Origin of the sequence: Enterococcus sp. AZ179 (genome assembly GCF_050498885.1) — a bacterium.
In the GTDB taxonomy this organism is placed as follows: Bacteria; Bacillota; Bacilli; order Lactobacillales; family Enterococcaceae; genus Enterococcus_D; species Enterococcus_D entomosocium.
Map to the genome: position 1 here is coordinate 2,639,043 of NZ_JBMHEO010000001.1, position 115,343 is coordinate 2,754,385.

Sequence of the window (115,343 nt, forward strand, 5' to 3'; positions counted from 1 at the left end):
GTCACCATAATGATAGCCACGGTTAAACCAGTCCACGCGCTGCTGCGATGTGCCGTGCGTAAAACTATCTGGAACAACATAGCCTTGGTATTCTTTTTGCAGCGTATCATCCCCGATGGCATTGGCAGCCGTGATCGCTTCTTGAATATCGCCAGCTTCTAAAATCGGCTGTCCTTGATAGGTTTCGCCTTGCAAATATTTCGCAAAGGTACCAGCTAAGTAGTCAGCTTGCAACTCCAAGCGAACGCTGTACTGGTTGTACTCCTTCTCTGAAACTTGCTGGCGGATTTTGTCCAATTGTTGGGTGATCCCCAGCTCATTTTGCACATGATGACCGACTTCATGGGCGATGACATAGGCCATTGCAAAGTCGCCGCTTGTGCCATATTTATCAGAAAGCTCATTGGCAAAACTCAGATCAAGGTACACATTCTCATCTGCTGGGCAATAAAACGGACCAACCTGTGACGTGGCATAGCCGCATGCCGACTGGACACTTCCCGTAAATAATACGAGTGTTGGGTCTTGATAGGTTTCTTGCCGCTCTTGAAAAACGTCTTGCCAGTAATCTTCTAAATAGCCGAACACGACTGCGGAAAACTCTTTTTCTTCCGTGTACTCACTGGTGCCCACATTTTCTGTCTGGTAATTGGCTGCTTGTCCGCTGCCACCCAAGACATCCGGCAGCGAATTTAAATCACCACCGCTAAACAGGAAAAATAAAACAGCGATGATCACCGTACCGATCCCGCCACCAGCAGCCAACATCCCACCTGAGCCAGATGATCGCCCCGTTCGATCATCGACATTGCTGCTTTGTCTACCCCCACGCCATTTCATGTTATCTCCTCCTATATAAATCCTAGCTTAATTATAAGAGAAAGGCGGCAGATTGTGAAAAAAAGCGCCTTGAAATTGTTATAAAATGCCTTCAGGAGCCTTAAAAATCAAAGTGTACACTCCTTTTAATCATTCTTTAATCTAACAATTAGCCTTCTAATTTGGTACAGTAGCAATAAAATAGATGTAGAGGGTGAGCGTATGAAAATGAATTATTCGGGGACATCGGAACGAAGGATTTTGATTTTTAAACGGTTGATTGCTGGCGAGCACCTCAGCTATCAGCAGTTAGCAGAGGATTATTTCGTTTCCCGCAGCAGTATTGCCAAAGATATTTCTTATTTAAAAGAGCTGTTTCAAAAAGAAAGCTTACGTCTGAGATTTGATAATTCAGGTACATTTTTTGAAGGAAGTGAATCCCAGATCCATCGAGTGCTCAAACGCTTTTGCTTAATGATGCTGGATCAACCAGCGGCGTTTTCCTTGTTGGTGGAACCTGCGAAATACCAGGAAGTAAATCAGGCCTTTCGTCGAGCATTAGTGGAAAAACAAGTAGAAATGCTCGACAGCTATATCCAAAGTATCGTCCTTTCCATCGTGCTGCTGATCGAGCGGGCGAGTCATGCGGAAAGCTTAGTGATTGAAGAAAACCGCCAAGTGGGGAAGTTGTTTTTGGAGTTCGACAAATATCCGTTAGTCTATGAGCTACTGAAAGAAATCGAAGAACAACACATTTATCAATTTTCACCAAAAGAAGTGCAATATCTAACCTACCTGATTGTCGGTAGCGGCTTGAAATTTTTTATGAAAAGTGAAAAAGTTCCTTTTGTCTTTCGGGGAAAAGTGCGTAACTTGATTCAAAAGATCAGCGAAGGCTTAGGCACCGACTTGACCCAAGACAATCGTTTGGAAGAAGATGTGACGATCCATCTGTATCAACTACTGCTGCGGATCGAAGCGCAAACCACAGTCATCAACCCTTTGTTAGAAGAAATTAAACAAAACTATCCTGCCTTGTATGGCGTGGTCTGGTTCTCGCTTCATGATTTCTTGAAAGCGTATCAAGTGGGGATCTCTGATGATGAGATCGGATTTGTCACGATCCATTTTCAAGCAGCAATCGAGCGAATGCGTCGCATGAACAAAATCATTTTTGTCTGTCCCAATGGCGTCGGCACTAGCTCGTTTGTCTCTGCGAAAATTCGTCGCATTCTGCCAGAGATTGACAGTATCGAAACCGTTTCAGTAGAAAAATTAAAGCAGATGGACATCTCGGCGATCGATTTTATTATTTCAACCATCGATCTTGTCGGGATTCAAAAACCTGTGGTGCGGATCTCGCCTATGGTGACCAATCGCGACATGAAGCGGATCATGAATCACTACATCGATTTAGTCATCGATAATGAGGCGGTGGTCGATCAAAATGGTTTACTTCTTCAAGCCCAATCGATGATCCAGCCAACCGTCTTTTTCGAGCGATTTGCCAGCAAAACAGAAGCCATCAATTTTCTGATCGAACAAACCCCTTTTAGTGATGAAAAACGAAAAGCGCAGTTTCGGCAATCCGTCATTGAAAGAGAGCAGCTACAATCAACCTATTTAGATAATGGCTTTGCCATCCCTCATGGCAATCCGAATTATGTCGAAAAAACAGCGATCTCGATCCTGCTTTTGGATCAGCCAGTAGAATGGGGCAACCAAAAAGCTGACATCATTATTTTATTGATGATCCGAGAGGATGAGACGCAAAAGGTGGAACCAATGATGAAATTGATCATGCAAGGAATCGAAAACAAAGAATGGTTCCTATCAAAAATGTTGGAGGTTAAATCAGAATGAAAGTGAAGGATTCTTTGCCTGAGAAGCATATACAGACGGATGAGACAGTGGCAGATTGGCGCTCAGCCGTAAAATTAGCCAGTCAGCCCTTGCTCGATGAAGCGCTGATCACGTCAGCTTACATCGAAGCGATGATTCAAAGCGTGGAAGAAAATGGTCCTTACATGGTGTTGGCGGATTACTTTGCGCTGATGCATGCCCGTCCTGGAGAAGGGGTTTTGGAGCAAAGTATGAGCCTTTTAGTAACGAAACAGCCCATCGATCTTGAGGGCAAACCGGTGCGGATATTTCTTGTCTTAGCCGCCGCAGATAGTGAAAGCCATCTAGAAAGCTTGAAAGAGATCATGGCGATCTTTATGGATGAAGAAAAATACAACGTGATATTAAACGGCGATCGGGAACAAATTTGTCAATTATTCCAATAGGAGGAAAAGGATATGAAAATTTTAGCAGTATGTGGATTTGGTGTAGGAAGCTCAATGGTATTGAAGATGACGATCGATAAGGTGATCAAAGAGTTAGGGTTGACGGCAACTGCCGAGAATACTGATTTATCAACGGCAAAAGCGACACCAGCAGATGTTTATTTTACGAGTAATGAATTATTGAATGAGTTAAAAGGATCCGTGAAAGCACCCGTTTATCCAATCAAAAAGTATATGGATAAAGAAGAAGTCAAACAGCAAATGGAAAAATTTTTAGCTGAAAGAGAGGGATAATCATGAATTTTGTCACGGATTATATTTTAAAAAATCCGCCAGTCCTATTGGGGATCATTGCCATGATTGGGTTATTGGTACAAAGAAAGCCCTTCGCAGAAGTCGTCAAAGGAACCTTAACAGCTTCCTTCGGGATGGTGGCATTGACGGCTGGGGTAAACATGTTGGTGGGAACGATCGCACCGATCAATGCTGCGGTTCAAACCCAATTAGGCGTTGCTGTGTCAGATGGACTCTCTGACATCACCTTTACGGCAGAATACGGCGGAACAGTTGGTTTAGCGATGTTTTTCGGCCTGATCATTCATCTATTGATTGCTCGCTTTACACCTGTGAAGACGATTTTCCTCACCGGTCACATGTTGTGGTGGTTCCCATTCGTCATCGTCGCTGGGGGCGTTGAAGGCGGACTTACCGGAATCCCACTGTTGATCTTAGGGGCGGTTCTATCTGCTTGTTACTGGTCATTCATGCCATGGATCATGCGTAAATATGTGTGGGATGCCACAGGCGATGATTCATTCTTGATCGGTCATCCAACGGGGATCTTGTCATTGGTTTCAGGCTTTGTTGCAAAACGGGTCGGAAACAAAGAAAAATCGACGGAAGATTTGAAAGTGCCAGAAAATCTATCGTTTTTCCGTGAAATATCGATTACTGGCGCGTTAGTGATGTTTTTGATGAATATCGTTATCGGTCTGATTGCGCCCGTATTAGTTCCTGAAGGGGGCAACTTGGTGATGTTTGCGGTTGATGCTGGCTTGAACTTCGGTGCAGGACTATTGATCATGTTGTATGGGGTACGTCTATTGATCAACCAAATCATTCCCGCCTTTCAAGGGATCGCAGAAAAAGTCGTTCCTGGAGCAAAACCAGCTTTTGATGTGCCCATCTTGTTCAACTATCGTCCAAATGCTGTAATCATCGGCTTTATCGTGGCGATGATCACCTCAACGATTTTAGTGGTGATTGCCAATACCACCAACGTCTTTGGCATTTTGATCGTTCCTTTAGTCATCACCAGCTTCTTTGAATGTGGCGGTGCTGCGGTGATCGGTGAAGGACAAGGGGGCTTGCGAGGGGCCATTATTGGTACGATCACAGCTTCTGTCGTTATGGTAGCACTCGTTGGGATCTCTGCAGCGTTATTCTCAACGACGATTCAAAACTGGATCTTGATTTTCGGTGGGAACGATTTATCTCTATGGGGCATCCTTGGTGAATTGATCGGCAAGCTGTTTGGAGGGTTTTAAATGTTTCAATACTTTGAAAAAGCAAAAGAACTATTGTCTATTGTAGAAGAAAAAGAAGCACCAGCGATTGAGCAAGCCATTGAATTGCTGACGCAAGCCAACTTGACCAAAAAAGCCATCTACATTTTTGGCGCTAGTCACGCTGGGATCTTAGCCGAAGAGATGTATTATCGAGCAGGCGGCATGATGACGATCAACGCGATCTTTGGAAGAGAACTGATGCTTGATCGCAGCCCAATCACCTTCACTAGTAAAATGGAGCGCTTAGAAGGCTACGGTAGTGCCTTGGCGGCGACACAGCCCTTTACAGCAGGCGATGTGCTGATCTTGCATTCGGTGTCTGGGCGAAACCCAGTTATCATCGATATGGCGCTTCATGCCAAAGAAAAAGGGGTCAAGATCATCGCATTAACGAACCTTACCTATTCGAAAACAGTCAGCAGCCGTCATACATCAGGCTTGCGTTTGTTTGAAACGGCGGATATCGTCATCGACAATCATGGGGAGATTGGCGATGCTGCGTGTACGATTCCAGACGTAGAACAAAAAGTCGGACCTACATCCACCGTAGTCGGCGCAACGATCTTAAATGCGATCATCGTTGAAGTTTGCCAAAAACTAAAAGAAGCCGGTGTCGACTATCCGCCGATTTTTTACTCAGCGAATCTAGACGGCGGGGATGAATTGAACCAGTCCCTGTTTGAAAAGTACCAAGAAGCGATCCATTATCAGCTGTAAGTCAAGAGTTAGTCGTTCCTTAGCGAAATAAGACGGTCAAAGAAACCATTCAAGACATTTTCTCCTTGCGAGAGAATGTCTTTTTTTGCTTACTTGTTATAAAAGGGCCGGAGCATAGGGATGAAAAAGCGATTCAAGCAAAGAAGGCTTAAACTGGAATTATGTATTTTTACTTAATAATGGTCTTTAAAAATAAAATTATATAAAGTGCTAGCTAAAATATGAATAAAATACTACAAAAACGATTGTTGTTTAACTTCCCGCTCGGTATAATTAGCTTGGGAGCTACAGCAAGACAACAAATAATGAATAAAAAATCTACAAACCGTTGATTAGAAAGGAGCAGCTTATGGAGTAGGTAGTGGGTATCGATTTTTCGATAAGAAGGAGAGGAAGAATATGAAAAAAGAAAAGAGAATGTTAGGTGATAAAAGTTATTGTGAAGAAACAGACAAGCGAAGGAGTCGGAAACTACATAAGTATCTGCTTGTCGGACTGATCGTTGTCCTTGTACTTAATCTATTTCCATTTGGTCGTTATGCTGACAATGTGGTAGAAGCCGTTACTTCTACAGAACAAAAGCAAAATAGTGAAGATGGTATCGAATATACAGAGATTCATTCAGCAGAAGAATTAGATACCTTAATACGTAAGGAACTAAACGGTAATTTTAAGCTAGTTAAGGACATTGATCTATCCGACTATCGTTCTAATACAAATACTGCGAATCAAGGATGGCTACCGATCCCAAACTTTACGGGTGTGTTCAATGGTAATGGCCATACGATCAGTGGGTTGCGGATAAATCGAACAGGTAGTAGTTTTTTAGGTTTATTTGGTTCAGTCAATGGAGCGACAATCAAAAATGTGACCGTTGCACTTGGTGGGGATATCCTAGGATCTTCCGCTGTTGGTGTCATTGCAGGGCGAACGACGCATGTAACAAACAATGGTGCCGTTTTAGAAAACAATCAGGTGATTGGCAACGGGTATACAGTTAGAGCCACGGCTTTGCTTGGGTATGCCGGCGGGCTGATTGGTTATTCTGGAGATAATACACGACTGGAAAACAATCAGGTAGAACATATCAATGTCCTGACAAATGGCGTTAGCAACTACGCCGGAGGACTTGTCGGTGCTGCTCGTAACTCTTCATTATTCGATAATGCAATCAATCGTGCCAAGGTAGAGGCGTATTCCTATGCTGGAGGGATAGCTGGGGTTACTTATGGATACTCTGCTCAGGCGCACAGCAATGGCACATTAGTAACGAAAAACATTGTCGATACTGAAAGCAGCGTACAGGGAAGAGGCTCCTATGCCGGAGGGGCATTTGGGGCAATTTATGAAGGCAGTGAAGTGCGGCAAACACTGACACATGCGAAAGTAGTCGGCAAAGGGGCCTACAATGGCGGCTTTGCTGGAGTTATTTACGATCGTTCAACGGTTGACCAGTCTGCGGCGTATGGTTCTGTCGAGGCTGTGCGCTATACAGGTGGCTTTGTCGGAGCATTGTATAACTCGGCCTCTGTAAGTAATTCTTACGCACGAGGAGCAGTGACTGGAACGACCGAACTAGGTGGTTTTGTTGGTACATTCTATGATTCAGCGATCATTGAAAACAGCTATGCAGCGAATACGATCCATACGGATGAAAGAAATCAAGAGCGTGCCGGTGCTTTTGCCGGTCAACATCTTGGCACACGGCAACAATATGCAGGGACGAATTATTTTGATCAGCAAATAGCTGGTATCGCACAAAATTTAAGTAATGCAGGCGGCGAGCAAACGAGTGGTGCTAGACCTCAAGGAAAAGATACGCAAGAATTTTCACAGTCAGGGACATTCGATGGGTGGGACTTTGAAGATACTTGGGTCATTGATAAGGGCTATCCAGTATTTCAATTTTCCTATAAAGAACCTGACATTCCAAAGGAGATCGAAGAACCCATGATCATTGTTCATACAGCGTTTCCAGAAGGAGAAGTCACTGTCCCATTCATTGACATTGAGTATACAGCAACCCCAACAATAGGCAATGAGATTATAGAAGTCTATGTGAAGATCAACGGTAATTTTGATAGTTATTTGTATCTGAAAGGCGGGAATGGTATTACGCCTAAGGGTGAGTTAGGTACAGGGAGAGTCTTTTTCCGACCGATACAAGGAGAAAATCATATTGAGGTCGTGGCTTTTGATAGTAGTGGTGTGACAGGAAGTTATAAAGTTGATCAGCCTGTGAAAGTGGTGGAACATCCTGTTCCAGATTCACCAAAACCAGAAGAAATTAGTACGGAGTTCTTTTGGGAAGATGAACGCACCTTTGTGAATAATCGCTTCCAGTTATGGCTTACAGGAGCTACCGTTGAGGAAAGAAAAAATGTGACGCCAGAGCTGATTGAAGAAGCACTTGCTTCCATTGATGCCACTTTATTTATCGAACCTGATTGGCTCGGTCAGCTTACTGTTCAAGTGAAAGAAAGTACGGCAGAAGAGCTGATTGAAATGATTGAAGATGTGATAGAAAATTTCCCAGAAGTCTTTGAAGATGGCAATCTTGATACATTAGATGATGCATCAATCAACGAAGTCACCCCTGTGGAAACACTGAGCAATAAGGAATATTTTCCTGACGATCCTTGGTGGAATAACGGTGAATGGGGGCTACGTGCGATTAAATTACCAGAAGCATGGGCGTTATTTGGCACGTTTGAGCGAGAAATTATAAAAATCGGGATTATTGACGATGGAGTAAAGGGGAATCACGAAGATTTGCAGTTAAGGAATAGAAATATTAAGAATGATAAAGCTGCTAAATTGGGGGTAGTTGATTCTGAATCTAATCACGGTACTCATGTAATGGGGACAATTGGAGCTATTCATGACAACCAAAAGGGAATAAGCGGGGTAGTTAACACTGATAGGAAAAATCTTCTAAGTTATAATTCATTTGATGGTGTAACCAAAGAAGGAAATCTAACATCAAGTATGGCAGCTCATAACAGAGGATTGGAATGGAATGTTACAAATGGAGCACGCATTATTAATGCAAGTCTTGGTTCTAAAAATAAGCAGAGGCCTTTTTTTCAGATTGGTATTTTTAATAGCGTTTTAAGAATGACTCAACGATTAGTTGATGAGAATTATGATTTTGTTGTTGTACATGCTGCTGGAAATAGCGCAATGGATTCAAAATATGTCGGTTCGTTTTCTCATATTGGGGAAAATCACGAATTACGCAAGAGAATTATTACGGTTGGTGCAACGACAAAAGAGAGAGGAAAAATAGAAATGGCTGATTACTCAAATTTCGGTACTATTGTTGATGTCGTTGCGCCAGGTTCTGACATAAAGAGTACATGGGGTTCTTCCACTAACTCCTATAGTATGGGTAGTGGGACTTCAATGGCATCTCCGCACGTTGCTGGTGTAGCGGCTTTGGTGTGGGAGGAGAATCCAGGGTTAACAAGTAAACAAGTTAAAGAAGTTATTACTCAGTCTGCAAGATGGTATGGTAAGACGATAGAGGAGCATAGGGATAAAGCTCCGAAGCTGACCTATTATCAATTAGATGCAAACGCTGCTTTGAAACGAGCTCGTGGCGTAGACACAGAGGAAGAAACTGTTCTTATGTATGGCAAAGTCAAGTTGAATCGAGATGAATCCATGGCATATAACGCCCGTGTCCGTCTATATCATGACGATCAGTTGATAGCACAAACATGGACGAATCGATTGGGAGAATTTCGATTCTATAATCAAGGAATTGGTGATAATTATCGAGTGACAGTTCATTATCCATGGCATACGGCAGCCAGAATTAATAACATTTCCAATGTAGTGGGTAGTGATAGAACAGAAGTTGGAACAGTTACATTACATGAGTCTTCTTATACGGGGATTGATACTGTATTTTTACTGGACGATTCAGGAAGCATCAATGCAATAGATTTTTCTCGCATGATTGGCGAAACGAGAGATCTCTTTTTGAATGAAGAGGCTTTTACAAATGATGATCGTGTAAGCTTGTTTACCTTTAATTCAAGCGTTCGACGACATTTCTCATTTCTAAATCCGTTACTTGCAGCTGAGCGGCTTCCTAGGCAAGTTGGCGGTAGTACTGCTTTAAACCAAGCAATCGCACAAGGTAACCAAGAATTTGAACAGTATGGACGAAAAAACGCCAAAAAAATAATGGTTGTTCTTACAGATGGACACAATAATGTTTCAGGACCACCAGAGGTAGAATTGATTCAACATGCTAAAGAAAACAATGTGACAATCTATTCTATAGGAGTAGGAAATAATTTAAATCAACGCTTTCTCGAGAGTATAGCCACAGAAACAGATGGGGAATTCTTCCACATCTCTAACTTCCAGCAATTAGCAGAAATCTTTGAAAAAATTCGTTACGAGCTATTTGACGAAGATATCCAAAAGCTGCAAATCGAACTTTCAGATACTATTGCTCAAAATCTTCAGACGACCAATGTGGAGTCTGAACGTTTAGCAGCATAGAGTTCTTTTTAAGGAATATGAATTTGTTGTTCATCAAATGGTTATCAATTAGTTTTTTTACTAGTGAAAAGTAATCATTTGATGGACATTTTTAATATATTTCCAAATCCTTAAATGAAAGGAGCGAATTGAATGCAAACAGATAAACGAATAACCTCGAAAAGTAAGAATGACGTAGTTAGAGAAAATCACTTATGTCTAGTTTTTTGTGTTTTACTTTTTTGTTTCACTATCAGTCACTTTTTTATTTTATCTGTAGAATCAGCCGAAGTTTCAGACACTGATTCAAATCAGATGGAAGGCATCTTAGCCGCGATCCTCAACAGCGAAAGAATTAATCCAGAACCCACAAAGCCACTTACTGAACCATTGCTAGAAATCGTCACAGAGCTACCCGATTCAGAACTAATGGTTCCCTTTTTGGAATTGATCTATGCAGTGACACCAAGTGAGGGGGAAACGCTGGAAGAAGTCTATGTTAAGGTAAATGGCGTATTCGATCGACATTTGTATCAAAAAAAAGCGGGAGAACCTGAAGTCACAGAGCGAACATTCGGTGAAGCTCGTCTCTTTCTTTCTACCGATGAACAGAAAAGTAAATTTGAACTGGTCGCCGTCGACAGTAGCAATCTAAGTGCCATCTACCCCATTGAGCAATCATTTTTTATGGCAGAAAATCCTGTGCCGCCGTTACCGTCTAAGGCTGATGTATCAACAATAGATTTTCACGGAGAAGAAGTGACTTTCATTAATAACAGACTTCAACTTCAATTAAGTAGTAGTCATTACAATCAAGAGGACAGGAAGAAGAATGAATCAGCGGTTCTTCAATTGCTAGATGAACTCTCTTACTATGATATTGAAATGATTGCTGGACCAGATAAAAACGGCTCTGTGACAGTTGGCTTGAAGCAAAACTCTTACTCATCTCTTTATCATCTTATTAACGATTTACCCTCTTTTTCTGATTTTTTAATAACTGATGCAAAAATTGAAGAAATCGATTTGGCAACAGCTGAACTGATTCCAAGTGAAGATTCTTCAATCAATCGCTCTGGTGAATTAGAGCCGAAAATGGTAAAAATTGGCTGGGTACCGGGTTTGTTTTTCCGAAGGTATCAGCACGATATGATAGGGTTTAAATTACAGGAGGAAACCTCGTTTTTAAACCAAGAATCGTTTCCTGAAACTTATCTTAGTAGGGCAATGATCAATAAAAAAATCGATGAAGTCGTTTCAGAGATTGACGGCATTCGTATAGATGGAAACCAAGCAAATGATCTTAGTGGAACCAAGCTATTTTCGAGTATGAATATTCGGAATGTTCATTTAGAAGGAAATTATCCTTTTGTTCGTGTGAGCCTACCTAGTCATTCACCCAGAGGATTAATAAAAAACGCCAAAACACTACTAAAGGATCATTCGGAAGTTTTTGAGAAATCCTATCTAATGATTGTTACAGATATAGAATCATCATCTAGTGTGGGGATACCAGAAGTTAACACTCAGGGAAGACAATTGCCTGAGTTTGAGCATGAAGTCTATCGTTATTGGGCGACTATCAATAAATATGGTACTGTATCCTCTTTGATTGAAATAGGCTTAATAGGGTTATCCATAACTATGAAAGTGATGTTAGGTATTATGATGCTTTGTGTCACTTTGACGTCTGGAATAATTGTTTACCGAAGGAAAAAAAGAGTATTGTGAAAGTTTAGAAACATATACATCAACTTTATTAACGATAACAGTTCGATTTTGTACGTAAGGAATGAATGGAATGAACAAAAACAAGCAATCATTAAAATCAAAAAAACTCTTTCGCAGGTACAAAATTTTCTTCCTGCTTTTCCTTGCTCTTGCCAGCAATCTTATTACGAGCATACAAGTACCAGCAGCCGAAGTACCAACCGACCAGTCCCAAGGCGTCTTAGCCGACATCCTCAACAGCGAAAGGAATACCCCAGAGCCCACAGAGCCACTCACTGAACCATTGCTGGAAATCGTCACAGAGTTACCCGATTCAGAACTAATGATTCCCTTTTTTGAATTGATTTATGCAGTGACACCAAGTGAGGGGGAAATGCTGAAAGAAGTCTATGTCAATGTGAACGGTGAATATGATCGGCATTTGTATCAGAGAGCGATAGGGGAGACGAAGGTCATGGAGCGAACATTCGGTGAAGCTCGTCTCTTTCTTTCTGCCGATGAACAGGAGAGCCGATTTGAATTAGTCGCTGTCGATAGCAGTAACAAAAGGACTTATTATCCCATAGAGCAGTCATTTTGGTTATCCGAAAATCCCGAACCGCCGTTGCCGACTATTGCCGACATATCAATACTTGATCGTTATGAAGGAAAGATAGCTTTTGTACATAATCGTCTCCATCTCCAATATAATGACGAGATACTTACAGGAATAAACGAGCAAAACGGCGAAACGAGTTTAGATCAGCTGTTGGATGAACTTTCTTACTATGACATGGAGTTGATTGCTGGACCAGACAAGAATGAGAGAGTAACGATTCAGTTAAAGCAAACTCCTTATAGAGAGCTTAATAGATTTATTTATGATTTAGAAACATTTACTTCTGGTATTGTTACCGATGGAGAAATTGAAGAGATGACTTTAGCTGAGGTGGACCAGTTACCCAAAACAGCAGCACCCGTCGATCGCTCGGTTGAGTTTAAACGGCATATGTTAAAAATCGGCTGGGTACCGGGCTTGTTTTTCCGAAGGTATCAGGACAACGTGGTAGGTTTCAAGCTGCATGAAGAAACCATTTTTTTAAATCCCGAGTCGTTTCCTGAAACTTATCTCAGTAAGAAACTGATAAATGAAAAAATCGACGAAGCTGTTGCAGCGATTGATGGCATTCGTTTAGAAGAAAATCGACTTTCTTATCCTTATGTGCAAATAGCTGTAGGAGGAAATACACCAAGGAATTTAGTGAAGAAAGGGCAGCAACTACTGACGAATTATCCCGAAGTCTTTTCAAAAGGGTATGTAATAATCAGAGGAAGGCAAAATATTTATGGTTATGGTACCACAGACGAATACAAACGACGATGGCGTGTTATGATCACCTTTGAAGAACGGAACTATCCTATCTGGGCAATCATCAACCCGAATGGCACAGTTTCGTCGTTAACGAGTATGGGTTGGCACGGCGTGACTGTCAGCATGGCGTTGGTGATAGGATTTGGTTCTATCGGCTTTATTGTGTTTATATTTGAACTTTTTGCTTGTCAAAGGGCAGAAAGATGGAAAAGGAATAGACAATCAGGTAAAAACTGATTCTCGTTGGCCATTCTTAAATTCTAATAGAATTCTGTTACCTCCAAAGAAGAAAGGAGCAAAGTGAATGCAAGTCGCTGCGCAAATAAATTCAACCGAAGAGAAATTTTTTGAAAATATCTTTCCCATCTATAAAATCTTTAGTCTGTGTTTCTTTGCTCTTGCCATCTATCATATGACCAGTTGGCAAGTATCAGCAGCCGAAGGACCAACCGGCCAGTCTCAAGGCGTCTTAGCCGACATCTTCAACAGCGAAAGGAATACCCCAGAACCCACAGAGCCACTCACTGAACCATTGCTGGAAATCGTCACGGAACTTCCCGATTCAGAATTAATGATTCCCTTTTTAGAACTGATTTATGCAGTGACACCAAGCGAGGGGCAAATGCTGGAAGAAGTCTATGTTAGTGTGAACGGCGAATATGATCGGCATTTGTATCAAAGAGCGATAGGAGAGCCAAAGTTCACGGAGCGAACATTTGGTGAGGCGAGGCTTTTTCTTTCTGCTGATCAACAGGAAAGTAAATTTGAATTGGTCGCCGTCGATAGCAGTAACAAAAGGACTTATTATCCCATAGAGCAGTCATTTTGGTTATCGGAAAATCCCGAGCCGCCGTTGCCGACTATCGCTGATGTAACGACGAAAGATTATTATGGGGAAGAAGTGACCTTCATTAACAATCGGCTCCATTTTCAACTGGATAGGGAGCGCTTTAATCGAGAATTCGGGTCAAACCATGAAACGGTTTTAGACAAATTACTTTATGAACTTTCATATTTTGGTGGTGAACTTCTATCCGGTCCAGATAAAAATGATTTTGCAACAATTCGTTTGAAGGGAACTTCTTATGAAGAGCTTGAAAGGATTATACAGAAGTCAATCTCAGAATCCTATGGATTTATCGCTGATGGAAAGATCCAAGAGATAGATTTAGCCACATCAGACTTATTGCCTAGTGAGGAATAACCTGTCAACCGCTCCTTTGAGTTAAAACCTGAAATGGTGCGAGTTGGTTTTGTTCCTGGATTGTTTTTGAGAAGGTACCAAAACAATGTGTTGAGCTTTCAATTGCATGAAGAAACATCTTTTTTGAATGCTGAAACGTTTCCAGAGACTTACCTTAGTAAAAAACTGATTGAAAATAAGATTGATGAAACAATTACAGCAATAGATGGGATTCGATTGGAAAGAAATCCTTCTAGTTATTCTCTTTTCCGCGTAAAGGTTGCTGATGGGACACCTAGAGAATTGATAAAAAAAGCCCAAAAACTATTGGCAGAGCACCCCAACATTTTTGCAGAAGCACGTTTAGCTATATTGGCAGACATAAAAACACCACGTTATGACACAATTCCTGAATACGAAAGAAAACCTCTTGATAGGCGATTAAATCACTTAGAACAACAAATATACCAATTTTGGGGAAGCATTAATGAAAATGGCACAGTTTCTTCAATGGCAGATATGGGCTTGAGAGGGCTGCCGACTATCGTGAAACTACTAGGAGGCGCCGGTCTATTTTGTGGCATTCTGAGTTTCGCCATCTTCATTTACCGAAAAAGACCTCCTCGCAAGAAACACGAGTTTTGGGGATAACGTTTACTGATGGGCATGTGGAAAGTCCTTTCAATCTGAAGGAGAACGGGGGAAACGTTGTTGTCTTTAAGTGTCGAAACAGTGAAAGACAACCATTTTTCGAGAAACCGCTATTCGATCAAAAGCTGTGATGAACGCCTAGCTGACGCTGGTCGTCTTTAAGAAAATCACACTGCTAGCAAGGGGATTTCTGCCAAAAAGAATATTTTTATCGTACGACTTTGATCCACGCAAAGCTAATCACTGGAGCCTTGATTACATAAAAAGCCTCTCAAAAGCAGCTGGTTGCTGATTTTTGAGAGGTTTTGTCTACCAAGAGATAGCTATGGTGTTTTTTTCAGTTGTAATTGTTTATTCAAATTCTTCATACTCATTTGGGTCTTGACCATCGATGCGGCCGTCTGCTTTGTTTAACTGATTGATTTGATTGATTTCATCTTCAGTCAGTTCAAAGTCGAAGATCGCAAGATTTTCTCGTTGATGGGCGAGGTTTCTTGATTTTGGCAGGGGCAAAATGCCACGTTCCACATGCCAGCGTAAGATGATTTGACCAGCTGATTTTTGGTATTTCTCAGCTAATTCAGTGATCAGTGGTTCTTTCAGGGCATCGCTGCCACGACCTAATGGGCTCCAAGCTTCCGTTACGATGCCGCGTTTTTTGTTTTCTGCGACCATTCGTTCTTGGACCCAGTAAGGATGGATCTCAATTTGATTTAGCGCAGGGGTCACACCAGTTGCTTCAATGATGGCATCAAAATGTTCTGGCTCAAAATTGGAAACGCCGATGGAACGGATCAAACCTAATTTCTGGGCGGTCACTAAGGCTTGCCAAGCTTCGACATATTTGCCGCGTTTTGGTAATGGCCAGTGGATCAAAAAGGCATCGAAGTAGTCGAGTCCCATGCGAGCAAGGGATTCTTGAATGCTGGTTAAGGCATCATCATAGTCATGGTATTTTCCCGGTAATTTTGAGGTGATATAAAATTCTGAACGTGGGATACCAGAGCGACGGATCGCTTTGCCGACAATGCCTTCATTGTCATAATTGGTTGAAGAATCGATCAATCGATACCCGTCAGCGATCGCTGCTTGCAGCTGGCTCAACCCTTCGCCACCGCGGATCTGATAGGTACCGATGCCCACGGCGGGGCGTAAATTGCCGTCGTTTAATGTCAGTAAAGGTGCTTTCATAAAATGATTCCTCCTTTTCTTTACATTCTACTCTAACGCTTTTTTGCCAGGAACGTAACCAACTTGCTCAAACAAAGAAAAAAGAGCAACGGTTTCTGTTTCAGAAACAATTGCTCTTTTTGATTAAATTATTTTTCAGGAGGTGTGCCATACATTTTTGGTGTGACTTGATCGAGTTTTGGCGCTTTTCCTTCGATCTTTGGTTCGTCTAGCCATTGGTATTCGCCTTCACCATCAAGGGCTTTGCCTTTCGCCCAAGAGCCTTCTTTACTTTGGTCGCCTTCTGAGAAGTTATAGAAATCATAAGCGATATCTAAGCGTTCGTTTTTGCGGTCAAAGGTAGTCGGCACTAAAATCGAGCCTTCGTTTTCTTCCAATTCTTTCACGGCAGCTGCCCAAAGATTTTGGTGGTAGCTATCACGCGCTAATAAGACCGAAAGTAAGTCTTTGACCCCACGGTCATCGATCATTTCATAGATGCGTGCTACTTGCAGACGACCTTGTGATTCTGCATTTAAGTTGGCACGGAAATCAGCAAGTAAGTTGCCACTAGCAATGATATACGCACCTGACCATGGATTGCCGACGCTATCAGCAGGACGTGGTCCTAAGCCGGCAACGATGGCATGTTGCGGATTCATTCCGGAAATGATCGCACCGATCGTTGGGTCTTTTTTCATGGCAGCTTCCTGATCTTCCACAGGTGCACCTTCCAGCAGACGTGCAACCATCGTTGCTAACATTTCAACGTGTCCAAGCTCTTCAGTAGCGATATCCATCAACATATCTTTGTATTTTTCTTCCCCACGGCAGCTCCATCCTTGGAATAAGTATTGCATGGCAACACTCATCTCTCCATATTGTCCACCGATTAATTCTTGAAGGTATTTCGCAACTAACGGATTTGGTTTTTCTGGTTTAGCTTCAAACTGTAGTTCTTTTTGATGACGAAACATACTATTCCTCCTAAAATTTTTTATTGGGCCCATAAAAAGTTTCTCATGAATCGAAAGGTTCGTCTAATAAAATGCACTTAGTTCAAAATGAAAAAAGCTCCAAAAAGAAAAGCCATTTACTTTGACAAAAAGCGAGAAGCGTTAGATAGTTAAATTAAGAGAGAATTAGAAAAGGAGCGAGTCACCATGTTTCAGTATTACAAAATGGACGACCGAAAAATAAGGGAATCCTCGGAGGAAGATTACAATTGGCTGGTGGTTTCTGGGACAGATCCAGAGGAACAACGCCACTTGTTAGATAAGTATCAACTGCCCGAAGATATTTTTATTGGCGCCAATGAACCGGAAGAAGTCTCACGTTTGGAATACTTACGTAACACTAAGTTAAATCATCCGATTCTTTATACCTTGATCGATTTGTCAGAAGTGACACAAGACCGCATCGAAGATCGTTTAGAACCGGTGACGTTTATTTATACCAAAGATCTTTTAATCACTTATGTCTCTCATCAATCTACACTGATTAAACGCCTGATTGAAAAGCATGAGCAAGATATTCAACGGTATGAAGATATTGTTGCCTACTCGACGCTGATGATCTACACCCATTACATCAAAGGTCTGCAGGAAATGAAGAAACAGATCGATGCACTAGATGAAGCAGCTCGTAAAACGACGGAAAACAACGAATTGTTTAATTTAGCCGATACCGAACGAGACATGGTCTATCTGGATCACACCTTACGGGATCAGAACCATACCGTCGATCGTTTGATGGATCGCAAAGAATTTTTGGATCGTTTGGATAATGAAGCACTCGTTTATGACATTAAGCTACGACAGAAGTTTGCCATGAAAATGGTCACTATCTATCGCGACTTGTTAGAAACCATTGGTGGCTTGTTCTCCGATATGATGGACAACAATCTAAACCATCTGATGAAATACTTAGATTCTGCGGCATTGGTGGTGGCTGTGCCGTCCTTGATCGCGGGGCTATGGGGGATCAACACCGGGGGACTGCCAGGAAAAGACAATGCCATCGGTACGATCATTGTCTTTGGTTTAGCTATTTTAGTTGGGATATTAACCGCCATTTACTTGTCACGGAAAGACTTTTCAAAATAAAAAGCGCCGCTGCTCTGTGGCACCGTTCATCCATAAAAGGAGAATGGTGTGACGAAGCAGTTGGCATTTTTTTATTTTAACCCGCTGTCCAAATTGCTGTCGAGAGTCCAGCGCTGAAAGGCGAGAAAGACCAGCAGCAAAGGCAAGATGTAAATTACCAAGGCAGCAATCAAAATCGTCCAATGGATATTTTCAGTGCCCACCAAGCTGCGGTTCGCCACTTGCAAGGTGTATTTTTTCGGATCATTCAAGACGATCAAGGGCTAGATATAATCCTTCCACCGCCACTGGAAGGAGAAGATCCCCAGTGTCATAATGATTGGTAATCGGCAGCATGGTGATGGCGATGATAGAGGAAGAAAAAATGGCATCGTATTTTGTAAGCGCATAGCTGCAGTCGGCACTGACTAGAATCCTCAATAAATCCGCGTAAGGCAAATCAGGAAATTCTACAGTCACACCGTTTTTTTCTGAGTATTTTCCCGTCATTTTCAAATAAGTACCGCTTTCGCTGGGAGCTCTGGAAGCAAACATGGGAATCTGCGAAGACATTTCCAATCTGAAACGATCGAAACGTTCACTAATGAAAAATAGCTGAAGTGCTGAAAAGATAGCTGTCCTAAAACGCACTGAGGAGTAAAAAGTGCCAATTATCTGACAAAATGAGAGTGGCTCTCCCTCAGTTTAGCGTCGAAGATGAAAAATATAAAATAAAGCGATTTCAAAAAATGCACGAATATTAAAAAAAACGAATTAAAGCTCTTACAACGATAATTAAGAAGTACTGATAAACGTTAATATAACAAGGTTTGAAAATTTTTTTTGCAAATTGAGTGCAAATCTTTTGTCTAAAACGGGGATTAAGCGTAACATAATATGTGTAATAACTACTTAAAAGAAAGAAGGAGAAAAATATGCATTGGTTATGGGTATTAATCGTAGGAGCTATTATCGGTTTGATCGCCGGAGCTATCACAAATAAAGGTGGATCAATGGGTTGGATCGCCAACATCGTTGCAGGTTTAGTAGGTTCAGCTATTGGACAAGCAATCTTAGGTTCTTGGGGTCCATCACTTGCTGGAATGGCAATCGTCCCATCAATTATTGGTGCGGTTATTGTAGTTGCTGTTGTTTCATTCTTCTTAGGACGTTCAAACGGCTAGTCCATTCAGCAATTGTTTCCATTCATTTATTTCGGGTAGTAATTACCTCGAATAGACAGGCAAATCCAGATTTTTCTGGGTTTGCCTTTTTTGTTTTTAAGGAAGCATAAGCAATCCTTTTGTCATATCGGGAAATTGTCGTTACACTTGAAGTAGGTCAAAAAAAGAAAGGAAGAGGTTCAATGAAAAAGCAATATGAAACAGCGATGATCAATCGAGGCGGACGTGTCGGAGAGGTCGAAGCACCAAATGGCAGTTTTCACCTGAAAATCGACAAACCGGGTCTTCACAGTGAGGGCACAAACCCAGAACAATTATTTGCCGCTGGCTATGCTTCTTGTTTCAACGGTGCCGTACAGCATATGCTGAAAGAGCATAACATCGAATCCGAATCCGAAGTTAAAGCAAGAGTGTCTTTGTATCAGCATGAGGACGGCAGTTACCAAATCGGCGTGATTTTAGAAGTGTCGTTACCAGGCGTTGAAAAAGCCGAGGCAGAGAAAATCGCAGAAGAAGCCCATGATTTTTGTCCGTATTCTCGGGCAACTCGTGGCAACATTGATGTCGAAGTACAAGTAGTCTAAGCATTATTGCAGCTAGACAAACAATAAGCGGCTGATGAATCAGCCGACAAGAGGGAATTCATCAAGGAGGCCAATCAATGAGACAAACAGAGATCTTGCTGCTTTTGGGCGTGTTTGTGGTTGGCCTTTTTGTGGTGTACTGGCTGAAAAAGCATCGACATGCGGGCCACAATCAAGCACTGGCAGCTCAGCTGAAGCGTTATCCCAGTGTGCGGAAAGCGTGGTTGGCAGCCGGGGCAAAAAGGGAAGCAGTCCTTTTGGTTCCTGGTTTAAAAAAAGCTACTGCCGCAGTTGCAACGACGGCAACGGCGAAAGCAGAAACGAGGCTGTACAAGCATGCGGATCAGTGTCAGGCAATGACCCCACAAGGGTTGGCCGTTTCGGAGGACTATTTGTTCCTCTCTGCGTACTGTTCGCAGCAGGAACATCACTCACAGCTTTATATAATAGAAAGAACGAGCGGACGGCATCTGAAAACGGTGGTTCTGCCAAAACGCCCCCATGTCGGCGGATTAGTCTTTGATCGAGCAACGCAAGTGCTGTGGCTAACCATCACTGGGAAAGGAATGGGACGAGTGGCGTGTGTTTCACTGCAGACACTGCTGGAAGATGATTCCTTGGCAACCAGTCAGCCGATCGCTTATCAGCAAGTCATCGAATTGGCTGGCATCACTCATAGCTCCTATTTGGCAGCCGATAGCGGTGAACTTGTCTCAGGGACCTTTGCCTTGAAAAACGGTGGCGTGGTGGCGAATTATCCGCTGCCTGTTCTTTCAGACAGCGGTCGCAAAGCATCTCCTTGCATCAAGCCGCGTAAGAGAAGGGTCACCACCACGAAAGTCCAAAGTGTCGCCTTTACCACTGAATACTTGTTGCTGGCACGTTCCTTTGGACCAGGGTCGGCTGAGTTATGGGTCTTTTCAAAGGATGCAACGGTGCTGACCCGCAAACATGCGTTGCGGCGCATCAAGTTTCCCCATTACCTTGAACAGATCGTGGTAGAAAAAGGGCAGCTGTACTGCTTGTTTGAAAGTGGGGCATGGGCGTATCGGCAAAAAGGCGGCAGCATCGATGAAGTCGTGGTATTGGACCTTGCGACCTTACTTCAGAAAGATAACTGCTTAAAAAGAAAAAAGACCAGCCTCTTAAGAAGCTGGTCGTAAGTGCAGTAATTATTCCACGATTGCTCGTTGGATATCTAAGACGGTGCCGGTATGAGCATCTGCCAAAAATTCATAGGTGACAAGCTGTCCGTCTTCGGTGCGGGTGATGCCGCCAGTATATCCTTGGGAAGTGATCGCAAATTTGCGCAAAGGTTGTTTTTCGAAATTGATCCAAGAACCTTCGATCGGTCCTTCTTTGATAAACGCCGCTTTTATATTGTCTAAGACATCATCGGCATTCATGGCTTGCCTTTTCTTCAACCAGATCGTTGAAAAAATCCCTCCTGCAAAGCCAAGACCTAAACCGATGGTCAGTCCATTTTTAAAATAATGCAATGGATGCTCATTCTCCATCTAATGTCCCTCCTAAAGTAAGTTTTCCCGAATGTTTTGATCTCGGTGAAAGCACAGGTTCTCTTAACAATAGTTTACCATAGTTTAGAAATATTCTATAAGAAAAATAACCAACAATAGAAATTTGCGCTATAATAAAGAATATCAGTAGAAATAAGGAGGAAGAGAGCACATCCGTTGTTTCACCCGAAAATTGCTGGAAAACACAGCCACAGCAAGCGTTGCTTTTTCAAAAAAAGCAGCTTTGTTTCTTTGGGGCAGCAAACAACTGATACGTGTTTCTCGAATGATCATGGAAGAAAAAACATTTCAACGTATCAAAGAACTAACGGAGTTACAAGGAACCAGCGGGTTTGAACACGACGTGCGAGCGTATATGCGTGAAGCGATGACTCCATTGGTAGATGAAATCCAACAAGATGGCTTAGGCGGCATCTTCGGTTTGCGTCACCACCAAGAAGCAGATGCACCACGAGTGATGTTAGCTGCTCACATGGACGAAGTTGGTTTCTTATTGACGACGATCACCGATCGCGGCTTATTCAAAGTCACTCCTTTAGGTGGATGGAACCCTTATGTAGTTTCTGCTCAACGGTTTACATTGAAAACAGCGAAGGGCGATTACCCATGCGTTTCTTCTTCAGTACCGCCACATTTGTTGCGAGGAAGCAGCGGTCAAAAAAATGTCGAAGTGACAGATATTTTGTTTGATGCTGGGTTTGAATCAAAAGAAGAAGCAGAAAGCTTTGGCGTACGTCCTGGCGATACGATCGTTCCACAAGTGGAAACCATCAAAACAGCAAATGGGAAAAACATCATCTCGAAAGCTTGGGACAACCGTTACGGCTGTGCGGTCGTATTAGAAGCACTTGAAGCCTTGAAAGAGGAAACATTAGGCCATACGTTGATTGCTGGTGCCAACGTTCAGGAAGAAGTCGGCTTACGGGGTTCTCGTCCGTCTGTGACAAAATTCAAACCAGACTTGTTCTTTGCGGTCGATTGCTCGCCAGCGGATGACACAGTCACGAAAAATGGCACCTTTGGTCATCTAGGAGCCGGGACTTTGATGCGAATCTATGATCCAGGCATGATCATGTTGCCACGGATGAAAGAATTCTTGTTGGATACAGCAGAAAGCAACAACATTCCTTATCAATACTTTGTTTCAAAAGGTGGTACCGACGCTGGTGCGGCACACATGGCAAATGAAGGGATCCCAAGTTCAGTTATCGGTGTTCCTGGACGGTACATCCATACCCACCAAACCCTATTCAGTATCGCTGATTATGAAGCGGCACGGGAAATGGTGATTCAAGTCTTGAAAGGTTTGGATCGTTCAACCGTTGATACGATTTTGGCAGGACAATAAGCGAGAACGAACGAAAGCAAAGAGACAGCCACCCGTTGTCTCTTTTTTTTCTGCAGGGCTTTGCAAGATCAGCATGTCAGTTGGTAGTCCCTGAAAGAAAGGTGTATACTTAAAGAAAAGAAAGTGGTGAGTATTTGATTATTCCAAAAGATTTAGCAGAGTTAGCAACATATGTGGAGAAAGGCAAAAATGTCTTCTTTTTCACCGCCGATTGGTGTGGCGATTGCCGATATATCAAACCGCAATTGCCTGAGATCGAAGCGGACTTTCCAGATCTTCAATTTATCGAAGTCGACCGTGACGAATACATGGATGTAGCGGTTGAATGGAACATTTTTGGTATTCCTAGCCTCGTCGTTATCGAAGACGGCAAGGAGCTGGGACGGTTAGTCAACAAGGATCGCAAAACCAAAGAAGAGATCGAAGCCTTTTTAACCAGAGTACAATCAGCATAGGAGGGGAAAAAGATGGAAGCACAAAGATATCAAAACATTTTAGTAGGGATCGACGGTTCAGATCAAGCGATGTCAGCCTTCAAAAAAGCAGTGGAAGTCGCTCGTCGAAATCAAGGGAAGGTCTATGCCGCAACGATCATCGATCAGCAAGTGCCGACCATGATGGGCTATGCACCTTTGGATAGTTCCATCTTAGAACAAGAAAAAGACACGGCGAAAAATCTGATCGACGACTGCAAAGCCTACGCAAAATCAGTAGATTTTGATCTAGTAGAAGGCATCGTCGCTTACGGCTCCATCAAAGACGCCCTTGCCACCCAATTACCGGATCAATACGACATCGATTTGATCATGGTGGGGCAATCCGGGCTGAACGCCGTGGAACGCTTCATGATGGGGAGTGTCGCCAGCTTCGTTATTCGTGAAGCCCGGTGCGACGTGCTGATCGTATCACCTGAAGAAACCAAAGCGTAAGGTCATTTTGGAAAAAATAAGCTTGTCGTTGCCGTGTTCTTTTCCATAGTTCGCATGGTAGTAACAAGTGACAAAAGGAAGTTCCTGAGAACCAGTGGTTTTGCTCGCTAGTGAAGCATTGTCTTTAGCAAATGAGCAGTAGCTGGTTTTCAGGCTTTTTTGTCTTTGAAAATAAGTAGAATTTCAAGGAAAACAAAGAAATTCCATGACGGATGCCGAAAAATTTGTTAAGATTATGGGCGGAATGTGTAAGTACCTAAGGAGGAAAAAACGTGATTTTTGCTTATAACAAAGAATATGTCAGTGATACACTGCTTGCCATCACAGCAGATGATAAAGGATTAGAACAAACCGTCGAACGCAAAGGCAATGTTGCCCAAATCAAAAATGAAGAAGGCACGATCGTCGGCTGGAACTTTTTTGCGATCTCAGAAGTGATGACGATCGAAGGCCGTGGTCAAGTGACGTTGACGAAAGAACAAATCCAACAATTGAACACCATGATCAAAGAAGCTGGATTCAGCGAAGAACTGCCTGCAGACACAGAACCAAAAATCGTCGTTGGCTATGTGAAGTCTTGTGTGGAACATCCAGACAGCGACCATCTGTCTATCACGGAAACAGAAGTTGGGGATGGGGAAGTCTTGCAAATCGTCTGTGGTGCTGCCAATATCCGTAAAGGCTTGAAAGTCGTTGTCGCAAAACCTGGGGCAATGATGCCAGATGGCTTGATGATTTGGCCGGGGACGCTTCGTGGCGTAGAAAGCTTTGGAATGATCTGCTCTGCTAAAGAACTGCATTTAGAAGGTGCACCAATGAAAAAAGGCATCCTTGAGCTGCCTCAAGATGCCGTTGTAGGTGAAGCTTTTCCAGTCGGTAAAGCCTAAAAAAATGAACTGCCGCTTCCTGTTTTTGCGGCAGTTCATTTTTTGATTGTTTCGATTGGTTTTAGTGATTAGTTGCTGCTGTCTGTTGATTGTTCGTTGATCGACGTATCAACGGAAAGTTTTACTTCTGCTGTTTTTTCTTCATCGCCACGATAGAAGGTTACAGTGATCGTGTCACCGACTTTGTGTTTGTACAACGCAGATTGCAGATCCGTTGTTGTGCTGACTTCTGTATCATCGATCTTCGTGATAACGTCATATTGTTGCAATCCTGCTTGTTCTGCTGGTGTTGCATTGTTGACTGAGTAGATCACAACGCCTGAAGTTACGGATGAAGGAACTTTCAAGATTTGTTCTTGTTGTTGAGATGTGATGGAACCTAAATCGATCGTTTGGATCCCTAGTGCAGGACGAACCACTTTGCCGTCTGCTTCTAGTTGATTGATGATTTCAACGACATCGTTACTTGGGATCGCAAAGCCCATCCCTTCGACACTAACACCTGAAGCAGAGCCAGAGGTGCTGGCGATTTTACTTGAGTTGATCCCAATCACTTGACCATCAACGTTGATCAGTGGACCACCTGAGTTCCCTGGGTTGATCGCAGCATCCGTTTGGATCGCATTGATACTGATCGTACCACCAGATTCGTTTTGGCTTGTTACTTGACGATTCAAGGAAGAAACGATCCCTTGTGTCACAGAGTTTGCGTAGTCAGAGCCTAGAGGAGAACCGATCGCGATTGCTGGTTCGCCGACTTTCAAGGCACTTGAATCGCCAAATGTTGCGGCAGTTGTAACTTTTTCAGAAGAGATTTTTAAGACGGCTAAGTCTGTGTAAGAATCGGTACCTACCAATTCAGCTTTGACTTTTGTACCATCTGCTAAGACAACTTCCAAACCATCTTGACCTTCAACTACGTGGTTGTTGGTTACGACATAGGCATCGTCGCCATCGATTTTGTAGATGACACCACTACCTTCAGAAGAAGCTTCTAAGGCGCTGTCGTCTTCGCTTTGGCTATCGCCTTCACTTTGTCCACCTTGCTGACCAAAGAGGCTGTTCCAGTCGTTGCTTTGACTTTGTTGTAGATTAATGATGGAAACCACCGAATCTTGTACTTTTTCAACTGCCTCAGTGACATCGCTAGTCACATCAAGTTTTACATTGGATACTTGGGTTTGTCCGTTAGAATCTTGGACCCCGCTGTTGGTCGTGGTTTCTGGTGTTGAAGTCAAGGATGAACCCATTGCCAGATACAGACCGCCGAAGGTCAATAATCCGCCGACCATACCGCCTAAAATCCCAATACCTAATCGTTTTAATAAACCAGGAGAAGTTTTCTTACCTGGTGTGACATATTTTCTTGCCATTACTATTTCCCCCTTAATGAATAATTCGTTATAATCAGTATATTCCTTCTATCTGAGATTAGTCTACTAAGAGATTTTGAAAAAAATATGAAGAAGTTGCGTAAGAATCTGTTTCAAACGATGAAATTTTCTTCGCAAGACCCGTTCATTTTTGAATAAAAATAGCAGAGAAATCTGGGGAGGAGTAAAGGTTTTTTTATCCACAGTGTGTGGACAATCTTGGTGGGGTTGGTTGGGTGGATGAAGAAATCGTTGAATTGTCACAGTTTTATAGATAAGATAGAAGAATTTCAAAGAAAGTCAAAGTGTGTAAAAGGTTGTGGATAGCATTGTCCACATTTTCATAAAATAAGGGGATAACGAGGAGGAACCTATGAAAATCAAAATCGTCACAGTAGGAAAACTAAAAGAAAAGTACCTCGTTCAAGGAATCAACGAGTACGCCAAACGATTGGGGGCATACGCAAAGCTTGAGTTTGTCGAAGTACCAGATGAAAAAGCGCCAGAAACCTTGAGTGAAGCCCAAATGCTGCAAATCAAAGAAAAAGAAGGCCAGCGCATTTTAGCCAAAATCAAAGACACCGAATATGTCTTTGCCTTAGCAATCGAAGGCACCAATCCCACCAGCGAAGCCTTCGCCAAACAAATCGATCAACTCGGCATCCAAGGAAAAAGCCAACTGACCTTCGTCATCGGCGGCTCCCTAGGCTTAAGCCAAGAAGTCATGACTCGCAGTGATGCCAAAATCTCCTTTGGCAAAATGACCTACCCCCACCAACTCATGAAACTGATCTTATTGGAGCAGATTTATCGCGCGTATCGAATCAATACGGGAGCGCCGTATCATAAGTAAATATCTTAAGCAGTATAATAGAAAAAATTAACCACCGGTACTACCGGTAAAAAGGAGCAACAACCATGCGAAATATCAAACTAACGATTGAATACGACGGCAAGCGCTACTTAGGGTGGCAACGACTAGGAGATTCTGAAAAAACGATCCAAGAAAAAGTTGAAGGGGTCATCAAATTATTGACGGGAGAAGAAATTGAGATCGTGGGTTCTGGTAGAACCGATGCGGGCACGCATGCTCGAGGACAAGTGGCAAATTTCAAGACGACCCATCAAATGAGTTTGCCAGAGATGCAGCAGTTCTTTAACCGCTATTTGCCGCAAGACATCGTTGTCAACAAGATTGAAGAAGTGCCTGAACGATTCCATGCACGCTATCACGCTAAAGGCAAGCAATACAGCTATTATGTTTGGAACAACGCGATCCCATCGGTCTTTGCTCGCAATACCAGTTTTCATTGCCCGCAGCCCCTTGATTTGGAAAAAATGCAGCAAGCGGCTGAGAAGTTGATCGGCACCCATGATTTTATTGGCTTTTCTGCGTTGAAAAAATCAAAAAAATCAACGGTGCGCACAATCGATGAAATCACTATCACACCAGAAGGCGACCTATTGCGGTTTACCTTCAAAGGCAACGGCTTTTTGCATAAAATGGTCCGAATCTTGACAGGCACACTGATTGCCATTGGCGATGGCACGCTACCGCCAGAAGTGATCGATCAAGTGTTAGCCGATAAAGTACGACAAGCAGCTGGTGAAACAGTGCCTTCTCATGGCTTATTTCTAGATGAGGTGTATTATTAAAAGAAACATGGTAATGGCTATTTAAGGAAAGGAGATCATCTATTGATCACATTAAAATCCCCACGAGAGATCGAACAAATGAAAACTTCTGGTCGTATCTTGGCAAGTATTCACGAGCAGCTACGGGAAAAAATCGTTCCCGGTATCACCACGAACCAAATCAACGCCTTTGTCCATCAACAGATAGAAGCTGCAGGGGCAACAGCCGCGCAAATCGGGTTTGAAGGGTATGAATTTGCGACGTGTATCAGTGTCAATGAAGAGATTTGTCATGGTTTCCCTTCAGAATATGTTTTAAAATCAGGCGATGTCGTCAAAGTCGATTTTTGTGTCGATTACAAAGGAGCAATTTCTGACAGCTGTTGGACATATGCTGTAGGAGAGATTTCGCCAGAACATCAAGCACTGATGGAAGTAACGAAAGAAGCCTTGATGAGAGGCATCGAGCAAGCACAGGTTGGCAACCGAGTCGGCGATATTGGTTATGCGATCCAAAGCTTCGCTGAAGAAAAAGGGTATGGTGTCGTGCGGGACTTTATTGCTCACGGCATTGGCCCAACCATTCATGAAGAACCATTCTTTCCTCATTTCGGGTTACCTGGCAAAGGAATTCGTTTGAAAGAGGGCATGACGATCACCATCGAACCGATGATTACGACCGGCACTTGGCGCATGAAGATGGACCCAAACGGCTGGACAGCACGCACGATTGACGGGAGCTATTGTGCCCAATATGAACATTCGATCGCCATCACCAAAGAAGGTCCAGTCATCATGACGTTGCAAAAGGAAGAAACGTGAACATCACTTAATGTCTTTGAAAAATAACTGTGTGTAATTTCCGTAACATGAATACTTTCTACTCCCCCTGTGGAGGGTATAGTGTATATGATTTATCTATCGTTGGTTGTCGCACCAATTGTTGTTGGTATAGTCATCGAACTATTTTCTCACTGGTTGGATGAGAAAGACAAAGACGATAACTAAGCAAGTTGCTATCCAACTCACATGCTAGCAGTCGCAACTAGCATAAACAAGGCGCTCCCTTTCGTCGCGGTTAGGGAGCGCCTTTGTGCTGTAGTGCTATAAACTTTCTATCGTTTCGCAAGGTTATTATATCACAGGGAAAATAAAAAACTACCCGTGATATCCACTCGAATAGATAAAGAAAACCTAATAAATTTGAAATTTAATTACCTCTACTTCTATTTTCCGAAATATGGATGGTAACCCCCACTTGAGGTATTACCGTGAAAAAAATAGTCTATAGTGGGAGTTATTGTTTTCTCTTTTTTTTAAATAGAGAAAAATTTAAATTAGGTGTACATGCAAGTGATAAATTCGGATAAAGTAAACGACCCAGTATTTTCTGATAAAGCCATGGGTGACGGTTTTGCAGGTATTCCTATTGAAGAAATTGTTGGCTCCCTGATTAGTGGGAAAGTTAACTATTTTTTCGAACTAGCTATGCTATCGAATATAGAACACATGAAGGAATAAGTAGGGGAGGGACAGCAATCCCTGTTGTTTACTACTTACTTGCATCCAAATATTGTTAATACCTAAAGAGCGTATCAACGTGGTTATAATCAAATCGTTTATGTCAGTCATTGTCCCGCAATTTGACATTTTGGTATACTACAAATTTTTATTAGCACAGCAGTGTAAACTTGTAAGAACAATTCTTTTTAAATGAATATAGGTGAATCGACCAAAAAGGATAATTATGTATATACTCTGTCGCGATATATGTTATACTATGTATATACAGAAAGAGGTGTCGCGCATGGAAATGCTACCTATAAAAAAATGGGGCAATAGTAACGGTCTTAGATTGCCAAAGTACATTATGGAGTATCTTGGCATTCATACTGATGACAAAGTGAAGATAATACAAGAAGAAGTAAACGGACATAAACGGCTAATCATCGAAGCAGCAAATTTAGAAAACGAGTTAACGATTGAAGAGTTATTTGAAAATTACTCTGCTGAGAAAAATCATGTGGTAATTCAACATTTAGGTGAAGCAGTAGGGAATGAAAAATGGTAAGAAAACCTAGACAAGGGGATATTTTGTTATTGGATACAGCTCCTCGTTCTGGACATGAACAAACGGGAAAAAGACCCTATATTGTTTTAAGTCATGACATGATTGCAAATTATAGTAACGTTGCCACCGTTGCTCCAATTTCTAGTACAAGTAGAAATTATCCGTTATATGTAAGTATTAATCCAGATTATGGAATGAAGACAACAGGAAAAGTATTGTTGGATCAATTAACGACAATTGATTATGAAGCCAGAGCATGTGTTTTTTTGGAAAAAGCGCATGAGCACTTGGTTGATGAGTTATTGATGAAAGTTAGAACAGTATTTCAAAAAGTAAGTAGATAAAAACAGCATGCTCATCTTATCGATGTTGACCATGCTGTTTTCTTTTATTCTATAAACGCTTTGTCTCGTAACATTATACTCCATTGCAATCTTTAAGATACTAGCTCTATTCCCGTGATCCTGAACGATACTTTTATAAACAAGGCAATGGGGGCGCTTTTGTGTTTGCACTAGCAGTCTTAATACTTTATGCTTGGCGATGTTTGAATTCGGCACGCTGCTGCTAGGCATCATTGCCAAAATTTCGACGATTGAGTCTTCGATAAATTTATCAAGGAATCTAATGAATGGAGGACTAGCCCACAGCCGCTAACATCAAACATCCCCATGATTGAGTTTGTCAGCCACAAAGGTTTCTACACTATACCTGCCCCATTTTGAGAGACTCTCTATAAATAAAGGGAAGGTTACATCTGTAAAATGACTCACCAAGAGATAACAAGCTTGACCCGAAACTTTATGAAAGACCTCAATTTCTTTGTATTGATTCACGAAGGCTTCAAAAGCTGTATAGCGATTTGAATCCATAAAAAACCGGATGTATTGCGTACTTGGGTAGTTTACTACAATACTAAATCGCTGAATGATTCCCTCATCTTGCAATTTCAAGATCCGATTGCCCACGGCTTGTCCCGTCAGGTGGACCATTTCGCCGATTTCTTTGTTCGATAATTTGCTGTTGTGTTTCAGGATAGCTAGGATTTGTTCATCGATGATGTCCATAAGGGTTCCTCCTTTCATAATGAAAGTAAATTGACTTTATCTCTTTCAAGAGACGCTTTGTTGTAAGGTCATATGTATTTATACTGGATTATAACAAATAAGAAAAGAAATGGTGATTCTATGAAAAAAGCTTTAGTAATTATTGATGTCCAAAATGACTATTTTAAAGAAGGAAGAATGGCCCTTCATTCCCCTGAACAGGCGCTTGCAAACATAAATAAACTAGAAGCGTCTTTTATCGAAAAGCAACTCCCAATCATCTATATCCAACACATCAACGATCAAGAAGCAGCTGATTTTTTTGAACGAGGGACCAAAGGCGTACTGCTGCATGAACAGTTAAAAACAACGCATTCTTCTATTATTATCGAAAAGCACTTTCCTAACTCGTTCATTGAAACAAATTTAAAAGAAATGTTAGACTCTTTAGGTGTCCAACAAGTTATCATCACTGGGATGATGACGCATATGTGCATCGATTCAACCACAAGAGCTAGTAAAGAACTCGGTTATCAGCCCATACTGATTTCTGATGCCACGGCAACGAAAACATTAACATTTGAAGCACACGCAATTCCTGCAGAAGCTGTTCAACGAGCGTTTTTATCGGCCTTGGAAACCTTCTCTACGGTGATGAAAACCGATGACTATTTAAACGGATTGTAGAAAAATTGCGTATTTACCAACAAAGGCAACGTTCATTTGCATTGAGTGGTTCTTGATCACTCTTTGAAATTGGCAATCCTATCTCATTCCGCTTCAATGTTTCTAAAAAAAAAGAATGCCCAGTTGCGTACACACCAATTATACTGAGCTGATTCCTCAGAGGATGCATAAGAACTAATCCATACAAAAGCCAAAAACGTTCGAGGATTTCTCTCGAACGTTTTTTGGGCATCAAATTGGGCGAATCGGCGAAACTATGGTACAGTGCAACCAAACAAGGAGCGAGAGCCGCTCCTTCATGAGACAAAGGGGCAATGGTGATGAAGCAAACAACGATGGCGTGGCTGTCAGAAATCTATAATTTGATCTTGCATCCTGGCACGAGACAGTGGGAACGAGAACAACTGGTGCAAGCAAAAAATACACTGGAAACTCAGCTGACGACCAAACAAAAAGCAGGCAAAGACGAAAAAGAATCGTCAAATAGCCTTGAAGACCAACAGATCAAGCGGGTTTTGGAAAAACTAGAAGCGTCGTTGCGTCCGTTGGCACTGAGAAACAATCTGACCCCGAATGTCGCAGAGTTTTATCAAACAATCAGCCAGTCAGCACCGAAAAAGGCAATGAATGAAGATACAGGCAAAGTCCAACCAGCAGAAGTCTCCGTGGAGCCGAACGAAACAGGTGAAAAAGCACAAGAAGTGGCTATTTTTGCTGGCGGCTGCTTTTGGTGTATGGTAGAGCCTTTTGAAGACCAGCCGGGCATTCTTTCCGTCTTGTCGGGGTATACCGGGGGAACAGTCCCGAATCCGACGTATGATCAAGTACTAAGCGGAACAACAGGGCATGTTGAAGCGGTAGAGATCGTTTTTGATCCCAAAATCATCACCTATCAGGACTTGTTGCAGTTGTACTGGCAAGTGACAGACCCGACAGATGCTTTCGGACAATTTCAAGATCGCGGCAATTTTTATCGCCCAATCATTTTTTATACGACTGCTGAACAGGAAGTGTTTGCGCAAGGAGCCAAAAAGGAACTAGCCCAATCTGGTTATTATCAGCAACCCATCGTGACTGAGATCCGCAAGGCCACGCAGTTTTGGCCAGCGGAAAACTACCATCAAGCATTTTACAAGAAACAGCCAAAGCGCTACCAGCGGATCAAGCGAGCGCGCAAACAACTGATGCTTTTTTATCGGTTGAAACGCTGGACAAACCGAGGAAAAAAACGATCATAAACAGAAGATCACTAAAAAAAGCGGGGCTCCGAGAAAAGGGGAAAAGAATCAAATGAAGGCTCTTTTCTCCACAAGCCGCGCTTTTTTCTGCGCTTTTAGCCAATTGGATAAAAAACGTAGATTTATTTTGGAATAATGTCCAAAGAAAGCGTTAACAACAAGAATTATAATAGAGAAAGAAAAAGTGGCGAAAAAGGTCGAAAAAGCAGGTGTCTTTTGCTTGATTCCTTTCTTCGAGGAAAGAAGGTGGGAAACACCAGAGAATAATCAGCGGAAAAATCAATCAGCAACACCCCATAGCAACACAACATTTATTATATGAAGATTCATATAAGTTAGGAGAAATGTGATGAAAAAAAAGGGAACGTTCGTCTCACTGTTTATGGCTCTCATTCTTTTTATCTTTTCAGAAAGAACAGTGTTTGCGGCAGAAGCGATCAATGAGATCGTTGCACCAACTGGAGTCAAAGCATTTTTAGTACTGATTCCGTTAGTGTTAGTACTGGTTTTACTCTTTAAAAAAGTAGATATGATCATTGCTGGCTTGATTGCTGGGATATTGGCGATGATTATTGGCGGGATCAGTTTAGCTGAAGCCAATTCGCAACTGTTGGAAGCTATTCCGACGATGTTAAGTATTACGGTGCCAATCATCAATTCCGCTGTAGCGATGGCGGTCTTCAAAGCCGGTAGTTATACGGCAGCCTTAACCTTAGCCAAAAGAGGGACCAAAGGAAAAGTGGAATATGTGGCTGGTTTTATTGTCATCTTATTGGCAGCAGCGACTTATATGTCTGGGATCGGCGGCGGGAGTGCAATGGTGATCGCACCATTAGCATTTGCGGCGGTTGGGGTGGTACCCGAATTGATCGCAGCGATGTCGTTAGCGGCAGCTGTCTCCTTTACGACCTCTCCTGCCTCTTTGGAATCTAGTATCGTGTCTGAACTGGGCGGCTTTAGTGTCGCTTCTTATGTCGATCAAATGCGCCCATTTTGGTTGTTATTCGTTGGTTTGGCGATTTTATTGGCATTCTTCGGGACCAAGCGTCGTCATCTGGGCTTCAAAGAATCAGCCAACCAAGAGTACGAAAACAAAAGCAATGGCGAGTTATTCAAAACGACACTGCCTGCGATCTTCTTGCTTTTTGCGGTCATCTTTGGCCCGTTGATCAATGACCTGATCGGCTTTGTCCTCTTTACGCCGCTAGTTTATATGGTGGTCACGTTGGCGTTGATTTTTGTTTGTACCGACTTTTCGATGAATCAATCGGTGGAAGCGATGGTGGATGGGTCCACGTATATTTTGACCCGCTTGTTCCAAGTGGGGATCTTTTTAGCCTTCATCAACGTGATCGCTGAAACTGGGACGTTTGCTGTTATTGCCGGTGCGGCACAAAATGCCCCCGCAGCGATCGTCGTTCCCGTGGCGATCTTGACGGGTGTCTTGATTGGGATTCCCGCAGGTGCCTATGTCGGCTCCGTATTAACATTAGTGTTACCAGTTGCCGTTTCATTAGGCTTCCCAGTGTTAGCTCTTGGTTTTGTAACGATGGGGGTTGGACTCGGCAGTCAAATGAGTTTCGTCAACATTACGATGCAAGCTTTATCTTCTGGTTTCCAAATTCCGATTCTGGATGTAGTCAAAGGAAACGTGAAGTGGTTGAGTTTAGCAGCCGTATTATTATTAGTCATCGGCTTAGTGTTTGGCTGATGGATAGGAGGAAAACATGGATTTATTGATCAAACAAGCACGTCTTGAAGACGATGCAGAATTAGTAGACATTGCAATTTCAGGAGGAAAAATCACCGCAGTTGCACCCAACATTGAAGAATCAGCAGCAAAAACGATTGAGGCGAAAGGCAAAGTGGTGATCCCCGGATTGATCGAAAGCCATATCCACTTAGACAAAGCCTTGATTGCCGATCGTGAACCTAATAATTCAGGTACATTACAAGAAGCGATCCAAGTTACGGCAAAGCTCAAACCGACTTTTACCGAAGAAGATATTTATGATCGAGCGAAACGTGCATTAGAAATGCTGATCGTACATGGTACGACTGCTGTTCGCACCCATGCCGAATTTGATCCGGCGCAAGGCTTCACTGGGTTTGACACCATCATGCGCTTAAAAGAAGAGTACCGAGACCTGATCGACATTCAGGTCGTTGCCTTTCCGCAAGAAGGAATTTTTAAAGCACCCGGAACGGATAAAATGATGATTGAAGCGATGGAAAAAGGCGCCGATGTCGTTGGCGGCATTCCTTACAATGATGCGCCAGCCAATGAACACATCGACTTGATCTTTGAGATCGCCAAACAATTTGACAAAGACATTGACTTGCATCAGGATTTTGCTGACGAAGCAGACGATACATCGATCGTCTACCTGTGTGAAAAAACCATCGCAGAAGGCTACCAAGGTCGGGTATCTGTAGGACATTTGACTGCGCTGCACGCTATGGAACCGGATCAGCTGGCAGAAGTTATCGATTTGATGGTCAAAGCCCAAATCAATGTGATGCCGTTGCCTGCGACCGACTTACACTTAGGTGCTAGAAATGATGCCTACAACGTTCGTCGTGCCGTTACGCCGATTCGCAAATTACGTGATGCTGGTGTGAATATTTGCTTAGGCAGCAACAATATTCGTAACGCCTTTACGCCCTATGGCAACGGTGATTTGATTCAAATCGCTATGTTGGCTGTGCCAGTGGCGCATTTAGGCGGCGCCGATGACCTGCCGACAGTCTTGCCAATGATTACGACCAATACCGCCAAAGCATTAAATATCAAAGACTATGGGATCGCTGTTGGCAACCGCGCAGATTTGATTCTTTTAGATACCCAGAGAAAAGCCGATGTGCTGATCGATATTCCTGAACGTTTAGTGGTCATCAAAAATGGCCGCATCACCGTGGAAGTCAAAAAAGAAGTGACGATCCACCGTTAGCAACAGGTCATGTTTTCTTAAGTAGTACGATTTATTCGTGCTACTTTTTTTATCGTAATATAGTTGAAGTAACAAGATCATTTTCTAGTCATTTGTTCTTTTTTCATCTATGATAGAAAGAAAACCGCTATCACGGAGAGTTCGTTTAAGAAAAACCTGTCAAAACTGTTTGACAATGCCGTAATATCAATGGATTTGAGCAGCAATCACAGCAGGTCTGCGTTAAGGTAGAAGAAGGAGGCCAAGATGACGATTGGGGAAGCACTAAAGAACCATCGAGTCACACAGCAAATGAGCCAAGAAGAAGTAGCAAAAAAAATTTTAGTGACCCGCACATCGATCTCAAATTGGGAAACCGGCAAGACGGTACCAGACAGTTTGAATTTATTGAAACTGAGTACCCTTTATGGGTGCAGTGTCGATGAGCTATTAAAAAAGGAGCGAGCAGGAATGAAAAAGAACTTTCGTACGATGACCTATGGTGCTGGATTGAAAGACGGAACGATGCGTTTGAAAATCGAGACTGATGCCAGCAAGTTTTTCCCACGAGGGGTTGAAGTCAAAGCATCCGTCGATTTAGAAACAGGAGAAGTGACCTTTTTTGTCGAGCAAGAGGATTTGAAAAAGCTGAAAGCAGCCACCGACGAAAAATAATTTTTTTATACAGATTTTTGCTAAATTTTGCTTGGACAAGAGAAAAAAAGTGATGGATAAAAAAACACGAGCCTACCTGCATCGTGTTTTTTTATGTGGGATGAAAGAGGACTGAGGCAATCGATGGCAGCTGATGCTGTTTTTTCTTATCTGCTATTTTCAAAGTTTGTAACGTTTAAGGGAAAGCGAAAAGACGTAAACGGATTCATACAATATATAGTGAATAGATCGATTTTTATCTAAATAAAGCACAATATGTAGTATTTACTTTTTTAATAGATTGTGTAAAATAGCAGGTGTAGTGAAGAAGGAGCTGTTGTTTTTGAGAGTAACTGTATTTTGCGGTACCCGTTTAGAAAATGAGGAAAAGTTGGCAAAGACCGCTCGTGCCATCGGCAATGCCTTAGCAAAAAATCACATCGAGTTGATTTATTGCGCCCCTTTGGCTGGCTTGATGAGGGAGATCGTTAATGGGGTCTTTGAAAAAGAAGGCGCAGTGACGGGGATCTATCCATCAGGTTCCTTTGCAGAAGATTTGCCGCCAATTGTCACTGGATCAAGCACATACACTGAGTTCTATACGGATACGAGGGAGGAGCAAACACAACAATTGCTGGAAATGAGCGATGCCTACCTTGTATTACCTGGTGGATTTGGTACACTAGAGGAGTTGTCATCAATATGCTCTTTTATGACTCTTGGGAAATTGCCAGTCAAGCCAATCGGTGTGTTGATGAACGAAGGCTTGAAGGATGGACTGAAGCCACTGCTAAAAATGTTTGAAGCTTCCAGCTTTGCTTGGGCTGAACTGCCGGAAACGCTCTTTTTCCTATCTGACGTTGAGTCGTTGATCCAACGATTGGCGGCGAAGGGGTCAGGAAAGGAGTGCTTGGCAGGATGAAGCATGTCTATTTAGCTGGACCGTTTTTTTCAAACGAACAAGTCGCACGACTCAAACAGGTAGAATGCAGTTTAGCTGAAAACCCACAGCCTTTGGCGGTCTATTCGCCGCGCCTGTATCAAGAAGGTTCATCTGAACCCAATACACCGGAATGGACGAGAGAAATTTTTGAAAAAGACGTGCTGGAATTGACACGAGCCGACGTCGTCGTTGCCGTTTTGGATTACCATGAAGGAATCACTGATCCGGGAACAGCCTTTGAAATCGGCGCAGCACACGTACTAAATAAACCAGTGATCGCTTTTCAGGAAAAAGCCGCGGCGGTCAATCTGATGTTGACGGAGTCGGTACAAGCGTATTTGACTGATTTGACGGCACGAACAGCGTATGATTTTGAAAAGATGGCGCACCGAGCATTTGTAGGTGACTATATTTAATAAAGGATGGATGAATGTGTTATTAATCGCAGGTACGATCGGGGCAGGAAAAAGCAGTTTGACTGATTTTTTATCGAAGGAAATGGCGTCGAAGCCTTTTTATGAAAACGTGGAGGACAACGATGTTCTGCCATTGTTTTATTCCAATCCAGAACGATACGCCTTTTTATTGCAGATTTTTTTCTTAAACAAAAGTTTTTTAGGGATGCGAGAAGCTTTGTCGAATGATGACAATGTCATTGATCGCTCCATCTATGAGGACAGTTTGATGTTTCATCTAAATGCGGATCTAGGTCGAATCGCACCGATGGAGGTCGAACAATACGATAACCTGTTGAATACGATGCTGCGGGAATTGGAAGAATCGGCGCCGTTGAAACATCCAGATTTAATGGTTCATATCAAGGTTTCCTTGAATACGATGATCGAACGGATCAATAAACGTGGTCGTTCCTATGAACAAATTGCCAATGATCCGACATTGTACGATTATTACAAAGAATTGAATCAGCGATACGATGAATGGTATGAAAACTTTGACGTTTGTCCGAAAATGCAAATTGATGGGGATCAATTGGACTTTGTTGCCAATGAAGACAACCTCATGGTGATCCTCGAGATGATCCAAGAAAAACTGGCGGAAGTCCGTCAGACCCATGGCAAAGGACACTATTGTACGGACAAAGCCATCGCAAAAGGTGATTTTTCTAAGAAAAACGCAGCATCTGTGACAAGCTGACCCAGCAGTTGAGGACAGCTTACGAAAAAAAAGAAGTGTCTTATCGACAATGGGAGGGAGCAAGGCGATGAATGTTGAACGATTTATTGAAGCGAGGAAACAGGCGGGCTTCTCGCAGCAAGAACTTTCGGAAGGAATCTGTACGCAAGCCACTTTGAGTAAATTTGAAAACAACGGGCAGGCACCGTCCCTCAAAATTTTGATCAAATTGTGTAATCGGATCGGCTTGCCATTGGTCGACTTGTTTTCTTCCATGAATGTCGCAACGACCAAAATCAAAGAAGAATTGGCAAAAGCCGAATTCTACTTGATCACGAGCGAGTATGAACAGTTGGCTGCATTGTTAAGTCAAATCGAAGTGAAGCTGATCGATGAACCAGCATTAAAAGCGCAATATGATTATTTAAAAGGCTTTGAAATGATTTTTAATGAAGCTGCGATTACCGATGTCTTGTTTCAATTCGATCAGTTATTGATGAATGAAACGGCGGAGGAATTGTTTGATTTCTTAGCGTATACTGGGATCGGTTTGGTGTATGCCAGAGAAGAGGAATGGGCAAAGGCTGAGTTTTATGTGACGAAGGTCTTTGAGAAAATTTATACCTATCCGATCAAAACGATCGAAGACACGTGGCGGGTGTTGAACATCGTCTTTCATTGCGGCGTCTTTTATGCCAAAGTCGATGATTTGGAAACTAGTGATACCTTGTTGAATTATGTGTTGGCGATTTGTTCCGACAATCACTTGACCTACTACTTGGCTCGCGCGGCAGCCCAACTGACCGAAAATGCCATTCGTGAACAACAGCCGAAAGAAACAATTTTGGAAATGTTACACGATGCACGAGCATATGCCAAAATCAATAAAAACGTAAAATTACTGGCGCATTTAAAATCGATCGAGGAAACGATCAATTAAAAATATATTTTCGACAAAAAAGCTTTGTTGCTCAAATGCTTGATAGATAGCAGTCCTTTCGACGAAGGGACTGCTTTTTTGAATTCCTTTTATATAAAAAAATATATAATCGTGTTGACAAAAAAATATATCGGGAGTATTCTTTAATTGTGAAAAAACTAACATAATTTGAGGTATATCGTTTTTAGGAGAAGGGATTTTATGAAGGCAGCAGTGAGAGAAGCCGCTCGCACGATTCAGCGGATGGGCACGTCCATTGAGTTAAAAGTCGCTCATACAGAACCAGAAAGTGTACTGGACGAGCTGGAGACCCAGCTGAAAGGATACGACCATCGCTTTAGTGCCAATGATCCGCGATCGGAATTGAATCAGCTGAATCAGTTGGCAGGACAAAAGGGGCTTGTGCTTGATCCAGAATTGTACCAGCTGATCGAAATCGGCAAACATCATAGCTGTGCTCCCCACAGTCAGCTGAATATTGCCATCGGTCCACTGGTCCAAGCATGGCGCATCGGGTTTGAAGATGCCCGCATCGTATCAAAGACGCAGGTCAAAGAATTGCTTGCGCTAACAGATCCGCAACAGATCCAATTGGCAGCAGGCAAGGTTTTTTTGAAAAAAGCTGGAATGAGGATCGACCTCGGAGCATTAGCAAAAGGCTACATCGCTGATAAGTTACGCACCCTTTGCCAAGCCCGTGGAGCAGCGTATGGATTGATCAACTTAGGCGGAAATATTGTCTGTTTCGGCGCTGCACCAAATCATTCGGACGGGCATTGGCGGATCGGGATCCGAGATCCCAAAGGCGGTCGGGCAGACACCTTGGGCATTCTGCCAATCAAGGACCAAACCGTCGTCACTTCGGGGATCTATGAGCGGGTCTTGACCACCGCTGAAGGAACGTATCATCATTTGATTGATCCTCAGAGTGGCTTTCCCATCGAATGTGGGTATTTGAGCATCACGATCGTTGCAGCGACATCGTTACTGGGGGAAATCTGGACTTCGCGCTTGTTTGGCAAGCCCATTCCAGTTGTTTTGCAAGAGATTCAGCAGCAGCCAGAAATCGAAGGAATCATCGTAACCAAAGAAAATGAAGTCATTGCCTCTAAAGGCATTCAGGCAAGACTTTTAAGATAGCCCAACCAGAAAGGAAGAGACAGGATGAAATTTATCGGATTCGTAGGAACCAATGCCACTCGTTCCACCAATCGCACGTTGTTGCAGTTTATGAAAAAAATGTTTGCCAATGAGGCAGAGATCGAACTAGTCGAGATCAAAGATCTTCCAATGTTCAACAAACCAGAATCAAAGGAGTTGCCCGTACAAGTAACCCAGCTTGCCGAAAAAATCACGGCAGCAGACGGTGTGATCATCAGCACACCAGAATACGATCATGCCGTACCCGCAGCGTTGATCAATGCCCTGAACTGGTTGTCCTATGGAATTTTCCCGTTTGTTGACAAGCCAGTGATGATCACTGGTGCTTCTTATGGGACGTTAGGTTCTTCTCGTGCCCAAGCCCATCTAAGACAGATTCTGGATTCTCCAGAGTTAAAAGCACGGATCATGCCTAGCTCTGAATTTCTATTAGGTCATTCGCTGCAAGCGTTTGACGAGCAAGGCAACTTGATCGATGAAGAGCAGACCCAAAAACTGCAAGGACTGTTCAACGATTTTCTATTATTTGTAAAAATTACCAGCCAGTTGCAGCACGCCCATGCCGCCAATCAAAAAGAAGCTGCTGAATTTTCATGGGAAACCATCTAATCGCAAAAGATAGGAGCGTAAAGACAATGAAATTGATCGGAATCGTCGGATCAGCCGCTGAAGTCTCCACCAATCGTCAGCTGCTGAACTTTATCAAAAAGCAATACAAAAAGGAATTCACGTTAGAACTTGTAGAGATCAAAGACTTTCCTCTCTTTAATCAAGAGGAAGATCAAACCCAAAGCCCAGCCATCCAGCGTTTGAATCGGCAATTGCTGATGGCAGACGGTGTGATCATTGCTACACCAGAGCACAACCATACCGTGACGGCAGGACTGAAAAGCTTGCTAGAATGGCTTTCATTCAAGATCCATCCTCTGGAAAACAAACCAGTGATGATCGTGGGTGCCTCTTACTACGATCAAGGAACTTCAAGGGCCCAGCTGCATCTGCGCCAGATTTTGGACGCACCGGGAGTCAATGCTTTAGTGATGCCAGGGAATGAGTTTTTGTTGGGCAAAGCCAAAGAAGCTTTCGATGAAGCGGGTGATTTGATCGATGCCCGAACGGTTGCTTTTTTAGATGCGACGATCAACAGCTTCTTGCAATTTATCAAAGTCGTTTCTGCCTTAGCGGGTCCCAAACAATTGCCGCCCGAAGACCTCTACGCCACAGGGAAAATCGCAACCACCGTGGAAGGGGTGGATATGTATGATGATCAATGGCTGGAAAAAGCCGCTGAAGCAGTCGGTGCTGTTTCTGGCAATACCTACGTCAAACTAAATCGCGGCTTGCTGACAGTCGATCAGATCAATTACTTCTTAGATTCGATGCCGATGGAATTGACATTTGCCGATAGCAACAACCAATTCTTGTATTACAATCTGCGCGAAGAAGCCCAAAATATGCTAGCAGCACGTGTGCCAGGACAAGTCGGCAATCCATTAGCAAAATGCCATCCTGAAAAATCCTTCAAAAATGTTGAGTGGGTGATCCAACAGCTGCGCAGTGGGGCAACCGACGCGGTTCGGGTCCATGTGCCGAAACAGGTGCCAGAAAAATACATCGTCCACAATTATCAAGCGATGCACGATGAAAACGGCGAATATGCGGGGATCAACGAATACATCCTTGATTTCAAGCCAATCATCGAATGGTATTTGCAACAAACCGGTCAAAAACTTGTCGGCAATGAAGACGCCATTTCCAGTGCTTCTGTGCACCAAGAACCGACCGATGCGGTCACTAGTGCCAGTACTCATGACGCACCTGCAGCAGATGCGGTCACCAGCGCTTCAGTGAAATAAGGGTTGTATAAAGGGAGAGAAGGAATCGCTAGAAGCATTCGCTTGCAATCAGTTGCCAAGCGAATGCTTCTCTTTTTGCTGCTTTTTCATGAATAAACGGTTTTCTATGAGCGATTGAGTTGATCAAGGACATCATTGCGAGGATTTCACAAAGTTTCTGAAAAAAATTTGCATATTCATCTTTTGCTTCGTATACTAGTTTAGGACGTTGCTTATAAAACGGCTGTATCATCGTACATATTTTTTGATAGGAGGAATTGCATGAAAGACAAACGAAAAGTCTTGCGTCCGTTAGGATCAGGGTTTGCGATGGCGGTTCCTTTGTTTATAGGGATCCTCGTTCAGGACCCTTTGATAAGTTCTGTGGGGGCGATGGGGGCTTTTTCCTACTTGGCTTTTCAACATCGGTCCCTTTTTTATAATCTGCGCGCCATTTTGACCCACGGCGCTGCGCTGCTGCTGGCATTTATTTTAGGCGCTGGGACAGCACTGATTCCCTGGAGCGCACCTTTTATCATCGGTGCGTTATCGTTTTCTGCGTTTTTGTTGTCAAAAGTGATGCGGATCCCCAAGCCCGATTATTTCTTCGTGTTGATGCTTTATGCCACCGGCTTTAATTTTCACGCAGCGCACCTTGGAGAGATCTTGCACCACAGTTCCTATTTGCTTTATGGCATCGCAGGCTCACTGCTTGCTGGACTGGTGATTTCGTTGGCTGAACAGCTGCCGTTGAAAGAAGAAAAAACGGCCTTTCAACAACTGAGCTTGCACGAGAAATATTCGCTAGCATTATCTCAGCAACCAGAAATGGTCATCAAGGCGCTGCACTTTTCTTTGATATTGTTCATTGCGACCTACATTGCCTATCTGTTGCGGGACAGCAACGGGTATTGGATCTTGATTTCCGCTGCTGCCGTATTGGCAGGGGAACATATGGAAAAAATCAAAAATCGCACGATCGGCAGGGTACTGGGAGGAATCGTAGGGCTGCTGCTGGGTTTCTTATTGATGTCCTTGCATATGCCCCTTGAAGCGATCGCAGTTGTCTTGATCATTCTAAACATATTGACGGAGTTTTTTATGCCAGTCAATTATACCGTTGCTAATTTCTTTACCAACCCACAAGTCCTGCTGTTAATGACGATCGGTACTAGTTTTACGCCACTGAAATTGATCCCATTGCGTTTTTCAGGGGCATTGATTGGCAGCGTGCTGGCAATGCTGTTGATCTTTCTAATGGATTGGGCAGTAAAGCAAATGGAGCAAGCGCTGGGAAATAAGCAAGAAGACACGACGGATCAAACACAATAGAATGCACCATCATCGATAAGCAAGAGCAGCTGCTCTTGCTTTTTTTGCATCTGATTCTCTAGCTAAACGTTTTCTCCATCGGATAGGAAAAATAAGGAAAATATGAAATAATCGAGCAAAGATTCCTAATTCGAAATAGAAGCGTTTACATTTTTGCAAACTAAAGTGGCAGAAACATCTACTTTTTTTGTTGTAAGCGAAATCATATACTCAAATCAGAGAAGGAGAGAAAGTTGTGAAAAAACGAATCGTAGATGTTTTGCATCGCCTGTTGGTGACTGATTATCCACTATCCATCGAGCAACTGGCAGAAGAGACCGCAGCGAGTGGGCGGACGATCCGCAATGATTTGAATGAGATCAACACGTTTCTCGCTGACTTACACATCGGACCGGTCCAAACCCTTCGAGGAAAGGGCATCCTTTTGAAAATGCCCTCAAAGCAGCAAGCCATCGTTTGGCAGGCATTACAGGCACAACAGTCGGAATATATGACCCGTGAAGAGCGTAGTTTTGATCTGCTACTGCATCTGACATTTTCAAAAGAGATCCTGGTGTTGAATAAAAAAGAAGAAGCGTACCAGATATCGAAAAGCAGCATGGATGAAGACATGCGCCGTTTGCGGGCGGACATCAATAAATATGGCATTGAGATCATCAGCCTAGGAAAAAAAGGACTGCGGTTGAATGGATCGGAACGAGCGATTCGGACGATGATTTTTGACATCATCAATCAGCGGATCGGTAGGCTGCCACTTGATAAACAGACCCCAGATTTAGTCTTTACAAAATTGCTTTATCGCTATTTGCCGCAAAAAGAAATCAAACAGATCCAACAAGTGATGCAAGCAGTGTTGCCGCCAAATCAAAATGAGTTGTACAGCAGCCAAATCTTATTGTTTACCGCCATTTGGCTGATGCGCATCAGAATGAAGGAATTTATCACTCGCATGAACTGGTCTACTTCCAGCAATCCGCTCCAAGGGTCAGCCTATATCCAGGCGATCGCTGAAACCTTTTCGATCGAGCCACCAGAAATCGAAGTCAACTATCTTTCTTTCATCATCGAATCACTGAATTTTAAAGATTTGTCCAATTCCATCGAATGGGCGCATGCGCAACTCTTGTCGCTGCAGCTGATCCAATTTGTGGAATGCCAAACCAAGATCCCTTTTAGTAAAAAGGAAGAAGAGTTGTTAGAGGGATTGTATAAACATATGGCAGCGCTGATCGTTCGAGCCAAGAGCGGCATTCAAGTACCCAATCCGATCAAAGAGACCGTTCGCAAAAATTATGGACAAATCTACCAAGCCGTCAAGGGATTCGCCCCCACGATCGAAGAGATCGTCGGTCAACCACTATCAGAAGATGAACTGACATTTCTCGTGATTCATTTTTCTACAGCCCTAAGTTCATTGAACCACGAGATTATTACGATCTATAAGGCGGTCGTCGTCTGTAACCATGGAATGGCAACCGGCAATCTGCTGGCAGCCAGCCTCAAGGAGAAGTTTCCAGAAGTAGAAGTTGCGGCAGTCTTGAATTCACAAGAAGTCAATTTGATCACGAAATTCGATGTGGATCTGGTTTTTTCAACCTATGAGATCGATTATCGAGAAAAGCCGGTATTACTGATCCCACCGATCATCAATGAAGAAAATCACCAAGTGATCCGCCGTTTCTTAAAAAACAATGAACAATTCAAGCGGATCGCCTTTGACCAAAAAAATGCCACGCTGTTCTTCAATCAATTGCTTACAGTCATTGAAGAAAGCGGTGGAACGGTCGATGCTGCCGCCTATCGCAAATTGACACATTTGTTTGAACAAAATCAATTAGCCATTAATGCAAGGGAGATTCAGCCAATGTTAAAAGATGTTTTATCCGCTAGTCATATTCAATTAAATGTTCCTGTTCAAAATTGGGAAGAAGCCATTGAACGCTCTGCGCAGCCGCTAGTAAAAGAACAGATCATCGAAAAACGCTATATCGAGGCAATGGTTGCGGCGGTGGAGGAATACGGTCCTTATATCGTCATTGGCAAACATTTGGCGCTGGCGCATGCACGACCAGAAGATGGCGCCCAGCAGTTGGGTGTGAGTGTCCTCACCTTGGCGCCGCCAGTCGCATTTGGGAACCCAGAAATGGACCCCGTCAAAATCATTTTTTGCTTGGCTGCGGTGGACTCCTACTCTCATCTTGCCATCATGAAGGAATTGATCGAACTGATCAATGATGAAGAAAAAGTCACGCAGTTGCTGGCTTGCTCTACGATTGAAGCTTTTCAATCATTGCTATTTTCATAAAAAAAAGAAAAGGGGAAAAATCATGAACAAATTATCGATCTTATTCGTATGCGGTGCAGGTCTTGGCAGCAGCTTTGCGGCTCAGATGTCAACAGAAGATGTCTTAACGAAATTAGGAGTGGAGGCGAAATTGGATCATGTCGATATCTCATCAGCGGTATCAATGAAACCAGACATCATCATTACGGCAGAGAATTTCCGAACGCAATTTGAAAAGTTTGCCTTGGACCCGACAACCGCAATCATTTATTTGCGCAACATCGTTTCAAAACCAGAAATCGAAGAAAAAATCACCCCAGTATTAACGGAAAAAGGCGCACTGTAAGGAAGAGGCATGACGAAGGGAGTTTGAAAAAATGGGCATCATCAATTTTATCATTGATAATATTTTAACGCAGGCATCGATCACGATCGCTTTGATCGCGATGCTAGGGCTGTTGCTTCAGAAAAAGTCAGCAGGTCAAGTCATTTCAGGAAGTTTGAAGACGCTATTGGGCTTCCAGGTTTTAAGCGCTGGTTCTAGCATCATCGTCGGTAGTTTGACCTATTTCGGCGAGATTTTCACAGAAGGATTCGACATGCAAGGCATAATTCCTTCCATCGAAGCCATCAACGGGCAAGCGATGAATGAGTTGGGCTTGGGTCGGGACATAGCGCTGACATTTTTAGCCATCTTTGTTTTTAATATTTTATTGGCACGCTTTACAAAATGGAAATATATTTTCTTGACGGGTCAAGCCATTTTATGGATGGCGACCATGACGACGGTCTTTGGCTATTTCGCTGGTTTACGGGGCGTTGTCTTGATTCTTGTCGGTGGGTTGATTGGGGCGATCTTTGCCGTAGCGATGCCAGCGATGGCTCAGCCCATCATCCGCAAAGTCACTGGGTCAGACGACATTGCTCTCGGACATTTCTGTACGATCGGCTACCTCTTTGAAGCAGGCGTTGCCTATCTGTTTGGAGAAAGAGGCGAGAAGAAAAAATCGATCGAAGACATCAAACTGCCACGTTCTTTTGAATTTTTACAAGATACCTATCTTTCTGTCATGGTCGTGATGGTTCCACTGTATATCGTGACGGTCTTGTTTGCTGGAGAAACCTTTGCTTCTACGCTTTCTGGTGATCAAAATTACATCATGTATGCCTTCTTGCAAGCCATTCAATTCGTGGTTGGGGTCTATGTTTTGCTAGCTGGCGTTCGGTTGCTCTTAGGCGAGATCGTCCCTGCATTTCGTGGGATCGCCATGAAATTGGTGCCTGATGCAAAACCAGCACTCGATTGCCCAGTGTTCTTCCCATATAGCCCCAATGCAGTTATTTTAGGCTTCATTACTACAACGATTGGGACAGTCATCGCCATGTTCGTTTTACCAGTCTTTGGCTTGGCGATGATCTTGCCGGGGATGCTGACGAACTTCTTTGCCGGCGGTACCGCTGGGATCTTCGGCAATGCGGTCGGTGGACGTCGAGGGGCGATCATCGGAGGGATCTTTCACGGATTCTTCATCACATTACTGCCAGCCCTACTTGTAACGATCTTCAATCAAATGGGCTTTGTTAACGCTACTGCAACTGATGTGGATACCGTTACGGCAGCCTTGCTATATGCTTGGATCATCAGTCCCTTATTGAAAAACTTTTAATCGCTAGGAGGAAGACCTATGTTCTCTTTTTTCAAAAAAGAAAAAAAGCCCACAGAAACACCAGCGGTTCCTTTGACCGCTGAAGAAAGCCAAGAGGCAGAAGCGCTTATTAAAACTTTAGAAAGTCAGTTGCAAGCAGAAACTGACATCGACGAACAAGCAAAATTGTATGAAGCGTTAGGCTTAGCCCAGGCAAAACTTTCCCGCACAGAAGAAGCGATCGACGCATTGGAAAAAAGCTTGCAGGCGAAAAAATCGATCGGGGACGGCTACAAAAAACTGATGTCCCTTTACAATGCTCAGCGTGCCGCCGCCGCACGAAACGGCGACGATGCAAAGATCGACTATTACATGGACAAAATGGAAGAAATGCGGCAAATCGCCAAACAACTTACGATCAGCGGCAATTAAACTAGACGAGGTGGAATCAAGGATGTATACAACATTAAAAGAAGTAACGAAAACAGCAGAAGCATTGAATTTTACAGTGGGGGCTTTTAATACCCATAATTTAGAAATGCTGCCAAGTATGCTGCGGGCAGCCAAAGAGATGGGGGCACCCATCATCATTCAAACAAGTATCGATACGGCGAAATACATCGGCTATGATGTCTTGGTCAATGTCGTCAAAACGATTGCCGATCACGAGCTAGTAGATGCTGTCTTGCATTTGGATCATGCCAGAGATTTCGATGAGATCAAAGCGGCGATTGATAGCGGCTATAGCTCGGTGATGTATGATGGCTCGCATTTGCCCTTCAAAGAAAACATTTTGAAAACGCGCGCAGTCGTAGAATACGCCCATGCCCATGGGGTGTCCGTCGAAGGAGAACTAGGAACGATCGGCGGCACAGAAGAAGGCATTCATGTGGAAGAAGACGATAAAGTCTTCACACGCCCAGAAGATGCAGTAGAATTTGTCGCTGCTACTGGCGTCGATGCGCTAGCCATCGCTATCGGAACCAATCACGGCCAATTCCGCTCCAAAACCGAAGTGAATGTTGCGTTATTGAAGGAGATCCATGCAGTCGTCGACGTGCCGCTAGTCATTCATGGAGGAACTGGCGTCAAAGAAGAAGATTATCCTGAATTGATCAATAACGGCATTCGCAAGTTTAATGTAGGTACTGAATTGTTGGTCAATTGGACGAAGATTGCGAAAGAAAATTTTGGGGCAACGGAAGTCAACAAATCATTGCGCCACAACGTGATCCCATCCAATGAAGCCATCAAAGAAATCGTCAAGCACAAGATCGGCCTTTTCATGAATACGAAAGCGCCGACTGCGATCGGCAAATAGATGGTACGCAAAAAGATGCTTGTTTTATTGGCAGGCAGTCCTGGGACTGGAAAAAGTTATTTACTGAATCTGCTGAAGGCACGTTTTCCCGATCTTTTCGCTCTTACGCCAGATGAAATCAAAGAGTGCTATGCCGAATCCCTTGGCTTTGATTCATTGGCAGAAAAAGCCCAGATCGAAAAACAGTATGTTTGGCCTTTTTACTATCAGGCATTGGGCTTGTATATGTCTCTAGGAAAACGCTTGGTGGTCTCGGAATACCCCTTTAGTGAAAAGCAGAAGCCCTTGCTGACTTTTCTCGCTCAAAGTTATGGCTACGACTGCTTGACCATACGTTTGACTGCCTCGTTTGAAACCTTATGGGAAAGACGTTTCATACGTGATCGAGCGGATGACCGTCATTTGAGTTTTATCATGGAACGATACCATTACGGGGATGTGCTGGAAGATAGACATGCTGCAACCAACCATATAACCAAAGAAGCGTTTCGGCAAATCATCACCGATCGCCGTTACGATGACTTTCAGTTAGGGGAGCTTATCGAAGTCAATGTGGAAGATTACAAGCAAGTGGATTATCGTCCGTTGATCGAGAGAATCGCAATTGAGCTAAGTAAATAAGCAAAGCAGTGGGCGTTATACCTGTTCTAGGTACATGCCAACTGCTTTTTTTTATGAGCTATTTCTCATGACTCAGCTTTTGGGGAAGTTTAGCTGTCAAAGCAAGACGGATTGTTTCTTATGTCTCAGAAGACTTTCTTTTGCAAAACCGCCGATTTCCTCTAGAATAAGAAGCATAACAGAGAAATGGAAAAGGCGGGGAATGGATGAAAGATTATTTTGCGCAATACAAACGCCTGTTATCGATCGCTGAAGCAGGTTTGTACTATGGCAAAGATGTGTACGATAAGGAACGATACCAAGAAATCAAAGAGTTGGCATTGCATTTGATGAGTACCGTCGTGGATCAAGACGCAGCTGCGTTGACCCTTTTAATAGAAAAAAATGAGGGGTATCCTACACCTAAAGTCGACGTACGAGCATTGATCCAAAAAGACGAAAAAATCTTGCTAGTGGAAGACAGCCTGACGAAAGAATGGTCACTGCCGGGTGGCTATGCAGAGATTGGCTTGACGCCTCGGGAAAACATCAAAAAAGAAGTGCTGGAAGAAACCGGTTTGCTAGTAGAGGTGAAGGAGCTGCGAGCAATTTTTGATACGAATCTAAGACAAGACATTCCGCAAGTGTTTCAATACTATAAGTTGGTCTTTGAATGTGAGGTTCTGGCAGGGGACTTTATCAAAAACAGTGAAACCTCCAACAGCGATTACTTTGCGTTGAACGAGTTGCCAAAGCTTTCCATCAAGCGCACCACCAAGGAACAGCTGGAGCAATTGGTGAATGAGAAGTCGTTACACGTTGATTAGAAACAACTAAGGGTAAGATGTTGGAAAAAGCGTTTTATTGGTTTTTTTAACCGGATAATATTTACTTGCAGATAAAGTTGGTTTATGATTGATTTCGTCGTTTTCATTATAAAAAAATCAAGCAATGGCGACACCTTTGCTTGATTGCTGGAGGAGTAAAAATGAAGAATCAAATCAATTCCTTTTTTGGGCTAGATACCTTACAAACAACGGTCAAACGAGAAATCTTAGCTGGTTTCACCACCTTTATCTCAATGGCCTATATTTTATTCGTCAATCCAACGGTCCTCGGGGCATCTGGGATGGACGAAGGTGCCGTCTTTACAGCAACGGCGTTAGCCAGTGCATTGGGCTGTATCTTGATGGGGGTTTTAGCAAAATACCCGATCGCTACAGCACCCGCATTAGGGATCAACGCCTTCTTTTCTTATTCAGTTTGTATTGGAATGGGGGTTCCATGGCAAACAGCATTAGCGGGTGTGTTTGTGGCATCACTGATTTTCATCGTGATCACGATCTTCAAATTAAGGGAGCTGATCATTGATGCGATCCCTGCTGATTTAAAATACGCCATCTCTGGCGGGATCGGTCTGTTCATCGCCTTTTTGGGACTGAGCGAAGGCGGGATCATCGTTTCCGACGATTCGACCCTTGTGGCACTAGGCTCATTGAGTGTCGGTACGACGTGGCTGACGATTTTTGGTCTAGTGATCACTGCCGTCTTGATGGTTCGCAGAGTTCCTGGTGGAATTTTTATCGGGATGGCCGCAACAACTGTTTTAGGTCTTTTGACTGGCTTGATCCAAGCACCATCCAGTATCGTTTCTGCTGCACCAAGTATTTCTTCCACATTCTTAGTGGCGCTAAACCATGTAGGAGACATCAACTCCCTGCAAATGTGGGTCGTAGTACTGACTTTCTTACTCGTCACTTTCTTTGATACCGCAGGCACCTTGGTGGGGCTTGCCAACCAAGCAGGCTTCATGAAAGACAACAAAATGCCGCGGGTCGGCAAAGCACTTGCTTCTGACTCCACCGCCATGCTCGCCGGTTCTTTATTAGGGACCTCACCAGTAGGGGCGTATGTGGAATCTTCCGCTGGGATCGCCGTGGGCGGTCGTTCTGGCTTGACTGCTGTGACGACTGGAATTTTCTTCTTGTTCGGCTTGTTCTTTTCACCATTGCTATCCGTTGTCACTTCTCAAGTGACGGCACCAGCACTGATCGTCGTAGGTGTATTGATGGCGCAATCGCTGCGAGAGATCAAATGGCACGAAATGGAAATCGCAATCCCAGCCTTCTTGATTCTATTAGGCATGCCGTTGACCTACAGCATCTCCGATGGGATCGCGTTGGGCTTCATCTTTTACCCAATTACCATGTTAGCAGCCAAACGCGGCAAAGAAGTCTCACCAATCATGTACGGCTTGTTCTTTGTCTTTCTTGGGTTTATGTGGATTTTGAATGTGTGATAGAGGCGTTTTAATGTAAACTTAGGATTGGATTTCTACTAATGAAAAACCAGCTAAGCGTGGCTTAACTGGTTTTTTTATTATATGTCGCTTGCTATAAAGATGTTCAGAATCCAATAATGGTTTACTATCCGTGGTTTATCTGCTGACGAATCATGGCGGTGTATTGCTTAAAAAATATGCTCAATGATCTGATCGATCTTCGCCATAGCTTGTAAAGGGAGATTTTAGTTTCTCTACCATTCATTGATTGTAAGATTACTTTGAAGTGAAGCTTCATTCCAAAACCGCCCAACCCAACAATTTTTACGCAAAACCTGCGCTTTTCTTTCAGTTATTGTTATAATAAAAGAAAATGCAAAGGTGGGAAATCATGACAACGATCAAGGACATTGCTGAAAAGGCGGGAGTAGCGAAAAGTACGGTTTCCCGCTATCTGAACAATGGCTATATCAGTGAAGAAAAGCGCAAAAAAATTGATCAGATCATTGCTGAAACTGGTTATCGCCCCAATACATTTGCTCGATCGCTGAAAGCCCAAGACACGAAATTGCTGGGCGTGATCATTCCTCGATTGAATTCGCCCTCGACAAATGATGTGTTAAAAGGGATCGATACGACGGCTCGGGAAAACGGCTATCAAATGCTGATCACCAACTCCGATCAAAGCGATGAACGGGAACTAGAAAATATCGAAATGCTAGTCAAACAAAAAGTAGCAGGGATGATCCTTTTTGCGCGCAAAATCACGCCGCAGCTGCAAGCGGTGCTGGCAGAGGTTCCTATGCCGGTTTTATTGTTGGGCCAACAGTTAGCTGGCATTCATTCCATCGTCCATGAAGATTATCAAGCGGGCAAAACCATGGCAGAATATGCAGTCAGCGCTGGCCACCGACGTTATTTATTTGTTGGGGTCAGCGAAAATGATTATGCGGTAGGTGTCTTGCGAAAAAAAGGATTTCTTGATGTCTTGGCACAAACGCCCAACGTCAAAGTCGACTTTATCGAAACGTCTTTTTCAAGAAGAGAAACGTACCAAAAAGCCCTTGTGTTCTTGAAAGATCAACCGGCAACGTACATCGCCTGTGCTACCGATAATATTGCTGTTGCTGTATTGAAAGCCGCCCATGAACTAGGGTACCAAGTGCCGAAAGACTTTTCCTTGAACGGATTTGGCGGCTATGATTCGACGGATTATGTCTATCCGACCATCACAACGACCCAATATCCCTATGTCCAGTTAGGCATCGATGCCGTCTTAACGATCCAAAAACTGACGCAAGGGGAAAAGGTTCCTGAAGTGATCGAATTGCCGAATCGATTAGTGGTCAAACAGTCGACTGCCAAGCTTGACAAGCAGGAGCAATAAAGCAAACATTTTTAGAGAAAACAGGACGTCCAGTTGCGGCGTTCTGTTTTTTTATTTTCTTTGCTTGCAATTGCAAGCGGTTTCTGTTAATCTACAAATGTAGAACCGGTTCCACAAATGAACCGACGATCAAAGGAGTGGGAAAAATGAAGGAACAAAAAACGATCGACCAAGTGTTAGAAGCTGTTGGCGGCAAAGAAAATGTCAAAAACTTTGAACACTGTGCCACACGTTTGCGCTTGATTTTGAAAGACGATCAGTTAGTAGATAAAGACAAAGCGGAAGCAGTTGAGGGCAGCAAGGGCTATTTTTTCAACACGGGACAGCATCAGTTCATTTTTGGAACAGGAAAAGTCAATGAAGTTTATCAAGCCTTCGCAGCAGAAATGGGCAATGACGCCTCCGCTGAAAAAGCTGGCTTCAAAGATGATGTTTATTCGAATCTGTCACCCGTCCAAAAAGTTGTCCGCACGTTGTCAGATGTCTTGGTGCCATTGATTCCAGCTTTGGTAACGACAGGGCTCTTGATGGGGATTCGGGGGTTATTGACCGAGTTGGGGGTCACCTATAGTGCTGACTGGTTAGCCATGTTTGAAATGTTAACGGATACAGCCTTTGCCTTTTTACCTGTTTTGATCGCCTATAGTGCGACGAAAAAATTCGGCGGTAATCCGATCATTGGGATCGTGGTAGGGTTAATGATGGTGGCACCGCAATTGCCGAACGCTTGGGCAGTTGCCAGCGGGGATGCAGAGCCATTGCACTTATTCGGTTTATCGATCTCTGGGTATCAAGGGTCGATTTTTCCAGCAATTATTGTCGGGATCTTAGTTTCTAAGCTAGAAAAATGGTTCCGTAAATTTGTTCCGCAAATGATGGATTTGATCGTGACACCATTCTTAACGATCGTCATTACTTTAGGCTTGATTTTGTTTGCGTTAGGACCAATCTTGCAAGTAGCTGAAAGAGCAGTCATCAACAGTATCGTCTACTTGGTGCAAGCGCCATTGGGCATCGGTTATATCATTTACGGAGGGGTTCAGCAAGTGATCGTGATCACTGGATTGCACCATTCGTTAAGTATTATTGAGTTAGGGTTATTGAATACGACAGGCGAAAACGTCCTACAAGTCTTAGGTACAGCAAGTATGGCGGGACAATTCGGGGCTGCGATCGCTGCGGCATTTATTTATAAAAACAAAGTCAAACGCTCAAATGCCATCAGTGCGGCGGTTCCAACCTTATTTGGGATCACTGAACCTTTACTATTTGGGGTCAACTTACGCTCGATGCGGATTTTTGGCGCAGGCATGCTGGGGGGCGCAGTCGGCGGGTTTGCGACGTATGTCTTCCAATTAGCTGCCACTGGGATGGGCATCACTTTTATACCAGGACTGTTGTTGTATACTGGAGATTTCGGTGCCATGCTGAAATACGTTGTCGTGATTTTGATTGCCTTTGCAGTCGGTTTTGCTGGTGTCCAATTGCAGCGCAAACCGCTAGCCAAAGAGTTGAATCAATAAATAATCCCTTGCTGTTCATCGGCAAGAGAAAAGAGGTACCGCATTGTTAACGAAGGAATACTGGGCACAGCTTGCCCAAACACAAAACGAATTAGCAGAAAAAATCAGTGCTGATGCGTGGCGCTTGAACTATCATTTGATGCCAGAAACAGGATGGATGAACGACCCGAATGGTCTTTGCCAATTCAAAGGCGTGGTTCATTTTTACCATCAATATGTACCGCAAACGCCCCATGGCGGGGAACCACCTCACTGGGGACACAAAACGTCGACGGATTATGTCACGTTTCAAGAAGAAGCGCTGTTTCTTTCTCCCGAACACGACTATGACAAAGACGGGGTCTACTCGGGCTCTGCCTTTATCGAGAATGACGCGATCCATTTCTTCTATACTGGGAATGTCAAACATCCTGGTGATCATGACTATACCTTTAGTGGACGAGAACAAAACACGGTCCATGTAATCAGCAAAGACGGCTATACCGTCGAAAAGCAAGAAGTCGTGATTCCTCATGAGGACTACCCTGAAGGATTTACCGATCATATTCGTGACCCAAAGGTTTTTGCCCACGAAGACACCTACTATATGCTGCTAGGCGCGCGTACGTTGGAAAACGAAGGCAAAATTTTGATTTATGAATCGACGGATTTAAATGAATGGACCTATCGAGGAATCTTTTTCGGTGAGGACTATGCTCTAGGCTACATGTGGGAATGCCCAGACTACTTCCATTTAGATGGCAAAGATGTGTTGGTCTTCTCACCGCAAGGCTTGGCAGCCAAAGAACATGCCTACCAAAATATTCATCAATCAGGGTATCTGATTGGTGAGGTGGATTGGGAGACCCTGACGTTTAAAGAAACTTCTGCGTTTCGTGAACTTGATTATGGGTTTGACTTCTATGCCCCGCAAACCTTTGAAGATGAGCAGAAACGTCGGATCTTGTGGGGCTGGATGGGGCTAGGGGATACCAGTCCTGAATACAGCAATCCGACGATCCCTCGCGGCTGGCAGCATGCCGCAACGCTGCCAAGACAGCTTTCGGTCAAAAATGACCAGTTGTATCAAGAACCTTTGCCAGAATTCCAAAAATTGCGAGACAAGCAAGTCAGCCAAAAAATTGTGCTTTCAGAGAAACCGCAGCACTTGTCTTTCGATGAATTGGCATATGAGTTGCAAGTTACGGCGGAAGCCCCATTGCAGCAGTTCCAGCTTGGACTTTTGCAAGATACGACTTTGGCTTATGAAGCTGGTGTCTTCACGATCCATCATGGCGTTTCTGGCTACGGTCGTAAACAGCGCAGTGTCAAGGTCGATGAACTGACGCAGCTGCAGATTTTTGTCGATACGTCTTCGATTGAGATCTTCCTAAATGGCGGGCAATATTGTTTGACCTCTCGCGTGTATCCAAAACGGACCGAGGCGATCGCTCTCAGCGGAACCGGCACGGTTACTGTCAATGCTTGGGCATTGGCGAAAAAATAAAGCAACGATCCGAAAACGACAGCAAACAGTTGGTTTTTCTTGTTGCACCCCCAAGAGTCAGCTTTTTCTCTGGCTTTTAGGGGGGCATCATACCAACTATTTCGCTGTCGTTATTTGCTTGTTACTGCTTTTGTTGGTTTTGGATAAAGGTCTGCAGCGCAGGCGCATCGATCCGATAGCCGTCTTCAGTTTTTGTGACTAGTTTTTGCGTTTTGAAATCTTTTAAGGTATACGTCAAATGGCGATAGCTCACGCCTAAGTATTCTGCGGTCTCCGTCAATTTTTCTTGAAAAAGATCATCGATCGAAGCTTCCAACAGTAGATGAGCAAGGCGCCAAGCTAAGGGATAGGTTTGATTGACGGAAAAATGATCCATACGCAGCAGCAATTTTTCACCGATAGTTTTGCCTAGTGTTTGTACGAAAGCCAGGTCTTGCATGAGCCCGTGAGCTGCTGCTTGCATCGGAATGCCCAGACATGTTGTTTCACCGATCGCAACCACGGCTTTCGGTACTGTTTCGGCGCCAATCAACGTGAGATCGCCAATGCAATCACCAGGATGGAGAAACTGCAGCAAGGCACGTTTGCCGTTTTCTTGCGTTTGAATGATCTTGGCTTTGCCAGTCAATAGGACAAAAAAGACCGACATCGGCACCGTTTCTTTTTGGATCGCTTCTCGATGATCAAAGGTCCAGAGGGCACTTTGTTGTAAAATCTCCTCAGGAATCGGCAAGGGGCAGCTTTCTTTGATTGGTACCTGCTTTATTGCCAAGGCATAAGCGGTTTTTTTCACTTTTTTCCTCCAAACTAGGAGAAATCTCCTATTTGTTTTTAGTCAGTATAGCACATACTTAGAAAAGCAAAAACGAAAGTGTGGGAGAAAAAATGAATAAAAAGCAATGGATAGGATCAGGGATTTTTTATGGGCTGAGTGCATTCGGGATCAGCTTGACCATTAAAGCAAGCGTTGGGGTCAGTAGTTTTAATGCCTTGAATGTTACGCTGGCAACGATGTCAGGAATCAAAGTCGGCACCATCACAACAGCCATCAACTTGGGCTTTTTAGCTGCCTGTTGGCTATTGGATCGGCGGCAGACGTCCCTCAAACAAAAAGGCAGTGAGTACTTGATTATGTTTTTCGCTTTGCTGGCTTTCGGCTATTTGATCAATGGCTTTGTTTACTACTTCTTGGCATCGCTGCACTTGACGAATTATTGGAGCCAACTAGCTGCTTTGATCGGTGGGATCTTAATTTCTGGAACGGCGACGGGACAAGTCCTACGGTTGCAGGTCTTGAAATTTCCAATCGAGCACTGGTGTCATTTGCTGGCGCAACGCAGTCGTTGGACATTTAAGCAGTACCGTTATGGCGTTGATGCAGTCTGTATTTCGGGGGCACTCTTGCTAGCAATCAGTTTGGGCTTACCGCTAGCGGTGAGGGAAGGGACGGTCATTAGTTTCTTTTTGCTGTCAGGTGCCATCGCTTGGTCGAAGGAACGTGATTTGGCAGGGGCTTTACCCATTTGGCAAAGAAACAGTTAGCCAGCAGTATTCTTGGAATCGGGAAGGCGTCGAGTGTTTTAAAAATGCAGAAAGCGTTTTTTATGCTACTCTTATTAAAAAATCGAGATGTTTAGTAGGAGGAGACAGGATGAATCGGTTGATTGAAGGGTTTCAGGAAAATTTTGCACCAAAATTGGTTAGGATCAGTGAAAATCGGTTTTTAGTTGCCGTGCGCAACGGAGTCGCCGTTACGATGCCGCTGACGATTATCGGCAGTCTCTTTTTGATTTTGGCCAATATGCCTTTTCCTGGCTGGACCGAGTTTGTCGGGGAGTTTGGCGTCAAACTAGGCGCTGCCAGCAATTTTACATTTGGAATTTTGGGACTGGCCGCTTGTATCGGGATCGCCTACTATTTGGCGGCTTCGTATGAGATCGATCGGATCGGTTCTGTCGTGTTGGCAGTCTGCGCGTTTTTGCTGCTGCAGGCGGGGGAAGAATGGACGATCGATCCAGCTTCTTTGGGGGCGTCTGGTCTGTTTACAGGAATCGTCACAGCGATTGCGACAGTAGTGATCCATCGCTTTTTTCTCAAGCACCGCTTAGTTATTCGGATGCCAGCAGAAGTGCCGCCCGCAGTTGCCAAGAGTTTTTCGGTCTTGCTTCCCGGAGCTGCCATCATCACTGGTGCCTGGGTGATTCGGGTCTTGTTGGAATTTAATGTCAATCAATTCGTGCAAGCCATCTTTTCACCGCTGGCAGTTGGTCTAAACACATTGCCTGGGATGCTGTTGTATACCTTTTTGATTTTGTTGCTTTGGTGTTTAGGGATTCATGGCAGCAATGTGATGGGGAGTATCGGCGATCCGATTTTTCTAGCTTTATTAGCAGCCAATACCGATGCCTACACTGCAGGCGAACCGTTACCGAACATTTTTGCAGGCGGGTTTTATATCATATTTTTGTGCTATGGAGGCACTGGTTCAACACTGGGGCTGATCATCAACATGTTAGTTTCAAAGAAAAAAGCCTATCGTTCCCTAGGGAAGATGGCTTTGCCCTCTGCTATTTTTTGTATCAATGAGCCAGTCATTTTTGGGTTTCCGATCGTGATGAACCCTATTATGATGATTCCTTTCATCCTGACACCCCTTGTATTATGTGTCGGAACGTATTTCTTGTCGGTCACCAATGTCATTGGGCGAATCATGTTCAATCCACCGTGGACCACACCGCCCTTTATCAATACTTACCTTGCAACCGGCGGCAATATCCCTGCTGTTCTTTGGAGTATCGCTTCCTTACTGATTAGTGTGGCGATCTACTATCCATTCTTTAAAATCAGCGAACGAAGTTTAACGGAAGAAGAAAAAGGCGTTACCGACGCAGTTGCCGCGAAGGGGGAGAACTAAACGCTTATGATTGGCACGTGGTGCGTTGTTTTGTCTGGCAAAGAAAACAGTGGCTGCTACTCATCAAATTGCACAGTGATCCCAGATTTCGTCAATTGTTCCCATTCACGGATCGTTGGCAAGCGACCTTGGCAAAATAGCTGATCGTCGACATAAACGAGTGGCAGACAGCTGCGGCCATTGCTTGCTAATTGCTGCTTGACGGCTTGATTCGTATGAAAGGGGGCAGGATCTTCTGTAAAGAAGTATTCGTCGATCGTTAAAGGTTCGTTATGGAATGTTTGATGAGCCTGGGTCCTTTCTTCATTTATTTTTAACTGGTGAGTCAAGTGTGCTTCCCAAGTATCTTCTTTCTGGTCGGCATAAACAGCGATCGTTGGCATTAAATCAAATCCTTTCATGGCAGCTGATTTGTCAAAAGTATACCTGAATTTCTTGCCACGAGCAAAAAAGAGTGTCAAAAAGAAGTGAAAAGACAAAAAAGACGCATTTGCGTCTTTTTTGTCTTTTCTTATTCGTCAGCGGGTAAAAAATCGAAATTGGTCAACTCGTTGTAGGAATATGCTTTGTCGATTTGTCCTTTGTCTTTCGTCCAAGCAATGATCGCGTCGTATTGCTCTTGCGGTACAGCTTGGGCATAAGGATAGTCTTCCTGGCTGTCTAAGTAAGTACTCATAGCATCTGGAAATTGATAGTCTGCCAAGATGTCGGCATAGTCTTTTGCTGAATGAGCATTCATGTAATCAATGGCTTCGTTGTAAGCAGTGTAGAATGCTTTTAGGTCTTGCGGTCGATTTTGGATGACTTCGTCCATAAATTGCAGCGTCCCGCCTTTGATGCCAGCATCTTTAGAGCTGCCTAAAACAATCGCCCCTTGGGCAGCCAACATGCTGGCTTGTGGTTCCGTGTAAACAGCGCCATCGACTTGGTCATTGAGCAATGCTTCGGAACGGGCAGAAAAAGAAGCGATATCCACGATGTCATAAGTAAAATCATTTTCTTGTGCAAATTGATCCATGATGTATTCTAAAATGAAATTCGGTACAAGGGTGATTTTTTTATCCGCTAACCCTTTCATCTCAGTAATCCCTGAATTCGGTGAAGCGAGAATCTTGAAGTTTTCCAAAATATCAGAAGTGATCGTCATATCGATGCCGTTTTGCTTGAAGGTCGCTTCTGTCATGACATCGCTGATGGTACCATCCAGCTCGCCTGCCTGCACCGCCACATTGCGGTCATTCGGGGAAGTGAAGGATTTGAGTTCCACAGTCAATCCTTGCTTTTCGAAAAAGCCTTCTTCTTTTGCTAGAATGATCGGAATCGCTGATTCTGCTGGTAACACCCCGATCGTCAATGTTTGATCCGTTACCGCAGCTTCTGTACTGCTAGTGCTGGAATTGCTGGTACTTGCTGTTTCGCCAGTGTTGCCGCATGCGGCAGCGCCAACAGCGAATAGTGCTAGGATACTTGCTAAAATCGTTTTTTTCATTGGTTCATTTCCTCGTTTCTAAATCGTTGTTCAAAAGCAGCCGTTGGTAGTGAGAACGGGATGACTGCCCGATGGAGTTCCATTGGCTTGGTTTTTGTCGTATTGATGCCTGGTTTGGTTGTAAATGCCAGAACAAAGCCTTCCTTTTCTAGTGTTGCGATCGTCTGCTGATCATAAAAGCCAAAGGGATAGGCAAAAACATCCTTGATGGCCACGTGCTGATTGCAGCTTCGTAAGTCTTGCGCAAAGGCTGCCGGTGTTTCCCACATTGACCGCCCTTGCTGGTTCTTGCGTTCGTGAAAATGAGCGGTATGATTGGCATATTCGAAGACATCGCTCATTTCGGCTAATTCGGCACTGCTCAATGTCCGCGAAACTTCTGGTTCGTAAGGCTGAGGGGCATCAAAAAGCCAGCCGGTCACGACAAAGGCAGTGGCCTTGAAACCAGCTTCCTTCAACAGTGGGTAGGCATATTCTTTCATTGATTGATAACAGTCGTCAAAGGTCAGCAACACGGATTTTTCTGGTAGCGGCTGCTGCCGGAAATAAAAATCTTTGACTTCTGCAAGGGTCAACGTATGGTAATTTTCTGCTTTCAAAAAGTCGATTTGTTGTTTAAAATGAGAAGTGCTATTGAATAAGGGCAGAGGCAAGGCATCTTGATAGCCGTCTGCGACTTTGATCGGGCGCACCTGATCATAAAGTTCTGCTTCGGGACGTATTTCATGAAATACGAGGGTCTGAAACATCATAAACCATCCTTTCTTGTCAATCACGCAAAAAATAGTATAGCATAAAATGTGAAAACCAACACAAATAATTTTAAGAAAGAAGTTTATTCTCTGATGAGTATTCGATTCGATTCCGTTTCCTTTACGTATGGGGAAACCGTCATTTTTAAGGATCTTTCGTTTTGTTTTGAACAAGGAACGACCTATGTGCTGCTGGGAGAATCGGGGATTGGCAAAAGCACGCTTTTATCCTTGATCAAAGGGTTGCAGCGACCGCAATCAGGCACGATCACTTACCAAGGCTGTTCCCCTGACAACATCGAGGTCGTTTTCCAAGAACTGCATTTGTTTCCTTGGCAAACAGTTTACCAAGCACTGGAAATGCCGCTGCTTATCAATCAAACACCCAGTGAGAGCCGTAAAAAACGGGTCACAAGCTGTTTGGCGGAGTTGGGATTGACGCAGGTGCAGGACCGCTATCCACATCAGCTTAGTGGCGGTCAAAAACAACGGACCGCCATGGGGCGGGGACTGATCACACACCCCGATGTTTTATTATTGGATGAGCCGACTGCTTCGCTGGATCAAGAAACCAAAGCAAACGCCCAAGCCATGATCGCTGCCCAACAGCAGCGTAGACAAAACAGCTTGATCGTGGTGACCCACGATCCAGAAGAGGCAGTGTTTTTGGGGCAGACGATTTTGTTGCTAAAAGATCAGGGCGTTACGCCGATCAGTAATCCTTTTTATGGCCGCCAGCAGGAACGAGACTCATTGGCTTTTTATGAAGTCGTCTTGCAGTTGAAAGAACAAATGAGGGAGGCAAGGCAATGAAAACCATCAAATCTTTTGCTTGGGGCTTCTGTTCGTTTGTCGTGGTTTGGTGGGGTGTAAGCTGGGTGACCAACAATCGCTCACTGCCTAATCCTTTAGAAACAGCTGAACGTTTTTGGGCATTGCGAGAAGTCTTGCTGATCCACGCAGGTGCCAGTTTGCTGCGGGTATTTGCGGCGTTGAGTGGGGCGTTGCTAGTCGGGGTGCCGTTAGGAATCTTGATTGGGCGATCCCAAAGAGTGGATCGGCTGCTTGGTCCACTGCTTTACTTTTTATATCCGATTCCTAAAGTTGCGTTTTTACCCGTCTTTATGATTTTCTTTGGCTTAGGCAATCTCTCAAAAGTTCTCTTGATTTTTGCGGTAATCGTCATTCAAGTGATCGTCTCGATTCGTGATGCAGTCACAAAGATCCCACCAGCGTATTTTCAGGTCATGAAAAATTATACCAATCAATGGCGCCATGTCTTGCGCTTCGTTATTTTGCCCGCGCTTATGCCAGCACTTTTTGCCAGTGTGCGGGTCAGTATCGGGATCGCGTTGGCCTCCCTCTTTTTTGCCGAAAACTATAACACGACGTATGGTGTCGGCTATCTGATCTTAAGTGCGTGGTCAAAAATGGACTACCCACAAATGCTTTCGGGCATCCTCCTGATTGCTTTGATGGGCTATCTGCTTTTTGCCAGTATCGATTGGTTGGAAAAAGTGGTGTGCCGTTACCGACAATCTTAGAAAAAAATGATCGATTGATAAATGTTTGCGGCAGTTCGTGTATTTTTGAACAAAATGATTTATACTAAGGATATCTTATTGAGAATCATTCTCACTGAAAGGAAGACCTTACTATGAAAGAAATCGATCTGTCAAAAACGCTCTATGAACTTGTGGCACAATATCCTGAAATACAAGAAATCATGAGTCAACTAGGGTTTACGGCGATCAATCAACCAGGGATGCTGCAAACTGCTGGACGTTATATGACGATCCCCAAAGGTGCACAGATGAAGAAGATCCCCTTGGAAATGGTTTGTCTCGCTTTCGAAAAACAAGGGTTTCTTGTGAAAGGAGCGACGAAATGAAAACTAACAGTCAAAGACAAGAACGGATCGTCGAAATACTGAGTTTGCTTCACCAAGGCGGTTCCTTTGAAGAAGCTAAACGCTTGTTTAACGAAGAATTTGATGGTGTGGATGTGACGGAGATCACTGCTGCTGAAAAAGCTTTGATCCAAACGGGGTTGGACCCTTCTGAGATTCAGCGTTTGTGCAATATTCATGCTGCTGTTTTCAAAGGTTCGATCAACGAGATCCATCACTCCAATGAAGAATATGGGCAACCAGGCCATCCTGTGCATACCCTGAAATTGGAGAACCAAGTCCTGCAATCCCTGTTGGCCGATGAGATCGACAGCCTCTTAGCCAAAATCAAAACCGGTGATTGGACGCCTAAAAAGCGTCTACAAGCTGCCTGCAATGATTTAATGCAGATCGACAAACACTATGCGCGAAAAGAAACGTTGATTTTTTCTTACATGGAGAAGTACGGCATCACTGCGCCGCCAAAAGTGATGTGGGGTGTTGATGATGATATTCGGGTTATGATCAAAGCGCTCAATGAGCTTTTGGCATCCGAAAAAGCTGCCTATAATCCAATCGCTGTCCAATGGGAAGCAGTCAAAAACGAGATTGAAGAGATGATTTTCAAAGAAGAAGAAATCATGGTGCCTATGACGCTGGATGTCTTCAGTCTTAAAGATTGGGAACAAATTGCGGCTGACAGCTTTGACATCGGCTTTGCCTTTATCCCAGAACCGCTTCCTTGGAAACCGAGCCAAGAAGCCCTTGAAAAGGAACAGGCGGCAGAACCCGCACGGCAAGCGGCGATCAAACAAGCCCAAGAAACAACCGCTGGCATCGCAGCCGGTTTAGGATTCAATGACTTTCAAGTCACAGAATCGGAAGATTCGCCGCAAATTGCTGAACAGCCGACCGTTTCATTGCCTACTGGTAATCTGCAATTTGAGCAATTGGTGGCCATTTTTCAAACGCTGCCAGTGGACTTGACCTTTGTAGATAGTGAAGAGCGGGTGCGCTTTTATTCAGAAGGCAAGAGTCGCGTCTTTCCACGAACGAATTCGGTTTTAGGTCGTGAAGTCGTCAACTGCCATCCACCGAAAAGCATGCATCTCGTGCAACAGATTTTGGATGATTTTCGAGCGGGTACAAGGGAGACATCTGAATTTTGGATCGATATGCGGGGCCGTAAAATCTATATTCGCTACTTTGCATTAAAAAATGAAGCAGGCATCTATTTAGGTTGTCTAGAAGTCACGCAAGACATTACGGAGATCCAAAAAATCGAAGGGCAAAGCCGTTTGCTTGATCAGTGAGCAGTTTGGAGAAAGGCTGATCCGTGTCTATTTGAAACGAAGCAAAAAAAGAAAAATCAATAAAACGCTTGCAACGTTTCTAGAAAAATAGTATAGTAAAGGCAATCAAATGGGTAGTTACTGATAATGCAGGCTATACCTTTTTACGTGTGTATGGATCCTACACATGTATTAAGGTATCGCCTTTTTTCATTTTAAGGAGGTGAGAAGCGTCTTGAAGATCAAAAAAATCTTAAACAACAATGCAGTTTTGGTCGGACAAGATGGCAAAGATTTTATCTGGATCGGTACCGGCCTTGGCTTCAAAATGAAACCCGGGCAAACTGCTGATGAATCAAAAATTGAAAAAGTGTTTGTGCTTCATAAGAACAAAGTTTCCGAGCGATTTTTAAGTTTATTGTCATCCATTCCGACAAAATATGTGTCTTTAGCGGATGATATTATCTCACTTGCGAAAGCAGAAATAAAACAGGAGTTAAGCGAGACGCTGTATGTATCACTTACCGATCATTTGTATAATCTGTTCAAACTGCATGAACAAGGAATCACAGTTACGAACCGATTATCATGGGAATTAAAGAAGTTTTATCCGCAGGAATTTGAAGTTGGTAAAAAAGCATTGGAACGGATCGGACAAGAAACAGGGGTCGTCTTTGAGGAAGAAGAAGCAGGAAATATAGCAATGCATTTGATCAATGCACAAGTAACAGATGAGATTGATCAGCCAAAAGATGTCCAATCGATTGCAAAAAAGATTCGCGATATTATTTCACTTATTCGATTTTCTAACAAGATACAAATTGATGAAAACTCTTTGGCATTCGATCGATTTATCACCCATTTGCGCTTTTTTTTCCAGCGATTGAAGGCTCGACCAGATGTGGTAAAAGCAAATCCGCTATTGGGACACGTGAGCGGACAGTATGCAGACGCGTATAAGACGATGCTTTTGATTGAAAAGTATTTAGGTGTTCCCTTGAACGATGATGAAAAGCTGTACTTAACGTTACACATTCAAAAATTAATAGAGAACGAATAAAGGTTGTTACTGATAATGCAGGCAAGACTGATAATTATTCCATCAAGGAATAGTTATTTGTCTTGCTTTTTATTTTTACATTGAAAGGATGAGAACGATGGCATATCAAGAATTGGTCGATGAAATTTTAAAAGGAGTCGGCGGAAAAGAAAATATCAATGGGGTGACCCACTGCATCACAAGACTGCGTTTTGATTTAAAACATGAGGAGCAAGCAGACACAGAAACACTGAAAAAGACGAAAGGAATCGTGACAGTCGTTCAAAGCGGCGGTCAATACCAAGTCGTGATCGGCAATCATGTGCCAGAGGTGTACCAAGAATTTGTTCAACATGCAGGATTGGCAGGAAATGATGAGGCACCTTCGGGAGAAAAGAAAGGACCGCTGGATGCTTTTATCGATGTGATCTCCAGTATCTTTACACCTGTATTGGGTCTTCTAGCTGCCACAGGAATGATCAAAGGATTAAATGCGCTATTTGTTTCTTTGGGATGGATTGAGAATACGTCAGGAACCTATGCGATTTTGCAAGCAGCAGGTGATTGTTTCTTCTACTTCTTTCCAATCTTTTTAGGATATACCGCAGCGAAAAAATTTGGTTTAAAGCAATTTGTCGGTATGGCGATCGGTGCTGCCCTTGTTTATCCAGCCTTGTCTGGCTTGACGGCAAATGCCGAACCGTTGTATACCTTGTTTGCAGGAACCGTTTTTGAATCGCCTGTTTATGTCACTTTTTTAGGAATACCAGTCATTTTAATGAGTTATAGTTCCAGTGTTATTCCAATCGTCATTGCTACCTATTTTGGTGCCAGATTAGAAAAAGGCATTACAAAAATCATTCCTAGTATTGTACGGAGTTTCTTAGTTCCGTTTCTAACTGTCTTGATCATGGTTCCGCTGACTTTCATTGTCATTGGTCCGATCGCGACATGGATCGGCAATTTGTTGGGTGCGGCTGTGTTGGCGATCTATAACTTCAGCCCAATTATTGCAGGGATTGCAGTTGGTGCTGTTTGGCAAGTGTTGGTCATGTTTGGTCTTCACTGGGGGATCATTCCGATCGCAATCAACAATATTGGTGTTCTTGGTTACGACCCAGTGATGGTCTTAGGACAAGCGACTCCTTTTGCGACCGCAGGAGCTGTGCTGGCAGTTATTATTAAGTCTAGAAATAATTCTATTCGGGCAATCGGGATTCCCGCATTTATTTCCAGTCTGTTTGGGGTATCGGAGCCATCCTTGTACGGTATCACGTTGCCTAGAAAAAAACCATTTATTGCGACCTTGATTTCAGCATCGATCGGCGGATTGATCATGGGTGCAATGGGAACAAAATCCTTTATTATAGGTGGGATGGGTATCTTCAGTTTACCCAACTACATTGATCCGACAGAAGGCATTGGAAGCGGCTTTTATGGGTATGTATTAGCAATCACTGTAGCATTCGTCTTATCATTTATTTTAACGATTACTTTCTTGTATGATCCGCAAGAGGATCGGCAAGAAGCAACAGCTAGTAATAACGAAGCCTCGCCTTTGATCCCAGAAGAAAGAGCAGCGAAAGAAATCACTTTTTCGTTACCATTAACAGGCATCGTTTTGCCTTTGTCGGCAGTAGAAGATCAAGCATTTGCAAATGGACTATTAGGAAAAGGCTTAGCAGTTTCACCAGATGAAGGACTGGTTCGAGCACCTTTTGACGGAGTAGTTGAAACACTGTTTCCAACGAAGCATGCGATTGGCTTGAAGTCGGACGATGGCGTGGAAGTGTTGATTCACATCGGCATGGATACAGTGAACTTAGATGGTCGTTTTTTTGAAACAAAAGTCAAGCAAGGGGATCAGGTCAAGCAAGGAGAGGTATTGCTTACATTTGATAAAGAAGAAATTGAAGAGGCAGGATACTCGTTAGTGACGCCGATCGTCGTTACGAATACTTCCGCATACTTAGATGTGATCGCTGATGATAATCGAGGGGCGATAACGATCGTCAAGTAGTCGCAACGACCAAGAAAAGGAAAGAAAAGAAAGAAGGAAAGAATGCTATGCGAGCAATTATGCTGATGTTTGATACTCTGGCTAGAGATTTTTTATCAAACTACGGAAACGATTGGATCAACACGCCAAATTTTGAACGGTTAAGAGAAAAAACGATTACGTTTGACAACTTTTATGGTGGCAGCATGCCTTGTATGCCAGCGAGAAGAGAAATTCATACAGGTCGTTACAATTTTATGCATCGTTCGTGGGGACAATTAGAACCGTTTGATTCGTCAATTTTTGATACGCTGCAGCAAAATGGTGTCTATTGTCATTTGGTAACCGACCATTCCCATTACTTTGAAGATGGCGGTGCCACGTATCATAACCGTTATTCCACATGGGAAGGATTTAGAGGACAAGAAGGCGACCGATGGGTTCCAAGAAAACAGGCAGAGAATCATCCACCGCTGAATCCGTTAAATAAGAGTGGTATTTCTGTGGAACAGCATTTTGCGAATCGAACACGGCAAGCAGTAGAAGAAGACCTGTCCACGGTTCAAACGATCCAAGCCGGTTTGGATTTTTTGGAACAGTACAAAAATGAAGATCAATGGTTTTTGCAAGTCGAATGTTTTGACCCCCATGAACCATTTTATGTGCCAGAAACCTATCGCAAATTGTACCAGGAGACACCAAATGAATCACCTTACTTTTGGCCAAAATATGGTCGTGTAACAGAAGACGTTGGCGAGCAGGATTTGATTGAGCTGCAAAAAGAATACGCAGCGTTGATCAGTATGTGTGACCATCACTTAGGACGAGTGCTGGACTTTATAGAAAAAAATAATATGTGGGAGGATACCTTGATCATTGTGAATACCGACCATGGCTTTTTGTTAGGGGAACATGACTGGTTAGGAAAAAACGTAGCACCGATGTATGAAGAAATCATTCATCTGCCCTTTTTCATCAGTTACCCACAAGCTGAATCGGGAACCCATACTCCAGTATTGAGTCAAACCATCGATATTCCAGCAACTTTATTGGATTATTTTGAAATTGAGAACACCTTAGATATGGATGGCAAATCTTTGTTGCCTGTGTTGAAAAAACAGCATTCGCAACCGCTTCATCAAGAAATTATTTTTGGTACAAACGGCGGTCATGTCAATATCTACGATGGTCGTTATGTGTATATGCGTGCATCGGTTCACCCTTCGAATGGACCAATCACAATGCAGACGCTTAGTTATGCTTCATTGCGTGGTTTTTTGAATAAAGAGGTCTTAGACAGCATGGTCTTGAAAAAGGGCAATCGATTTACAAATCATTTTCCTTACACAGAAGTCGAAGTTTCCACCTATATCGATTCTTATTCGGTAGGCCACTTGTTGTTTGATTTAAAGAATGATCCAAAGCAGTTAACACCGTTTCATGACCCACTGATTGAACAAGAAATGATTCAGAAATTGATTAAAGTAATGAATCAGATTGAAGCTCCTGAAAGCGAGTATCAGCGCTTAGGTTTAAGCAATAGTCAGAGGCAGACAATCGCACAAAAGAAATAAAGAAGTGAGGAACAACAAATGAAACACATCTCCGTATTGATCAAGCCAGCATCCTCTCTTTGCAATCTGCGCTGCACCTATTGCTTTTATGCCAACGTCAGTTCCTTGCGCGAAGTGCGTTCCTTTGGCAAAATGAAAGAGGGTGTAATGGAAAAGATGATTGCAAACATCTATGCAGACTTAGAAGCTGGCGATCATTTGACGTTGGCATTTCAAGGCGGAGAGCCGACGATGGCAGGGCTGAGTTATTTTAGAAAACTAACGGCTTATGTTGCGGCGCAAAAAAAGCGAGTGACAGTACACTATGCGATCCAGACCAACGGCATGGTGATCAATGATAAATGGTGTCGTTTTTTGAAAGAGTATCGCTTTTTAGTCGGGCTGTCGATCGATGGGCATCCGCTTGCGCACGATCGGCATCGATTAGACGCCAAAGGGCGGGGGACCTTTGCGCGGGTTTTGCAGACCAAGCGATTATTGGACGCCTATCAGATCGAGTACAATGTCTTGTGCGTGTTGACAAATCCATTAGCAAAGGAAGCCCAGCGTGTGTTTGATTTTCTCAAGGAAGAGCAGATTGCCTTTGCGCAGTTCATTCCTTGTTTGGCTGATTTGGATGCCACGTCAACGAACGACTATGCCTTGACACCAAGAAGCTTTGCGCACTTTTATCAGCAGCTGTTGGCGTTTTGGCTGCAGGAATTGACACAAGGGCGCTACCTAAGTATTAAGCTGTTCGATGATTTACTAAATCTATTGGTGCGGCAGCAAGTAACTGCCTGTGGGATTCTAGGCAACTGCCAAGTGCAGTATGTGATCGAAGCCGACGGCAGTGTCTATCCTTGTGACTTCTATGTATTAGATGAGTTTCGCATGGGCTATATCCAAGAGCAAACGTTGCGGGAATTGTTTTCTCAAGACTGTTCGCAGCAGTTTTTGTGCCAGAAAAAAGACATGCCTTCGAAGTGTACGCAATGTCCTTTCCAAAAAATGTGCCGAGGAGGCTGTAAACGAATGAAAGATGCAATGTACGTGGATAGTGAGGGGTTTTGCGGCTATCAGGAGCTGTTAAAAGACTTCACACCCAGAATCAATGAGATATTGGGGCTGTTGCAAGGGGTGAGACAATGATCGGATTGATTTATTTTCTCGTGATCGTCTTAGCAAATGCCGTAGGTGCAGTTTCCGGCATGGGTGGTGGTGTATTGATCAAACCGATTTTCGATTTTATCGGCGCCCATTCTGTTGCTGCGATCTCTTTTTACTCGGCGACAGCTGTCTTCACGATGTCTATCGTTTCGACAGCTAGACAATTAGCCAGTGGACGGAAAATCAATTGGTCGATTGCCTTGTGGGTTTCTGGTGGTGCTGTGTTAGGCGGTGTTTTAGGCAATGTTGCCTTTGAACAGCTATTGCTGGTTTTTCGAGACGACAAGATGGTTCAGCTGATCCAAATCCTTTTGACCGTGCTGACACTATTGTTTGCTTTTTTGTATACAAAATATAACTGGCGCGGGTTTGCGTTGGAAAAAGTCGGCTGGTATGCAGCTTGCGGTTTGATTCTCGGTTTTCTAGCCAGTTTGCTGGGGATCGGCGGCGGACCCATCAATGTTTCTTTATTGATGTTGCTGTTTGCCATGCCGATCAAAGAGGCGACGATTTATTCAATTTGTACGATTTTTTTCTCGCAGCTGGCAAAAATTTTGACGATCGCTTTTTCGACAGGTTTTGGTGCGTATGATCTGCAAATTTTGTGGTTTGTTATTCCAGCCGCGATCGTGGGAGGACTATTAGGCGCCAAGGCCAGCAACGTCCTGTCACCGCAGCGAGTGACACTGGTATTCCAAACCGTGATCGTGCTGGTGTTACTGATCAATCTGTACAATGGCTATCAATTATTGTAAAAAGGAGGCAAACAGATGCCCACGATTCCAGCAGGAACTTATCGAATCGGCACGAATACGATGGACGGCTTTGCCGAGGATCTTGAGGGACCGCAAATCAGCCTCGACAGCCCAGCATTTGCCATTGATGCCACGACGGTGACGAACCAAGCTTTCCAAGTTTTTGTGGAAGCAACAGGATATGTCACAGAAGCCGAGCGCTTTGGCTGGTCGTTCGTTTTTCACTATTTTTTAAGTGAGCAAACGAAACACCGCAGTCAAAAGGTACCGAATATGGCTTGGTGGTACGCGGTTAGCGGCGCAGATTGGCGTCATCCTGAAGGACCTGATTCAACGATTGCCCAGCGGATGGATCACCCAGTGGTTCAGGTGTCTCGCAACGATGCGATCGCCTATTGCCAATGGGCAAAAAAACGCCTCCCGACAGAAGCAGAGTGGGAGATCGCTGCAAAAGGCGGGACAAGTTTTGAAAAATATCCTTGGGGAAGGGAATTTTTGGCAGAAAATACCTATCATTGCAATATTTGGCAAGGAGAGTTTCCAAAAAGCAACACGCGAGCAGATGGCTTTGCCAATACAGCGCCAGCGAAATGGTATGAGCCCAACGGCTTTGGTCTGTATCAAGTGATCGGCAACGTCTGGGAATGGTGCGTCAATCCTGCCCGCATCCCGTTGACGCAGTTTCAACAACAGACGGGACAAACCTTTTGGATAAGGAATCAAACACAAGATGATCAACTGTATGCGACTCGCGGCGGTTCATTTTTGTGCCATGAATCCTATTGCAAACGATACCGAATTGCCGCTAGAAATGGTAATTCTGGGATGTCGGCAGCCAATAATTTAGGGTTTCGGTGTGTCAAAGACTTGGATCAGTAAACCGATAAAAGCAAAAGTGGCACCTATTCACAGGGATAGGTGCCGCTTGTTTTATTGCCATTCGGATTGATAATTTCCTTTGAGATCATAGACATAATTGATCTCGGTTCGATTACGAATCCCATTTAAACCAACGGTCCAAGTCCATTCACCTTGGAAGCCGTTTAAAATGACGATGCTGACACCAGGAACATAGTGATCTAGCTGAGCTGCTCGCGCCTCAGAATCCTTGATGATCTTGGGAATGACGCCCCAGTCGATGGCATCAAAGGCAATGGTATCTTCCATCGAAAGCTCGATCGTATCGTCGTCTTTTTTCCATTTGGTCAACAGATTTTCTGGGTAATACCAATACTCGTCTTGTAGGCCTGTGTTTGGATTGATCACTCGCGCAACTGCATAAATGCCGCTTTTTAGCGGGACATTGCGGATGTGAAAACTATAGCTGACCAGTTGCAGCTCTTTGTCCTTGAATGAAGATTGATTTGGTAGCGCCGCCATAATTTCTTTGGCACTGGTTTCTTCTCGAAAGAGTTGGCGGTCTACAGGTAAAAAGGTGGAAACTACGCCAATACAAAAGAGAATCGCTGGCAGCAAGAGCAATGAGAATAACCAGTAAAATGGCGATTTTTTGTGTTTTTTGAGGCCGATGATCAGACCGATCAAAAAGACCAGCAGGATCCCTGCTACCCAAAAGTAGGGGAACAAACGAATGATCTGATGCCTGGTTTCAACGACTTGGTATTCATTCAGACCAAACCAATTTTCCGCGATGGTGAGGTTATTTAAAACAATAATTCCGCCAATAATACCTAGAATAAATAAGAAAATCAATAGCAAAAGCATCCGACCGAGTATCCGACGTATCAGCGAGGGTCTAGTAGGTGGGGTCATGAGTCACGTCCTTTTTATATTTTCGAAAATAGTAGGTTAAATACAAGAGTAGTACAACTGGTGTTTTTTTTCAATGATTGTAGACAAAAAAACTACATCCACAGATGCGACCTCAAAAAGTTAGACCAAAAATCTAACTTTTTTGGGGTCAGGACACCGCAGATGCAGGTTTTATTTTCAATTAGTCGAGGGTTTGTTGGCGGGCGATAGCTGGAAAGAATTTCAGGCTATACAATGCACTGATCCCAACTAGAATATAAATGACGCGGGCAATGATCGACGTGCTGCCGCCGGTGATCGCTGCGACAAGGTCAAACTCGAAGGCGCCGACCAGCAGCCAATTGATACCGCCGATGATCAATAGCGTCAGTGCGATCCCATCAAATGTTTTTAACATAGGAAACTCCTCTCTAGTTGTCGCCCCATCAACGTTCATCGTCGGTGATGGTGACATCTTTTTCTTTCTCGCCGTCTTGATTGCGCTCATTATAAATATAGACATGGCGAACGATTTTAATCAGCGGGCGAATGGTCAAAAAGACTCCGCCGATCAAATAGGCGATCGTTCCGTATATCGCAGGCAAACTAGTTAATGAAACGATACTCCCGAAAATATAAAACAAGCCCGTCAAAATATCATTCGTAAGTGAGATCAACATGTAGCGATTTTGAAAGTAGATGCGAAAGCGGCTTGCCTTGATGATCACATCTTCTTCTTTTCCCGGATCGAATTGATGTTCACTCCGTTTGATTTTTGGCATAGGTGCCATCACTGCTCCTTTATTTGTGCTAAGGTTTCAAGACAACTTTGATGTTCTTGTCTTCTTTTTTGTCAAAAATCTCATACGCTTTGGCAGCATCTGCTAAAGGCATCGTGTGGGTGATGATCTGTGACGGGTCAAACAAACCGTCCGCGATCATATCATAAATTTTTGGCATCAAATGGATCACAGGTGCTTGCCCGTGTTTGACATCAATGTTGCGCATAAAGAATTCTTGCAATGGATAAGAAGAAGCAGGTGTCATGTAAACGCCAGTGATTTGGACGGTACCAAATTTTTTGACTGCCTTGGCGGCCATCTGGATCGGTGAGATTGTTCCACTTTGCAAGCTGACTAGATTTTTGGCTTTTTCTTTGACGGGTTCTAAACCATCCATCCCAACACAGTCGATGATCACATCAGCGCCACCTTTGGTCAGTTCATACAATTCATCGGCACTAGTAGCCAGATCATCCAATTGGAATGTTTCGACTTGATTGTAGCTGCTGGCTTTTTCTAAGCGATGAGCAACAGGGTCCACGGCAATCACCCGCTTAGCGCCTGCCATCACAGCAAATTTTTGCGCAAACAAGCCAACTGGTCCTGAGCCTAAGACGATCACGGTATCATCTTTTTTGACGCCGGCATTTTGGACGCTCCAATATGCTGTAGGTAAGATGTCAGATAAAAACAATACTTTTTCATCAGGGATCGTTGATTCAGGTACGATAAACGAGGTGAAATCTGCGAACGGTACGCGCAAGAATTCGGCTTGACCGCCCCAGTGGTTGCCGTTCATTTTTCCAAAACCGAATAAGCCGCCATACAATGTATCTTCTGAAGAATTGTCGCATTGACTTTCCATCTCATTTTGACAAAAGTGGCAGTGACCGCAACCGATATTGAAAGGGATGACGACGCGGTCGCCTTTTTTTAGTTTCTGTATTTGACTGCCGACTTCTTCGACAATACCCATTGGTTCGTGACCAACGACATAGCCTTCTTCCAAAACCGAGCCGCCATGGTGGTAAAGGTGGAGATCAGAGCCGCAGATTGCAGTTGCGGTGATTCGGATGATCGCATCCGTCGGTTCTAAAATCGTTGGATCTTCTACACGGCGAACGTCCATTTTTTGATTTCCTTGCCAGGTTACTGCTTGCATCATTTTTCCTCCTTGTTTGTTCAGATAAGTTCGGACAATCACTAATTTTTCCAACAACATGTTTTTACTTTTCAGTAACAGATAAGTTAATTCTGCAAGGATTTTAACGATTTGACAACGAAAACGCTCAAAACGGTTGATTAGGATTTTTCTTCATCAATGGTTTAAAAAAAGAAAAACAGATGATTTGCTAAAAAAGTGAAAGCGTGACACTATTAAAGTGAAGCATGCATGTGTTACGAGTATCTACTGGAACCTGCATCAACCAGTGACAAGAAATGAGGAGGGATGATCATGGATCTAACGATTCGAGGAAAAGCTTCCTGCACCAATTGCAATGAAAACTTTGATGGGAAGCTAGTCGTTCATTTACAAGAAGACAGCGAGGGGCAATTAACCATGGTACCACCGTTGGAAACGAATGAATTGGCAGAAGATGAAATCGCTATTCATTATACTTACGGGGAAGTGAAGGAAGCCATTGAAGGAACCTTCGTATGTCCAAACTGTCAGACAGAAAATGAGGTTCGGATTGAAATTCCGACCGAGCTATTAGATGGCTCAATGAATTGAATGAATAATTAAATTGAAAAAGCTCCCTGTTCCTTGAACAGGGAGCTTTCGTTATTTATTGGTCATTGGTTTATTTTGTTCCATCAATGATTTGGACATTGAAGTCTCGTAAGATGTCGAGTCCTTGCGACTCGTGATTTTTACCGGCGACTAATGTTTTATTGATGGTGAAATCAGCGTCAGGAAAGGCGCTTTGGATCTCGATCGTATTGGAAAGGACACAGATGTTGGTTTCAACACCGGTGATTTCGATTTTCTTTTTTTCCTCGGGTTCAAATAGATTTTTCTTGATGTCGATCAAGACTTCAGGTGGAATACTGTAATAGTATTTCTTGACGACTTTTTCATTTTCGAGAGGCTTAAGTTCTGGGATAAGCTGCAGGGCAGCGGCTTCTTCATCAGGCGTTCCTTTGACTTCGATTGGGATGTCGCGGGTGTGTAAGATGTACTCCCCATTCGCCCGCGCTTGTTCTAGGCGCTTCGCGATTCGTTTGACGAGAGCGGCGCTATCTGGCACATACGCTTCGTTCGCTTCATCGAGAATTTGGTTTTGCATATCGACAATGACTAGCATGTGGTCACTCCCTTTCTATAAACATCGTTTTTCAAATGATCTAACGAGAGGTTGAAAAATAGGTGCTATTTCTATGATGCCCCACTTTTTTTAAATTTTCAAAGAAAACGCTCTTCTTATCGTGAAACGGTAAAAATGTTATTTTTTTATTCGAATAACGATGCTTTTTGTTTGCTGAAAAGAAGAAGTAGTGATAGCTTTTAAATAGTACATTAAAAATAAATGAAAGTAGGTTAGGTTAAATGAGAAAGTTATTTTATATGGGGACTTTGCTTTTTTCAGTTGGTGTACTGGCGGCAGGATGTGGCAATAGTGAAACCGCTGATTCCTCGGGGAATGAGTCAGCAGATGGCAAAACGACGTTGGATTTTTGGTCCTTCTGGGGGTCTGGTGCAAGACAAGAAGTAATTGAAGAAATTATTGATGATTTTAATGCGTCACAAGATAAAATCGAGGTCAAATACAGCTACCAGCCTTGGGGCGATATTTGGACAAAATCACTGTCGTCGATCACTGCTGGTAATCCGCCTGATGTTATTGTACAAGATATTAATTCTGTTGCTCAGCGGGCAGAAGCGCAGCAAGCAACAAATTTAAGCGAGTATATCGAAGAAGGCTTTTCTGATGAATTTTATCCGCAATTATGGGATACGGTGGAGTATGAAGGGGATGCGTATGCTGTTCCTTTCAATACAGATACGCAAGTGATTTTCTACAACAAGACACTCTTTAAAGAGGCAGGTATCAGTGAAGAGCAACTGCCCCAAACGTGGGAGGAGTTAGAAACAGTTGCTCGTAAATTAGATGTCAAAAACGGTGATGACTTTGAGCGGATCGGTTTTTACCCATTGTGGAATTTAGGCGCCGATGTGTGGGCCTTGAATGCCGACGATGGCGTCAGCTGGTTTGACAAGGATGAGAACGTCAAAATCGATACAGACAACAAAGTGGAAGCGTTGGAATGGATCTTAGACTGGCAAGAGTATTATGGTCAAGATACCATCAATCGGTTAGAAGCTGAATTTGGTTCAGGTGTTGCCGATCCATTCATTTCTGGATTAGTGGCGATGCGTGCGCAAAACATCAACTACTACTCAAGTTTAGCGGAAAATGCACCGGATGACTTTGAATTTGGGGTCATTCAAATTCCTGAAAAAGAAAGTGGTTCTGGTCACTGGTCATGGGGTGGCGGGTTCGTCTTAGAAGTGCCATACGGAGCCAAAGATCCTGAAGCGTCCTATGAGTTTATCAAATACTTGTCGACACCAGAAGTTCAAGAGAAATTTGGTGAGAAAAGCTTTGATATCATGGCGAATCGAACAGCCAACGAAAACTTGGTCAACAACGACAATCTAGATGAAAACGGCCAAATGATCTACCAAATGGCAGATGAAAACTTTGCCAATACGGTGATCACACCTGTACCATTGACAGCGCCTGATTTCAGCAGTCTTGTCAATGAACAGATCGACCAAATCATGCTGGGCAGCAAAACACCGGCTGAAGGGTTGGCAGATGCGCAAAAAGCGGTGGAAGATCTCGTTGAGCAAAACAAATAAATTTCAAAACGAGCGTTTTTAAAAAAGAAGGAAAGTCCAGTCGGTTAGCGGACTGGGCTTTGCTTTCCGCTTTGCGAAGCGGACGTGTTTTCTTGAATAAACAATGAGTAAAAATAGAATGGAGTGGAAGGAATGCCAAAGAAGCGTTCAAAAAGTAAACGGCAAGAAGCTCTTTGGGGCTACTTCTTCGTAGCACCATTTTTGCTTGGGTTCGTGATCTTTATGTTAGGGCCCATGCTGTTTTCCTTCGTAGGAAGCTTTACCGATTACAATCTGACTTCAAAAATGAATTTTATCGGCTTTAAGAACTTTACCCGCATGTTTACGCAAGATACCCTGTTTTGGAAATCTCTTTATAACACGGCGTATTTTGTACTCTTCAATGTTCCCTTAACAACGTTATTCAGTGTTTTTCTAGCCACTTTACTGAATCAAAAAATCCGCGGAATCAGTTTTTTCCGAACGACCTTTTACTTACCAGCGATCCTTTCAGGGGTTGCCGTCTACGTCTTATGGATGCAATTATTATCTCCTTCCGCAGGATTGATCAATACCTTCTTGAGCTGGTTCAATATCAAAGGTCCGGCATGGCTGTTTGATCCAGAATGGACGAAACCAGCGTTGATTTTGATGAAGATTTGGAGTTCAGGGGGCGCGATGCTCTTGTATCTAGCTACCTTGCAAAATATTTCGCCGACGCTGTACGAATCGGCTGAGATCGATGGAGCGGGGGTTTGGGCGAAATTCAAAAATATTACGATTCCTTTGATCACGCCGATCATCTTTTATGATGTGATTACTTCAACGATCGGTTCTTTTCAAATTTTCCAAGAAGCATACGTGATGACCAAAAATGGTACCGGCGGTCCGGCGAATTCGCTGCTATTCTATAATTTGCATATGTGGAACAAAGCATTTGTTGCCTTTGATATGGGCTATGCGATGGCCATGTCGATGATCTTGTTCTTGATCGTCTTAGTCTTGACCTTTATCAATCTCAAGCTGGCACCACGCTGGGTTCACTATACCGGAGGTGGCAGCTAATGGAAATGACGACAAAAACACGAAGCAAATCAAGCCAACAGCGAGTCAAAAAAATCATCAGCTATGTGGTGATGTCGATCATCGGGATCGTGCTGCTGATCCCGTTGCTGTGGATGGTCTTTACGTCATTGAAACCGATGGAGGAGATCGTGCGCTACCCGCCGACCTTTTTCCCAGAAGAAATCAATCTTGGCAATTATTTGGAGACTATCAACGCCTTTCCATTTTGGCAGTATGCAAAAAATACGTTATTCATTACCGTCTTAGTGGTCTTCGGGAATGTCTTATCAAATTCCTTCATTGCTTATGGGTTTGCAAAATTGGCCTTTCCAGGAAAAAATCTGATCTTTGCCCTCGTCTTGTCTACGATGATGATTCCTGGCTTTGTGACGATGATCCCGCAATATGTCTTGTTTTCCAAAATCGGCTGGGTTGGCACCTATCTGCCGCTGATCGTTCCAGCATTTTTCGGCAACGCCTTTAACATTTTCTTGATGCGGCAGTTTTACTTGTCCGTCAACAATGAATTGATCGAAGCCGCTAAGATCGATGGCGCCAATCATCTTTATATTTGGAGCCATCTAATGATCCCATTGACGAAACCCGCGCTGATCACGATTGCCATCAACTCCTTCAATGGGGCGTGGAATGATTTCTTAGGACCATTACTGTATATTCAAAATCAAGAAAAGTACACGCTGCAGATTGGCCTGCAAGTCTTCCAAAACCAATCAACGACCCAATGGAACTACTTGATGGCAGGAGCAACGCTTGTGCTATTGCCGACGATCTTGCTATTCTTCCTCGCACAACGCTACTTTATTGAGGGAATGGATCTGACGGGAGGTTCCAAAGGATGAGAACAAAAGTTACCCCGCAACGCTTGAACCAAGCGCTGTTGACTGGCATCAACTGGCTTCCGCATTTACTGGTTTTACAAGGCATGTGGCTGTTGTATTCCTTGCCTTTGATCACCAGTACCACCGCTAGTCGAGCATTGATCGAGACGTTGACGGAACTGCGGAACGATGGCTTGGAGGCAAGCAGCAAAGCTCGTTTTCAGCAGGCATTTCATCAACAGTGGACAACAAGAAAAGGGCAAGACCGTTTGCTCAGTCTATTCTTCCTGCTGCTTTTGGCGGACAGCTTTATCTTTAGCCGTTTGCAGCACCCGCTGTTTCAGATCGCTAGTTACGCGTTAGCGTTCACCTTTGGCTTGTTTTGCTTGGTCTTACTTTATCAAACGAGGCTGCTTCACACCTATCCGCAGCAGCCCAGCTCATTGTTTTATAGTTTTTATCAGTTTGCTCGTTCACCCAAACGAGTACTGGCGCATCTTTTAGCAACAGTGACGCTTGTCTTGACCTTTTTGCTGTTTGGTCCAGTCTACTTATTGGTCTTAGGAATCAGCACCTTGTATTTAGTCAATGTCGTGCTCTGTGACCAAGCGCTCAAATAGAAAACAAATGGGTATCCCGAAACTTCCTTAGTGAAAAGCTAAGGAGTTTCGGTTTTTTTGTGAAAAGAAGGTTGACAGGGCCAAAAATTATGCCTATGCTGAATGTAAATTTAGTAAACAGTAAACAGATGAGGTGCAGCTATGGCAAGTATGAGAGATATCGCGAAATTAGCCGGGGTGTCGGTAGCAAGTGTTTCTAGAATCCTTAACCATGATGAAACCTTCAGTATCAATGAACACACGCGTCAACGAGTCATTGAGATCGCCAACCAAATGAATTATTCAAAAGAAAAAAATCAACCCCATTCCCGTGAAGTCGGCGACCAAAACACGATTGCCATCATTACCCGCCACGATCGAGAGTCGGAAAGAAACGATCCGTATTTTATGATGATCCGCAATGGGATCGAAAAAGAAGCGGCGAAGTGGCGCTTAAAAACGATTCGGGCCTTTTCCATGCGGGAGCCTCAAAAAGATTTGGCACAATTGGCGAAGTATGGCGCAGTCATTATTATTGGAGAGATGACCAGCGATGCTTTGGCAGAGATCAGTCAGCAAAATGCCAATATTATCCTGGTGGATAATTATAGTGAAGCACCCAGCTACGATTGCATCCAAACCGATTTTGCCCAAAAGACTCACCAGATCCTCACGTTGTTAAAAGAGAAGGGCCATGAGAATATTACCTTTGTGGGCGGTGTTGCCAGCCGAGTGACGATTTCTGGCGAAGTCGTTTACGATGAACAAGAGATTCGAGCAGAAAACTACCGCCAATGGATGCTGCTCAATAAATTGGAAAAGTTCACAACCGTGCTGCAGGGGAAATGGTCACCAGAGACTGGTTTGCATTTTGGTCAGCAGATCGCGCAAATGAATCCTCGCCCCACAGCGATCGTCGTTGCCAGCGATCCTATGGCTGTCGGGGTTTACAAGGCACTCGCTGAAGCGGGGCTATCGATTCCTAAAGATGTGTCAGTCGTTAGTTTTGATGATATCGAAATGGCGCAATTTATGACGCCCGCACTGTCTTCCGTCAAGATGAAAGCTGAAGAGATGGGGCAGATGAGTGTCGAATTAGCGAAAAATAAAATCCTTGGGGTGCGGACGATGCCTGTTCGCGTCGTTTGTGGCAGTGAATTGATCATTAGAGAATCGATTGCCGAAAAAGATCAGTGACGTCTGATCTTTTTTTATTTTAGGGGTTGTGTAAACATTAACTAAACAACTATACTGATTGTAGTAAACGTTTACAGTTAAAAATAAAGGAGAAAACGAAATGAAGTTTATTGATAAATTAGCCGAAAAGATGGTGCCTTTTGCTCAGATCATTGCCAACAACAAATACTTGTTAAGTCTTCGTGATGGGTTTATGGTCGCTTTTCCTGCAACAATGTTTGCGTCAATTATGATTATTATTCAAAATCTGCCTGCTACTTTCGGACTCTCGGAAAAACTTCCAGAGGGATTCATCACGTTTCTAAACGACTTTTTTGGTCCTATCGGAAATGCGACCATGAGTATCACCGCTATTTTCGTTGTTTTTGGGATCGGCTATCAGTTGGCTGGCAAATATGGACAAGCCAAATTATTTGCGGGTGCCATCTCACTGTCTTCGTTTTTGATGCTGCTGCCTTTTGGCTCATCCGAAGAGTTAGGTACAGTGATCCCCTTGTCGAAATTAGGGGCTGAGGGAATGTTTGTCGGAATCATCACGGCCATTATCGCTACGCAGATCTATTGCAAAATCAGTGCGGCTGGGCTGACGATCAAAATGCCAGATTCGGTTCCGCCAATGATCGCAGAATCATTTGTCGCCATCATTCCTGGGGCGGCACCGTTGTTCCTTTTCAATTTGATCCGCTACTTGTTCACCTTTACTTCATGGGGCAATGCCGTTGATTTCGTTTATGAGATTTTGCAAAAACCATTGATGGGCTTAGGCGGTACGTTGCCAGCAGTACTGATCGCCGTCTTGTTCACCCAATTCTTCTGGTGGTTTGGGATTCACGGGACACTAGTGGTCAATGCGGTGATCGATCCAATCATGAATGCGTTAGCGATTGAAAACTATGAAGCTTACAAAGCAGGGGCTGAACAATTGCCCCATATCATTAACACTACGTTTATGGGCGTGTTCGTCAATCAAGGAATGCAGTTGGGGATCTCGATTACGATGGCCTTCTTTATCGCTCGTTCGATTCGGATGAAAAAATTAATGAAGACCGTGATCGCGCCATCTGTTTTCAACGTATCTGAACCGATGACCTTTGGTTTGCCGATCGTCTTGAACCCGATCGCTTTTGTCCCATGGATCTTAGCGCCATTAGCTAGTACGACGATCTCTTACTTTGCGATTGCCGCAGGCTTGGTGCCACGACCAATCGGAGCAACGGTGGTTTGGACGACCCCGGTCTTCTTATCTGGTTGGTTAGGCACGGGTTCTGTTGCCGGCGCAATCTTACAGTTAGTGACGGTTGCCGTAATGACCTTGATCTGGGTGCCATTCTTGATCGTAATGGATCGCGGCTACTTGAAAGAAGAAAAAGCGGAAGCGGCATTAAATGAACAAGCGACATCTGAGACGATCAATCAAAGGGTAGAAGAAAGATAAGCCCAGAAACGGAAAGGAATGCAATACGCGCACCCTTTAGAAAGGAATTTGTGATGAGAACCGATACTTTGTCTTGTAGTTATCAAATGAATACCACATCTACGGATTTTTCCCGTGTGTTATTGGCGGAACAAGAGAAATTCTTTCGAGCCAAACAAGCCCAAGAACCGTTCGGGGAAGGTTGCCGTATTGAAACGATGATTCAAAACAAAACCGCTCCGCGGATGGTACCAGCCGTTATGACGGTCAAAAAAATTGCCGCTGATGAGCTGTGGCTTCGTACGACCCATGAAGAAGGAGTGATCGATCAACGGTATAGTTTTGCTCCAGGACGAAAAGGGAAGCTGCAAGTCACGTATTCGGAACAAAGCCGTTTTGAGCAGCAGAAAACAACCTACAGCTTTATGTTGGCGGCGCTGTTTTACAAATTCTTTTTCAATCGTGGTGTCAAAAAACGCTTGCGTTATCTTGAAGCAGCTTGTCAACGAGCAGGGACAAATGAAAAAAATGGGGAAAATTGAGGATAGCAATGATAGAAATAAAGAACGAACAACTCTTTCACTTATACAATGAAAAAATCAGTTATATCATAAATGTGTTACCAAATCAGCAACTGGGTCATGTCTATTTTGGGCCATCTCTAGGCACACTGGCGCCGTTTGATCAAGCGTACCTTGAGAAAAAAGAGAATAAATCGGCAGGAACCGTCAAATTTTTTGAAGCAGACAATCTTTTTACCTTGGCAGACCGTTTTCAAGAATTGCCAACGTATGGGACTTCTGATTTTCGAGAAGGGGTAGTGTCGGTTTTTGAGGAAGAAACCCCACTTTATGTTGATTTTAAACTTGTGGCTTTTCACTGTTTTGAGGGCAAAGAACGAAAGCTGGCGCAACCAGCCAGCTTCGCGGCTGCCGATGAAAGCCAAAGCATCGTCTTTGAATTAGTAGATCAAGAGCGACAGCTGGAACTGGCGATCACCTATACGATCTTCAAAGGATCAGGAACCATCACGAGGCAGCAGACACTGACCAATACGGGAAGCAAGCCTAGAACCATCCAGCGCTTTTTGAGTGGTGTCTTGGAGCTGAAAAATCGCGATTTTGAACTGCTGCATCTTTCAGGCGCATGGCTGAAAGAACGGCATATCAAGACGGTCCCTTTGACCCAAGGGACGATCAGTGTCGGCTCGTTAAAAGGAGCGTCTGGTCATCAGCACAATCCTTTTGTCGCCTTAAAAGAACAGCAAGCCACCAATGACACTGGTCACGTCTATGGTGCCAACCTGATTTATTCGGGCAACTTTTTGGCGCAAGCGGAAATGGATGAGTGGGACAACGTTCGATTGATGTTGGGGATACATCCTGAGCATTTCAGCTGGCAGCTTTCACAAGGAGAAACCTTTGAAGCACCAGAATGTCTCTTCACCTTCACCGCTGCTGGTCTGAATGGCTTGAGTCAAGAATCCGCCCAATTTATCGAAAAGCATGTGATTGCCCCTTATTGGCAAAAGCGGCAGCGGCCGATCGTCTTTAATAACTGGGAAGCGACTTATTTTGATTTTAATGAAGAGAAGCTGTTGACCTTAGCCCAAGAAAGCAAGGCGTTAGGGATGGAGTGCTTTGTGCTGGATGATGGTTGGTTTGGAAAACGCAATAACGACCGCAGTTCATTAGGCGATTGGGTGGCGGACCCTGCCAAATTTCCAAAAGGAATCGGCTCTTTTGCTGAGAAAATTCATGCCATGCAGCTGCAGCTGGGGATTTGGTTTGAACCGGAAATGGTTTCGCCAGATAGTCAGTTGTACCAAGAGCATCCTGAGTGGGTAGTCAAGCATCCTTATGAGCGGATCTCTGTGGGGCGCGGGCAATACGTGTTGGATTTTGCCAATCCAGCAGTGGTCGAGGCAATTTTCGAAGCGATGCAAAAAGTGATCCTTGAAACCAAGCTGGATTACATCAAATGGGATATGAACCGCAATATCACGGAAGCTTACTCTCCTTACTTAGCGGAACAGGGAATTTCTCAGACGGAGTTTTATCATCGTTATATTTTAGGCCTTTATCGCTTATATGAAAAAATCTTAGCGGCGTTTCCGACCCTTTTGATCGAAGGCTGTGCTGGCGGCGGGGGCAGATACGATTTGGGAATCTTGTTTTACAGTCCGCAGATTTGGCCTAGTGATGATAGTGATGCAGTGGAACGTTTAGCCATCCAAAGCGGAACGTTGTTAGGGTATCCGTTGTCCTCCTTCAGCAATCACGTGTCGGCGGCACCAAACCACCAAGTCGGCAGGGCAACGTCTTTAGCCTTTCGGCAAACCGTCGCAATGTTTGGGCCATTGGGGTATGAACTCGATCTCTTTCACTTGTCTGACGCTGAAAAGCAGGCAATCAAATCCCAAATCGTTTTTTATAAAAAGCAGCGGCAATTGCTGACCTTTGGTACTTTTTATCAGCTGCAGCAGTTGGAACATGCCAATGAAAAAACTTGGGCGGTGTATGATCCGCAAAACGAAGAAGCATTGGTTGCTTTCTTTCGCGTGTTGGCACAAGCCAATCCGACGGCGGAAGACTTTTTGCCCGCAGCCTTTCTCGATGGCCAACAGGTGTACCAGGTCAATGGCGAACCCGTCTCTGGTCAGCTGTTAAGACAATTAGGGTTGCGTAAACCCTATCAGTTTAATGCCGTCAACCATGGAACGGCGCAAGTCACTGGCGATTTTCAATCATTTGTATACCATTTACAAGCCAAAAAAGGAGCAGAATGATGAGCAATCAATTGTTTGATCAGCAGTTTATGCATGGCGGGGATTACAACCCCGATCAATGGCTGGCTCATCCAGAAATCTTGCAAAAGGATCTTGCTTATATGCAGCAAGCCCATGTCAACACCGTCACATTAGGGGTGTTTGCTTGGAGTGCCTTAGAGCCGCAAGAAGGCGTTTATCAGTTTGACTGGTTGGATCGTGTGTTTGATCAGATCCATGGCATCGGCGGCAAAGTCATTTTGGCCACTCCTAGCGGTGGACGTCCGCAATGGTTGAGCCAAAAGTATCCCGAAGTCAATCGGACCAACGCCCAAGGGCAAAAACATACCCATGGGTTTCGCCACAATCACTGTTACTCTTCACCGATCTATCGGGAAAAGGTAACGCAAATCAATCAGCAGTTGGCAAAACGTTACGGCAAGCATCCGGCATTAGCCATGTGGCATATCTCCAATGAGTACTCTGGGGAATGCTTTTGCTCCTATTGTCAAGAAAACTGGCGCAGTTGGCTGCAAAAGAAATATGGTGATTTAGCCACGTTGAATCATGCCTGGTGGACTTCTTTTTGGAGTGGTACGTACTCCGATTGGTCGCAGGTTTTACCGCCTTCGCCTCTAGGAGAACACAAAGTGCATGGCATGGATCTTGATTGGAAACGATTTGTTACAGATAGGACGATCGATTTTTATTTGCATGAATGTACGCCGATTCGCCAACTGACACCGGACATTCCTGTGACGACGAATTTTATGGCGGAAGGACATGCTACCCAAGACTTTATTCCTTTGGAAGGCATTGACTACAGCAAGTTTGCTCGTCATGTGGACATCGTTAGCTGGGATAGTTACCCTGATTGGAACAACAACTTTGAATCTTTGACAGCGACAGCAATGAAATCTGCCTATGTGCATGACCAGTACTGGTCTTTGAAGAAACAGCCCTTTTTAGTGATGGAATGCACGCCGAGTTTTGTTAACTGGCATTCCTTCAATAAAGCGAAAAAGCCTGGTGTCCATCAGTTGAGTGCCATGCAGCAGATCGCTCACGGCTCAGATAGTACCTTGTATTTTCAATGGCGCCAATCCCGCGGCAATTCAGAAAAATTCCATGGGGCAGTCGTGGGACATGATGATTCCACGGAGAATAGGGTCTTCAAAGAAGTTGCGGCTTACGGCAAGCGCTTGGAAAAAATCAAAGAGATTCAAGGAACCACAAGAAAAAAAGCAGTGGCGATCCTTTTTGACTGGGAAAGCAACTGGGCATTGAAGCGAGGCGGCGGGTTTGGTCGACCAACCAGACGGTATCCGCAAACGTTGCAGGAGCATTATCGTTATTTCTGGGAACAAGACATCGCTGTCGATATTTTGACGCCAGAGCAAGATTTTTCTGACTATCGGTTGGTGATCGCTCCGATGCTTTACTTGATGACCTCGGAGACGATGGCAAAACTTTGCCAGTACACGGAAGCTGGTGGTACCTTGATTTCCAGTTACTTTAGCGGCATGGTCAATGAAACCGACCTGTTGTATCTGGGGGGCTTGCCACAGCCGTTGCGAGGGTTATTAGGCATCAACGTGCTGGAGCTGGAAACTCTTTTTGACACTGAACACAATCAAGTGGTTTTTCAAGGACAGCCCTTTGAAACACGGGACTATTCTGCAATCATCGAAGCCGAAACAGCGGAGGTACTAGGGGTGTATCAAGCGGATTTTTACCAAGGAACACCTGCGATCACCAAACATACCTTTGGTGCAGGCACCGCCTACTATCTGGCGGCTCGCACCAACTATGACTTTTTCGAACAGTTTTATGCCTCTTTGGTCCGTGAGCTGTCCTTGGCAGAGGAAAGGATCGCGCATGCCAATCCTGCAGTCTCGATCCAAGGCAGGATCAGTCCAGAACGAACGTACTTTTTCATCATGAATTTTTCTGAGAAAGAGCAGACACTACACTTGATCAAAGAAGTCGTTGATTTAGAGACCAATCAAGCAGTCCCTCAAACAGCAACCTTGGCGCCGTATGAAGTGCGAGTGGTTTATTTTAACAATTAGCTGACCATTGGAAAAAACGTCCCTTTCGACAAATGCAGAAAGGGACGTTTTTTTGATGAATGGTTTATCAGAAATCATTCTGGATCGGCTGCTTGGTGCTTTTTCATCCATTGAGGCAATGCGGCACTGATTTGTGTCGGCAACACGACATAGTGCTCTTTTGCCAAGGCTTCGCCAATCAGGCTATGGAGATAGACAGCCGCGTGGATCGTTTCCTCTGTTTTTTCAAACTGTGCCAAAAAGCTGGTAATCATGCCTGCCAGCGTATCACCCATCCCACCAGTCGCCATTGCGGGTGTTCCTAGGGGATTTTGGGCGATGCTGCTACCGTAAATTTGCGTGCGATGGCTTTTTAAGACCACCAGACTTCCGAGTTTTTGTTGGGCTTGCTGATTGTTTTCTTCGGTCTGGTCGGCAATTGCCAGTCCGCTGAGCCGTTGCCATTCCATCTGATGCGGCGTGAAGACGACTTGTTCAGGAAAGGGGATGATCAGCGGATATTTGGCAGCCAAATTGATCGCCGAACCATCGATCACCAACCATTGGTGTTCTTTTTGGGCAGAAACGATCCGCTGCAGCAGATCAAAATTGCTTTTTCCTTCTCCTAATCCGGGACCAATCAGTAGGACGTCCGCCGATTCGGTGACCGTATCGATCAGTTCTGTTTGCTGCCAATCGACAAACATCGCTTCAGGCAAGCGGGCGTGCAGGGCGGTTCGGTTGACGCCATCGGAGATCACAGTGGTCAAACCAGTTCCCCCATATACACAGGCTTGCGCCGCCATTAAGATCGCCCCACCGAATTGGCGGTTGCCCCCTACTAAAACGGCCCGGCCAAAGGTACCTTTGTGGCTTTTTGTCGGGCGCTGTTGGATCACTTTGGATAAAATCGCAGAATCAAGTTGCTCCATGCAATGACTCCTTTCGTTAATCAAAATCGAGTTATATTTATTATACCTGTTTCCTAGAAATTTCATAGAAAAGACCCATGGAAAAAGGCGCAATTTTTTTTCCTTTTTTGGTTTAAGAGTGTTATCATAAATAGCGAGAACAGAAATGGAGGGAACACTATGACAATCGATTGGAAAAAAGAGGTCGAAGCCCGCAAAGACGATTTGCTGAACGACTTGATTGATCTATTGAAAGTGAAAAGTGAAAGAGAAGATGATAAAGTGACTGCGGACGCGCCATTTGGTCCTGGACCTCGTGATGCGTTGCTACACATGCTAGCTTATGGCGAACGTGATGGCTTCACAGTCAAAAACGTCGATAATTACGCTGGTCACATCGAATTTGGTGAAGGAGACGAAACATTAGGGATCTTCGGTCACATGGATGTTGTTCCTGCAGGTGACGGCTGGTCAACCGATCCTTATGATCCAGTCATCAATGACAACAAAATCTATGCTCGTGGTTCTTCTGATGATAAAGGTCCTTCAATGGCCGCCTATTATGGGATGAAAATCATTAAAGAATTGGGCTTGCCATTATCGAAAAAAATCCGTTTTGTCGTTGGTTCTGATGAAGAAAGCGGCTGGGCAGATATGGATTACTACTTTGAGCATGAAGAAAAGCCTGATTTTGGCTTCTCGCCAGATGCCAATTTCCCAATCATCAATGGAGAAAAAGGAAATGTGACATTAGGGATCCATTTCCAAGGCAACAATGAAGGAGACTTCACGCTGCAAAGCTTCACTGCTGGCTTGCGAGAAAATATGGTACCAGGAACGGCAACGGCAAGCTTCATTGCTCCATCAACAGAAGAAGCATTAGCGATCGAAAAAGCCTTTTTCGATTACGTTGAAGCCAATCCAGTGACGGGCACAATTGAAACAGAAAATGAACAAGTGACGATCGAATTAGTCGGTAAAGGTGCCCATGGTGCCAGCCCACAATCAGGAATCAATGCGGGAACCTTCTTAGCTGTCTTCTTAGATAACTATGCCTTTGGCGGCGGCGCAAAACAATTCATCCATGCAGCAGCAGCCTATGTCCATGAAGATTTCTACGGTGAAAAATTAGGTGTGGCGTACGAAGACGAAAAAATGGGTAAATTAACTATGAATGCTGGCTTGTTTGCTTTTAAAGCGAACCAAGCAGGAACGCAAGCAGACAACTTTATCGCCTTGAACTTCCGTTATCCTAAAGGGGTAACTGCGGAAGGACTTGAAATCGGTGTGGAACGCACCGTCGGTATGGAAGGGGCCACCATTACTCGCAATGACCGCAACATGGAACCTCACTACGTGCCAGCAGATGATCCATTGGTAGAAACTTTATTGGCGGTTTATGAAGAACATACCGGCGAAAAAGGCTTTGAACAAATCATCGGCGGCGGCACATACGGCCGTCTATTGAAACGCGGCGTTGCCTATGGCGCAATGTTCCCAGGCTATGTTGATACCATGCACCAAGCCAATGAATTCATGAGCTTGGATGACCTATTCAACGCAGCGGTGATCTATGCAGATGCTATCTACCGTTTGGCGAAATAAAGAGACATTGATACCGTCTATTCTTTTTTAGCGGAGTCGATTTATTGATACTTAGATGAATAGAGGCAATAAAGGAATAGCAGTACGACTGATTGTTTTAATCATTGTCGTACTGTTATTTTATTACTTTAGAAAATAAATATTTTATTTTCGTTGGGTTATTTTATTATTGACATCAAATCATCCGAATGATTTACTTTTTGTAAGGAGTTGAAAAGTGATGCCTGATTTGGTGAAATTTATTTTGGTTATTCTGGCGATTTGGGTGGTTTATCAAATATTTACGACGGTTTTATTTACCCTTTCCCAAAAAGCAGTTGCCAAACGAATCAAAAGCGGGAAGATGTCTGATCAGCAATTGGCGAATTTGTACCACGCTGTAGCACGAGCAAATCAAGGAAGCAATTTCCAAGCGATTTTCTCTTATGGGCTCTTTTACCGCAGCCATGCAAAGCAAAGTGATGCGGTCTATGAACTGTATCGCGCGGAAATGGCGAAAAGAAATCTGCTGTAACCAACTGTGAAGCAGCTGCTTTCGAGAATATTGCTCGAAGTAGCAAAAAAGCCTAGGTCCTGTACAACAAGTGCAGAACCTAGGCTTTTTGGGTATTTACTCGGCAGCAAGCTGTGACAGATAAACACAGCTCTTTGATTCAGCTATTTCTTGTCTTTGTTGCTTTTTTGATCCATGCCGGCACCGATCGCTACACCTAGTGCGATGCCTAAACCCATGCCTAATGCCAGGTTGTCAAAAAACAGCATCCCAAATGCAGCACCTAAGGCCATTCCGACACCGATCCCCAATCCCATATTGTTAGAAGCGGCTTCTTTTTCTTCAGACGTTTGCGGCGGTTTTTTCGTCATTGTGAAAAACCCCTTTCTTTTTAGTATAGAGGGGTTTTGTTTTGATGACAAACATTCGAACTGCTGCTCAGTGATTTTCATGAGGAGAGAGCAGCCGCTTGGTACAGTAAACGGGGGTGGGGACCATTGGTCTATCTTCCGCCGGGCAAATAGTTACGCTCGGGGTTGTAGCGGCGAATAATCTTATTTTCAGCAAGTACGTGCTCATAATAATAAACAGGCGCATCCTTAGTCTCTAGTCGAAAAACAAAGACGAGCGGAACCTTTAAGACGGAATAGCGCGCGGGGATCGCAATATATGATTTTTGATTGCGCTCCATCGTCAGTGCGAATTCATCAAACAAAAGCGCCACTGGTGTGGGAAAGTTTACCAATTCATAATAGTGTTTTTCAAATGCATAGGTTTCTTGTTTTGCATAAGCAATTTTTGCAGCTGGCATACGCATTCACCTCACTTGAATTATACGAACATTTGTTCTGCTTGTAAAGTGGAAAATCGCCAGACGAGGAAAAAGGGGATGCGTTCTCTATGAAAAAGATGTTTTGCTAACAAGAAATTTGCTACACTAGAGAAAAGAAGGAATCAAAAAGGAGCAGATACCATGGATTATGAACGCTTTGCACGATTACAGGCACGCTTTACCGATGAAAAACTGCTGACCAATGAAGGGGTCTATCGGTTGCGCTTGTCAGGGAAGGCGCAGTTCGAACTAGCCTTTATCAAAACCGGACCCTGTGGCGAGTCTGTCTACCAGCCGCTGATCAAGGGCACTTTTGCTGAAAAAGAAGCAATCCCTACCTATTTGCTGGATCTTGCGGCGCAGCCTATGACGCAAATCAGTCAGCGAACCTCCGAAAATGAAGCAGTGTTAGATAAAGCGTTAGTAGCATTAATGGAAAAATGTGAGCAGGCAGTTGCCGTCAACGAAGCCGCACAAGAAGCCGCACGTTAATTAGCGCGACAAAGATACAAGAGCAGCCTGAACCTGATTTTTTACACCAAGCAAAAAAACGATCCTGACAAGATTCCTTGCCAAAGATCGTTTTTTATTTTCCCGTGGTGATTAGTGTCCTCATTCGCCGAAGTGGTCTGAGAAGCCTTGTTGCTTCATAAAGGCAGCGACATCTGGACGTCGCGGTTCACGGAAAAATTCCGTCATTTTCGTTTGCCAATTGGTTTGCTGTTGATTGCTGCTGCGCTGTGCATAATAGGCTTCCGTCGTTTGGTTGTACTGGGCTGTTTGCTCCTGCGTCAGCGGTTGATACTGATCGACACTTACGATCGCTTCTTGAGGCAAGCGGACTTTCGGCTCATTTCTATGTTGCGGATAACCGATCGTCAAGCCGAATAACGGAAACGTCAATTTTGGTAAGCCGACAAGTTCTGCGATACGAGGCAAATCATTGCGGATGCCGCCGATGTAGCAAATTCCTAAGTCTTGTGCTTCAGCATATGCTACCATATTTTGGGCAGCGATCGTCGTATCAACGACAGACACAATAAACGGTTCCATCGTGGTTAAGTGGGTATCCGGCAACCCTGCTTGGGTCAGCAGCTGCTGATGCTTATGTAAGTCGGCGACAAAAAGATAGAAGACCCCCGTTCGAGTGATGTAATTTGGGGCACCGGCAATTTTTTCGATAGCAGCCAGTTTTTCAGGATCACTGACCTCAATGATCGAATAAGCTTGAACAAAGTTCGAACTGGAACCACTTTGGGCAACCGTCACTAATTTTTGCTTGAGTTCCTTTGATAGTGGCCGGGGTTGAAAATCTCTGACAGAGCTGTGGCGGGTAAAAGTATCAAAAAGATCCATCGTTTTTCCTCCTGTAACGTACAAATTTCTTTTTTCTTTAGTGTAACAGAAAAAAAGGAATGGGAACAAAAAGAATGTTTTCAAAAAATTTTCAAATTGATGTTTTATAGTTGCCAAGCACAACAGTTTCCGTTATGATAATGATACATTCTTATTATTATTCCTTAGGGGAGTAACCGGTGGCGCAAGCTGCGATAATATCAACAGTAAGTAAGCTGGCGACAGCTTTCTGGTATTATTTGAAATGGTGAGACCTAAGACAAGCGTATACTTGTCTTAGGTCTCTTTTTTTCTAGCAGAGTGCCTAAGGAAAATAAAATTAAAAGGGGCAAAAAAATTGGCGAAAGAAATGTATCAAAAAGAAATCTCGGAAATTATGGCAGAGGTCCAGAGCAGTCCAGAGGGGTTGACGCAGCAAGAGGCAGCCAAGCGGTTAGAAAATGGCCTGAACCAGCTGAAGGAAGCACCTAAGAAATCAAGCTTTGCCTTATTCTTAGATACCTTCAAAGATGCGATGGTGATCGTCTTGTTGATTGTGGCAATCATCCAAATGGTTATGGGTGCACACGTTGAGTCCATCGTTATCTTCGCAGTACTCTTGTTGAATTCCGTCGTCAGTGTGATACAAACGAAAAAAGCCGAAGGATCGTTAGACGCTTTGAAAAGCTTGTCAGCACCAGATGCTAACGTCATTCGGGATGGCAAAGAACAAAGTGTGCTGGCGAAAGAATTGGTTGTCGGCGATATCGTTATTTTAGAAGCTGGGGACTATGTACCAGCAGATGGTCGATTGATTGAAGAGGGTTCTTTGAAGGTCGATGAAGGAATGCTGACTGGGGAATCAACGCCAGCGGAAAAAGAATTAGGTGTGATCGATCGTACCGCACCGATCGGCGACCGTGACAACATGGTCTTCAGTGGAACGATCGTCACTTATGGGCGTGGTCGGTTTATCGTAACCGCGACTGGTAATGTGACGGAAATCGGTCAAGTGGCTGGCTTATTGGAAAGTACGGTTGAACACAAAACGCCATTGCAACGAGGATTGGACAGCTTCAGTAAAAAACTGAGCTTGGCGATCTTGGTCCTTTCATTGATTATTTTAGGGGTTCAAGTAGCACGGTTGTTCTTAGGTGACGGAACAGGTGATATGACGGAAGACTTAGTCAACGCCTTTATGTTTGCGGTAGCCGTAGCCGTAGCAGCGATTCCAGAAGCATTGCAATCGATCGTGACGATCGTCCTTTCGATCGGAACAAAACAAATGGCGAAGCGTCATGCCATCATTCGAAAACTACCGGCGGTTGAAACATTGGGTTCAACGAGTATCGTTTGTACAGATAAGACAGGGACCTTGACCCAAAACAAAATGACCGTTGTTGACTACTATTTACCAAATGGACAAACGGGCACGTTCCCCGATGAGCCAACTACCTGGACATTGCCTGAAAAACGCTTGGTAGAAATCAGTGTCTTGGCAAATGATGCTGCCATCAGTGAAGATGGGGCGAAGCTAGGAGACCCTACTGAAATTGCTTTTCTGGATTACAGTGAGAAACTAAATCAGCCTTATCGGGCAATTCGTCAACAGTTTCCTCGTTTGCAAGAATTGCCTTTCGATTCTGATCGTAAATTGATGTCCACCTTACATGAGATCGATGGCGAACATTTGTTGTTGACCAAAGGTGGTCCAGACATCGTCTTTGGCCGCAGTACCAAAGTCTTGATCGATGATCAAGTCGTGCCTTTAACAGATGAAATCAGAAATAAATTGCAGCATCAAAACGAAGAATTCTCAAAACGGGCATTACGGGTCTTGGCGTTTGCTTACCGTCCATTGACCGATGCCCAATCACGAGAATTGACACTTGAGGATGAAAACGAGCTGATTTTGGTTGGTTTGATGGCAATGATCGATCCTCCTCGTAAAGAAGTCAAACAAGCCGTAGCAGATGCCAAATCTGCCGGTATCAAAACAGTGATGATCACAGGGGACCACAAAACGACAGCCGTGGCGATCGCACAAGAGATCGGTATTTCAGCTGAGGGCGACTTAGCCTTGACTGGTACGGAATTGGATGCTCTTTCTGAAACCGAACTAGCGGATCAATTAGACAAAATCACGGTTTATGCTCGTGTTTCGCCGGAAAACAAAATCCGTATCGTGCGGGCTTGGCAAGACAAAGGCAAGATCTCTGCCATGACCGGAGATGGAGTCAATGATGCACCCGCCTTGAAACAAGCGGATATCGGGATCGCAATGGGAACCGGAACGGACGTTGCCAAAGATGCAGCGGCGATGGTCTTGACGGATGATAACTTTGCCTCGATCATTCGTGCCGTAGAAGTTGGCCGAAACGTCTTTGACAACATCAAAAAAGCCATTTCGTATTTGTTTGCTGGAAACTTAGGTGCGATCATTGCGATCGTCTTTGCCTTAGTGATGGGTTGGGACAATCCATTTACTGCCTTGCAGCTACTCTTTATCAACTTAGTCAACGACTCATTACCAGCAATTGCTCTGGGAATGGAAAAAGCCGAACCAACCATCATGCAACGTCAGCCTAGAGATCCAAATGCAGGTATCTTCACTGGAAAAACTTTGATCTCAGTAACGTATCGCGGTATTTTGATTGCCGCTGTCGTGATTTTGGCACAATGGTTAGGGATGAGCCAATCACCTGAGTTAGGTGTAGCGATGGCCTTCTCAACACTTATCTGGAGCCGGACATTGCAAACATTGCCAGCACGCTCAAATACCGAGACTGCTTGGCAAGCTGGCCTTTTTGCCAATAAAATGGTGTGGTTGGCGATCGTCGTTTGTGGTGGACTATACAGCATTACCTTGATTCCTGGCATCCGTGAAGTCTTTGCGATTCCAGCAACCTTCACTTTAGGACATGTCGGTCTATGTATCGCAATGGCTGCTGTGGCAGTTGTTTTGATGGAAATCACAAAACTGATTATTATTGCCGTTCAAAAACGTCAAGGAAACGCCTAAAGCAAAAAACGTATCGATCCTTTGATCGATACGTTTTTTTGTCGTTTCTCCTCACTGCTTAGTTGATTTTTTTCAGCTGACTGATTTGGGCAGCGACTTGCTTCAAGAAGGCTTCTTGACCAGCCGGCTGTTCTTGGCTGTAAAGGTAGGCTTCGTATTGCTGCGTCAAGCGGATAAAATCACCATGAAACAGTGGATAGAATGCTTCGAGTCGTTGGGCATAATCAATCAACGGCTCCGCCTCGTTACGGTACAAAACTTTCGTCGTTTGCCTTAAAAACAAAGGATAGGCAGCAACTAGTGGCTGTTTGTTAAAGCGGCAGATCAACCATAAATGAATACGGAAAAACGAATGGCGGAAATAGAAAAGCAGGCCAAGTCCTAGGAGAGCTAAGCCTCCAAAGAAGCCATTACGCAGCGTTTGTTTCAGCTCCTCAGTCAACCAAACATCATCGGTAACCGCGGCTGTTGCAGAACTGCTGGTCGTGGTTTCACTACTTTCTGTTTCCGTATTGCTCGTTGGTGTTGTCTCGCTGCTAGCGGTCGGTGTTTCTTCGGAGCTAGTAGATTCTTCGGTCAACACGGGACGATCTGGATTTTGGAAACTAGGTGTCGGTTCAAAAGGCACCCAACCGTATCCGTCAAAGTAGACTTCCACCCACGAGTGGGCATTCAAGTTGCGAACGGTATAGGTAGTGATTCCGTTTTCTGTCACGGGGGATCCAGGAGAAAAGCCTTTTGCCCAGCGAGCAGGGATCTCTAAACTCCGTAGTAGAACGACCATTGCCGTGGAAAAATTGTCGCAGTAGCCGACTTGTGATTCAAATAAAAATTGATCAACGTAATCTTGCTCTTCTGCAGGCACGACGGCATCGGTCTTGGAATAGCGAAATACGAGCGGATCTTTCAAATAGCTTTCAATTGCGGTGACTCGGTCAAACAGACTGTTGCTGTCAGTGGTGATCTCAGCGGCGAGATCTCGTACCCGCTGCGGCAAAGAATCGGGTAATTGGATATAATCGATCGGAGAATCCGGATAGATCAAAGGCAGATTTTGAAGATTTTCTGCGGAAAAATCTGGATGGTCCCAATCGAGGGTCAAGGCCGTGTCTGGTAGCGAATCAATCAAATCGACCCGTTGAATAGCGTCGCTGATTTGAAAGCCACGTGCGCCGCTTTCAAGGGATAACCTACTGCGGCCATAGGGCAATGGCACATAGTCTCCATGGTTTTGGAATTGGATCCGCACTTGTTCATTCTCAGGATAGGTTTGTTGATAGCTCTGGTCAGCGATGGTGACATCGTCTGCTTCCAAGCGAACGTCTTCGCGGCTCGTACTGATCCAGCCTTTACCAGAATAAAAGTCTTTGCTTTCCACCCGCCAGTAATGCGGGGTTTCTTGTTGCGCTTCAAATAAAATCGTCGCATCATCAAGTAGTGGTCCGCCTAATTGACGATCATTTTCACTGAAACCCGTGCGAGAACCAGTGGGGGTGCCATGTTCTTCAATAAATTGATAAAAACCCAGCTGATTCAGATTTGTCCGTATAGGCGTGGAACGGGCTGCCAACTGATCCCGCACGCTCGTCTGCGGCAAGTAGACAGCAGTGACGGCTAAGCCACCAATCAATAGCATCACGCCGAACCAGGGGGTGATCGTTTGACTGGATTGAAAGGCGCTGCGCTGGATCATGGAAGAAGCCAGCGCGCAAAGAAAAATACCGATCAAATGCCACGTCAAATCAAATTGATTAAAAATCACGACTGTCAGCAAGTAGCCGATCATGGTACCGTAAATCAAGAAAAAGCGTTGATAAGCAATCGGTAAGATCGCTAAAAACAAGACCCAACTAACGATCAATGTCACCGCCGCCAGTTCGGTGATATAGCCGACTTCACCACTGAGGATCTCTTGAAAGGCACGGTGCAGGTCTAGCCAAAAACGCAGTAGCCAATCAAAAGAAAAGGCAGTCCCATAAGGAAAGATCCGATACAAGACGATCAGCCAAGCGGCTGCCAGCAAAGGCAAACTGTAACGGACTTTCGGCACGATGGTCAAAATCAAACAGACACTAAAGGCATAAGTTAAAAGGGTGAACTGATTGCCAAGGTCATAAACTGCGATAAACGGCAAGATCACCAGTGATAGACTGAGAAAGGTCAAAAGACCAATCAGTGCTTTCTTAATAAATCTCATCCTACCACCTCCTCAAGTTCATTCAACTGCCTCATTAAATCAGCGTAGGTAAACACTTGGCAGCTGTTTTTTGCTTCCAACTGACTGAGGTAGTTTTCCAGTTGTGGGGTGAAAACCGGGGCAATGAAGATAAGATGGCTGCCAGTCAAGAGCGGTACTCCTTCAGGAACTTTCTCGAAGGGAAGGATCTGGGCATAGGCAGCGGCATCCGTTTGGTAAGGGGAAGTCAATCCGTCACCAATCAAGAGCGGCTGAAAAAGTCGTTGATTTTGTGAGAAATGGTGGATCGAATAAAACAGTGTCAAGGTCTCTTCAAAAGCAGGATGATCTTCTCCCCAAAAGAGCAGAAAGATGTCTTGTTCTTCTTCGTATTCTCGTTCGCGATAGATCAATTCCTGTTGTTTGCTGGATAATTTCCAATCGATATTTTTTAATGAATCCCCTAACTGGTATTGACGGAACTGTCGAATAGAAAAATTGGGTTCCCCGTGGGTTTGGCTGCGGACTTGCTGTTTAAAAAATGGCAATAGGGCAACGGCTTCTAGCTTCAATTTCGGTAGGATCAAAATCGATTGTTTCGCACCTGCAGCGTAGCTTTTTTCAAAAAAGCCAAAGAGATCATGGCTGTACAATTGAACGGGCAATTCTTCATAGCTGCCGCGCTCCTTTGGGGTCCAAGGCAGATGGAGCCGAATCAGATTGCCTCGATAAAAGGCGCTGTGATGACTTTCCTTGAAACGATCGTCAAACTGCAAGGTGAAATCGACCAGCGGCAGCAGCGTCGGGCGATACTTGAAGACTTGCAGCGGTAAGGTGATCGCTGTCTGTGTTTCAGCTTGGATCGATTCTTCTAAAACGATTTGGACCTTCTTGAGGGAGGGCAGCAAGAATACTGCGTCAAGCAACAATAACAGAGTCAGTAAAAACCAGAGGCTCCAACCGGCATTATTATTAAAGATCACACAGTAAGCCAGCAGCAAAAAATAGGCAGCGCTAAACAACAGGAGGCGCAGCACGCGTTCAAGCTTTTTTTTCTTCATCGCTATTTCCTCGTAGGGACAGGCACCCGTTGGATCATCTGTTTCATCAAATCTGAAAGGGTCTCCGCGCTAGCATGAACGCCGCCTTTCAGTAATAAACGATGACCGAAGACTGCTGGTAAAATTCGCTGCAAGTCTTGCGGCGTGACAAAGGTCCGTCCTTCCGTCAACGCTAACGCTTTTGCCCCTTTTAAGAAGGCGATCCCACCACGAGGACTGATACCAAGGTCAATGGCATTATGCTGGCGGCTCGCTTGAACCAGCTGCAATGCGTAACGGGCGACCCGCTCATCGACATACACGTCGTCCACCATCGCTTTCAAAGCGGTCACTTCATCAGCATGTAAAATGGTTTGGATCTGATCCAAGCTTTGCTGTCGTTTTCCAGTCAAGAGGGCGAGCTCATCTTGAAAATCTGGGTAACCGATATGCAGGCGGAACAAAAAACGATCCAATTGGGCTTCAGGCAAAGGATACGTTCCTTCATATTCGATTGGGTTTTGGGTAGCTAACACAAAAAAGTGGGGACTCAATGGGTACGTTTGATTGTCGATGGTGACATGATTTTCTGACATGGCTTCTAAGAGCGAGGCTTGCGTCCTTGGTGTGGTTCGGTTGATCTCATCTGCCAAGAGGACGGAGGTGAAGATCGGGCCGGGACGAAACTCGAACTGGTGGCTTTGGGAATTAAAAATCGACACACCTAACACATCGTTAGGCAAAAGGTCTGGGGTAAACTGTACCCGTTTGTAGTCACTTTGAATGGCTTTGGCTAATGATTTGACCAACATCGTTTTCCCAACACCGGGGATATCTTCGAATAAAACGTGTCCACCAGCAAGCAGCGCAGCCACGGTAAATTGGATCACATCTCGTTTGCCTAAAATCACTTTTTCCACTTCTGCGATCAAGGCATCAATTTTTTGTAATTCAGCGGTCATGAAACAACCTCCTTGCGTTCTTTTCTTCTATTGTAACGGTTTTCTAGGACTGTCGCAATTTTCGTGTAACAATTAAAGAAAATTTCAAGAATATTCAAAAAAAGGAAAATCCTGCCTGCGGGTTTGCGGAAGAAAAGCAAAAAACTTCCGAAGCGGTTCGTCGGAAGTTTGCGTTTGATAGAAAAGAAGCGACTAGAAGATGTGGTGTAAGAGGTCAGCGGCGATCTGGTCCGCCTGCCGTAAATTCCAAGCATCGGTTCCTGGCTGAGCAGTGGCAGCCGTCAGCCAGTGGATGCCTTCTGTGGGAATCCCGAAACAATAGAGGGCAGTGTAGGGGCGTTCATCTGGTCCAAGGACCTGATTGGTCTCAGGATCGATGGCGATAGCACCCGTCTCAAAAGGCACCTCATTGGGTATCGTCAACCGGTGCGGGTGAATGATCCGATCGTTTAGCAGTTGCCGCAACAAGGAATTGTTGGTTCGACGAATCGCTGTCGATGGAATGCGAGCCTCAATTAGTTGCGTCGCGTGATAGCGTGTGTCGGGAAATCGCTTTGAATACGTACAATAAGCCTCCTCGATCTCAACAGTCATGTCAGGACCTAGTAAGGTCACCACTCCGGCTTCCAACAAGGCGACCAGTTCCTGCAGTCGTTGAACCGGCGGACCGATCGATAAAAAGCTGTTAAAGGGAACGAAAGACTGCCAAAAGAGTGTTTTCAGGTCTTTTGCTGGCATTAGCTGATGATCGAGAACAAACCGAATCGGGTCACGCAGATCTTTGAAGACTTCCAAGGCACTGCTGATAGGTCCCGCTAGATTGCCTTTTTCGGCATCATGGATTTGGGTACGTAATAGCGCAATGAAAAAGTCTTGCAAGGACTGCTGCTCTTTCTGAGCAAAGGGATCGGCTAGTTGGTGCCATGACCACCATTCCCTCTTAGGAAGCTGCCATTTTTTTAGCAAGTCTTCAGATCCTTCCGTGGCAACAAAGGCGGTGGTAAAAGCGTCAAGCTGATCTTTGTCAAGCCGCTGTTTTTCTAAAAGCAGCGTCTGATAATAGACGAGTTCTGCCTCTTTCTTTAAATAGAAGAGCAGTGTCTTGCCAGCAACCGTTTTGGCTGCTTGCCAAGCAGCGAGGCGTTCAGGGGTCAAAAAAACGGGCTTTCGCTGCTGCGTTGGTGTTTTTTGATTGCGGCCACGAGGATGATACGGGACCCCCCGACGAGAACCGGCGATGATTTGCGGTTCTTCACCAGAAGGTTGATAGACGAGGGATTCATTGACTTTGACGAAGGTTCCGCCCCGACCACTGGTCAAGCGGGTGACGTAATCGTAAAAGGCAAGTCCTAGTCCCCGTAAAATCACAGGTTCGCCAGCTTTCACAGCCGTTAGATCCGTATCTGCCGCATTGGCTGGCGGTGCATAAAACCAGCCATTATTTTCTGCGGCAGCCGCCAATTGTTGTTCCCCTGATGACAGTTGGGCTTGTGAATGTCCTGTAGCTAAGACGACGGCATCAACAAGGAATGTTTGGTGAGCCGTCGTCAACTGGTAGCGATTTTTGGAAAGAGGGGTCAAAGAGCTGACCCTGTCTGACAGATGGTTGATGGTAATGGATTCAGGTAACTCTATTAACAACTGCTGATAAAACCACAGCTGATAGAGTCCATATAACGCCCGCGAGCAATGCCCGTTAGGATCAAGTGAATCAAGTGCTGTGCATTCCGCAACGAGCTCAGGGGCATGGATGGCTGCGAAATGTTTCCCTTCTGTCACTGCCCATTCGTACAAGGTAGGTCCTTTGACCACGGGGCCGCCGGTGCTTAATGTGTCATCCGTGAAAAGGGTGACTTGGCTGGTCACAGAATTCAATAGCAAATCTGCCGATTGGTCCGTGCGCCAAACTGCCCCAGGAAGAAAAGGATCAAACAGCAGCAAGTCGATGGCTTGTTTGTTTTGTTTGCTATGAGCAATCAGTCGTTCTGAAAGTGAAAGTCCACGAGGACCAGCACCAATGATCGCTATTTTCATATCACACCACCTCAATTATTCTATGGTCTTTGTGTCATCAACGGGCTAAGTCAAAAGGTGTCTTGCGGAAAATCAGCCAGTGCATGCCTAGCACCATGGCTTCATCGATAGCATCGATATAATGGAAAGCGGGCTGATTGGGTTGTTGCTGCAGCAATGGATTTTTTTGGATCGCGTCTAGGAGATCGGTTTTTACTGCATCACTGCTGGCTAAAATGATACAGTGGGGGGCAAAAGCTGCATTGTAAAATGGCAGTATGCTTGTCAGGCGCTGGACCAAAGCCGTGCGGTCTTGCGGTGCACCTTGATCCAAGTAGCCGGGTAAAAATTTTGCCTCTCCCGCTAGGGCATCTTTTCCTTCTAAAAGCGCACCATTGACTAGGAGCGTGATACCGGGCATGCTTTTTTCAGGATTGTACATGCCAACGATGGTTTGCTGCAAGGAGATCTGTTGGGCGATGCAATAGCCGATTGTTAAAATATGGGCATCGTTTTGACAGTAGAAGGGCAGTGCAGTGACCTCTGCCACGAGGGCTGCCAGCTGCCAACCGTTAAATTTTTCATACCAGCTGGAAGTCACGGTTCCTCTACTGATTTTTCCTGGTAAAAAGAGGGCGATCTGTTCCACAAAGGGAAATAATGCCAGCTCGTTCGTTACACATTCTTGAAAGCGGTGAGGGGCAACATCAGGAAAGGGCTGGTCGTGTTTTGCCAAAACCTTCCCCTTACGATCGATCAGCATGGACCAAAGAGCCAAGGAGCCATCGTGATCGATAAAGCTAAGCAAAAGAGAATGACCTCGGTCTTGATTTAGCTGATAGGTCACTGCTGGTCGTCCTAGCTCTTTTTGCTCCAGCGGACCTTTCGTGATTTCCCCCTCTGTTAACAATTCTTTTAATAATGAGTTAGTGGTGACCATGCTGATGCCGGTTTTCTTCACTAAATCGGAGGCGAATAATGCCCCGTTTTGAAACAAAGTTTTTAAAACCAGCTGTTTGTTTTGCTGGCGAATGGTATGGGTGGTAGAAGCCATAAATGTTCTCCTTAATGAAGTGATTTAATTAAGTATACCGACGGGATGAAACGATGTAAAGTTTTTAAAAGACTGACTTGACGGAAAACTTGAAAATAAGTATACTTAATTAATAACGTTAATTAAGTGATTTGGAATGAAGAGGACACGAGGTAGAGGGGAAGAGAAACGTATGATCAAATTAGTCATCACAGATTTAGACGGTACATTTTTGAACAGCCAAGGCAGTTTTGATCGGCCTTATTATGAACAAGTCAGCCAACAAATGAAAGAAGCGGGTGTTGCTTTTGCTGCGTGTACCGGCAAACAGTGTGAACGAGTGGAAGAACTGTTTGGTGAAGCCGCAGCGGATGTTTGGATTCTTGGGGATAGCGCGACCCGCATCAAACATCAAGGAGAGTACATCTTTGAATCGCTGCTGCCAAACGAATTAGGGCGGCGGATCATTGCGAAGCTCGCTGCGATTGCGCAAGATCATGTGATCATCGCTTGTACACCGACTGCGGCGTACATTGCTGACACAACCAATGAAGCGGATGCGCAGAAAGTGCGTGGCTCTTATCGGGTGGTCAAAACGGTGGCGGATTATCAAACTATCACAGAAGATTTTGTGAAGCTCACTATTTTTGATCCCAAACTACGTTGTTTTGAGCATGTCCAACAGTTAAGCGAATTTACCAATGAAGCGTACATCGTGGCTTCGGAAGCCGCTTGGATCGATATCACCAATCAAGGCGTCCACAAAGGAACGACTGTGGCACACTTGCAAGAATTGCTGCACGTCACACCCGAGGAGACAATGGTTTTCGGCGATGGCTTGAACGATTTGGAGTTGATGGCAGCTGGCACGTTTAGTTTCGCCATGAGCAATGCCTTTGAGGAAGTCAAGGCAGCGGCAGCGTTTGTGACCAAATCAAACGATGAAAATGGCGTGCTGAAAACTATCGAACGTCTGTTACCGCTACAAATGAAACAATAAAAAAATCGCTCCCTGGCAGGGACAGCGTGCACTTTCAATTGACTGAAAGTAGACTGCTGCCTGTTGCTAAGGAGCGGTTTTTTCGTTATGCATGTGGTTGACTGACGCTATAAGGATAGGCATCGGCTGACCACTCTTTGCTGCGAGGGACGATACCTAGCTGGAAGTTCAATGTACCACCGGCAGTCAATTCTTGGTGGGTGAAAAATAATCGCTCGAAGGGTTCTTCGTTCAATGTAATTTTATCCACGAAGAGCTGTTGCGGCGCATTGGGCGTGCTCTTGATCACTAAGTCTTTGCCTGAAGCAAGATGCAGTGTTGCTTGATCAAATAAGGGCATGCCAATGACATATTCGCCTGTCCCCGGTGTGACTGGATAAAAGCCCAAGGCATTGAAGATGTACCAACCAGCCATGCTGCCGTTGTCTTCATCGCCAGGAAAGCCTTTTGGTGAGTCATTGAAGCACTGTGTCAGTAGCTGCTTGATCAAGGGCTGTGCCATTTCTGGTTTGCCCAAATAGCTGAATAGATACGGATAGTGGAAGCTTGGCTGATTGGAGATCGCCAGCTGACCAAAATCGAGTGCGGCCATCTCACTCATTTCATGGATCTCGAACCCGTAGCCTTCTGTCGTATAGCGAGGTTCTTGATTGCACAAGTCGATCAGTTTTGCTTCAAAGGCCGCTTTGCCGCCGTGTGCAGTGATCAAGCCAGCGAAATCATGGTAAACAGCAAAACTACTTTGCCACGCACTGCCTTCTGCATAATCCAAGCCCCAGCGTGTGTCACTAAACTCTGGACGAAAAGCGCCATCTGGGTCTTTTGCCCGCATAAAGCCGGTCTCCTGATCGAAAATGTTGCGGTAATTTTGCGATTGCTGCTGATAATAGTCTGCTTGCTCGTCACCCAGCTGTTGCGCGACTTGTGAGATACAAAAATCACTGTAACAATAATCAAGGGTGTGATTGACCGATTCATGATGCGTCAATGGCACATACCCGTAAGTCAAATAGTCCGTCGTGCCGCGCCGACCATAATTGGGATTTTCACTTTGGACGGTGGCACCTTTTTTCATCGCTGCTAAAAATTCGGGCATCAAATCGGGACGGATACCTTTTACTGCGGCATCAGCGATCACGGCATCGATCAGCGTCCCGGGCATCAACCCCCGCTCATCAGGTGATAGCCATTTTGGTAAAAAGCCGCTTTCGCGATAACTGTTCAAAAAGCCTTCCAGCATGTCTTCCAATTGTTCGACAGCCAAGAGTGAAAAGAGCGGGTAGACAGTTTTATACGTATCCCAAAAGCCGTTGTTTGTGTACAGTGGTCCTGGTTTGATCGCTTTTGCCAAGGTATCCCAGTGCACTTTGCGACCCTCTTGATCGATTTCGAAGAAGGTTTGAGGAAACAAGAATAAGCGATAAAAATTATGATAAAAAGTAGAAACTTGTGCTTGATCGTGATGCTCGATCTCGATTTTTTGCAAAAAATGATTCCATTGCTGTTGGGCAGAAGCCAGATAATCGGCAGGAGCCCATTGCTGTTCCCGCTGCAAGTTCAAACAAGCTTGTTCGCGACTGAGAAACGAGGTTGCAAAACGGATCGTCTGTGTTTGGCAATCATCAAAGCGGAGAACGACGAAGGCTTCTTTGCCTGTCAAGGCACCTTCGATCGCCGTGATGGGTGTTTCAAAACGATAGACGAAATGGATGGTGAAGCTTTCGTCTTCGCATCCTGAAAATACGATCAGTTGACCAGCCACTGTCTGTTCATCCAACTGTTCTAAGACATAGTCACCCGGCAGTGACAAGCCAAGACCCGGCTGATCCCCGCAGTTTTCAATAGACAGCACACCGCCATACATACTGGGAATCAAAGTCGTTGTTGTTAAATACCGCTGCGTCTTGATTTTAAGAAAGGCTGGATTAAAGGTGCTTTCTTCCGGACGATACGAGCTTTGCGCATGGAAAAGGGTATTTTCAGAAAGCGTGCCGTTTATCGGCAGCATCGTCAGATGGCTGAAATCACCCATCCAAGGGCTAGGCTGATGGGTGATGCGAAAGCCCTGAAAGGTTCGATCTTCTGGATGAAACCACCAACTGCCTCGTTGATCGCTGGTTTGCGGGGCAAAGTAGTTCATGCCAAAAGGAACCCCTGTATAAGGCAGGCAGTTGCCATGGGAAAAACTATATTGGTTGTCTGTTCCGTGTCGTGTGTCGATCATTGATACGTTCACTTGGTTCACTCCTTTAATTGGGTTGATTCTCTTTTGATCAAAGAAACAGCCACTAAATGGGTGGTCGTCTCCGTTGGTAATGGGGGTGCTGCCTTCGCAGCGTTGATTTTCTCAATCACTTGGTTTCCTGCCAAGCGCCCCATCTCCGCAAAATTCTGCCCGATGGTCGTTAGTGCTGGATCAACGAGGGCAGCGGCTTGGATATTATCGAAACCAACCAGGGAAATGTTGGCAGGGACGTGCAAATCTGCTTGACGCAGTGCACGCATCAATTCGATGGCGATCAAGTCATTTTCACAGACGGCTGCCGTGACCTGATGTTCTTCCAGGTAGGCAAGCGCATTTGCGATACTGGCAGTAGCGTCGTCTAGCTTGGTGCGAAAGGTTCTTTGGTTTTTTTTCAGCGCATCGATGTAACCTAGATAACGCTGACGGACGGATTGTGGATGGTGGGTATCACCAAAAATATAAGCGATCCGTTGATGCCCCAACGCAAGTAAATGCTCCGTAGCTAGCTGTCCACCTTGAAAGTTATCTGGCATGACCGCTGGAAAATCAAACTCATGCAGCTTTTTATCTAAGGTCACGATAGGAAAGTGTTTTTCAGCACATTCGAACAGCAAGTCATAGTAAGAAAACGTATTGCTGGCGTAATAGATCAGGCCGTCGAATTCTTGCATCAGCTCAGCTGCCGTCGTTTTTTCCAAATAATCCACTGGTGTCATCAAAAGTTCAAAGCCGTGTTCTTGCATCACGGGGTAAATGCCTTCGGTAAAGTTTCCTAAAGAGAGATCATTGGCAAAGGGCAAGACAAACAAAATTCGTCCAGTCGCTTTTTTTTCCTTCAATTCTCGGACAAAGCTGCCGCTGCCTTGCACGCGATAGATCAGCTGATTTTGTTCCAGTTCCGTCAAGGCTCTTTTAGAGGTAATCCGACTGACTTGGTATTGTTCAGATAGTTCTTTTTCAGTAGGGACACGACTGCCCGGAGCTAATCGCCCTTCAACGATGGCTTCGTGAAGCTCCGAGTAAATTTTTTTATATAATGGTTGTTTCATAAGAAAACCCCTTTTGATATATCATATTTGTTAGCATACCATAAACCGATAAAAATGAAAACCCTTTAATTATTTTGAAAAAGCGCTAGACATTCACATGATTCATGATATACTAGGTTCGTAAATTGATATATCAAATCAGGGAAGGTGATGGAATGGTTTATAAAGAAATACCAACTTCAGTAGCAACATTTATGGAAACGATTACGGATCTATGCGGAGAAACGCATGCCGATTGGGCGAAAAATTTTAATGCAGCTTTTGCCAATACACTATTAACGACGGTCAAGCGTCATGAGGATGGCACGACCTTTTTACTGACGGGGGATATTCCAGCCATGTGGCTGCGAGATTCCACTGCGCAAGTTCGTCCGTATTTAGTGATCGCCAAAGAAGATGAAGACTTAGCAAGTATGATCAGCGGGTTGGTCAAGAAGCAATTCTACTATATTACGATCGATCCTTACGCAAATGCCTTTAACGAATCAGCCAATGGCGCTGGCCACCAAACAGACGATACAGAAATGAACGATTGGATCTGGGAACGCAAATATGAGATCGATTCTTTGTGTTATCCGATCCAACTGGCCTATCTGCTATATAAAAACACAGGCAGAACCGATCAGTTCAATGATGATTTTGTAACAGGCATCAAAAAAGCCTTGGAGGTGTTTGTAACAGAACAAAACCATGAGGAATCCCCGTATCGCTTTGAACGGGATACCTGGCGAAAAGAAGATACCTTGACTCATGACGGCAAAGGCGCGCCGGTGAAACCCGTTGGCTTGACTTGGTCAGGTTTTCGACCAAGTGATGATGCCTGCAAATACGGCTATTTGATTCCCTCCAATATGTTTGCGGTGGTGGTCTTAGGCTATATCCAAGAAATCTTTACGACGGTTTTAGAAGACACAGCGATCGTGGCACAAGCGAAAAAATTGCAAGCAGAGATCGAAGCAGGGATTAAAGCATACGGGTTGACCAAAAATCAAGCTGGCGAAGAAGTCTACGCGTATGAAGTGGATGGATTCGGCAATGGCACACTGATGGATGACAGCAACGTGCCGAATTTGATCGCCGCCCCTTACTTGGGGTATGGCAGTATGGAAGATCCCCTTTATCTTCAGACCCGTAAAACGTTGTTAAGCAGTGAAAATCCGTATTTCTATGAAGGCAAATACGCTAAAGGCATTGGCAGCTCTCATACGCCAGAAAATTATGTGTGGCCGATCGCCATGGCAATGGAAGGCATGACCACCACTGACAAAGAAGAAAAGAAACGAATTTTGGATCAGTTAGTGGCGACAGATGCGGGTACAAATTTGATGCATGAAGGGTTCGATGTCGATGATCCTTCGCAATACACGAGAGAATGGTTCTCTTGGGCGAACATGATGTTTTGTGAATTGGTCATGGATTATTTCGATATCCGAGTGGAAAAATAAGCAGCACGACCCACGACCGTTCGAGTGACACAAAAAGCAGTCCAACGACGCAAACAGCGAGGAGTAAAAATCAATGAAGAAACAAGTTTATATCATCTCTCACAGCCACTGGGATCGGGAATGGTACATGCCTTACGAACAGCATCACATGCGGCTAGTTGAATTGATGGATGATCTTTTAGAGTTAATTGAAAATGACCCTGAGTTCCACAGCTTCCATCTAGATGGGCAGACGATCATCTTGGATGACTATTTAGAAGTGCGACCTGAAAAACGCGAAGCGGTCAAAGCGGCCATCAAACAAGGAAAATTACAGATCGGTCCGTTTTATATTTTGCAAGATGACTTTTTGATCAGTGCTGAATCAAACACCCGTAATATGCTGATTGGAATGGCAGAAAGCAAAAAGTGGGGCACCCCTGTTATGTTGGGGTATTTCCCAGATACTTTCGGCAATATGGGGCAAACCCCGCAAATGATGCTGCAAGCCAATCTTGAAAGTGCTGCATTTGGACGTGGCGTCAAACCAATCGGCTTTGACAACGAAGTTTTACCCGATGATCAATTTACTTCCCAATATTCTGAAATGCATTGGGAAGGTCCAGATGGCAGTCAAATCTTTGGCCTACTTTTTGCCAACTGGTACTCCAATGGCAATGAGATTCCAGTGGATAAAGCAGAAGCCAAAGCTTTTTGGACACAAAAACTGCAAGATGTAGAGAAATTTGGTGCCACCAATCATTACTTAATGATGAATGGGGTCGATCATCAACCTGTCCAAAAAGACATTTCGGCAGCGATTCGTACAGCTAACGAGCTTTTCCCAGAGTATGAATTCAAACACACCAGCTTTACCGAATACCTTGAAGCGGTGCAAGCAGATCTGCCAGATGACCTAGGAACTGTCACAGGTGAATTGACCAGTCAAGAAACCGATGGTTGGTATACTCTAGCCAATACCGCCTCTTCCCGAGTCTATCTGAAACAATGGAATACAAAGGTTTCCCGCCAATTAGAAAATGTCGCTGAACCATTAGCAACTATGGCTTATGAAGCAAGCGGCAGCTATCCTCACGATATGTTGGATCATGCGTGGAAAACACTGATGCAAAATCATCCTCACGACAGTATCTGCGGCTGTTCAGTGGACGAAGTACACCGAGAAATGATGCCGCGGTTTGAAAAAGCCAATGAAATTGGTAAGTTCGTGGCAGATGAAGCGTTACGCAATTTAGTAGCCGCCATCGACACGAGCAGGTTTCCTGAGGAGAGTCGTCCCTTTGTGGTCTTCAACACCACTGGCAGCACCCGTTCTGGTTTAGTGGAAGTCGTGATCGAACTTGAGCGTAAAACATTCCGTGAAGGATTGCCAAGCAAGCTTTACCACGAATTATTGGCGAAGCCAAAAGGTTCTTATTCGGTGATCGATGAACAGGGGAAACCTGTTGCTGCGATCATCAGTGAAGAAGAGGTCCTTTTTGACTATGAATTGCCTAAAGATGCCTTTCGGATTCCTTTCATGAAACGCTTTGTCACGGTTCAAGTAGAAGCAAACCAGTTGCCGGAATTTTCATGGCAGACCTTTGCCCTAGTGGAAAAAGCCGCTACGCCAGTAGAGAGCGCACCGATCGTTTCAGAAGGAGGGCGTAAACTTGCCAACGCACATTTGGAAGCCGTCATTACTGAAAACGGCAGCTTGACGATTACAGACAAAGCAACCCAAAAAACGTATCGCAATTTACTGGTTTTCGAGGATGTGGGGGATATCGCCAATGAGTACATCTTCAAACAACCAGAAGGGGATCAAGCAATCTTATCGACGCAATTTCCGCATCAGGTGACGATCGAACAAAACGATCCGCTGGTGGGAATTGTGCGACTGACACAAGAATTACAGATTCCTGTTTCAGCAGATGACCGTTTGTTAGAAGAACAAAAAGCTGTCGTCGATTTCCGTTTCCGTAAAGCACAGCGGAGTCAAGAATTGGTTGCTTTCAAGATCGAGACGGAGATTCGCTTAGAACGAACCAGCAACCGCCTGGCATTTAAAACCACCGTCAACAACCAAAGCAAAGATCACCGACTGCGGGTTTTATTCCCAACAGGGATCATCACGGATTTCCATGAAGCTGACAGCATTTATGAAGTCGTAAAACGGCCGAATCAGGTTTCCAGTCATTGGGAAAACCCAACGAATCCGCAGCATCAACACGCCTTTGTCAACTTGCATGATGAAACAGGCGGCATGACGGTTTCTAATTTTGGTTTGAACGAATATGAAATCGTGAAGGATCAGATCTGCTTGACCTTGTTGCGCTGTACGGGAGAGCTAGGCGATTGGGGCTACTTCCCAACACCAGAAGCGCAATGCTTAGGCAGCCACACCTTTGAATATGGCGTAGCCTGTCATGGGGCTCCTGAAGAACGTTATGAAACGTATCGCCAAGCACAAGCTGCCCAAGTTCCTTGGACGGCAAGCCAGACCGACAAGCATCAAGGCAAGCTAGCCAGCAGCAACCAATACATGGAAGCTCATGGAACAACGGTAGCTATCACCGCCTTAAAACGCAATCGCCAAGACCAGCAGATCGTTTTGCGGGGCTATAATTTGGCGGATCAAGCCACTGCCTTTCATGTGCAAAAAGAGCAGGCGACACTCTGTCTGTTGAACCTATTAGAGGAAGAACAAGCATCGTCCGTCAATGAGCAATTACACCCATATGAAATTCGAACCATTGGAGTAAAGGAGTGAGAAATGATGGTTTACGGAGGAATTGAAGCCGGCGGCACAAAAATGATTTGTGCCGTTGCCGATGAACAGCTGACGATCATCGCCCAAGAGTCGATCCCAACGACAACGCCAGAGGAAACGTTAGCGGCGATCTTTGCCTTTTTCGATCCCTACGATCTCGTGTCATTAGGGGTCGGTTCCTTTGGTCCGATCGGGATCGATCCAACCCAAGCGACCTATGGCCACATACTAGCCACGCCGAAACAGGGCTGGCAGCAGTTCGATTTTCTCGGTGCGTTGAAGAAGCGCTACCCAGAGACAGCATTTGCTTGGACAACAGATGTCAATGCTGCCGCTTATGGAGAATTACGCCAAGGAGCGGCACAAGGCAAAGACAGCTGTGTCTATTTGACGGTAGGGACCGGCATTGGCGCCGGGGTCGTTCGTGAAGGAAAGATTTTCGAAGGGATCGGTCATCCAGAAATCGGTCATACCTATGTCAAACGCCACAGTGAAGATATGTATGCTGGTACATGCCCGTATCACGGCGACTGTTTGGAAGGATTAGCCGCAGGGCCTTCTTTGGAAGGACGTACGGGGATCAAAGGACAAGACTTGCCGCAAGCGCACGAGATTTGGGGGTTGCAGGCCTTTTATCTAGGGCAAGCGCTGGTCAATATCACGTTAACTTTAGCACCTGAGATAATCATTTTAGGCGGTGGGGTCATGAATCAGCCGCATTTACTCGCTCAAATCCAACAAGCCTTCCTGAAACAAATGGCAGGCTATATGGAGACACCACCAGTGGAAGACTACATCGTCACTTGGGGCTTGCCGAACAAAAGTGGCATTATCGGCTGTCTCTTGTTAGGCAAAGAGCAGGTGACTGCCCATGACTAGCCTGCATTTTCCTAAAGATTTTTGGTGGGGAGCCGCTGCCAGCGGTCCGCAAACTGAAGGACGAACGGCCGATGATGGCAAAGGCGATTCGATTTGGGACTATTGGTACGCAACGGAACCAGAACGCTTTTATCAAAAACGGGGACCCAAAGATACCGTCCAGCTGCTGCAGCGTTACCCAGAAGATGTAGCATTGATGAAAGAGATTGGCTTTAATTCTTTTCGAACCTCGATCCAGTGGAGTCGCTTGCTGCCAGAAGGAAGAGGAGCGGTCAATCAACAAGCGGTGGCGTTTTATCGCGAGTACTTCGCCACTTTGATCGAAAATGGCATCGAGCCTTTCATCAATTTGTATCATTTTGATATGCCGATGGCACTGCAAAAAGAAGGCGGCTGGCTCAATCGCGAGACTGTCACAGCATTTGCAGATTATGCCGCTTTGTGTTTTGAGTTGTTCGGTGATCAAGTCCGTCATTGGTTCACGCAAAATGAACCGATCGTGCCAGTGGAGATGGGGTATTTGTATCAACAGCATTACCCAGCAGAAATCAACTTGGCACATGCGGTGCAAGTCGGCTACCATGAAGCACTCGCCAGCGCTTTAGCGATCCAACGCTTCCGTCAGTCTCAGCAATCAGGCGAAATCGGCATCATCTTGAATTTGACACCGACCTATCCGAAAGATCCGAATGATGAAAAAGATGGCCAAGCGGCGCAACTGGCAGATGCCTTTTTCAACCGTTCCTTCTTAGATCCAGCGGTCAAAGGCACCTTTCCGGAAGAATTGATCACTATCTTAAACGAGTTGGCGATCATGCCAGAAACCAGAGCAGAAGATTTGCAGATCATTAAAGAAAACACGGTCGATCTCTTGGGGGTCAACTATTATCAGCCGCGGCGGGTGCAGCAAAAGCGTTATGCCAAAACAGCGGACACTCCAATGCCAGAAGATTACTTCGATGTTTATGATTGGCCAGAAAAGAAAATCAATCCCCATCGAGGCTGGGAAATTTATGAACGAGGCATTTATGATACCTTGATCAACCTACGAGACAACTACGGCAATATCCCTTGTTATATTTCAGAAAACGGCATGGGAGTCGAAGATGAAACACGCTTTATCGATGCCAGCGGTCAGATCCAAGATGAGTACCGCATCACCTTTATCAAAGATCATTTGCGGTATGTTCACCAAGCAATCCAAGAAGGCAGCCGGTGCCGCGGGTATCACATGTGGACTTGCATGGATAATTGGTCTTGGCTGAATGAATTCAAAAATCGTTACGGGTTTATTGCCGTTGATTTGGCTACCCAAAAACGCACCATCAAAAAGTCAGGTGAGTGGTTCCGCGAAGTGATTCAGCAAAACGGCTTTGTCGATTGATCCTTTGTAAAAAACAACTCAATGAAGCGTCCTATCTTGCAAAAGGTAGGACGTTTTTTTGGTTTTTAGAGAATAAAAACAAAATATAAACAAAGACCTTTAATTTGTTTCATTTTATCTTTAGTTTGTTCCTTATTTTTTAGGGATGAAAGCGTTATTCTAGTAGCATGAAGGAGATGATGAGATGTGAAGAAAAAGGGGTTTTGGAGGAATGTCTGGCAATACAAAGCGTTAATATTGATGGCTTTGCCAGGTGTTGTCTGGTTTATCTTTTTTTTCTATATACCTGTATTCGCAAATGTGGTGGCGTTCAAAGATTTCCACATTTCACCAGACGGCTTTTTTGCCAGTTTGAAACAAAGCCCGTGGGTCGGCTTTGATAACTTTAAATTTTTATTTGCATCCAATGATGCTTGGCTGATTACTAGAAATACGTTACTCTACAATATCGTATTTTTAGCATTCAACCTATTCTTTGCGATTGCCTTTGCCATTATAATGAGTGAGCTACGCAATAAGCGTTTGGTAAAAGTTTATCACACGATGTCACTGTTGCCGTACTTCCTTTCTTGGGTGGTTATTTCGTACTTTGTCTATGCCTTTTTGAGTCCAGACAAAGGGATCATCAACCAATGGATCACGGGTATGGGCGGTGAAGGAATCAACTGGTATGCTGATCCGAAATGGTGGCCGTTTATTTTCGTCTTTATGAATGTCTGGAAGAGCTTAGGCTACAACAGCATCATCTATTATGCGTCAGTGGTCGGGATCGATCAAACGTATTACGAAGCCGCGATGGTCGATGGCGCCAGCAAATGGCAGCAGATTAAAAATGTGACGTTGCCACAACTGATTCCAATGATTTCCGTCTTGTTGATTTTGAACATCGGTGGGATCTTCCGTGCCGACTTCGGACTTTTCTATCAAGTCCCACGAAACTCTGGGGCGTTGTACCAAGTCACCTCCGTTTTAGATACGTACATTTATAATGGACTGACTGCCACAGGCGACTTCGGGATGACCGCAGCTGCCGGCCTTTATCAATCAGTGGTTGGGGCATTATTATTACTAACAGCGAATTTGGTTGTTCGTAAACTAGAACCAGATTCAGCATTATTCTAAGGAGGATGGATAAATGAAGAAAAAAGTAACGAAAGTCGAGATCCGCTCCTTTAACCCAACGGTCAACCTGATTTTTAATATCGTGATCGGTCTGTTCGCGATTTCCTGTGTCTTGCCGTTTCTCTTTGTGATCGCGATCTCATTGACCAGTGAAACCTCTTTGGCAGAAAACGGCTATCGCTTTTGGCCACAAGAATTTTCGTTCGCAGCATATACCTACCTGTTTAGCGGACAAATGAGCAGCAAAATTTTCCAAGCATTTGGCGTATCTATTTTTATCACTGTTTTTGGTACCTTCGTCAATGCAACGATGACTTCACTATATGCCTATGTCATCTCTCGCTCAAATTTTCCATTCCGTCGGTTCTTTACGATCTTTGCTTTGATCACCATGTTGTTTGCGCCAGGGATGGTTGCCAATTACTTAGTGATGGTCAACTTGATCCAATTGAAAGACACGATTTGGGCGTTGATTTTACCCCTTGCCTTAGGGCCTTTTAATATCCTTGTTATGCGGACCTTCTTTAAAAAGACGGTACCAGATAGTATTATAGAATCTGCGCGCATCGACGGTGCCAGCGAAATGAAGATTTTTCTGTCCATCGTGTTGCCCTTAGCGGTTCCAGGGATCGCAACGATCAGTCTATTTGCCGCTCTTGGCTATTGGAACGACTGGTTCAATGCATTGTTGTATATTCAAAAAGACTCTTTAGTGCCGTTACAAGCACTTTTGATGCGGATTCAAAGTAACTTGGACTATCTAGCCAAAAGCTCTGGTATGGCTGCCCAGATCCAAGGTGGTTTGGCCGCTTTGCCAAGCGAAACTGCTCGCATGGCAATCGTTG

Annotated in this window: 110 protein-coding genes and 1 pseudogene (2 of these 111 cut by a window edge); 82 read left to right on the top strand and 29 right to left on the bottom strand. The window is 44.4% G+C overall.

From position 1 onward, the window contains the following. Nucleotides 1–840: the 5' portion of a KPN_02809 family neutral zinc metallopeptidase gene (gene ypfJ / locus IGI88_RS12425; RefSeq protein ID WP_429960588.1), read on the bottom strand. 51 nt of this gene lie to the left of the window's left edge; only the first 840 of its 891 coding nucleotides appear in the window; its start codon is at nucleotides 838–840; its stop codon lies off the left edge, out of view. Between the two features lie 201 nt (nucleotides 841–1,041). On the opposite strand from ypfJ, the gene IGI88_RS12430 reads away from it, so the two are divergent. From IGI88_RS12430 to IGI88_RS12475, 10 genes are all read left to right on the top strand, one after another. After that, entirely contained in the window at nucleotides 1,042–2,682 is a 1,641-nt protein-coding gene (locus tag IGI88_RS12430) for a BglG family transcription antiterminator (RefSeq protein ID WP_429960589.1), read from the top strand. Further along, entirely contained in the window at nucleotides 2,679–3,107 is a 429-nt protein-coding gene (locus IGI88_RS12435) for a PTS sugar transporter subunit IIA (RefSeq protein ID WP_061054433.1), read from the top strand. The genes IGI88_RS12430 and IGI88_RS12435 overlap by 4 nt, the downstream gene beginning before the upstream one ends. Nucleotides 3,108–3,119: 12 nt before the next feature. Then, nucleotides 3,120–3,401 (top strand): PTS sugar transporter subunit IIB, encoded by a 282-nt coding sequence (locus IGI88_RS12440; RefSeq protein WP_016613655.1) that lies wholly within the window; start codon nucleotides 3,120–3,122, stop codon nucleotides 3,399–3,401. Between the two features lie 2 nt (nucleotides 3,402–3,403). Continuing rightward, entirely contained in the window at nucleotides 3,404–4,654 is a 1,251-nt protein-coding gene (locus tag IGI88_RS12445; protein ID WP_005234555.1) for a PTS ascorbate transporter subunit IIC, read from the top strand. Further along, nucleotides 4,655–5,392: an SIS domain-containing protein gene (locus IGI88_RS12450; protein WP_005234557.1), complete on the top strand. Its 738-nt coding sequence runs from the start codon at nucleotides 4,655–4,657 to the stop codon at nucleotides 5,390–5,392. 399 nt (nucleotides 5,393–5,791) lie between these two features. Continuing rightward, nucleotides 5,792–9,910 (top strand): S8 family serine peptidase, encoded by a 4,119-nt coding sequence (locus IGI88_RS12455; protein ID WP_429960590.1) that lies wholly within the window; start codon nucleotides 5,792–5,794, stop codon nucleotides 9,908–9,910. A 132-nt stretch (nucleotides 9,911–10,042) separates the two neighbouring features. Continuing rightward, nucleotides 10,043–11,620: a hypothetical protein gene (locus IGI88_RS12460; RefSeq protein ID WP_196044205.1), complete on the top strand. Its 1,578-nt coding sequence runs from the start codon at nucleotides 10,043–10,045 to the stop codon at nucleotides 11,618–11,620. Between the two features lie 70 nt (nucleotides 11,621–11,690). Continuing rightward, nucleotides 11,691–13,208 (top strand): hypothetical protein, encoded by a 1,518-nt coding sequence (locus IGI88_RS12465; RefSeq protein WP_420315311.1) that lies wholly within the window; start codon nucleotides 11,691–11,693, stop codon nucleotides 13,206–13,208. Between the two features lie 67 nt (nucleotides 13,209–13,275). Then, complete coding sequence (locus IGI88_RS12470; RefSeq protein ID WP_429960592.1) at nucleotides 13,276–14,175, top strand: hypothetical protein; 900 nt, start codon at nucleotides 13,276–13,278, stop codon at nucleotides 14,173–14,175. Between the two features lie 102 nt (nucleotides 14,176–14,277). Beyond that, nucleotides 14,278–14,805: a hypothetical protein gene (locus IGI88_RS12475; RefSeq protein WP_429960593.1), complete on the top strand. Its 528-nt coding sequence runs from the start codon at nucleotides 14,278–14,280 to the stop codon at nucleotides 14,803–14,805. Nucleotides 14,806–15,156: 351 nt separating this feature from the next. Here the strand turns inward: IGI88_RS12475 and IGI88_RS12480 are convergent, their stop codons facing one another. Next, entirely contained in the window at nucleotides 15,157–15,996 is an 840-nt protein-coding gene (locus tag IGI88_RS12480) for an aldo/keto reductase (RefSeq protein WP_429960594.1), read from the bottom strand. A 128-nt stretch (nucleotides 15,997–16,124) separates the two neighbouring features. Then, nucleotides 16,125–16,952 (bottom strand): manganese catalase family protein, encoded by an 828-nt coding sequence (locus IGI88_RS12485; protein WP_034872349.1) that lies wholly within the window; start codon nucleotides 16,950–16,952, stop codon nucleotides 16,125–16,127. Nucleotides 16,953–17,138: 186 nt separating this feature from the next. Here IGI88_RS12485 and IGI88_RS12490 point away from each other — a divergent pair, with 186 nt between their 5' ends. Beyond that, complete coding sequence (locus tag IGI88_RS12490) at nucleotides 17,139–18,080, top strand: magnesium transporter CorA family protein (protein ID WP_016621424.1); 942 nt, start codon at nucleotides 17,139–17,141, stop codon at nucleotides 18,078–18,080. Between the two features lie 71 nt (nucleotides 18,081–18,151). On the opposite strand, the gene IGI88_RS12495 is transcribed toward IGI88_RS12490, so the two are convergent. Next, complete coding sequence (locus tag IGI88_RS12495) at nucleotides 18,152–18,340, bottom strand: hypothetical protein (RefSeq protein ID WP_194199692.1); 189 nt, start codon at nucleotides 18,338–18,340, stop codon at nucleotides 18,152–18,154. Continuing rightward, a complete protein-coding gene (locus IGI88_RS12500) occupies nucleotides 18,324–18,575 on the bottom strand; it encodes a hypothetical protein (protein WP_260606939.1) in 252 nt (83 codons plus the stop codon). The genes IGI88_RS12495 and IGI88_RS12500 overlap by 17 nt, the downstream gene beginning before the upstream one ends. A 419-nt stretch (nucleotides 18,576–18,994) precedes the next feature. Here IGI88_RS12500 and IGI88_RS12505 point away from each other — a divergent pair, with 419 nt between their 5' ends. The 3 genes from IGI88_RS12505 (at nucleotide 18,995) to IGI88_RS12515 (ending at nucleotide 20,990) form a co-directional block, all read left to right on the top strand. After that, a complete protein-coding gene (locus tag IGI88_RS12505; protein ID WP_005225422.1) occupies nucleotides 18,995–19,243 on the top strand; it encodes a GlsB/YeaQ/YmgE family stress response membrane protein in 249 nt (82 codons plus the stop codon). A gap of 182 nt (nucleotides 19,244–19,425) precedes the next feature. After that, nucleotides 19,426–19,827 carry an Ohr family peroxiredoxin gene (locus IGI88_RS12510; RefSeq protein WP_005225423.1) on the top strand — a complete coding sequence of 134 codons (402 nt, stop codon included), beginning with the start codon at nucleotides 19,426–19,428 and terminating at the stop codon, nucleotides 19,825–19,827. A gap of 77 nt (nucleotides 19,828–19,904) precedes the next feature. Then, the gene (locus IGI88_RS12515; protein ID WP_139960042.1) at nucleotides 19,905–20,990 is read left to right on the top strand and encodes a hypothetical protein; all 1,086 of its coding nucleotides are present in this window, start codon (nucleotides 19,905–19,907) and stop codon (nucleotides 20,988–20,990) included. 9 nt (nucleotides 20,991–20,999) lie between these two features. Here IGI88_RS12515 and IGI88_RS12520 read toward each other — a convergent pair whose 3' ends face one another. After that, nucleotides 21,000–21,344 carry a peptidase gene (locus IGI88_RS12520; RefSeq protein WP_005234590.1) on the bottom strand — a complete coding sequence of 115 codons (345 nt, stop codon included), beginning with the start codon at nucleotides 21,342–21,344 and terminating at the stop codon, nucleotides 21,000–21,002. A gap of 292 nt (nucleotides 21,345–21,636) precedes the next feature. Here IGI88_RS12520 and pepA point away from each other — a divergent pair, with 292 nt between their 5' ends. The 4 genes from pepA to ytpR all read left to right on the top strand — a co-directional run bounded on the left by pepA (nucleotide 21,637) and on the right by ytpR (nucleotide 24,529). Further along, complete coding sequence (pepA, locus tag IGI88_RS12525; protein ID WP_034878843.1) at nucleotides 21,637–22,713, top strand: glutamyl aminopeptidase; 1,077 nt, start codon at nucleotides 21,637–21,639, stop codon at nucleotides 22,711–22,713. Nucleotides 22,714–22,847: 134 nt separating this feature from the next. Further along, nucleotides 22,848–23,168: a thioredoxin family protein gene (locus IGI88_RS12530; protein ID WP_005234597.1), complete on the top strand. Its 321-nt coding sequence runs from the start codon at nucleotides 22,848–22,850 to the stop codon at nucleotides 23,166–23,168. Between the two features lie 12 nt (nucleotides 23,169–23,180). Continuing rightward, on the top strand, nucleotides 23,181–23,642 hold the full coding sequence (locus tag IGI88_RS12535) for a universal stress protein (protein ID WP_005225429.1): 462 nt from the start codon (nucleotides 23,181–23,183) through the stop codon (nucleotides 23,640–23,642). Nucleotides 23,643–23,914: 272 nt separating this feature from the next. Then, nucleotides 23,915–24,529 (top strand): YtpR family tRNA-binding protein, encoded by a 615-nt coding sequence (gene ytpR / locus IGI88_RS12540; RefSeq protein WP_005225431.1) that lies wholly within the window; start codon nucleotides 23,915–23,917, stop codon nucleotides 24,527–24,529. 68 nt (nucleotides 24,530–24,597) lie between these two features. On the opposite strand, the gene IGI88_RS12545 is transcribed toward ytpR, so the two are convergent. Continuing rightward, complete coding sequence (locus IGI88_RS12545; protein WP_008379110.1) at nucleotides 24,598–25,902, bottom strand: S1C family serine protease; 1,305 nt, start codon at nucleotides 25,900–25,902, stop codon at nucleotides 24,598–24,600. 373 nt (nucleotides 25,903–26,275) lie between these two features. On the opposite strand from IGI88_RS12545, the gene rlmH reads away from it, so the two are divergent. The 7 genes from rlmH to IGI88_RS12580 all read left to right on the top strand — a co-directional run bounded on the left by rlmH (nucleotide 26,276) and on the right by IGI88_RS12580 (nucleotide 29,952). Continuing rightward, nucleotides 26,276–26,755 (top strand): 23S rRNA (pseudouridine(1915)-N(3))-methyltransferase RlmH, encoded by a 480-nt coding sequence (gene rlmH, locus IGI88_RS12550; RefSeq protein WP_008379108.1) that lies wholly within the window; start codon nucleotides 26,276–26,278, stop codon nucleotides 26,753–26,755. 65 nt (nucleotides 26,756–26,820) lie between these two features. Further along, nucleotides 26,821–27,558 carry a tRNA pseudouridine(38-40) synthase TruA gene (gene truA, locus IGI88_RS12555; protein WP_005225435.1) on the top strand — a complete coding sequence of 246 codons (738 nt, stop codon included), beginning with the start codon at nucleotides 26,821–26,823 and terminating at the stop codon, nucleotides 27,556–27,558. Nucleotides 27,559–27,600: 42 nt separating this feature from the next. After that, nucleotides 27,601–28,359, top strand: a complete 759-nt coding sequence (gene map, locus IGI88_RS12560; protein WP_005234612.1) for a type I methionyl aminopeptidase — start codon at nucleotides 27,601–27,603, stop codon at nucleotides 28,357–28,359. A gap of 87 nt (nucleotides 28,360–28,446) precedes the next feature. Next, the gene (locus IGI88_RS12565; protein ID WP_074534955.1) at nucleotides 28,447–28,545 is read left to right on the top strand and encodes a type I toxin-antitoxin system Fst family toxin; all 99 of its coding nucleotides are present in this window, start codon (nucleotides 28,447–28,449) and stop codon (nucleotides 28,543–28,545) included. Between the two features lie 339 nt (nucleotides 28,546–28,884). After that, entirely contained in the window at nucleotides 28,885–29,058 is a 174-nt protein-coding gene (locus IGI88_RS12570) for a PTS glucose transporter subunit IIA (RefSeq protein WP_258186458.1), read from the top strand. A gap of 259 nt (nucleotides 29,059–29,317) precedes the next feature. Beyond that, nucleotides 29,318–29,608: an AbrB/MazE/SpoVT family DNA-binding domain-containing protein gene (locus tag IGI88_RS12575; protein WP_016621415.1), complete on the top strand. Its 291-nt coding sequence runs from the start codon at nucleotides 29,318–29,320 to the stop codon at nucleotides 29,606–29,608. Continuing rightward, on the top strand, nucleotides 29,602–29,952 hold the full coding sequence (locus tag IGI88_RS12580; protein ID WP_087627114.1) for a type II toxin-antitoxin system PemK/MazF family toxin: 351 nt from the start codon (nucleotides 29,602–29,604) through the stop codon (nucleotides 29,950–29,952). Before IGI88_RS12575 ends, IGI88_RS12580 begins: the two co-directional genes overlap by 7 nt. A gap of 24 nt (nucleotides 29,953–29,976) precedes the next feature. Here the strand turns inward: IGI88_RS12580 and IGI88_RS12585 are convergent. Beyond that, nucleotides 29,977–30,228 (bottom strand): annotated as a pseudogene (locus IGI88_RS12585) (hypothetical protein); the annotation flags it as partial. 39 nt (nucleotides 30,229–30,267) lie between these two features. Further along, entirely contained in the window at nucleotides 30,268–30,675 is a 408-nt protein-coding gene (locus IGI88_RS12590) for an Lrp/AsnC family transcriptional regulator (protein WP_008379099.1), read from the bottom strand. A gap of 120 nt (nucleotides 30,676–30,795) precedes the next feature. On the opposite strand from IGI88_RS12590, the gene IGI88_RS12595 reads away from it, so the two are divergent. The 24 genes from IGI88_RS12595 to IGI88_RS12710 all read left to right on the top strand — a co-directional run bounded on the left by IGI88_RS12595 (nucleotide 30,796) and on the right by IGI88_RS12710 (nucleotide 56,036). Next, nucleotides 30,796–31,341: a cysteine hydrolase family protein gene (locus IGI88_RS12595; protein WP_219846252.1), complete on the top strand. Its 546-nt coding sequence runs from the start codon at nucleotides 30,796–30,798 to the stop codon at nucleotides 31,339–31,341. A 314-nt stretch (nucleotides 31,342–31,655) separates the two neighbouring features. Further along, the gene (msrA, locus tag IGI88_RS12600; protein WP_139960046.1) at nucleotides 31,656–32,579 is read left to right on the top strand and encodes a peptide-methionine (S)-S-oxide reductase MsrA; all 924 of its coding nucleotides are present in this window, start codon (nucleotides 31,656–31,658) and stop codon (nucleotides 32,577–32,579) included. 349 nt (nucleotides 32,580–32,928) lie between these two features. Then, on the top strand, nucleotides 32,929–34,290 hold the full coding sequence (locus IGI88_RS12605; RefSeq protein ID WP_005225442.1) for a hypothetical protein: 1,362 nt from the start codon (nucleotides 32,929–32,931) through the stop codon (nucleotides 34,288–34,290). Nucleotides 34,291–34,306: 16 nt separating this feature from the next. Beyond that, nucleotides 34,307–35,530 (top strand): amidohydrolase family protein, encoded by a 1,224-nt coding sequence (locus IGI88_RS12610; RefSeq protein WP_005234642.1) that lies wholly within the window; start codon nucleotides 34,307–34,309, stop codon nucleotides 35,528–35,530. 246 nt (nucleotides 35,531–35,776) lie between these two features. Then, on the top strand, nucleotides 35,777–36,184 hold the full coding sequence (locus IGI88_RS12615; protein ID WP_061054425.1) for a helix-turn-helix domain-containing protein: 408 nt from the start codon (nucleotides 35,777–35,779) through the stop codon (nucleotides 36,182–36,184). Nucleotides 36,185–36,506: 322 nt separating this feature from the next. Then, complete coding sequence (locus IGI88_RS12620; RefSeq protein ID WP_008379089.1) at nucleotides 36,507–37,085, top strand: LOG family protein; 579 nt, start codon at nucleotides 36,507–36,509, stop codon at nucleotides 37,083–37,085. Continuing rightward, nucleotides 37,082–37,522 carry a nucleoside 2-deoxyribosyltransferase gene (locus tag IGI88_RS12625; RefSeq protein ID WP_005234647.1) on the top strand — a complete coding sequence of 147 codons (441 nt, stop codon included), beginning with the start codon at nucleotides 37,082–37,084 and terminating at the stop codon, nucleotides 37,520–37,522. Before IGI88_RS12620 ends, IGI88_RS12625 begins: the two co-directional genes overlap by 4 nt. A 16-nt stretch (nucleotides 37,523–37,538) precedes the next feature. Then, nucleotides 37,539–38,261, top strand: a complete 723-nt coding sequence (locus IGI88_RS12630; RefSeq protein ID WP_139960047.1) for a deoxynucleoside kinase — start codon at nucleotides 37,539–37,541, stop codon at nucleotides 38,259–38,261. A gap of 67 nt (nucleotides 38,262–38,328) precedes the next feature. Then, the gene (locus IGI88_RS12635) at nucleotides 38,329–39,180 is read left to right on the top strand and encodes a helix-turn-helix domain-containing protein (protein WP_034878437.1); all 852 of its coding nucleotides are present in this window, start codon (nucleotides 38,329–38,331) and stop codon (nucleotides 39,178–39,180) included. A 201-nt stretch (nucleotides 39,181–39,381) separates the two neighbouring features. After that, nucleotides 39,382–40,320: an FAD:protein FMN transferase gene (locus IGI88_RS12640; RefSeq protein WP_005234651.1), complete on the top strand. Its 939-nt coding sequence runs from the start codon at nucleotides 39,382–39,384 to the stop codon at nucleotides 40,318–40,320. A gap of 24 nt (nucleotides 40,321–40,344) precedes the next feature. After that, the gene (locus IGI88_RS12645) at nucleotides 40,345–40,950 is read left to right on the top strand and encodes an NADPH-dependent FMN reductase (RefSeq protein WP_005234653.1); all 606 of its coding nucleotides are present in this window, start codon (nucleotides 40,345–40,347) and stop codon (nucleotides 40,948–40,950) included. A gap of 26 nt (nucleotides 40,951–40,976) precedes the next feature. Next, entirely contained in the window at nucleotides 40,977–42,197 is a 1,221-nt protein-coding gene (locus tag IGI88_RS12650) for an NAD(P)H-dependent oxidoreductase (RefSeq protein ID WP_042890446.1), read from the top strand. Nucleotides 42,198–42,458: 261 nt separating this feature from the next. Further along, entirely contained in the window at nucleotides 42,459–43,508 is a 1,050-nt protein-coding gene (locus IGI88_RS12655; RefSeq protein WP_086297470.1) for an FUSC family protein, read from the top strand. A 235-nt stretch (nucleotides 43,509–43,743) separates the two neighbouring features. After that, a complete protein-coding gene (locus IGI88_RS12660; RefSeq protein WP_086297447.1) occupies nucleotides 43,744–45,813 on the top strand; it encodes a BglG family transcription antiterminator in 2,070 nt (689 codons plus the stop codon). Between the two features lie 22 nt (nucleotides 45,814–45,835). Then, entirely contained in the window at nucleotides 45,836–46,138 is a 303-nt protein-coding gene (locus IGI88_RS12665) for a PTS sugar transporter subunit IIB (RefSeq protein ID WP_005225455.1), read from the top strand. A 31-nt stretch (nucleotides 46,139–46,169) separates the two neighbouring features. After that, the gene (locus tag IGI88_RS12670; protein WP_008379073.1) at nucleotides 46,170–47,459 is read left to right on the top strand and encodes a PTS sugar transporter subunit IIC; all 1,290 of its coding nucleotides are present in this window, start codon (nucleotides 46,170–46,172) and stop codon (nucleotides 47,457–47,459) included. Nucleotides 47,460–47,477: 18 nt separating this feature from the next. After that, complete coding sequence (locus tag IGI88_RS12675) at nucleotides 47,478–47,870, top strand: hypothetical protein (RefSeq protein ID WP_005234663.1); 393 nt, start codon at nucleotides 47,478–47,480, stop codon at nucleotides 47,868–47,870. 22 nt (nucleotides 47,871–47,892) lie between these two features. Beyond that, complete coding sequence (locus tag IGI88_RS12680) at nucleotides 47,893–48,759, top strand: class II fructose-bisphosphate aldolase (protein WP_005234664.1); 867 nt, start codon at nucleotides 47,893–47,895, stop codon at nucleotides 48,757–48,759. Beyond that, nucleotides 48,760–49,380: a zeta toxin family protein gene (locus tag IGI88_RS12685; RefSeq protein WP_005234665.1), complete on the top strand. Its 621-nt coding sequence runs from the start codon at nucleotides 48,760–48,762 to the stop codon at nucleotides 49,378–49,380. A gap of 206 nt (nucleotides 49,381–49,586) precedes the next feature. Further along, a complete protein-coding gene (locus IGI88_RS12690; protein WP_016613623.1) occupies nucleotides 49,587–50,186 on the top strand; it encodes an NUDIX hydrolase N-terminal domain-containing protein in 600 nt (199 codons plus the stop codon). 161 nt (nucleotides 50,187–50,347) lie between these two features. After that, nucleotides 50,348–51,658: an NCS2 family permease gene (locus IGI88_RS12695; RefSeq protein ID WP_008379064.1), complete on the top strand. Its 1,311-nt coding sequence runs from the start codon at nucleotides 50,348–50,350 to the stop codon at nucleotides 51,656–51,658. Nucleotides 51,659–52,031: 373 nt separating this feature from the next. Continuing rightward, nucleotides 52,032–53,027 carry a LacI family DNA-binding transcriptional regulator gene (locus IGI88_RS12700; RefSeq protein WP_042890342.1) on the top strand — a complete coding sequence of 332 codons (996 nt, stop codon included), beginning with the start codon at nucleotides 52,032–52,034 and terminating at the stop codon, nucleotides 53,025–53,027. Between the two features lie 146 nt (nucleotides 53,028–53,173). Beyond that, nucleotides 53,174–54,550, top strand: a complete 1,377-nt coding sequence (locus IGI88_RS12705) for a PTS transporter subunit EIIC (RefSeq protein ID WP_086297404.1) — start codon at nucleotides 53,174–53,176, stop codon at nucleotides 54,548–54,550. A 43-nt stretch (nucleotides 54,551–54,593) separates the two neighbouring features. Beyond that, nucleotides 54,594–56,036, top strand: a complete 1,443-nt coding sequence (locus IGI88_RS12710; RefSeq protein WP_061054416.1) for a glycoside hydrolase family 32 protein — start codon at nucleotides 54,594–54,596, stop codon at nucleotides 56,034–56,036. A 121-nt stretch (nucleotides 56,037–56,157) separates the two neighbouring features. Here the strand turns inward: IGI88_RS12710 and IGI88_RS12715 are convergent, their stop codons facing one another. After that, complete coding sequence (locus tag IGI88_RS12715) at nucleotides 56,158–56,829, bottom strand: cyclic nucleotide-binding domain-containing protein (RefSeq protein ID WP_005234674.1); 672 nt, start codon at nucleotides 56,827–56,829, stop codon at nucleotides 56,158–56,160. Nucleotides 56,830–56,921: 92 nt separating this feature from the next. On the opposite strand from IGI88_RS12715, the gene IGI88_RS12720 reads away from it, so the two are divergent. Together IGI88_RS12720 and IGI88_RS12725 are read left to right on the top strand one after the other, a co-directional pair. Next, on the top strand, nucleotides 56,922–57,578 hold the full coding sequence (locus IGI88_RS12720) for a YczE/YyaS/YitT family protein (RefSeq protein ID WP_086316407.1): 657 nt from the start codon (nucleotides 56,922–56,924) through the stop codon (nucleotides 57,576–57,578). Between the two features lie 109 nt (nucleotides 57,579–57,687). Continuing rightward, nucleotides 57,688–58,950: a PTS sugar transporter subunit IIC gene (locus tag IGI88_RS12725; protein ID WP_429960595.1), complete on the top strand. Its 1,263-nt coding sequence runs from the start codon at nucleotides 57,688–57,690 to the stop codon at nucleotides 58,948–58,950. 56 nt (nucleotides 58,951–59,006) lie between these two features. Here the strand turns inward: IGI88_RS12725 and IGI88_RS12730 are convergent, their stop codons facing one another. From IGI88_RS12730 to IGI88_RS12740, 3 genes are read right to left on the bottom strand one after another with little or no spacing between them, the layout of a single operon-like run. After that, nucleotides 59,007–59,411, bottom strand: a complete 405-nt coding sequence (locus IGI88_RS12730; RefSeq protein ID WP_086317419.1) for an arsenic metallochaperone ArsD family protein — start codon at nucleotides 59,409–59,411, stop codon at nucleotides 59,007–59,009. Nucleotides 59,412–59,461: 50 nt separating this feature from the next. After that, nucleotides 59,462–60,439, bottom strand: coding sequence for an ABC transporter substrate-binding protein (locus IGI88_RS12735; protein ID WP_429960596.1), 978 nt, complete (start codon nucleotides 60,437–60,439; stop codon nucleotides 59,462–59,464). Continuing rightward, the gene (locus IGI88_RS12740) at nucleotides 60,436–61,188 is read right to left on the bottom strand and encodes a polysaccharide deacetylase family protein (protein ID WP_429960851.1); all 753 of its coding nucleotides are present in this window, start codon (nucleotides 61,186–61,188) and stop codon (nucleotides 60,436–60,438) included. The genes IGI88_RS12735 and IGI88_RS12740 overlap by 4 nt, the downstream gene beginning before the upstream one ends. A gap of 96 nt (nucleotides 61,189–61,284) precedes the next feature. On the opposite strand from IGI88_RS12740, the gene IGI88_RS12745 reads away from it, so the two are divergent. The 10 genes from IGI88_RS12745 (at nucleotide 61,285) to IGI88_RS12790 (ending at nucleotide 71,766) form a co-directional block, all read left to right on the top strand. Next, nucleotides 61,285–62,004, top strand: coding sequence for an ABC transporter ATP-binding protein (locus IGI88_RS12745; protein ID WP_429960597.1), 720 nt, complete (start codon nucleotides 61,285–61,287; stop codon nucleotides 62,002–62,004). After that, on the top strand, nucleotides 62,001–62,735 hold the full coding sequence (locus IGI88_RS12750; protein WP_270287949.1) for an ABC transporter permease: 735 nt from the start codon (nucleotides 62,001–62,003) through the stop codon (nucleotides 62,733–62,735). The genes IGI88_RS12745 and IGI88_RS12750 overlap by 4 nt, the downstream gene beginning before the upstream one ends. Before the next feature lie 113 nt (nucleotides 62,736–62,848). Then, on the top strand, nucleotides 62,849–63,082 hold the full coding sequence (locus IGI88_RS12755; protein ID WP_010747746.1) for a DUF1858 domain-containing protein: 234 nt from the start codon (nucleotides 62,849–62,851) through the stop codon (nucleotides 63,080–63,082). Next, on the top strand, nucleotides 63,079–64,392 hold the full coding sequence (locus IGI88_RS12760; protein WP_429960598.1) for a DUF438 domain-containing protein: 1,314 nt from the start codon (nucleotides 63,079–63,081) through the stop codon (nucleotides 64,390–64,392). Before IGI88_RS12755 ends, IGI88_RS12760 begins: the two co-directional genes overlap by 4 nt. 214 nt (nucleotides 64,393–64,606) lie before the next feature. Continuing rightward, nucleotides 64,607–65,431: a PRD domain-containing protein gene (locus IGI88_RS12765; protein ID WP_225869304.1), complete on the top strand. Its 825-nt coding sequence runs from the start codon at nucleotides 64,607–64,609 to the stop codon at nucleotides 65,429–65,431. A gap of 97 nt (nucleotides 65,432–65,528) precedes the next feature. After that, nucleotides 65,529–67,430 carry a beta-glucoside-specific PTS transporter subunit IIABC gene (locus IGI88_RS12770; protein WP_429960599.1) on the top strand — a complete coding sequence of 634 codons (1,902 nt, stop codon included), beginning with the start codon at nucleotides 65,529–65,531 and terminating at the stop codon, nucleotides 67,428–67,430. Between the two features lie 47 nt (nucleotides 67,431–67,477). Further along, nucleotides 67,478–68,983, top strand: coding sequence for a sulfatase-like hydrolase/transferase (locus IGI88_RS12775; RefSeq protein ID WP_016613611.1), 1,506 nt, complete (start codon nucleotides 67,478–67,480; stop codon nucleotides 68,981–68,983). An 18-nt stretch (nucleotides 68,984–69,001) separates the two neighbouring features. Beyond that, the gene (locus tag IGI88_RS12780; protein WP_196044060.1) at nucleotides 69,002–70,114 is read left to right on the top strand and encodes a radical SAM/SPASM domain-containing protein; all 1,113 of its coding nucleotides are present in this window, start codon (nucleotides 69,002–69,004) and stop codon (nucleotides 70,112–70,114) included. Further along, nucleotides 70,111–70,887, top strand: a complete 777-nt coding sequence (locus IGI88_RS12785) for a sulfite exporter TauE/SafE family protein (RefSeq protein WP_429960600.1) — start codon at nucleotides 70,111–70,113, stop codon at nucleotides 70,885–70,887. Before IGI88_RS12780 ends, IGI88_RS12785 begins: the two co-directional genes overlap by 4 nt. Nucleotides 70,888–70,902: 15 nt before the next feature. Continuing rightward, entirely contained in the window at nucleotides 70,903–71,766 is an 864-nt protein-coding gene (locus IGI88_RS12790) for a formylglycine-generating enzyme family protein (protein WP_429960601.1), read from the top strand. Nucleotides 71,767–71,817: 51 nt separating this feature from the next. Here the strand turns inward: IGI88_RS12790 and IGI88_RS12795 are convergent, their stop codons facing one another. The 4 genes from IGI88_RS12795 to IGI88_RS12810 all read right to left on the bottom strand — a co-directional run bounded on the left by IGI88_RS12795 (nucleotide 71,818) and on the right by IGI88_RS12810 (nucleotide 74,583). Next, nucleotides 71,818–72,660, bottom strand: coding sequence for a hypothetical protein (locus tag IGI88_RS12795; RefSeq protein WP_008379024.1), 843 nt, complete (start codon nucleotides 72,658–72,660; stop codon nucleotides 71,818–71,820). Between the two features lie 181 nt (nucleotides 72,661–72,841). Beyond that, a complete protein-coding gene (locus tag IGI88_RS12800; protein WP_008379021.1) occupies nucleotides 72,842–73,057 on the bottom strand; it encodes a DUF378 domain-containing protein in 216 nt (71 codons plus the stop codon). 28 nt (nucleotides 73,058–73,085) lie between these two features. Next, nucleotides 73,086–73,430 (bottom strand): YrhK family protein, encoded by a 345-nt coding sequence (locus tag IGI88_RS12805; RefSeq protein ID WP_034868385.1) that lies wholly within the window; start codon nucleotides 73,428–73,430, stop codon nucleotides 73,086–73,088. 19 nt (nucleotides 73,431–73,449) lie between these two features. Beyond that, the gene (locus IGI88_RS12810; RefSeq protein ID WP_086299276.1) at nucleotides 73,450–74,583 is read right to left on the bottom strand and encodes an alcohol dehydrogenase catalytic domain-containing protein; all 1,134 of its coding nucleotides are present in this window, start codon (nucleotides 74,581–74,583) and stop codon (nucleotides 73,450–73,452) included. 288 nt (nucleotides 74,584–74,871) lie between these two features. On the opposite strand from IGI88_RS12810, the gene IGI88_RS12815 reads away from it, so the two are divergent. Continuing rightward, nucleotides 74,872–75,156: a hypothetical protein gene (locus IGI88_RS12815; RefSeq protein ID WP_005234711.1), complete on the top strand. Its 285-nt coding sequence runs from the start codon at nucleotides 74,872–74,874 to the stop codon at nucleotides 75,154–75,156. A 70-nt stretch (nucleotides 75,157–75,226) separates the two neighbouring features. On the opposite strand, the gene IGI88_RS12820 is transcribed toward IGI88_RS12815, so the two are convergent. Further along, on the bottom strand, nucleotides 75,227–75,730 hold the full coding sequence (locus tag IGI88_RS12820) for an isochorismatase family cysteine hydrolase (protein WP_139960061.1): 504 nt from the start codon (nucleotides 75,728–75,730) through the stop codon (nucleotides 75,227–75,229). Nucleotides 75,731–75,972: 242 nt separating this feature from the next. Between IGI88_RS12820 and IGI88_RS12825 the strand changes: the two genes are divergently transcribed. The 9 genes from IGI88_RS12825 (at nucleotide 75,973) to IGI88_RS12865 (ending at nucleotide 87,221) form a co-directional block, all read left to right on the top strand. Further along, nucleotides 75,973–77,289, top strand: a complete 1,317-nt coding sequence (locus tag IGI88_RS12825) for an ABC transporter substrate-binding protein (protein ID WP_008379010.1) — start codon at nucleotides 75,973–75,975, stop codon at nucleotides 77,287–77,289. Between the two features lie 132 nt (nucleotides 77,290–77,421). Beyond that, nucleotides 77,422–78,333, top strand: a complete 912-nt coding sequence (locus IGI88_RS12830) for a carbohydrate ABC transporter permease (protein ID WP_008379008.1) — start codon at nucleotides 77,422–77,424, stop codon at nucleotides 78,331–78,333. Continuing rightward, on the top strand, nucleotides 78,333–79,193 hold the full coding sequence (locus tag IGI88_RS12835) for a carbohydrate ABC transporter permease (RefSeq protein WP_005225484.1): 861 nt from the start codon (nucleotides 78,333–78,335) through the stop codon (nucleotides 79,191–79,193). The genes IGI88_RS12830 and IGI88_RS12835 overlap by 1 nt, the downstream gene beginning before the upstream one ends. Beyond that, on the top strand, nucleotides 79,190–79,792 hold the full coding sequence (locus IGI88_RS12840) for a hypothetical protein (protein ID WP_005225485.1): 603 nt from the start codon (nucleotides 79,190–79,192) through the stop codon (nucleotides 79,790–79,792). The genes IGI88_RS12835 and IGI88_RS12840 overlap by 4 nt, the downstream gene beginning before the upstream one ends. 141 nt (nucleotides 79,793–79,933) lie before the next feature. Continuing rightward, nucleotides 79,934–80,968 carry a LacI family DNA-binding transcriptional regulator gene (locus IGI88_RS12845; RefSeq protein ID WP_429960602.1) on the top strand — a complete coding sequence of 345 codons (1,035 nt, stop codon included), beginning with the start codon at nucleotides 79,934–79,936 and terminating at the stop codon, nucleotides 80,966–80,968. Nucleotides 80,969–81,068: 100 nt separating this feature from the next. Beyond that, nucleotides 81,069–82,403, top strand: coding sequence for a PTS sugar transporter subunit IIC (locus IGI88_RS12850; protein ID WP_015509292.1), 1,335 nt, complete (start codon nucleotides 81,069–81,071; stop codon nucleotides 82,401–82,403). Between the two features lie 53 nt (nucleotides 82,404–82,456). Beyond that, on the top strand, nucleotides 82,457–82,924 hold the full coding sequence (locus tag IGI88_RS12855; RefSeq protein ID WP_429960603.1) for a hypothetical protein: 468 nt from the start codon (nucleotides 82,457–82,459) through the stop codon (nucleotides 82,922–82,924). 8 nt (nucleotides 82,925–82,932) lie between these two features. Next, the gene (locus IGI88_RS12860) at nucleotides 82,933–85,170 is read left to right on the top strand and encodes an alpha-galactosidase (RefSeq protein WP_429960604.1); all 2,238 of its coding nucleotides are present in this window, start codon (nucleotides 82,933–82,935) and stop codon (nucleotides 85,168–85,170) included. Further along, on the top strand, nucleotides 85,167–87,221 hold the full coding sequence (locus IGI88_RS12865) for a beta-galactosidase (protein WP_429960605.1): 2,055 nt from the start codon (nucleotides 85,167–85,169) through the stop codon (nucleotides 87,219–87,221). Before IGI88_RS12860 ends, IGI88_RS12865 begins: the two co-directional genes overlap by 4 nt. Before the next feature lie 74 nt (nucleotides 87,222–87,295). On the opposite strand, the gene IGI88_RS12870 is transcribed toward IGI88_RS12865, so the two are convergent. Then, entirely contained in the window at nucleotides 87,296–88,132 is an 837-nt protein-coding gene (locus IGI88_RS12870; protein WP_034878454.1) for an NAD(P)H-hydrate dehydratase, read from the bottom strand. 159 nt (nucleotides 88,133–88,291) lie between these two features. Between IGI88_RS12870 and pepV the strand changes: the two genes are divergently transcribed. Then, nucleotides 88,292–89,716 (top strand): dipeptidase PepV, encoded by a 1,425-nt coding sequence (pepV, locus tag IGI88_RS12875; protein WP_429960606.1) that lies wholly within the window; start codon nucleotides 88,292–88,294, stop codon nucleotides 89,714–89,716. A 220-nt stretch (nucleotides 89,717–89,936) separates the two neighbouring features. Further along, nucleotides 89,937–90,230, top strand: coding sequence for a hypothetical protein (locus tag IGI88_RS12880; protein ID WP_016613595.1), 294 nt, complete (start codon nucleotides 89,937–89,939; stop codon nucleotides 90,228–90,230). A gap of 143 nt (nucleotides 90,231–90,373) precedes the next feature. Here the strand turns inward: IGI88_RS12880 and IGI88_RS12885 are convergent, their stop codons facing one another. After that, nucleotides 90,374–90,580, bottom strand: coding sequence for a hypothetical protein (locus IGI88_RS12885; protein ID WP_008378986.1), 207 nt, complete (start codon nucleotides 90,578–90,580; stop codon nucleotides 90,374–90,376). A gap of 131 nt (nucleotides 90,581–90,711) precedes the next feature. After that, complete coding sequence (locus IGI88_RS12890) at nucleotides 90,712–91,020, bottom strand: DUF5960 family protein (protein ID WP_008378984.1); 309 nt, start codon at nucleotides 91,018–91,020, stop codon at nucleotides 90,712–90,714. A 162-nt stretch (nucleotides 91,021–91,182) separates the two neighbouring features. Here IGI88_RS12890 and IGI88_RS12895 point away from each other — a divergent pair, with 162 nt between their 5' ends. Beyond that, nucleotides 91,183–91,533: a hypothetical protein gene (locus IGI88_RS12895; protein ID WP_429960607.1), complete on the top strand. Its 351-nt coding sequence runs from the start codon at nucleotides 91,183–91,185 to the stop codon at nucleotides 91,531–91,533. A 120-nt stretch (nucleotides 91,534–91,653) separates the two neighbouring features. Here IGI88_RS12895 and IGI88_RS12900 read toward each other — a convergent pair whose 3' ends face one another. Beyond that, nucleotides 91,654–92,397, bottom strand: coding sequence for an NADPH-dependent oxidoreductase (locus tag IGI88_RS12900; RefSeq protein WP_008378980.1), 744 nt, complete (start codon nucleotides 92,395–92,397; stop codon nucleotides 91,654–91,656). Nucleotides 92,398–92,746: 349 nt separating this feature from the next. Here IGI88_RS12900 and IGI88_RS12905 point away from each other — a divergent pair, with 349 nt between their 5' ends. Then, a complete protein-coding gene (locus IGI88_RS12905) occupies nucleotides 92,747–95,398 on the top strand; it encodes a cation-translocating P-type ATPase (protein WP_016613591.1) in 2,652 nt (883 codons plus the stop codon). Nucleotides 95,399–95,456: 58 nt separating this feature from the next. Here the strand turns inward: IGI88_RS12905 and IGI88_RS12910 are convergent, their stop codons facing one another. From IGI88_RS12910 to IGI88_RS12930, 5 genes are all read right to left on the bottom strand, one after another. After that, nucleotides 95,457–97,595 (bottom strand): transglutaminase-like domain-containing protein, encoded by a 2,139-nt coding sequence (locus tag IGI88_RS12910; protein WP_429960608.1) that lies wholly within the window; start codon nucleotides 97,593–97,595, stop codon nucleotides 95,457–95,459. Next, a complete protein-coding gene (locus tag IGI88_RS12915) occupies nucleotides 97,592–98,635 on the bottom strand; it encodes a DUF58 domain-containing protein (RefSeq protein ID WP_429960609.1) in 1,044 nt (347 codons plus the stop codon). Before IGI88_RS12915 ends, IGI88_RS12910 begins: the two co-directional genes overlap by 4 nt. A gap of 2 nt (nucleotides 98,636–98,637) precedes the next feature. Continuing rightward, complete coding sequence (locus IGI88_RS12920) at nucleotides 98,638–99,576, bottom strand: AAA family ATPase (protein ID WP_005234736.1); 939 nt, start codon at nucleotides 99,574–99,576, stop codon at nucleotides 98,638–98,640. Nucleotides 99,577–99,768: 192 nt separating this feature from the next. Beyond that, nucleotides 99,769–101,610, bottom strand: coding sequence for an FAD/NAD(P)-binding protein (locus tag IGI88_RS12925; RefSeq protein WP_429960610.1), 1,842 nt, complete (start codon nucleotides 101,608–101,610; stop codon nucleotides 99,769–99,771). Nucleotides 101,611–101,647: 37 nt separating this feature from the next. Continuing rightward, nucleotides 101,648–102,643, bottom strand: a complete 996-nt coding sequence (locus IGI88_RS12930; protein ID WP_429960611.1) for an ROK family protein — start codon at nucleotides 102,641–102,643, stop codon at nucleotides 101,648–101,650. A 172-nt stretch (nucleotides 102,644–102,815) separates the two neighbouring features. Between IGI88_RS12930 and IGI88_RS12935 the strand changes: the two genes are divergently transcribed. Next, nucleotides 102,816–103,622, top strand: coding sequence for a Cof-type HAD-IIB family hydrolase (locus IGI88_RS12935; RefSeq protein ID WP_042890481.1), 807 nt, complete (start codon nucleotides 102,816–102,818; stop codon nucleotides 103,620–103,622). Nucleotides 103,623–103,707: 85 nt separating this feature from the next. Here the strand turns inward: IGI88_RS12935 and IGI88_RS12940 are convergent, their stop codons facing one another. Both IGI88_RS12940 and IGI88_RS12945 read right to left on the bottom strand, forming a co-directional pair. Beyond that, the gene (locus tag IGI88_RS12940; RefSeq protein WP_429960612.1) at nucleotides 103,708–105,858 is read right to left on the bottom strand and encodes a GH92 family glycosyl hydrolase; all 2,151 of its coding nucleotides are present in this window, start codon (nucleotides 105,856–105,858) and stop codon (nucleotides 103,708–103,710) included. Between the two features lie 5 nt (nucleotides 105,859–105,863). Next, nucleotides 105,864–106,916 (bottom strand): GntR family transcriptional regulator, encoded by a 1,053-nt coding sequence (locus IGI88_RS12945; RefSeq protein WP_429960613.1) that lies wholly within the window; start codon nucleotides 106,914–106,916, stop codon nucleotides 105,864–105,866. A gap of 155 nt (nucleotides 106,917–107,071) precedes the next feature. Here IGI88_RS12945 and IGI88_RS12950 point away from each other — a divergent pair, with 155 nt between their 5' ends. From IGI88_RS12950 to IGI88_RS12975, 6 genes are all read left to right on the top strand, one after another. After that, nucleotides 107,072–108,361, top strand: a complete 1,290-nt coding sequence (locus IGI88_RS12950) for a glycoside hydrolase family 125 protein (protein WP_016613582.1) — start codon at nucleotides 107,072–107,074, stop codon at nucleotides 108,359–108,361. Nucleotides 108,362–108,434: 73 nt separating this feature from the next. Further along, the gene (locus tag IGI88_RS12955) at nucleotides 108,435–111,113 is read left to right on the top strand and encodes an alpha-mannosidase (protein WP_429960614.1); all 2,679 of its coding nucleotides are present in this window, start codon (nucleotides 108,435–108,437) and stop codon (nucleotides 111,111–111,113) included. Between the two features lie 3 nt (nucleotides 111,114–111,116). After that, nucleotides 111,117–111,992, top strand: coding sequence for an ROK family protein (locus tag IGI88_RS12960; RefSeq protein ID WP_005234751.1), 876 nt, complete (start codon nucleotides 111,117–111,119; stop codon nucleotides 111,990–111,992). Further along, nucleotides 111,985–113,376, top strand: coding sequence for a glycoside hydrolase family 1 protein (locus IGI88_RS12965; RefSeq protein ID WP_086297138.1), 1,392 nt, complete (start codon nucleotides 111,985–111,987; stop codon nucleotides 113,374–113,376). The genes IGI88_RS12960 and IGI88_RS12965 overlap by 8 nt, the downstream gene beginning before the upstream one ends. Before the next feature lie 240 nt (nucleotides 113,377–113,616). Next, the gene (locus tag IGI88_RS12970) at nucleotides 113,617–114,498 is read left to right on the top strand and encodes an ABC transporter permease (RefSeq protein WP_086294872.1); all 882 of its coding nucleotides are present in this window, start codon (nucleotides 113,617–113,619) and stop codon (nucleotides 114,496–114,498) included. A gap of 13 nt (nucleotides 114,499–114,511) precedes the next feature. Then, on the top strand, nucleotides 114,512–115,343 hold the 5' portion of the coding sequence (locus tag IGI88_RS12975; protein WP_005225516.1) for a carbohydrate ABC transporter permease. 89 nt of this gene lie beyond the right edge of the window; only the first 832 of its 921 coding nucleotides appear in the window; its start codon is at nucleotides 114,512–114,514; its stop codon lies beyond the right edge, outside the window.

Coding starts and splice junctions, on each gene's coding strand:
- IGI88_RS12815 (WP_005234711.1), top strand. CDS start 74,872: ATGATCATGGATCTAACGATTCGAGGAAAAGCTTCCTGCACCAATTGC.
- IGI88_RS12735 (WP_429960596.1), bottom strand. CDS start 60,439: ATGAAAAAAACGATTTTAGCAAGTATCCTAGCACTATTCGCTGTTGGC.
- IGI88_RS12760 (WP_429960598.1), top strand. CDS start 63,079: ATGAAAACTAACAGTCAAAGACAAGAACGGATCGTCGAAATACTGAGT.
- IGI88_RS12750 (WP_270287949.1), top strand. CDS start 62,001: ATGAAAACCATCAAATCTTTTGCTTGGGGCTTCTGTTCGTTTGTCGTG.
- IGI88_RS12780 (WP_196044060.1), top strand. CDS start 69,002: ATGAAACACATCTCCGTATTGATCAAGCCAGCATCCTCTCTTTGCAAT.
- IGI88_RS12885 (WP_008378986.1), bottom strand. CDS start 90,580: ATGACGAAAAAACCGCCGCAAACGTCTGAAGAAAAAGAAGCCGCTTCT.
- IGI88_RS12580 (WP_087627114.1), top strand. CDS start 29,602: ATGGTAAGAAAACCTAGACAAGGGGATATTTTGTTATTGGATACAGCT.
- IGI88_RS12635 (WP_034878437.1), top strand. CDS start 38,329: ATGAATGTTGAACGATTTATTGAAGCGAGGAAACAGGCGGGCTTCTCG.
- IGI88_RS12565 (WP_074534955.1), top strand. CDS start 28,447: ATGATTTATCTATCGTTGGTTGTCGCACCAATTGTTGTTGGTATAGTC.
- IGI88_RS12510 (WP_005225423.1), top strand. CDS start 19,426: ATGAAAAAGCAATATGAAACAGCGATGATCAATCGAGGCGGACGTGTC.
- IGI88_RS12820 (WP_139960061.1), bottom strand. CDS start 75,730: ATGCTAGTCATTGTCGATATGCAAAACCAAATTCTCGATGAAGCGAAC.
- IGI88_RS12705 (WP_086297404.1), top strand. CDS start 53,174: ATGAAGGAACAAAAAACGATCGACCAAGTGTTAGAAGCTGTTGGCGGC.
- IGI88_RS12925 (WP_429960610.1), bottom strand. CDS start 101,610: ATGAAAATAGCGATCATTGGTGCTGGTCCTCGTGGACTTTCACTTTCA.
- IGI88_RS12740 (WP_429960851.1), bottom strand. CDS start 61,188: ATGTTTCAGACCCTCGTATTTCATGAAATACGTCCCGAAGCAGAACTT.
- IGI88_RS12900 (WP_008378980.1), bottom strand. CDS start 92,397: ATGGATCTTTTTGATACTTTTACCCGCCACAGCTCTGTCAGAGATTTT.
- IGI88_RS12905 (WP_016613591.1), top strand. CDS start 92,747: ATGTATCAAAAAGAAATCTCGGAAATTATGGCAGAGGTCCAGAGCAGT.
- IGI88_RS12640 (WP_005234651.1), top strand. CDS start 39,382: ATGAAGGCAGCAGTGAGAGAAGCCGCTCGCACGATTCAGCGGATGGGC.
- IGI88_RS12615 (WP_061054425.1), top strand. CDS start 35,777: ATGACGATTGGGGAAGCACTAAAGAACCATCGAGTCACACAGCAAATG.
- IGI88_RS12860 (WP_429960604.1), top strand. CDS start 82,933: ATGATAGAAATAAAGAACGAACAACTCTTTCACTTATACAATGAAAAA.
- pepA (WP_034878843.1), top strand. CDS start 21,637: ATGGAAGAAAAAACATTTCAACGTATCAAAGAACTAACGGAGTTACAA.
- IGI88_RS12655 (WP_086297470.1), top strand. CDS start 42,459: ATGAAAGACAAACGAAAAGTCTTGCGTCCGTTAGGATCAGGGTTTGCG.
- IGI88_RS12775 (WP_016613611.1), top strand. CDS start 67,478: ATGCGAGCAATTATGCTGATGTTTGATACTCTGGCTAGAGATTTTTTA.
- IGI88_RS12835 (WP_005225484.1), top strand. CDS start 78,333: ATGGAAATGACGACAAAAACACGAAGCAAATCAAGCCAACAGCGAGTC.
- IGI88_RS12720 (WP_086316407.1), top strand. CDS start 56,922: ATGAATAAAAAGCAATGGATAGGATCAGGGATTTTTTATGGGCTGAGT.
- IGI88_RS12675 (WP_005234663.1), top strand. CDS start 47,478: ATGTTCTCTTTTTTCAAAAAAGAAAAAAAGCCCACAGAAACACCAGCG.
- IGI88_RS12830 (WP_008379008.1), top strand. CDS start 77,422: ATGCCAAAGAAGCGTTCAAAAAGTAAACGGCAAGAAGCTCTTTGGGGC.
- rlmH (WP_008379108.1), top strand. CDS start 26,276: ATGAAAATCAAAATCGTCACAGTAGGAAAACTAAAAGAAAAGTACCTC.
- IGI88_RS12650 (WP_042890446.1), top strand. CDS start 40,977: ATGAAATTGATCGGAATCGTCGGATCAGCCGCTGAAGTCTCCACCAAT.
- IGI88_RS12915 (WP_429960609.1), bottom strand. CDS start 98,635: ATGAAGAAAAAAAAGCTTGAACGCGTGCTGCGCCTCCTGTTGTTTAGC.
- IGI88_RS12590 (WP_008379099.1), bottom strand. CDS start 30,675: ATGGACATCATCGATGAACAAATCCTAGCTATCCTGAAACACAACAGC.
- IGI88_RS12440 (WP_016613655.1), top strand. CDS start 3,120: ATGAAAATTTTAGCAGTATGTGGATTTGGTGTAGGAAGCTCAATGGTA.
- IGI88_RS12450 (WP_005234557.1), top strand. CDS start 4,655: ATGTTTCAATACTTTGAAAAAGCAAAAGAACTATTGTCTATTGTAGAA.
- IGI88_RS12880 (WP_016613595.1), top strand. CDS start 89,937: ATGCCTGATTTGGTGAAATTTATTTTGGTTATTCTGGCGATTTGGGTG.
- IGI88_RS12970 (WP_086294872.1), top strand. CDS start 113,617: ATGGCTTTGCCAGGTGTTGTCTGGTTTATCTTTTTTTTCTATATACCT.
- IGI88_RS12790 (WP_429960601.1), top strand. CDS start 70,903: ATGCCCACGATTCCAGCAGGAACTTATCGAATCGGCACGAATACGATG.
- IGI88_RS12960 (WP_005234751.1), top strand. CDS start 111,117: ATGATGGTTTACGGAGGAATTGAAGCCGGCGGCACAAAAATGATTTGT.
- IGI88_RS12430 (WP_429960589.1), top strand. CDS start 1,042: ATGAAAATGAATTATTCGGGGACATCGGAACGAAGGATTTTGATTTTT.
- IGI88_RS12505 (WP_005225422.1), top strand. CDS start 18,995: ATGCATTGGTTATGGGTATTAATCGTAGGAGCTATTATCGGTTTGATC.
- IGI88_RS12610 (WP_005234642.1), top strand. CDS start 34,307: ATGGATTTATTGATCAAACAAGCACGTCTTGAAGACGATGCAGAATTA.
- IGI88_RS12725 (WP_429960595.1), top strand. CDS start 57,688: ATGAATCGGTTGATTGAAGGGTTTCAGGAAAATTTTGCACCAAAATTG.
- IGI88_RS12755 (WP_010747746.1), top strand. CDS start 62,849: ATGAAAGAAATCGATCTGTCAAAAACGCTCTATGAACTTGTGGCACAA.
- IGI88_RS12745 (WP_429960597.1), top strand. CDS start 61,285: ATGAGTATTCGATTCGATTCCGTTTCCTTTACGTATGGGGAAACCGTC.
- IGI88_RS12785 (WP_429960600.1), top strand. CDS start 70,111: ATGATCGGATTGATTTATTTTCTCGTGATCGTCTTAGCAAATGCCGTA.
- IGI88_RS12595 (WP_219846252.1), top strand. CDS start 30,796: ATGAAAAAAGCTTTAGTAATTATTGATGTCCAAAATGACTATTTTAAA.
- IGI88_RS12955 (WP_429960614.1), top strand. CDS start 108,435: ATGAAGAAACAAGTTTATATCATCTCTCACAGCCACTGGGATCGGGAA.
- IGI88_RS12520 (WP_005234590.1), bottom strand. CDS start 21,344: ATGGAGAATGAGCATCCATTGCATTATTTTAAAAATGGACTGACCATC.
- IGI88_RS12690 (WP_016613623.1), top strand. CDS start 49,587: ATGAAAGATTATTTTGCGCAATACAAACGCCTGTTATCGATCGCTGAA.
- IGI88_RS12645 (WP_005234653.1), top strand. CDS start 40,345: ATGAAATTTATCGGATTCGTAGGAACCAATGCCACTCGTTCCACCAAT.
- IGI88_RS12800 (WP_008379021.1), bottom strand. CDS start 73,057: ATGTTAAAAACATTTGATGGGATCGCACTGACGCTATTGATCATCGGC.
- IGI88_RS12670 (WP_008379073.1), top strand. CDS start 46,170: ATGGGCATCATCAATTTTATCATTGATAATATTTTAACGCAGGCATCG.
- IGI88_RS12935 (WP_042890481.1), top strand. CDS start 102,816: ATGATCAAATTAGTCATCACAGATTTAGACGGTACATTTTTGAACAGC.
- IGI88_RS12910 (WP_429960608.1), bottom strand. CDS start 97,595: ATGAGATTTATTAAGAAAGCACTGATTGGTCTTTTGACCTTTCTCAGT.
- IGI88_RS12515 (WP_139960042.1), top strand. CDS start 19,905: ATGAGACAAACAGAGATCTTGCTGCTTTTGGGCGTGTTTGTGGTTGGC.
- IGI88_RS12535 (WP_005225429.1), top strand. CDS start 23,181: ATGGAAGCACAAAGATATCAAAACATTTTAGTAGGGATCGACGGTTCA.
- IGI88_RS12795 (WP_008379024.1), bottom strand. CDS start 72,660: ATGACCCCACCTACTAGACCCTCGCTGATACGTCGGATACTCGGTCGG.
- IGI88_RS12490 (WP_016621424.1), top strand. CDS start 17,139: ATGTTTCAGTATTACAAAATGGACGACCGAAAAATAAGGGAATCCTCG.
- IGI88_RS12950 (WP_016613582.1), top strand. CDS start 107,072: ATGGTTTATAAAGAAATACCAACTTCAGTAGCAACATTTATGGAAACG.
- IGI88_RS12825 (WP_008379010.1), top strand. CDS start 75,973: ATGAGAAAGTTATTTTATATGGGGACTTTGCTTTTTTCAGTTGGTGTA.
- IGI88_RS12605 (WP_005225442.1), top strand. CDS start 32,929: ATGAAAAAAAAGGGAACGTTCGTCTCACTGTTTATGGCTCTCATTCTT.
- IGI88_RS12890 (WP_008378984.1), bottom strand. CDS start 91,020: ATGCCAGCTGCAAAAATTGCTTATGCAAAACAAGAAACCTATGCATTT.
- IGI88_RS12485 (WP_034872349.1), bottom strand. CDS start 16,952: ATGTTTCGTCATCAAAAAGAACTACAGTTTGAAGCTAAACCAGAAAAA.
- IGI88_RS12770 (WP_429960599.1), top strand. CDS start 65,529: ATGGCATATCAAGAATTGGTCGATGAAATTTTAAAAGGAGTCGGCGGA.
- IGI88_RS12680 (WP_005234664.1), top strand. CDS start 47,893: ATGTATACAACATTAAAAGAAGTAACGAAAACAGCAGAAGCATTGAAT.
- IGI88_RS12460 (WP_196044205.1), top strand. CDS start 10,043: ATGCAAACAGATAAACGAATAACCTCGAAAAGTAAGAATGACGTAGTT.
- IGI88_RS12965 (WP_086297138.1), top strand. CDS start 111,985: ATGACTAGCCTGCATTTTCCTAAAGATTTTTGGTGGGGAGCCGCTGCC.
- IGI88_RS12625 (WP_005234647.1), top strand. CDS start 37,082: ATGAAGCATGTCTATTTAGCTGGACCGTTTTTTTCAAACGAACAAGTC.
- IGI88_RS12470 (WP_429960592.1), top strand. CDS start 13,276: ATGCAAGTCGCTGCGCAAATAAATTCAACCGAAGAGAAATTTTTTGAA.
- IGI88_RS12575 (WP_016621415.1), top strand. CDS start 29,318: ATGTATATACAGAAAGAGGTGTCGCGCATGGAAATGCTACCTATAAAA.
- IGI88_RS12465 (WP_420315311.1), top strand. CDS start 11,691: ATGAACAAAAACAAGCAATCATTAAAATCAAAAAAACTCTTTCGCAGG.
- IGI88_RS12570 (WP_258186458.1), top strand. CDS start 28,885: ATGCAAGTGATAAATTCGGATAAAGTAAACGACCCAGTATTTTCTGAT.
- IGI88_RS12870 (WP_034878454.1), bottom strand. CDS start 88,132: ATGGAGCAACTTGATTCTGCGATTTTATCCAAAGTGATCCAACAGCGC.
- IGI88_RS12665 (WP_005225455.1), top strand. CDS start 45,836: ATGAACAAATTATCGATCTTATTCGTATGCGGTGCAGGTCTTGGCAGC.
- truA (WP_005225435.1), top strand. CDS start 26,821: ATGCGAAATATCAAACTAACGATTGAATACGACGGCAAGCGCTACTTA.
- IGI88_RS12930 (WP_429960611.1), bottom strand. CDS start 102,643: ATGGCTTCTACCACCCATACCATTCGCCAGCAAAACAAACAGCTGGTT.
- IGI88_RS12445 (WP_005234555.1), top strand. CDS start 3,404: ATGAATTTTGTCACGGATTATATTTTAAAAAATCCGCCAGTCCTATTG.
- IGI88_RS12480 (WP_429960594.1), bottom strand. CDS start 15,996: ATGAAAGCACCTTTACTGACATTAAACGACGGCAATTTACGCCCCGCC.
- IGI88_RS12920 (WP_005234736.1), bottom strand. CDS start 99,576: ATGACCGCTGAATTACAAAAAATTGATGCCTTGATCGCAGAAGTGGAA.
- IGI88_RS12865 (WP_429960605.1), top strand. CDS start 85,167: ATGATGAGCAATCAATTGTTTGATCAGCAGTTTATGCATGGCGGGGAT.
- IGI88_RS12945 (WP_429960613.1), bottom strand. CDS start 106,916: ATGAAACAACCATTATATAAAAAAATTTACTCGGAGCTTCACGAAGCC.
- IGI88_RS12545 (WP_008379110.1), bottom strand. CDS start 25,902: ATGGCAAGAAAATATGTCACACCAGGTAAGAAAACTTCTCCTGGTTTA.
- msrA (WP_139960046.1), top strand. CDS start 31,656: ATGGTGATGAAGCAAACAACGATGGCGTGGCTGTCAGAAATCTATAAT.
- IGI88_RS12455 (WP_429960590.1), top strand. CDS start 5,792: ATGAAAAAAGAAAAGAGAATGTTAGGTGATAAAAGTTATTGTGAAGAA.
- IGI88_RS12840 (WP_005225485.1), top strand. CDS start 79,190: ATGAGAACAAAAGTTACCCCGCAACGCTTGAACCAAGCGCTGTTGACT.
- IGI88_RS12845 (WP_429960602.1), top strand. CDS start 79,934: ATGGCAAGTATGAGAGATATCGCGAAATTAGCCGGGGTGTCGGTAGCA.
- pepV (WP_429960606.1), top strand. CDS start 88,292: ATGACAATCGATTGGAAAAAAGAGGTCGAAGCCCGCAAAGACGATTTG.
- IGI88_RS12810 (WP_086299276.1), bottom strand. CDS start 74,583: ATGCAAGCAGTAACCTGGCAAGGAAATCAAAAAATGGACGTTCGCCGT.
- IGI88_RS12685 (WP_005234665.1), top strand. CDS start 48,760: ATGGTACGCAAAAAGATGCTTGTTTTATTGGCAGGCAGTCCTGGGACT.
- IGI88_RS12895 (WP_429960607.1), top strand. CDS start 91,183: ATGGATTATGAACGCTTTGCACGATTACAGGCACGCTTTACCGATGAA.
- IGI88_RS12700 (WP_042890342.1), top strand. CDS start 52,032: ATGACAACGATCAAGGACATTGCTGAAAAGGCGGGAGTAGCGAAAAGT.
- IGI88_RS12850 (WP_015509292.1), top strand. CDS start 81,069: ATGAAGTTTATTGATAAATTAGCCGAAAAGATGGTGCCTTTTGCTCAG.
- IGI88_RS12695 (WP_008379064.1), top strand. CDS start 50,348: ATGAAGAATCAAATCAATTCCTTTTTTGGGCTAGATACCTTACAAACA.
- IGI88_RS12805 (WP_034868385.1), bottom strand. CDS start 73,430: ATGGCACCTATGCCAAAAATCAAACGGAGTGAACATCAATTCGATCCG.
- IGI88_RS12855 (WP_429960603.1), top strand. CDS start 82,457: ATGAGAACCGATACTTTGTCTTGTAGTTATCAAATGAATACCACATCT.
- IGI88_RS12435 (WP_061054433.1), top strand. CDS start 2,679: ATGAAAGTGAAGGATTCTTTGCCTGAGAAGCATATACAGACGGATGAG.